Source organism: Micromonospora sp. CNZ299 (genome assembly GCF_002754415.1).
The window spans coordinates 2497702-2613044 of sequence record NZ_PEFG01000001.1; the positions used below are offsets into that span (position 1 = coordinate 2497702).

At 69.8% G+C, this 115343-nt stretch carries 86 protein-coding genes and 4 tRNA genes (1 of these 90 running past the window's edge); 52 read left to right on the forward strand and 38 right to left on the reverse strand.

Going from position 1 to position 115343, the window contains the following annotated elements; genetic code table 11:
• The first annotated feature begins 78 nt into the window (after positions 1-78).
• On the forward strand, positions 79-1152 hold the full coding sequence (locus tag CLT68_RS12025; RefSeq protein ID WP_099850887.1) for a flavin-containing monooxygenase: 1074 nt from the start codon (positions 79-81) through the stop codon (positions 1150-1152).
• A gap of 194 nt (positions 1153-1346) precedes the next feature.
• On the forward strand, positions 1347-1628 hold the full coding sequence (locus tag CLT68_RS12030; protein WP_088946415.1) for an adhesin: 282 nt from the start codon (positions 1347-1349) through the stop codon (positions 1626-1628).
• Positions 1629-1636: 8 nt separating this feature from the next.
• On the opposite strand, the gene CLT68_RS12035 is transcribed toward CLT68_RS12030, so the two are convergent.
• The gene (locus tag CLT68_RS12035) at positions 1637-2704 is read right to left on the reverse strand and encodes a beta family protein (protein WP_199177031.1); all 1068 of its coding nucleotides are present in this window, start codon (positions 2702-2704) and stop codon (positions 1637-1639) included.
• A gap of 91 nt (positions 2705-2795) precedes the next feature.
• On the opposite strand from CLT68_RS12035, the gene CLT68_RS12040 reads away from it, so the two are divergent.
• From CLT68_RS12040 to CLT68_RS12060, 4 genes are all read left to right on the forward strand, one after another.
• Positions 2796-3683: a sulfotransferase domain-containing protein gene (locus CLT68_RS12040; protein WP_099850889.1), complete on the forward strand. Its 888-nt coding sequence runs from the start codon at positions 2796-2798 to the stop codon at positions 3681-3683.
• A 270-nt stretch (positions 3684-3953) separates the two neighbouring features.
• Complete coding sequence (locus CLT68_RS12050) at positions 3954-4346, forward strand: cupin domain-containing protein (protein WP_099850894.1); 393 nt, start codon at positions 3954-3956, stop codon at positions 4344-4346.
• A gap of 48 nt (positions 4347-4394) precedes the next feature.
• Positions 4395-6194 carry a glycoside hydrolase family 15 protein gene (locus CLT68_RS12055; RefSeq protein ID WP_099850896.1) on the forward strand — a complete coding sequence of 600 codons (1800 nt, stop codon included), beginning with the start codon at positions 4395-4397 and terminating at the stop codon, positions 6192-6194.
• A gap of 241 nt (positions 6195-6435) precedes the next feature.
• The gene (locus tag CLT68_RS12060) at positions 6436-7803 is read left to right on the forward strand and encodes a pectate lyase (protein ID WP_088946419.1); all 1368 of its coding nucleotides are present in this window, start codon (positions 6436-6438) and stop codon (positions 7801-7803) included.
• Positions 7804-7855: 52 nt separating this feature from the next.
• On the opposite strand, the gene CLT68_RS12065 is transcribed toward CLT68_RS12060, so the two are convergent.
• Together CLT68_RS12065 and CLT68_RS12070 are read right to left on the reverse strand one after the other, a co-directional pair.
• Positions 7856-9046 (reverse strand): threonine synthase, encoded by a 1191-nt coding sequence (locus CLT68_RS12065; protein WP_099850897.1) that lies wholly within the window; start codon positions 9044-9046, stop codon positions 7856-7858.
• A 14-nt stretch (positions 9047-9060) separates the two neighbouring features.
• Positions 9061-10110, reverse strand: a complete 1050-nt coding sequence (locus CLT68_RS12070) for a DNA polymerase ligase N-terminal domain-containing protein (protein WP_099850899.1) — start codon at positions 10108-10110, stop codon at positions 9061-9063.
• 94 nt (positions 10111-10204) lie between these two features.
• On the opposite strand from CLT68_RS12070, the gene CLT68_RS12075 reads away from it, so the two are divergent.
• From CLT68_RS12075 to CLT68_RS12115, 9 genes are all read left to right on the forward strand, one after another.
• The gene (locus CLT68_RS12075) at positions 10205-10993 is read left to right on the forward strand and encodes an aldo/keto reductase family protein (protein WP_099850901.1); all 789 of its coding nucleotides are present in this window, start codon (positions 10205-10207) and stop codon (positions 10991-10993) included.
• Positions 10994-11120: 127 nt separating this feature from the next.
• Positions 11121-11276, forward strand: coding sequence for a hypothetical protein (locus tag CLT68_RS33140; protein ID WP_185755206.1), 156 nt, complete (start codon positions 11121-11123; stop codon positions 11274-11276).
• Positions 11276-12247, forward strand: coding sequence for a golvesin C-terminal-like domain-containing protein (locus tag CLT68_RS12085; RefSeq protein WP_099850905.1), 972 nt, complete (start codon positions 11276-11278; stop codon positions 12245-12247). Before CLT68_RS33140 ends, CLT68_RS12085 begins: the two co-directional genes overlap by 1 nt.
• Before the next feature lie 851 nt (positions 12248-13098).
• A complete protein-coding gene (locus tag CLT68_RS12090; protein ID WP_199177033.1) occupies positions 13099-16173 on the forward strand; it encodes an FG-GAP repeat protein in 3075 nt (1024 codons plus the stop codon).
• A 44-nt stretch (positions 16174-16217) separates the two neighbouring features.
• On the forward strand, positions 16218-19763 hold the full coding sequence (locus CLT68_RS12095) for a LamG domain-containing protein (RefSeq protein WP_486482147.1): 3546 nt from the start codon (positions 16218-16220) through the stop codon (positions 19761-19763).
• Positions 19764-19857: 94 nt separating this feature from the next.
• Positions 19858-26739, forward strand: a complete 6882-nt coding sequence (locus CLT68_RS12100; protein WP_486482148.1) for a polymorphic toxin-type HINT domain-containing protein — start codon at positions 19858-19860, stop codon at positions 26737-26739.
• Positions 26736-27263 carry a hypothetical protein gene (locus CLT68_RS12105; RefSeq protein ID WP_099850912.1) on the forward strand — a complete coding sequence of 176 codons (528 nt, stop codon included), beginning with the start codon at positions 26736-26738 and terminating at the stop codon, positions 27261-27263. The genes CLT68_RS12100 and CLT68_RS12105 overlap by 4 nt, the downstream gene beginning before the upstream one ends.
• A gap of 170 nt (positions 27264-27433) precedes the next feature.
• Positions 27434-34189 (forward strand): polymorphic toxin-type HINT domain-containing protein, encoded by a 6756-nt coding sequence (locus CLT68_RS12110; protein ID WP_099850914.1) that lies wholly within the window; start codon positions 27434-27436, stop codon positions 34187-34189.
• A 52-nt stretch (positions 34190-34241) separates the two neighbouring features.
• Complete coding sequence (locus CLT68_RS12115; protein WP_143743171.1) at positions 34242-35786, forward strand: hypothetical protein; 1545 nt, start codon at positions 34242-34244, stop codon at positions 35784-35786.
• A gap of 238 nt (positions 35787-36024) precedes the next feature.
• Here the strand turns inward: CLT68_RS12115 and CLT68_RS12120 are convergent, their stop codons facing one another.
• Positions 36025-37146, reverse strand: coding sequence for a glycoside hydrolase family 12 protein (locus CLT68_RS12120; protein ID WP_099850919.1), 1122 nt, complete (start codon positions 37144-37146; stop codon positions 36025-36027).
• 300 nt (positions 37147-37446) lie between these two features.
• Here CLT68_RS12120 and CLT68_RS12125 point away from each other — a divergent pair, with 300 nt between their 5' ends.
• Positions 37447-38553, forward strand: a complete 1107-nt coding sequence (locus tag CLT68_RS12125) for an FAD-dependent monooxygenase (protein ID WP_099850921.1) — start codon at positions 37447-37449, stop codon at positions 38551-38553.
• Between the two features lie 130 nt (positions 38554-38683).
• Positions 38684-40444, forward strand: coding sequence for an aa3-type cytochrome oxidase subunit I (ctaD, locus tag CLT68_RS12130; RefSeq protein ID WP_088946427.1), 1761 nt, complete (start codon positions 38684-38686; stop codon positions 40442-40444).
• A gap of 286 nt (positions 40445-40730) precedes the next feature.
• Here ctaD and CLT68_RS12135 read toward each other — a convergent pair whose 3' ends face one another.
• The 4 genes from CLT68_RS12135 to CLT68_RS12150 are packed head-to-tail and all read right to left on the reverse strand — an operon-like array spanning position 40731 to position 46634.
• Positions 40731-41981 carry an MFS transporter gene (locus tag CLT68_RS12135; RefSeq protein WP_099850923.1) on the reverse strand — a complete coding sequence of 417 codons (1251 nt, stop codon included), beginning with the start codon at positions 41979-41981 and terminating at the stop codon, positions 40731-40733.
• A gap of 40 nt (positions 41982-42021) precedes the next feature.
• The gene (locus CLT68_RS12140; protein ID WP_099850925.1) at positions 42022-42603 is read right to left on the reverse strand and encodes an isochorismatase family protein; all 582 of its coding nucleotides are present in this window, start codon (positions 42601-42603) and stop codon (positions 42022-42024) included.
• A 49-nt stretch (positions 42604-42652) separates the two neighbouring features.
• Positions 42653-43939 carry a nicotinate phosphoribosyltransferase gene (locus CLT68_RS12145; protein WP_099850926.1) on the reverse strand — a complete coding sequence of 429 codons (1287 nt, stop codon included), beginning with the start codon at positions 43937-43939 and terminating at the stop codon, positions 42653-42655.
• A gap of 16 nt (positions 43940-43955) precedes the next feature.
• Positions 43956-46634: a LuxR family transcriptional regulator gene (locus CLT68_RS12150; protein WP_099850928.1), complete on the reverse strand. Its 2679-nt coding sequence runs from the start codon at positions 46632-46634 to the stop codon at positions 43956-43958.
• Positions 46635-46830: 196 nt separating this feature from the next.
• On the opposite strand from CLT68_RS12150, the gene CLT68_RS12155 reads away from it, so the two are divergent.
• The 9 genes from CLT68_RS12155 (at position 46831) to rdgB (ending at position 53663) form a co-directional block, all read left to right on the forward strand.
• Positions 46831-48381: a hypothetical protein gene (locus tag CLT68_RS12155; protein ID WP_099857077.1), complete on the forward strand. Its 1551-nt coding sequence runs from the start codon at positions 46831-46833 to the stop codon at positions 48379-48381.
• A 148-nt stretch (positions 48382-48529) separates the two neighbouring features.
• Positions 48530-48820, forward strand: coding sequence for an ATP-dependent Clp protease adapter ClpS (gene clpS, locus CLT68_RS12160; protein WP_088946433.1), 291 nt, complete (start codon positions 48530-48532; stop codon positions 48818-48820).
• Positions 48817-49317 carry a DUF2017 domain-containing protein gene (locus CLT68_RS12165; RefSeq protein ID WP_088946434.1) on the forward strand — a complete coding sequence of 167 codons (501 nt, stop codon included), beginning with the start codon at positions 48817-48819 and terminating at the stop codon, positions 49315-49317. Before clpS ends, CLT68_RS12165 begins: the two co-directional genes overlap by 4 nt.
• Before the next feature lie 52 nt (positions 49318-49369).
• Positions 49370-49858, forward strand: coding sequence for a M67 family metallopeptidase (locus CLT68_RS12170; protein ID WP_088951494.1), 489 nt, complete (start codon positions 49370-49372; stop codon positions 49856-49858).
• Positions 49859-49923: 65 nt separating this feature from the next.
• Positions 49924-50256: a MoaD family protein gene (locus tag CLT68_RS12175; RefSeq protein WP_099850930.1), complete on the forward strand. Its 333-nt coding sequence runs from the start codon at positions 49924-49926 to the stop codon at positions 50254-50256.
• Positions 50257-50267: 11 nt separating this feature from the next.
• A complete protein-coding gene (locus tag CLT68_RS12180; protein WP_099850931.1) occupies positions 50268-51233 on the forward strand; it encodes a PLP-dependent cysteine synthase family protein in 966 nt (321 codons plus the stop codon).
• Between the two features lie 224 nt (positions 51234-51457).
• Positions 51458-52201 (forward strand): MBL fold metallo-hydrolase, encoded by a 744-nt coding sequence (locus tag CLT68_RS12185; RefSeq protein WP_088946437.1) that lies wholly within the window; start codon positions 51458-51460, stop codon positions 52199-52201.
• A gap of 66 nt (positions 52202-52267) precedes the next feature.
• Positions 52268-52993 carry a ribonuclease PH gene (gene rph, locus CLT68_RS12190; RefSeq protein WP_099850933.1) on the forward strand — a complete coding sequence of 242 codons (726 nt, stop codon included), beginning with the start codon at positions 52268-52270 and terminating at the stop codon, positions 52991-52993.
• A 52-nt stretch (positions 52994-53045) separates the two neighbouring features.
• A complete protein-coding gene (rdgB, locus tag CLT68_RS12195) occupies positions 53046-53663 on the forward strand; it encodes an RdgB/HAM1 family non-canonical purine NTP pyrophosphatase (protein WP_099850934.1) in 618 nt (205 codons plus the stop codon).
• 15 nt (positions 53664-53678) lie between these two features.
• Here the strand turns inward: rdgB and CLT68_RS12200 are convergent, their stop codons facing one another.
• From CLT68_RS12200 to CLT68_RS12230, 7 genes are all read right to left on the reverse strand, one after another.
• On the reverse strand, positions 53679-54902 hold the full coding sequence (locus CLT68_RS12200; RefSeq protein WP_143743172.1) for a DUF6891 domain-containing protein: 1224 nt from the start codon (positions 54900-54902) through the stop codon (positions 53679-53681).
• Between the two features lie 102 nt (positions 54903-55004).
• Positions 55005-56543: a histidine ammonia-lyase gene (hutH, locus tag CLT68_RS12205; protein ID WP_099850937.1), complete on the reverse strand. Its 1539-nt coding sequence runs from the start codon at positions 56541-56543 to the stop codon at positions 55005-55007.
• Positions 56540-57736, reverse strand: a complete 1197-nt coding sequence (gene hutI / locus CLT68_RS12210; protein WP_088946441.1) for an imidazolonepropionase — start codon at positions 57734-57736, stop codon at positions 56540-56542. Before hutI ends, hutH begins: the two co-directional genes overlap by 4 nt.
• Positions 57733-59100, reverse strand: coding sequence for a formimidoylglutamate deiminase (locus CLT68_RS12215; RefSeq protein WP_099850939.1), 1368 nt, complete (start codon positions 59098-59100; stop codon positions 57733-57735). The genes hutI and CLT68_RS12215 overlap by 4 nt, the downstream gene beginning before the upstream one ends.
• Entirely contained in the window at positions 59091-60293 is a 1203-nt protein-coding gene (locus tag CLT68_RS12220) for an allantoate amidohydrolase (protein WP_099850941.1), read from the reverse strand. Before CLT68_RS12220 ends, CLT68_RS12215 begins: the two co-directional genes overlap by 10 nt.
• Complete coding sequence (gene hutU, locus CLT68_RS12225; RefSeq protein WP_099850942.1) at positions 60290-61948, reverse strand: urocanate hydratase; 1659 nt, start codon at positions 61946-61948, stop codon at positions 60290-60292. The genes CLT68_RS12220 and hutU overlap by 4 nt, the downstream gene beginning before the upstream one ends.
• 16 nt (positions 61949-61964) lie before the next feature.
• Positions 61965-62816, reverse strand: a complete 852-nt coding sequence (locus tag CLT68_RS12230) for a MurR/RpiR family transcriptional regulator (RefSeq protein WP_099850943.1) — start codon at positions 62814-62816, stop codon at positions 61965-61967.
• 130 nt (positions 62817-62946) lie between these two features.
• Between CLT68_RS12230 and CLT68_RS12235 the strand changes: the two genes are divergently transcribed.
• Positions 62947-64230 (forward strand): hypothetical protein, encoded by a 1284-nt coding sequence (locus CLT68_RS12235; protein WP_143743173.1) that lies wholly within the window; start codon positions 62947-62949, stop codon positions 64228-64230.
• A gap of 48 nt (positions 64231-64278) precedes the next feature.
• Here CLT68_RS12235 and CLT68_RS12240 read toward each other — a convergent pair whose 3' ends face one another.
• Genes CLT68_RS12240 through CLT68_RS12270 form a run of 7 tightly spaced genes read right to left on the reverse strand, consistent with a single transcriptional unit; the run spans position 64279 to position 73163 of the window.
• Positions 64279-65415, reverse strand: a complete 1137-nt coding sequence (locus CLT68_RS12240; protein ID WP_486482149.1) for a glycosyltransferase — start codon at positions 65413-65415, stop codon at positions 64279-64281.
• Entirely contained in the window at positions 65409-66692 is a 1284-nt protein-coding gene (locus CLT68_RS12245; protein WP_099850946.1) for an acyltransferase family protein, read from the reverse strand. The genes CLT68_RS12240 and CLT68_RS12245 overlap by 7 nt, the downstream gene beginning before the upstream one ends.
• A gap of 7 nt (positions 66693-66699) precedes the next feature.
• Complete coding sequence (locus CLT68_RS12250) at positions 66700-68232, reverse strand: lipid II flippase MurJ (RefSeq protein ID WP_099850948.1); 1533 nt, start codon at positions 68230-68232, stop codon at positions 66700-66702.
• Position 68233: 1 nt separating this feature from the next.
• On the reverse strand, positions 68234-69364 hold the full coding sequence (locus CLT68_RS12255; RefSeq protein WP_143743174.1) for a glycosyltransferase family 4 protein: 1131 nt from the start codon (positions 69362-69364) through the stop codon (positions 68234-68236).
• Positions 69365-69417: 53 nt separating this feature from the next.
• Positions 69418-70455, reverse strand: a complete 1038-nt coding sequence (locus tag CLT68_RS12260; protein WP_486482427.1) for a glycosyltransferase — start codon at positions 70453-70455, stop codon at positions 69418-69420.
• Positions 70385-71905, reverse strand: coding sequence for an O-antigen ligase family protein (locus CLT68_RS33765; protein ID WP_143743175.1), 1521 nt, complete (start codon positions 71903-71905; stop codon positions 70385-70387). Before CLT68_RS33765 ends, CLT68_RS12260 begins: the two co-directional genes overlap by 71 nt.
• The gene (locus CLT68_RS12270) at positions 71898-73163 is read right to left on the reverse strand and encodes a glycosyl transferase family 1 (RefSeq protein ID WP_199177034.1); all 1266 of its coding nucleotides are present in this window, start codon (positions 73161-73163) and stop codon (positions 71898-71900) included. The genes CLT68_RS33765 and CLT68_RS12270 overlap by 8 nt, the downstream gene beginning before the upstream one ends.
• A 426-nt stretch (positions 73164-73589) precedes the next feature.
• Between CLT68_RS12270 and CLT68_RS12275 the strand changes: the two genes are divergently transcribed.
• Positions 73590-74858 carry a DUF1800 family protein gene (locus CLT68_RS12275; RefSeq protein WP_099850954.1) on the forward strand — a complete coding sequence of 423 codons (1269 nt, stop codon included), beginning with the start codon at positions 73590-73592 and terminating at the stop codon, positions 74856-74858.
• A gap of 163 nt (positions 74859-75021) precedes the next feature.
• The gene (locus tag CLT68_RS12280; protein WP_486482150.1) at positions 75022-76137 is read left to right on the forward strand and encodes a DUF1501 domain-containing protein; all 1116 of its coding nucleotides are present in this window, start codon (positions 75022-75024) and stop codon (positions 76135-76137) included.
• Between the two features lie 9 nt (positions 76138-76146).
• Here the strand turns inward: CLT68_RS12280 and CLT68_RS12285 are convergent, their stop codons facing one another.
• On the reverse strand, positions 76147-77451 hold the full coding sequence (locus CLT68_RS12285; protein WP_199177035.1) for a sugar transferase: 1305 nt from the start codon (positions 77449-77451) through the stop codon (positions 76147-76149).
• A 309-nt stretch (positions 77452-77760) separates the two neighbouring features.
• The gene (locus CLT68_RS12290; protein WP_099850958.1) at positions 77761-78828 is read right to left on the reverse strand and encodes an LCP family protein; all 1068 of its coding nucleotides are present in this window, start codon (positions 78826-78828) and stop codon (positions 77761-77763) included.
• A gap of 120 nt (positions 78829-78948) precedes the next feature.
• On the opposite strand from CLT68_RS12290, the gene CLT68_RS12295 reads away from it, so the two are divergent.
• From CLT68_RS12295 to CLT68_RS12305, 3 genes are all read left to right on the forward strand, one after another.
• Positions 78949-79782 carry a class I SAM-dependent methyltransferase gene (locus tag CLT68_RS12295; RefSeq protein WP_099850960.1) on the forward strand — a complete coding sequence of 278 codons (834 nt, stop codon included), beginning with the start codon at positions 78949-78951 and terminating at the stop codon, positions 79780-79782.
• A 4-nt stretch (positions 79783-79786) separates the two neighbouring features.
• Positions 79787-80605 (forward strand): MOSC domain-containing protein, encoded by an 819-nt coding sequence (locus CLT68_RS12300; protein WP_099850961.1) that lies wholly within the window; start codon positions 79787-79789, stop codon positions 80603-80605.
• 112 nt (positions 80606-80717) lie between these two features.
• Positions 80718-81707, forward strand: coding sequence for an expansin EXLX1 family cellulose-binding protein (locus CLT68_RS12305; protein WP_199177036.1), 990 nt, complete (start codon positions 80718-80720; stop codon positions 81705-81707).
• A 4-nt stretch (positions 81708-81711) separates the two neighbouring features.
• Here the strand turns inward: CLT68_RS12305 and CLT68_RS12310 are convergent, their stop codons facing one another.
• From CLT68_RS12310 to bcp, 4 genes are all read right to left on the reverse strand, one after another.
• Complete coding sequence (locus CLT68_RS12310; protein WP_099850964.1) at positions 81712-82239, reverse strand: GNAT family N-acetyltransferase; 528 nt, start codon at positions 82237-82239, stop codon at positions 81712-81714.
• A 92-nt stretch (positions 82240-82331) separates the two neighbouring features.
• Positions 82332-82414, reverse strand: a tRNA-Leu gene (locus CLT68_RS12315).
• Entirely contained in the window at positions 82400-83293 is an 894-nt protein-coding gene (locus CLT68_RS32830) for an HNH endonuclease signature motif containing protein (protein ID WP_199177037.1), read from the reverse strand. The genes CLT68_RS12315 and CLT68_RS32830 overlap by 15 nt, the downstream gene beginning before the upstream one ends.
• Positions 83294-83353: 60 nt before the next feature.
• Entirely contained in the window at positions 83354-83830 is a 477-nt protein-coding gene (gene bcp / locus CLT68_RS12325; protein WP_099850966.1) for a thioredoxin-dependent thiol peroxidase, read from the reverse strand.
• Positions 83831-84158: 328 nt separating this feature from the next.
• Here bcp and CLT68_RS12330 point away from each other — a divergent pair, with 328 nt between their 5' ends.
• Genes CLT68_RS12330 through CLT68_RS12345 form a run of 4 tightly spaced genes read left to right on the forward strand, consistent with a single transcriptional unit; the run spans position 84159 to position 86878 of the window.
• The gene (locus tag CLT68_RS12330; RefSeq protein ID WP_099850968.1) at positions 84159-84884 is read left to right on the forward strand and encodes an energy-coupling factor ABC transporter permease; all 726 of its coding nucleotides are present in this window, start codon (positions 84159-84161) and stop codon (positions 84882-84884) included.
• Complete coding sequence (locus CLT68_RS12335) at positions 84881-85336, forward strand: PDGLE domain-containing protein (protein WP_247667226.1); 456 nt, start codon at positions 84881-84883, stop codon at positions 85334-85336. Before CLT68_RS12330 ends, CLT68_RS12335 begins: the two co-directional genes overlap by 4 nt.
• Before the next feature lie 16 nt (positions 85337-85352).
• Positions 85353-86123: a cobalt ECF transporter T component CbiQ gene (cbiQ, locus tag CLT68_RS12340; protein WP_099850969.1), complete on the forward strand. Its 771-nt coding sequence runs from the start codon at positions 85353-85355 to the stop codon at positions 86121-86123.
• Entirely contained in the window at positions 86120-86878 is a 759-nt protein-coding gene (locus CLT68_RS12345; protein WP_099850971.1) for an energy-coupling factor ABC transporter ATP-binding protein, read from the forward strand. The genes cbiQ and CLT68_RS12345 overlap by 4 nt, the downstream gene beginning before the upstream one ends.
• Here the strand turns inward: CLT68_RS12345 and CLT68_RS12350 are convergent.
• From CLT68_RS12350 to CLT68_RS12365, 4 genes are read right to left on the reverse strand one after another with little or no spacing between them, the layout of a single operon-like run.
• Complete coding sequence (locus tag CLT68_RS12350) at positions 86862-87974, reverse strand: hypothetical protein (protein ID WP_099850972.1); 1113 nt, start codon at positions 87972-87974, stop codon at positions 86862-86864. The two genes, CLT68_RS12345 and CLT68_RS12350, sit on opposite strands and share 17 nt — an antisense overlap.
• Entirely contained in the window at positions 87971-88687 is a 717-nt protein-coding gene (locus CLT68_RS12355; RefSeq protein ID WP_099850974.1) for a thioredoxin domain-containing protein, read from the reverse strand. Before CLT68_RS12355 ends, CLT68_RS12350 begins: the two co-directional genes overlap by 4 nt.
• Entirely contained in the window at positions 88680-89204 is a 525-nt protein-coding gene (locus CLT68_RS12360) for a MauE/DoxX family redox-associated membrane protein (RefSeq protein WP_099850976.1), read from the reverse strand. The genes CLT68_RS12355 and CLT68_RS12360 overlap by 8 nt, the downstream gene beginning before the upstream one ends.
• A gap of 32 nt (positions 89205-89236) precedes the next feature.
• On the reverse strand, positions 89237-89827 hold the full coding sequence (locus CLT68_RS12365) for a sigma-70 family RNA polymerase sigma factor (RefSeq protein ID WP_099850977.1): 591 nt from the start codon (positions 89825-89827) through the stop codon (positions 89237-89239).
• Between the two features lie 202 nt (positions 89828-90029).
• Here CLT68_RS12365 and CLT68_RS12370 point away from each other — a divergent pair, with 202 nt between their 5' ends.
• From CLT68_RS12370 to CLT68_RS12380, 3 genes are all read left to right on the forward strand, one after another.
• A complete protein-coding gene (locus CLT68_RS12370) occupies positions 90030-91694 on the forward strand; it encodes a copper resistance protein CopC (RefSeq protein ID WP_099850979.1) in 1665 nt (554 codons plus the stop codon).
• Positions 91695-91711: 17 nt separating this feature from the next.
• Positions 91712-92452, forward strand: coding sequence for a YcnI family protein (locus CLT68_RS12375; protein WP_099850980.1), 741 nt, complete (start codon positions 91712-91714; stop codon positions 92450-92452).
• Positions 92453-92601: 149 nt separating this feature from the next.
• Positions 92602-93627 (forward strand): hypothetical protein, encoded by a 1026-nt coding sequence (locus CLT68_RS12380; protein ID WP_099850982.1) that lies wholly within the window; start codon positions 92602-92604, stop codon positions 93625-93627.
• Between the two features lie 162 nt (positions 93628-93789).
• Here the strand turns inward: CLT68_RS12380 and CLT68_RS12385 are convergent, their stop codons facing one another.
• Positions 93790-95079, reverse strand: coding sequence for a glycosyltransferase 87 family protein (locus CLT68_RS12385; RefSeq protein ID WP_099850984.1), 1290 nt, complete (start codon positions 95077-95079; stop codon positions 93790-93792).
• 72 nt (positions 95080-95151) lie between these two features.
• Between CLT68_RS12385 and orn the strand changes: the two genes are divergently transcribed.
• The gene (gene orn, locus CLT68_RS12390) at positions 95152-95742 is read left to right on the forward strand and encodes an oligoribonuclease (RefSeq protein WP_088946475.1); all 591 of its coding nucleotides are present in this window, start codon (positions 95152-95154) and stop codon (positions 95740-95742) included.
• Positions 95743-95851: 109 nt separating this feature from the next.
• Positions 95852-95924 (forward strand) — tRNA-His (locus tag CLT68_RS12395).
• Between the two features lie 117 nt (positions 95925-96041).
• Here the strand turns inward: CLT68_RS12395 and CLT68_RS12400 are convergent.
• On the reverse strand, positions 96042-97331 hold the full coding sequence (locus CLT68_RS12400; RefSeq protein WP_099850985.1) for an Ig-like domain-containing protein: 1290 nt from the start codon (positions 97329-97331) through the stop codon (positions 96042-96044).
• A gap of 249 nt (positions 97332-97580) precedes the next feature.
• A complete protein-coding gene (locus tag CLT68_RS12405) occupies positions 97581-98852 on the reverse strand; it encodes an Ig-like domain-containing protein (RefSeq protein WP_099850986.1) in 1272 nt (423 codons plus the stop codon).
• A 188-nt stretch (positions 98853-99040) separates the two neighbouring features.
• On the opposite strand from CLT68_RS12405, the gene CLT68_RS12410 reads away from it, so the two are divergent.
• A tRNA-Lys gene (locus CLT68_RS12410) sits at positions 99041-99116 on the forward strand.
• Between the two features lie 85 nt (positions 99117-99201).
• On the opposite strand, the gene CLT68_RS12415 is transcribed toward CLT68_RS12410, so the two are convergent.
• Positions 99202-100050: a LysR family transcriptional regulator gene (locus CLT68_RS12415; RefSeq protein ID WP_099850988.1), complete on the reverse strand. Its 849-nt coding sequence runs from the start codon at positions 100048-100050 to the stop codon at positions 99202-99204.
• Positions 100051-100153: 103 nt separating this feature from the next.
• Here CLT68_RS12415 and CLT68_RS12420 point away from each other — a divergent pair, with 103 nt between their 5' ends.
• Positions 100154-100885: an SDR family oxidoreductase gene (locus CLT68_RS12420; protein WP_099850991.1), complete on the forward strand. Its 732-nt coding sequence runs from the start codon at positions 100154-100156 to the stop codon at positions 100883-100885.
• 90 nt (positions 100886-100975) lie between these two features.
• Here CLT68_RS12420 and CLT68_RS12425 read toward each other — a convergent pair whose 3' ends face one another.
• A complete protein-coding gene (locus tag CLT68_RS12425) occupies positions 100976-102574 on the reverse strand; it encodes a sigma-70 family RNA polymerase sigma factor (RefSeq protein ID WP_486482151.1) in 1599 nt (532 codons plus the stop codon).
• A gap of 146 nt (positions 102575-102720) precedes the next feature.
• Here CLT68_RS12425 and CLT68_RS12430 point away from each other — a divergent pair, with 146 nt between their 5' ends.
• Positions 102721-103092, forward strand: a complete 372-nt coding sequence (locus CLT68_RS12430; protein WP_486482152.1) for a hypothetical protein — start codon at positions 102721-102723, stop codon at positions 103090-103092.
• Positions 103092-105755 (forward strand): DUF4132 domain-containing protein, encoded by a 2664-nt coding sequence (locus CLT68_RS12435; protein ID WP_099850995.1) that lies wholly within the window; start codon positions 103092-103094, stop codon positions 105753-105755. The genes CLT68_RS12430 and CLT68_RS12435 overlap by 1 nt, the downstream gene beginning before the upstream one ends.
• Before the next feature lie 50 nt (positions 105756-105805).
• On the opposite strand, the gene CLT68_RS12440 is transcribed toward CLT68_RS12435, so the two are convergent.
• Positions 105806-107467 carry a Na+/H+ antiporter gene (locus CLT68_RS12440; protein ID WP_199177217.1) on the reverse strand — a complete coding sequence of 554 codons (1662 nt, stop codon included), beginning with the start codon at positions 107465-107467 and terminating at the stop codon, positions 105806-105808.
• 276 nt (positions 107468-107743) lie between these two features.
• Between CLT68_RS12440 and CLT68_RS12445 the strand changes: the two genes are divergently transcribed.
• The 7 genes from CLT68_RS12445 to CLT68_RS12475 all read left to right on the forward strand — a co-directional run.
• Complete coding sequence (locus CLT68_RS12445) at positions 107744-107953, forward strand: hypothetical protein (protein WP_486482153.1); 210 nt, start codon at positions 107744-107746, stop codon at positions 107951-107953.
• Between the two features lie 64 nt (positions 107954-108017).
• A tRNA-Lys gene (locus tag CLT68_RS12450) sits at positions 108018-108093 on the forward strand.
• Positions 108094-108182: 89 nt separating this feature from the next.
• The gene (locus CLT68_RS12455; RefSeq protein ID WP_158240879.1) at positions 108183-109202 is read left to right on the forward strand and encodes an AraC family transcriptional regulator; all 1020 of its coding nucleotides are present in this window, start codon (positions 108183-108185) and stop codon (positions 109200-109202) included.
• Positions 109203-109288: 86 nt separating this feature from the next.
• Positions 109289-110650, forward strand: coding sequence for a serine hydrolase domain-containing protein (locus CLT68_RS12460; protein ID WP_099851001.1), 1362 nt, complete (start codon positions 109289-109291; stop codon positions 110648-110650).
• Positions 110651-110912: 262 nt separating this feature from the next.
• Entirely contained in the window at positions 110913-111629 is a 717-nt protein-coding gene (locus CLT68_RS12465; RefSeq protein WP_486482154.1) for a GAF and ANTAR domain-containing protein, read from the forward strand.
• A gap of 213 nt (positions 111630-111842) precedes the next feature.
• A complete protein-coding gene (locus tag CLT68_RS12470; protein ID WP_099851005.1) occupies positions 111843-112448 on the forward strand; it encodes a kinase in 606 nt (201 codons plus the stop codon).
• A 127-nt stretch (positions 112449-112575) separates the two neighbouring features.
• Positions 112576-115343, forward strand: partial view of a glycoside hydrolase family 3 protein gene (locus tag CLT68_RS12475; protein ID WP_099857083.1) — the 5' portion only. The gene runs 217 nt beyond the window's last position; only the first 2768 of its 2985 coding nucleotides appear in the window; the start codon lies at positions 112576-112578; its stop codon lies off the right edge, out of view.

The following is a 115343-nucleotide window of genomic DNA, read 5'->3' on the forward strand; positions in this document are numbered from 1 at the left end:
TCGCCGGAATGGCGGTCTGTGATCGGCGCGACGGCCGAGAGCGGGCACAGGGGTGCCGGGCGCAGCGTTGTACACCGCGTGGACACCCACTCCGCGGACGTCGTGGTGATCGGCGCCGGTCAAGCCGGCCTGAGCGCCGGCTACCACCTGCGCCGGACCGGCTTCCCGCCCGGCAGCGGCTTCGTCATCCTCGACGGCGACGACGGGCCGGGCGGGGCCTGGCAGCACCGCTGGCCCACACTGGTCTTCGACCGGGTGCACGGCTTCCACGACCTGCCCGGGCTGCCGCTCCCGCCCGCCGAGCCCAAGCGCCCGGCGGCCGAGCAGGTGAGCGCCTACTTCGCCGCGTACGAGAGGGCATTCGAGCTGCCGGTGCGACGGCCGGTGCGGGTACGTGCGGTGCGCTCCCGGCCGGACGGCCGGCTGGACGTGGAGACCGACCAGGACCGGTGGATCGCCCGGGCGCTGATCAACGCGACCGGCACGTGGACGCGGCCGTTCTGGCCGCACTACCCGGGTCGGTCGTCGTTTCGGGGCCGGCAGTTGCACACCGCCGACTACCGGGGCCCGGCCGAGTTCGCCGGCCTGCGGGTCGTGGTCGTCGGTGGCGGGACCTCCGCCGTGCAACTGCTCGGCGAGGTGTCCACCGTCGCGGCGGCAACCACCTGGGTCACCCGCCGGCCGCCGGAGTTCCGGGACGAGGAGTTCGGCGCGGAGCTGGGCCGTGCCGCTGTCGCCCGGGTGGACGAGGCGGTCCGGGCAGGCCGCCCACCGGGCAGCGTGGTGGGCGTGACCGGGCTGCCGGTCACCCCGGAGGTACGCCGGTTGCGTGAGCGGGGCGTCCTCGAGCGGCTACCCGTGTTCGACCGGATCACACCCGACGGGGTGGCCTGGGCGGACGGGCGACACGTGTCGGCGGACGTGATCCTCTGGTGCACCGGCTTCCGCGCCGCCATCGACCATCTCGCCCCGCTGGGCCTGCGCGCGCCGGGCGGCGGTATCACGATGGACGGCACCCGGGTGGTCGCCGACGAGCGCGTTCACCTGGTCGGGTACGGCCCTTCGGCCAGCACGATCGGCGCCAACCGGGCCGGCCGCGCGGCGGTCAACGAGATTCGCGCCCTGCTGGCCCCGGCCCCCGCTCTCGACTGACCTGGCTCTATTTGACGGATCGCCGACCAGCGGGCACGGTGGAGGTGACGGGGCCGTCAGCTGCCCCGATCCGATGCGACGGCGATGACCGCTCGCCCCTCCTGTCGCCTCCCACGTGTGCTCGTACGCGGGCCGACTGTCCGGTCTGCCCGTCATTCCGACCGCGAGCCCAGAATCCACGAGGAGTTCCGCTCATGCTCACCATGACCGATAACGCTGTGCTCGTCATCCGTGACCTCGCCAACCAGCAGGACGTCGCCCAGGACGGCGGAGTCCGCATCGCCGCCGACACCGAGGCGGGTTCGCTCACCGTGGAGTTGGTGCCCGAGCCGGCGCAGGGCGACCGTGTGGTCGACAACCAGGGTGCCCGGATCTTCCTGGACGAGGATGCCGCCGAGCTGCTCGGCGACGCGTCGGTGGACGCCACCGTCGACGACGAGGGCATCATCCAGTTCGGCTTCACCGAGAGGCAGTAACAGGGGCTTCACCGAGGCGTTCGCCCCCGCTGCGGCGGACCCGGCCGGGGGCGCCAGCTCGGCGCGATGTCCTCGTCCGGGCGCGACAGCGTCGCGAGCACGTACGCCAGGTGGTGGGAGGTGCTCCACGCCGCCCAGTTGGCGGCCGAGCCGGCGCCGGCGCCCCGACGGGCCCGGCGCAGCAGCTCGTGGTCGCCCCAGGAGAAGGCCGCGCCGGTGCTCGGCCAGTGCGGCGCGGACACCAGCGTGCGGCACAGGTCGGCGAACCGTTCCTCGCTGCGGCCACCTCGCCGCGCCCAGCGGTAGACCCACCAGCTGCCGTCGTCGGTGTATCGCACCGTCGGCAGCCGGTCACCGGGGTCGCCGGTGCCGGGCACGGCCGGGTGCACGCCGTAGTCGCCGTAGTCGACACCGACGTCGGCCAGTCGTTGCCAGAGCTGCCAGTCCCAGCGGTCGAGTCGGATCGGCTCGTCGGTGGGCAGCCGCGACAACGTCGGTGGCATCCCGCCCGCTGCCACCGTCACGGACCGCCAGGCGTGCCGGCGCGCCCAGTCCAGCAGGCGACGCACCCGAGGCTCGGCTGACCGCACATCCGCCGGGCAGCACACGTCTCCCGCGTCCACCAGCAGGTCGCACTCCTCGGGGGCGAGACCGGTGCACCGCCAGACCCGTTCCACGGCGGTCGTGCTCCCATCCGGCCCGGCCCGGTCCTGGCCGGCCCGCAGGCGGACCAGCGCCCGCCGGCCGTGCGCCCGCGCCGCCGCGCCGTGCGCGGCCAGCCGGTGGTCGCTCTCCGCGAGCCCGATCACCGGCATCAGCGGTACGTCCCAACGGCCCAGTTCTGTCGCGGGGGTGTCGGGCAGCGCGCTGACGTCGACGGCCGGCAGGAGTCCGGGCGGTAGCCGGCGGAGAGTGTCCATGGTGGACCTGTCGATCGTGCCGATCTCCAGGATAGGGGCGACCAGTGCGGCGGCTGTGGAGTCGAGGTGGCTCAGTGCGTCCAGCTCGCCTCGTCGGCAGGCGAGAATGGGGCGGTAGACCGGTTCCGCCGCCCGGCTCCCGTGGGCGGGCACCATACTTCAATCTAGCCAGGCATGCGCATGTCTCACAGGCTGTGGAGTCGTAATTCGGCTGCTCCGCTGTCGGCTGCGCGACTACGATTTCCCGATGCCCACGCCAGTCCATCGTTACCGCTCCGACGACGAGGACAGCGCCCGGTGGGTCGGATTTCCCTTCCGCGACGGCGACATCGTGATCAGCACCCGCTCCAAGAGCGGCACGACCTGGATGCAGATGATCTGCGCGCTGCTGGTGCTGGGCACCCCGGAGCTGCCGGCGCCGCTGAACGTGCTGTCGCCGTGGCTGGACTGGTTGGCCGAGCCGCAGGACGCGGTGTACGACCGGTTGGCCGCGCAGCCGCACCGGCGGTTCATCAAGACGCACACCCCCCTGGACGGGGTGCCGCTCGACCCCCGGGTGCACTACGTGGTGGTGGCCCGGCATCCGCTGGACATGGCGGTCTCTCTCTACCACCAGGCCGGCAACCTCGACCGGGTACGCCTCGCCGAGCTGACCGGCCAGCCCGCCCCGACCGGGGCGCCGAGAAAGCGCCTCCCGGTGGAGCAGTGGTTGCCGAGCTGGGTCGACCGGGAGGTGGATCCGCGTACCGACCTGGACTCGTTGCCCGGGGCGATGCTGCACCTGCGTGACGCCTGGGCCCGTCGACACGAGCCGAACGTCGAGTTGGTGCACTACGACGATCTGCTGGCCGACCTGGGTGGTGAGATGCGGCGGCTCGCCGACCGGTGGGGCATCCCGGTCGCCGCCGAGCGTTGGCCGGAACTGGTCGAGGCGGCCACCTTCGGGCGGATGCGGGAGCGCGCCGACCGGCTCGCCCCGGACACGCTCGGCGTGCTGCGCGACCGCCGTGCCTTCTTCCGCCAGGGCGGCTCGGGCCAGGGTCGCGACCTGCTGGACGCGTCCGCGCGGGCCCGCTACCAGGAGCGGGTCTCGGCGCTGGCCCCACCCGACCTGCTCACCTGGCTGCACCGCTAGGCCCGGCCCTCGTCGATCGTGGAGGCGGCGCGGCTCAAGAAGAGCGCGCGGCGCCGCTCGACCGTGGTCGAGCGTCGCCGCACTCTGGCCGTCTCCCACCACCGCAGCCGTTCGGCGGTACGCCGGCGGGGACCTGGCTCGACCGGCTGTTCGTGCCGGTCCGCGTTGTCGATCCCCGGTCCGCCCGGAACCAAACCTGCCGACCGTGGGGAATTCCACCATTCGCGAGTCCCGGCGTGGCGCGCCGCAGAACGGGGTATGAGCGTTGGCATGGAACATTTCACGATCGCAACCGTCGCCGAGAAGAGCCCGGATTTCCGGCGGGTGCTCTGGACCGGTGAGCACACCCAGTTGGTCATCATGACCATCCCCGCCGGTGGGGAGATCGGCGAGGAGGTGCACGAGGACATCGACCAGATCCTGACCTTCGTCAGTGGCATCGGTGAGGCTCGCGTTGCCGGCGCCAAGCGGAAGGTCGTCGCGGGTGACCTGGTCGTGGTGCCGGCGGGCACCAAGCACAACTTCGTCAACACCGGCCCCAACCCGCTGGTGCTGTACACGGTCTACGGTCCGCCGGAGCACGCCGACCAGGCCGTGCACAAGACCAAGGAGGAGGCCGACGCGGCCGAGGCTGCGGGCGAGGACGAGCCACCGACCGAGTGACGGCCCCGGCAGCGGCCTGATCCGGGCCGCCATGGGTAACCGCGGCGGGTGGAGCAGCAGCCGGCGATCTCCGACTACGGGTTCCTCTCGGACTCCCGTTCGGGTGCCCTGGTCGGCAAGGACGGCTCGATCGACTGGTGGTGCCCGCACCGCTTCGACGGGGCCTCCGTGTTCGGGCGGCTGCTCGACCCGCGCGCCGGGCACTTCCGGCTGGCGCCGGTCGGTGTCGGCGGCCCGGGGTTCCGGGTGGAACGCGCGTACCGGCCGGACACGCTGGTGCTGCGGACGGTCCACCACACGCCGCACGGCAGCGTGGCGGTCACCGATGCCCTGGCCGCCGAGATCGGCGCCCGAGCCCACGAGCTGGGCAGGAACTCACCCGCCGTGCTGATCCGGGTGGTGGAGGGGCTGTCCGGCCGGGTCCGGATGGGCCTGGACTTCGCGCCGCGCCCGGAGTACGGCCTGCTCACGCCGTACCTGCATGAGCAGGCCGACGGTGGGGTGCTGGCCGGCGCCGGCCCGGTGGTGCTGGTGTTGCGCGCCAACGGGCTTCACCTGCGGGCGGGCCGCGACCGGGTGACCCACGAGTTCGAGGTGTCCGCCGGCCAGGTGGTCGGGATGGACGTGGCCTTCGGCGAGGCCTACGGCGATCCACCGGTCCGGATGGACCCGGTGGCGATGCTCGCCGAGACCACGCGGGCGTGGGAGGCGTACCGGGAGACGCACGGGTACTCCGGTCGGTATCCCGAGCTGGTGCGGCGCAGCGCGACGGTGCTGACCGGCCTCACGTACGCCCGCAGTGGCGCGGTCGCCGCCGCGCTGACCACGTCGTTGCCGGAGCAGATCGGCGGCGACCGGAACTACGACTACCGCTACTCCTGGCTGCGGGACTTTTCGTTGACGATGCGCGCCCTCTGGGTGGCGGCCTGCCCCCACGAGGCGTCCCGGCTGTTCGCCTGGGCGACCCGCTCGATCGGCCGGATCGGCGACGAACCGGTGCCGGTGCTCTTCGGCGTGGAGGGCGAGCGCGACCTTTCCGAGCACCACTGTCACCAGCTGGGCGGATACCGCGACAGCAGGCCGGTCCGCATCGGCAACGACGCCTGGCGGCAGCGGCAGCTCGACGTGCCGGGGGAGGTCGTGTCGGCGGTGTGGCGACTGCGCGACTATCTCGGCGCGACGTTCGAGGAGGAACTGCGGGAGATGGTGCTCGGGCTGACCGAGCAGGTGGCGGCGACGTGGCACCTGCCGGACCGGGGCATCTGGGAGACCCGGGACGAGGAGCGGCACTACCTGTCGTCGAAGGTGTCCTGCTGGCTGACGATGGACCGGGCGGTCGGGCTCGCCGACCGGCTCGGAGATCGGGCCGATCCTGGGCGTTGGGCCCGTGTGCGCGACGAGATCCACGACACCGTGCTGCGCGAGGGGTGGAACGACCGGATCGGGGCGTTCACCGCCGCGTTCGGGTCGGCGGAGCTGGACGCCTCGGTGCTCGCCCTGCCGGTGACGCACTTCCTGCCGGCCACCGACCCGCGGATGCGCTCGACCATCGCGATGGTCGAGCGGGAGTTGGGCACCGACGAGGGCCTGCTGCGGCGGTGGACGACGGACCCGGCTGGGTTCCTGTTGTGCTCGTTCTGGCTGGTGGAGTGTCTGGTGATGGCGGGTGAGTCGAAGCGGGCCGAGGCGCTGTTCGAGCGGGTGGTCGGGTACGCCAACGACGTGGGCCTGTTCAGCGAGCAGATCGATCTGGCCACCGGCGCGCAGCTCGGCAACATCCCGCAGGCGCTCTCGCACATCGGGCTGATCAATGCGGCGTGGCGGTTGACCAAGCCGGACAGTTACTGATCATCCCGAAATCCTGCAACAGACCTGCAAACGCCAGGCATTGACGTCGATGCGTTCGCAGTCCTAGCCTCGAAGGAGCGGGAAAGCCCTTTCCCAGGGCCTTTGATCCCGCTTCACCCCGCTTCGGTCCGGGCATCCGACGGGGGCGCGCACCGATCCCAGGCAATGGCCGAATGCCGTGCCGACACGTCCCCGAGTGGGCGCCGAGGGATCGCCACCACATGCGTCAAGGAGGACAACTGTGCAGAAGAGACGACTCTCCGGCCGCCGACCACTACTGCTGGCGGTGGGCGCCGGCGTGACCGCAGCAGCCCTCACCGCCGGCATGACTTCGGCCTTCGCAGCCACCGTCTTCAGTGACGACTTCAACGACGGCAACACCTCCGGCTGGTCCAAGTCGGGCGGCACCTGGACGGTCGACGGATCGGGCGTGCTCAACCAGTCCAACGCCGGCAGTGAGCTGGCCCGGCAGTTCGCCGGCCAGACCAGTTGGACCGACTACTCCGTGCAGGCCCGGGTCAGGCCGGCGAGCTTCGGCTCCTCCAGCGCCCTGGTCGGGCTGGCCGCGCGGTCCACCAGCAGCACCAAGATGTACCGGCTGGCCCTGCTCGGCTCCGGTCGGGCCGAGCTCCAGGCGGTCAACGGCAGCAGCGTCACCGCGATCGGCTCGGCGGCGCTGGGCGTCGGCACCGGCACCTGGTACACCCTGCGCATCGAGACCAGCGGCAGCACCATCCGGGGCTTCGTCAACGGCACGCAGATCGCCTCCGGCAGCAACAGCCTTACCGGCGCGGGCCGCATCGGCCTGGTCACCGCGTACGCCAGCGGCGGCTTCGACGACGTGACTGTCGACTCGTCGGGTGGCGGCACCCCGACCACGCCGCCACCGACCACCACGCCGCCGCCGACCACGCCGCCGCCGACCACCACTCCGCCGCCGGCTGGCTGGCCGACGCCGACCGGCAGCCAGAAGGTCGACGCCACGATCGCCGTCTCCGGCACGTTCGACGGCGGGCTCAAACGCTACTACGGCATCGGCGACGGCGGGCAGAGCGAGAGCCAGGACCCGATGTTCGAGCTGGCCGCCGGCGCCACCCTCCGCAACGTGATCATCGGTGCGCCGGCCGGCGACGGCGTGCACTGCGAGGGCAACTGCACCCTGATCAACGTCTGGTGGGAGGACGTCGGCGAGGACGCGGCCACCTTCCGGGGCGGCACCACGTACACGGTCGACGGCGGCGGTGCCCGCTCGGCCAGCGACAAGGTCTTCCAGCACAACGGCTCGGGCACCGTCTACATCAAGAACTTCCGGGTGGAGAACGCCGGGAAGCTCTACCGGGCCTGCGGCAACTGCTCGACGTCGTACCAGCGGCACGTGGTGATCGACAACGTGATCGTCCGGGACACCGACGCGATCGCCGGCATCAACACCAACTGGGGTGACACCGCCCGGTTCAGCCGGATCACCATCATCGGCGACCCGGACCGGGAGACCTCCATCTGCGTCAAGTACAAGGGTGTGCCGAAGGGCAGCGAGCCGACCGAGATCGGCGAGGGCGCCGACGGCGTCAACTGCCTCTACTCACCCTCGGACATCACCTACCAGTAGATCGACACGTCGGCACCCCGCGGACCACCAGGTCCGCGGGGTGCCCGCGCGTTCAACCCATCAGGGGTACGCCGGACACGTCGACGGTGTCCGGATACTTCAACCCGGCACCGGTGTTGAGCACCACCACCCGTTCGCCGGCCCGGATCCACCCGCCGGCGCGCAGGTGCCGGGCCGCGGTCAGACAGGCCGCGCCCTCCGGGCAGAGCAGCAGCCCCTCACGAGCGGCGAAGTCCCGAAGGTCGGCCAGGATCTCCGCGTCGTCGACGGCGACGGCCGTGCCGGAAGACTCCCGCAGCGCCGCCAGGATCAGCTCGTCACCCAACGGCGTCGGCACGGTGATGCCGAACGCCACAGTGTGCGCGTCCACCCACGGCTGCGCCCGATCCTCACCGGCCGCGAACGCCCGCACGATCGGCGCGCAGCCGGTCGACTGCACCGCCACCAGCCGGGGCAGCTTGTCGCCGATCCAGCCCAGCTCGCGCAGCTCGTGCAGCGCCTTGTGGATGCCGATCAGGCCGACACCGCCGCCCGTCGGGTAGATGATCACGTCCGGCGCCTGCCAGCCGAGCTGCTCGACGATCTCGTACCCCATCGTCTTCTTGCCCTCGAGCCGGTAGGGCTCGCGCAGCGTGCCGGCGTCGAAGATCGACCCGTTGGACGCGGCGATCAGCTCGGCGACCCGCCGACCGGCGTCGCTGATCAGCCCGTCCACCAGGCGCAGGTCGGCGCCGGCGGCGACGCACTCGCGCCGGCAGATGCTCGGCGCGTCCAGCGGCATGACGATGGTCGCGCCCATTCCGGCCCGCGCGGCGTACGTGGCCCAGGCCGACCCGGCGTTGCCGTTGGTGGGCATCGCGATCCGCTCGACGCCCAGCTCACGGGCCCGGCTCACCCCGACCGCCGCCCCGCGCGCCTTGAACGAGCCGGTCGGGATCAAGCCCTCGTCCTTGACCATCAGGTCCGTGATGCCGATCTCGGCGCCGTACGCCGGGGTGCGCAGCAGCGGCGTCCAGCCCTCGCCGAGCGTCGTGACGTGCCGCGGGTCGGCGACCGGCAGCAGCTCCCGGTAGCGCCACAGGTCGGCCGGGCGCAGCGGAAAACGTTCCGGGGTGACCGCCTTCGCCACCGCAGGAAGGTCGTAGCGGGCGAGCAGCGGGGAACCGCAATCGCAGAGGTTCTGCAACACCTCGGCGGCGTGCTCCTTGCCGCAGCGCGGGCAGTCCAGGTGGGTCAGGTACACGTCGCTCCTCGCCGTCACACCGCGTCGACGCTCAGCCAGCGTCGACTGCGCCGCCCCGGCTCGTAGACCGAGTCCAGCCGCTTGGCGACCACGCCCGGCAGCTCCTGCTCCTGCCCGGCGCGCAGAGCCTCGTCGCCCGCGCCGGGGAACCACGGCGGAGTCTGCCAGTGCGCACCGGCCAGGGCCAGCCCATCGAGCAGCTCCCGGCGTTGCGCGTACGGCACGTCGACGCTGCTGACGCCCTCCAGCCAGAGCAGGTCGACGATCAGGTACTGCGCGCCGGCGGGAACCCGGCTGCCCGTGCTCTGACGGACCGGACGCACCCGGCCGGCACCGTCGATGCGCACCAGCACACCATCGAGCACCGCCTCGGTGGGCGCGAGCGCCTCGGCCATCGCCCGCAGCCACGGATAGCCGCCGGTGATGTCCTCGTCGGTTTCGGAGAGCAACCGCAGCCGCCCGCCGGAGACGTACGCCATCGCCCGGACCCCGTCCCAGCGCAGCTCGTACCCCCAGGCGGCGCGGTCGCGGGGGAGCCTGGCGGCCGGCGTGGCGTGCATCGGGCGGACCAGGTCGGGCACCGGTGTCCAACCCGGCGGCGCCGCGTCGGTGCGTCGGACCATCCAGTCCCGGCCGCCGGTGGCGAACAGGACGTAGCGACCGGCGGTCCGGTCACCGGCGAGCGTCACGATCACCTCGTCGTCGCGCCACTTCTCGCACCGGTAGGTGCCCCGGTCGTGGATCAACATCCGGCCTCCGCCGTACTCGCCAGCGGGGATCTCGCCGGAGAAATCGAGGTATTCCATCGGATGGTCCTCGGTGTGCACGGCGAGGTGGTTGCGGCCCGGGTCGCGGGGGAGGCCACGCGGCACCGCCCAGGAGGCCAACACCCCCTCGTGCTCCAGGCGCAGGTCCCAGTGCAGGCTGCGGGCGTGGTGCTGCTGGATGACGAAGCGGCCGGCGTCGGTGTCGGTGCCGGCCGCCGTGGGGCTCTGCTCCGGCACCGGCTCCGGCGTACGGGCCGCGTCCCGTCGTCGCCGGTACTCCTCCAGCCGGTCACTCACACCCGCATTCTGCGGCAAACCGGACCACCGCGCTGGATGCCGGAGTGTCCGGTTCGCTCGGCGGCCGGGGGCGCGGCGGGGTAGAACGGACCTCATGGACCACACCGACCAGCCCACCGCCCTGCTCCCCGGTGACGTGCGGATGCCCCTGCTCGGCTTCGGCACCTGGCAGGCCACCGGCCAGGCGGGCTACGACGCCGTGCTGGCCGCGCTCGACACCGGGTACCGGCACCTCGACACCGCCACCATGTACGGCAACGAGCGCGAGGTCGGCCGGGCGGTGCGCGAGAGCGGGCTGCGCCGGGAGGACGTCTTCATCACCACCAAGCTCCCGCCGGACCGGGTGGGCCGGGAGCGCGCGACGTTGGAGGCCAGCCTGGAGGCGCTCGGCGTCGACCAGGTGGACCTCTGGTTGATCCACTGGCCGCCGTCGTCGGCCGCGGACAGCATCCCGATGTGGCGGGAGCTGCTCGCCGCCCGGGACGAGAACCTCGTCCGGGCGGTCGGGGTGAGCAACTACAGCACCGCGGAGATCGACGAGCTGATCCAGTCCACCGAGGAGAACCCGGCGGTCAACCAGATCCGGTGGAGCCCGTCGCTGTACGACCGGCAGCGGCACGCCGAGCACCGGGACCGGGGCGTGGTGCTGGAGGGCTACAGCCCGTTCAAGACCAGCGACCTGAGCGACCCGGTGCTGACCAGGATCGCCGGCGCGCACGGTGTCTCCCCGGCGCAGGTGGTGCTGCGCTGGCACATCGACCACGAGATCGTGGTGATCCCGAAGTCGGTGACCCCGGAGCGGATCACCGCGAACTTCGACATCTTCCACTTCTCGCTGACGGCGGAGGAGATGCGCGACATCGACGCCCTCGGCGAGGTCTGAACCGGCGCTTTCCTTCAGAGCGTGACGCGTCCTTGAAGGGTATCGACATCGACGCTCATGACGGTATACCGTGCCCGTCATCACGTACGTCGATGCGTTCGAACCCGTCGTCGCTGGAGGAGTCTTCATGGCCCGGTCACCATCCATTCGTCTGCGCCGCCGCGGGGTGCTCGGCATCCCCGCCCTGGTGGCCGCGGCGCTGACCACCGTCGTTGTCCGGCCCGCCCCGGCGAGCGCCGCGCCGAAGGCCGAGTGCCTCGCCGACCTGCTCCAGGACGCCTGATGGCCACCATTCCCTGGCTCGTGGACGTGCTGCGCGCCGCCGGGGTCCAGGTCGTCGTCGAGGGCGACTGGCTCAACCGGATGCGGCCCGGCTCCTTCGACCCGATCGGGGTGCTCTGGCACCACACCGCCGCGACCTCCAGCGCCAGCAACCCGCACCCGGCGCTCGGCATCTGCATCAACGGTCGCTCCGACCTGCCCGGGCCGCTGTGTCAGGCGCTCGTCGACTACAACGGTGTCTTCCACGTCATCTCCGCCGGCCGCTGCAACCACGCCGGGACCAGCGGCGGCAGCGGGCCGATCCCGGCCGGGGACGGCAACACCCTGATGATCGGGTGGGAGATCGACTACAACGGCGTCAACCAGGAGATGACCGCCGCGCAGTACAACGCCTCGCTCGCCGCCACCGCCGCCGTGCTCACCCGGCTGGGCCGGGACAGCAGCTATGCCCGGGGGCACCGGGAGACCAGCACCAGCGGCAAGATCGACCCATCCTTCATCGACCTGAACGTCATGCGCGCCGACGTGGCGGCGAAGATGTCGGGCGGCGGGAACCCCCCGTCGTGGTCCTCCATCGTGGACAACACCACCGCCGGTCGGTTCACCGCCAGCGCCAGCTGGGGCGTGTCGACGTACTCCGGGCAGCGGTACGGTGCCGACTACCGCTACGCGGAACCCGTCGCGGCCAGCGACGTCGCCTGGTACAGGTTCAACGTCCCGGCGACGGCCAACTACCGCGTCGATGCGTGGTGGCCGGCGACCTCCGGCTACAACAGTGCTGCCCCGTACGTCGTCTCCACCACGACCGGCAACCGGACGATCATCGTCGACCAGCGGGCCACCGGTGGGCAGTGGCGGTCCCTCGGCACGTTCACGCTGCCGGCCGGCGACGCCAACCGGGTGGGCGTGAGCCGGTGGAGCAGCGCGACCGGCCTCATCGTCGCCGACGCCGTACGCCTCACCCGGGTCTGACCGGCTCCTGGCTCGACCGACTCGGCTTCGGTGAAGTCGGGGTGTCCCCGTCGTGAGGATGCCCCGACTTCCCGGAACCGGGGTCGATCGAGCGCGGCTGATGCGGAGGCTTCAGCGCGGAAAGGGAATGTCCTCCGATCGCCTGAGAACGTGCGGTAGCTCCTCCTGGCCACGATGATGATCGTTGATGGGCCTCGGCCCCAGCACTCCTTCTCGTTCTCTCGGGAAGCGGCGGATATGCCGGGATGCCCGGCGCTCGACCTGCGGTGGCTGCGGGCATCTTGGCAGGTCGGGATGGCCGGCGCCGTCGGTTGTCAATGTGTTGCAGCGGTCGATTCGGCGCGTAGCCGATTGGCGCCGGGCTGCTTTTCGCCGCCGCAGTGCCGTGTTTGACAGTGCGTCGAACAGGGCCACCCGATTGTCGAGCGAACCCCGCCATGGGTGGCATTTCTGCTGTCCGGGCGGCAATTTTCAGCGCCCGAATTCCTGCGGCATTGCGCTTGACCAGGGGTCGCTGGACCGCTCCCGGCGCATCCGCTCTGAGCAGGGAAGACTCCGCTCCGTGATCGTCACCGACGAAATATGGCGATTGTCGGCTTCCTCCTCACTGTTTGTGACGCTACTTGTGCGTAGAGCGGGCTTGTACCTACAGTCCCGATCGATATCTGAAAACACACGGGGGAGGGTTCGTGGCAGGTCGAAAGACTGCCACCGTTCGTTCATGCCTTGCGGCAGGTGTTGCCGTGCTGACGGCGGTCGCATTGGCTGGCATATCGGGCGAACCGGCGGAGTATCTCGCCGCCGGGCCTGATGGCGTAACGGGTGGCGTAGAAAACAGGTCCGACGAGGCGATGTCCGTACGGACTGCCCGCAAGACCGGCAAACCGGTGCAGGTCAAGAGCCTCACCTCCGAGACCACCGAGGTGTTCGCCCTGCCCGACGGGCAGTTCCGGGCGGAGCTGTCCCTCGGGCCGACCCGGGTCCGCCGTGACGGCGGCTGGGTCCCGGTCGATCTGACCCTTCACCGCGCCGCCGACGGCACGGTCCGTCCCGCGGCGCATCCCTACGACCTGTCGATCTCCGGCCCGCAGCCGGACGGCACCCACGAGCTGGCAGCCGTGGGCAAGGGCGACGACCGGGTGGCCGTCACCTGGGCTGGAGCGTTGCCGGAGCCGCAACTGCGCGAGGACCGGGCGACCTATGTGAACGCCCTGCCCGACGTCGACCTCGTCGTACGGGCGAGCCGGAACGGCCTCGAAACCCTGTTCGTGGTCAAGAGCCCCGCTGCCCTGAGCCGGGTCGCGACGCTGACGCTGCCGCTGACCGGCCGCAACGTCGCGGAGACCCAGCGCGGCGTGGGCGGCGACACCACCATCAGGGACGCGACGGGTCGCGCCATCGCGACGACCCCGGCCCTGATGATGTGGGACGCGCGGGTCGACGCCCAGGGTGCACCCGTCAACAAGGTGCCGGTCACCTCCACCGTGGCGAAGGTCGCCAAATCCGCTGCGGGAAGTGGCATCGCACTGACCCTCACGCCGGACCAGAAGTGGCTCAAGGCGCCGGAGCGGCAGTACCCGATCACCATCGACCCGCAGATCAACCCGCTCTCCACCACCTTCGACACCTTCGTGCAGGCCAACGAGAGCGTCGACCGTGGCGGAGAGGCAGATCTACGGCTCGGCAAGCTGGGCCCGACCGGCCCGATCACCCGGACGTTCGCCCGCTGGGACACCACCGCCCTGGTCGGCAAGCAGATCAACACGGCGACCATCTCGCTGTGGAACTGGTGGTCGGTGCAGTGCGCCGGGCGGTCCTGGGAACTCTGGACCACAGGCTCGATCTCCGACGGCATCGTGTGGAGCAACCAACCGGCCTGGAACCACCAGGAGAAGGTAACCACGGCGTCGGCCGGCTTCGACAGCAGCTGTGACGACAACTGGGTCGGCGTGGCTGCCACCAGCTTCTTCCAGCGGGCGGCCAACGCGGGCGACACCCGCGCGGACATGGGTCTGCGAGCGACCGACGAGACCGACTCGACGTCGTTCAAGCAGTTCCGGTCCCGCAACTACTCCGGCACTACCGAAGTGCCGAAGGCAAGCGTCACCTACAACTCGTACCCGACGGTGACCGCGAGGGCGACAGTGCCGGCCACCAGCTGTGTCACCGGCTCCGCCCGCCCCACTGTCAACACGGTGACGCCGCAGCTCAAGGCCACCGTCTCCGACGCGGATGCGACCGCCATGACGGTCGCCTTCGAGTGGTGGGCGATGAACGCCGACACGCCGCTCGGGTCGGCTGTCTACGCCAACGTCGCCAACGGGGCCACCGCCGCGACCACGATCCCGGCGGGCGCCTTCGTCGACGGCGGCATCTACCGCTGGCGGGTCAAGGCATCTGACGGCGTGACCGGCAGCGACAGTTGGTCCTCGTTCTGCGAGATGCAGGTCTACACCACAGTTGCACCGGTGGCCGGCTGCACCGCCGGCACGGAGAGCGACTTCAACGGCGACGGCGTCGCCGATGTCGCGATCGCCGACCCCGAGGCCACGGTGAACAGCCAGATCCGCGCCGGGCAGGTGCACGTCAGCTATGGCGGCGGCTCCACTGTGCAGACCCTGCAGGAGGGCGTCGACAAGGTGCCCGGAGCGCCCGAGCCGGGTGACCGCTTCGGCACCTCGATCTCCTCGTACGACGCCAACAACGACGGCTGCACCGACCTCGCGGTGGGTGTCCCGTATCAGGATGTCAACGGCCTGCAGGACGCTGGCGTCGTGCTCGTCCTGCTCGGCTCACCGGCGGGGCTGGCCAAGGGCCCGAACTCCCTGACCTACCACCAGGACGTCACCAACGTGCCGGACGCCGCCGAAGCCTTCGACTGGTTCGGCTACGCGGTAGCCGGCAGCCAGACAGCCAGTGGCCAGCCGTACCTGGTCATCGGTGCGCCCGGCGAAGCACTCGCCAACCCCGTCACCGGCATCGTCCACTACCTCCGGGGCAACGTGAACGTGGCGCTCAGCCAGGGCGCTGGCCTTCCCGGAGCAGCGGAAATCGACGACCGCACCGGGTACGCGGTGGCCGCATCCAAGTACCACTGGGCCGTCAGTTCGCCGGGTGAGGCGATCGGCACCGAGGTCTTCGCCGGAGCGGTGAACGTCTTCAGTCACGTGCTGACCAGCGGGCTGCCCACGCTCGCCGCCGAGCTCAACCAGGACGCGGTGTCGAGTCCGGAGCGGGATAGGGCCGAAGCCAACGACAACTTCGGTAAGTCGATCGCCATCGCGCCGTACCGGCCGGTCGGGTCGGCCCAGGGCACCCAGGATTCGTTGGTGGTCGTGGGGGCGCCCGGTGAGGATGACCTCGGCGTCCGACCGACCTTCCCGAGACCGACTGACGCCGGCACGGCGCACGTCTTCCATGTCACCGCGACCAACACCTTTACGCAGGTGAGTTCGGTCTTGGACAACGGACGCCAGTTGAGCTCGAGCAGCGGCGACTACCTCGGCGAGAAGGTCGCGGTGGTGAACACCAACCCTGCGGTCGAGGGCACCAATTCGACGATGTTCATCGCGGTGGGCATCCCGGGCAGGGACAGTTACGCCCCAACCGAGGACGGTGGCGTCAACACCAGTGACGTCGGTCAGGTATGGGTCCTTCCCGCGCTCGGCTCGACGAACGCACCGGTGAAGATCGAGCGAAACGGAACGAGCCTTCCGGGCAGCCCCCGGGCGAGTGAGATCGTCGGTACCTCGCTCGGTGTCACCTCGAAGCGGCTGCTGGTGGCCAGCCCGTACGGCACCGACGCCGTCTACGGCTTCACCTGGTCGAGCCTGGCCGGCGGGTCGATGACGCCCACCGAGACCTGGCAGCCCGGCGTGAACGGCTTCCCGGCCAACGTGAGCACGTTCGGGGCGGCGGTCAACTGATGAAGAACATGAATTGGCGCAGTTCAACGGGGGAGGACCTGACGGTGATCCGTCGTACCAGAAAGCGGGGTCGGCTCTTCACGCTCGGCCTCACAGTGGGCCTCGCCGGCCTGCTGGCCGGCACCGCCTACGTGGCCGCCCCCGAGTCGGCACCGCCGACCGCGCCGGTGGCCGCTGTCGAGACCGATCCGGTCCGGGACACCGAGGCTGAGGCGCTCGTCGCGGCGAAGGCTCTCAACCAGCCGGTGGAGGTGCTGGCGCAGCGGACGGAGTATCGGGACGTCTTCGCGCAGCCCGACGGCACGCTGATCGCCAACGATCACGCCCAGCCGGTCCGGGTCACCCAGGGTGATGCCTGGGTGCCGGCCGACTCGACCCTGACAGTTCAGCCGAATGGTGCATACGGTCCCACTGCGGCGCTGCTCGGGATGCAGCTGTCCCAGGGCGGTAGCGCGCCGTTGATGGTGGTGACGCGTGACCAGATGAGCATGACGATGACCTGGCCGCACGGCGCGCTGCCCACCCCCGTGGTCGCCGGGAGTCAGGCGCTCTATCCGAACGTGTTCCCGGACGTCGACCTGGTCGCGAACGTGACGGTCGAGGGCTTCTCGCACGTGCTGGTGGTCAAGACGCCGGAGGCGGCGGAGCTTCCGGAGCTGCAGAACCTTCGGCTCGGGGTCACCGGTGACGGCTTGATCATCGAGCCGACCGACGAGGGCGGGGTGGTGGCTCTCGACCCGGCTACCAACAACGTGGTTCTGGAGGCCGACGCGCCGACCATGTGGGACAGCGGGAGCAGTGGGGAAGGTACCCCATCCGGCGCCTCCTCGCGCACCACCTCGACGTCCACCGATCCTGGGGCTGCCTCCGCGGAGGGTCCGGGCGACACGTCCGAGGTGGCAAAGGTCGGCCTGGACTACTCGAACGGCACCCTCTCCCTCACTCCGGACCGAGCCATGCTGGCGGATCCGGGGACCTCCTTCCCGCTGTACATCGACCCCGTCTGGCAGAGCAGCACCAACAGCGGCTGGGCGATGGTCGACAGCGGATACCCCAACGAGGAGTACTGGAAGTTCGACGGCAAGCGGCACGAGCGAATCGGCCTCTGCCCCAGCTCGTGCAACAGCTCGAAGGTGAAGCGGCTGTTCTATCAGCTCGCCACGCCGTACTCGGGGAAGACCATCCTGAGCGCCGAGTTCCGTGTGACGATGCAGCACGCCTGGAATTCGACGGCCCGGGCAGCCTCGCTCTACCTCATGCCGACCTCGGCCAAGATCGGGTCAGCGACAAACTGGGGCAACCAGCCGGGTGGATCCGGCTGGAGCGGCTCCACCCTCCTCGAGACCAAGTCCCCGAGCAGCGTTCAGTCGTCGTGTACGTCGACCAACCAGAACGCCAGCTGGAACGCCAAGAGGGCCGTGGAGGTCGCGGCCGCCAACAAGCTGGGTTCGGTGATCCTCGGCCTGCGGGCCACGAACGAGGGTGACTACACACACAGCAAGCGGTTCTGCGACAACGGACTGCTCTCCGTCCGCTACAACCGGGCGCCCCTTATCGCGAACCAGAGTGAGCTCACCATGTCGCCGGGCGGCCAGTGCGTCTACGGTGCCGGCGCGCCGTACGTGGACGTGCCGCCGCGGTTGAACGCGGTGCTGCGGGACCCGGACCACTCCTCGGCGCACACCGAGCAGATCAAGGCAGAGTTCAAGGTCACCTGGACTCCGACCGGCGGGTCTGCCCAGACTCGCTCGTACATCACACCGTTGAAGGCCAGCGGATCACTCTTCTCGTACACGGTGCCGAGCGACATCGCGCAGAACGTCTTCATCTCCTGGGAGGTTCGGGCCAGCGACAACACCAGTTGGGGGCCGTGGAGCAGCGAAGGATCTTCTAACGTCTGCCAGTTCCGATATGACATAACGAGCCCGAGTGCCCCCGATGTCGACTCCGCCGTCTACCTGCCCCAGGACGCGGTGGACAACGGCAAGCCCGAGGCACCGGGCTGCATCGAGAGCCACGAGTGGCTCGGCTCCATCGGCGTACCGGGCAGCTTCACGTTCGACTCCGCGGCGACGGACGTCGTCGCGTACCGCTACGGCTTCAATGTGAACCCGACGGACACCAACGTGCTGCGCCCAACCACCGACGGCGGCCCCGTAACGCTCGCCAACTGGTACCCGGACAAGGAGGGCCCTCGGACGATCAACGTCCTCGCGGTCGACCGGGCAGGCCGCTCGAGCAACATCGCCTCCTGCACCTTCCGCGTGGGTAAACGGCCACCGACCGCGCAGTGGTCCCTCGGCGAGGTCGCCGGCGAGGACGGAGCAGCCGACGGGCTCGGTGACAACGACACGACAGCGGGCAGCGGCGTTACCTTCGGCGTGGAGGGCCCAGGAGGCGCGTCCGACACGGCCGCCCGTTTCGACGGGACGGCCAACGCACACCTGAGCACCGCTCGCCAGGTCCTGACCGACACGTCAGCGAGCTTCGCCATCAGCGGTTGGTTCAAGGTCGAGGACCCGGCCCGCCGACAGACAGCCGTCAGCCAGGACGGCACCGGTGAGCCCGGATTCGTCCTGGGGGTCGAAGGCGGTGTCTGGCACTTCCGCATGCCGGTCAACGACGTCGTCTCACTAGGCCGTTGGCAGGTGGAGGCAGGCCCAGCGAGCACGGACTGGACGTACATCACCGCCATTTTCGATGGCGCCAAGAAGGAGATGTCGCTCCAGGTTGGGACCGCGGCGCCGCAGACCGCTCAGCGTCGATCGCTGACCAAGTCGCGTGGTCCGCTCCAACTCGGCCGGGTGCTGAGCAAGAGCGGTCACGTCGACAACTGGCGGGGCAGCATGGCAGATGTTTCTGTCTTCGACCGGCTGATCCTCCCCGAGGAGGTCACCGGGCTGAAGAAGACGGCGCCGCACCGCAAGGCGTACTGGCGGATGAACACGGAGACCAGCAAGGTCAGCCCCGAGGAGAAGGGTGGCGCGGGTGTCACCCTGGGACCGCTGGCGACGATCTACCGCAACCCGGCTCTCTCCCTTCTCGGCGGTGGCCACCTGGCCCTAACCGGTGCGACGGACAGCTACGCGAGCACGCCGCTCAACGCCGACATTGCGGGCAGCTTCTCGATCGCGGCCCGGGTCAAGCTGACCAGCAACTGCGCGGGTACGCCGATGACAGTCTTCTCGCAGAAGGGCACCCGAGGCAGCGCGGTAGTGGTGCGCTGCAACTTGGCGGGCCGGTGGGAGATGGCAATGGCCGATACCGACAAGGTGGGCCCGGCGTGGCTGGCGAAGGACACCGGTGAGGCGCCGAAGGTCTTCGGTAAGGGGGACCAGCTGACCCTCGTCTACAACGGCTACGTCCGCGAACTGTCGCTGTACGTCAACGGCTCGTTCAGCCAGGCGATCGATCTTGCCTCCCCGTTCACCGCCACCGGCGGGGTGCAGCTCGGCCGAGCGTTCATCGACGACGGGTTCAAGGAGCACCTCTCCGGCGCGATCGACGACGTCCGGGTTTACGACGGGGTAGCTGACCCTGAGTTGATCCAGAAGCTCAACGTCTCCATTCGCGAGCAACTGCCGGTGTGACGCAGCGGGCGGTGGGCCCGCCGGGAAATGGTTGGGTCCACCGCCTCGCGTCGCGGCGTTCTCCTTCTCTCGACCTCCCAACCCTGGAGGGGTGATGTTCTCCCGTGTCCTGGTCCGATCCGGCGGATTCAGCCGCCGGATAGTGCGACCGGTTTCCTGGGCGATGACCGTCGTGATGGGCGTAAGTCTCATCCAGGTTGCGTCCACTCCGGCCGTGGCTGACTCAAAATCGAACCGCCCGTCGACGTCCGATCCGACCAAGATCCTCCCCAAGCGGGATCCGTTGCCGGTAAAGCCGCGCAAGGCGAATCCGGCCGTGGCCTCCGCTGCCACCAATTCCTCGACGGTCAGGTGGCCCGCCGCCGCTGCCGGAGAGATCGCCGTGCCTACCACCGAGGTGGGCCGATCGACGCCCGCTGCGACGGCTCTGACCGCGACCGTCGACGTCGGCGGTCTGCCAGTCTCGGTGTCGCCCACACCTGTTGCTCAGGCGAGCGCCAGGTCCACCGCCTCGGACGAGGACGGTGCCGGGGAACCCGGTGACAAGAGCCGGTCCGCCGCCGTGCCTCCGGCGAAGGTACGGGTTGAGGTACTCGACCGGAACGCCTCGGAGAAGGCCAGGGTCGACGGTCCGGTCGTCCGGGTGAGCCGGGCCGACGGGCGGTCTGGTGACGGAGATGTTCGGCTTGGCCTCGGTTACGCGGGGATCGCTGGCGCGTTCGGCGGTGACTTCGGCGCGCGACTCAGGCTGGTGCGGCTGCCGGAGTGCGCACTGACCACCCCGCACAAGTCGGAATGTGCTGGTGCGCCGGTCCCTACGACCAACGACAGCGCGGCGAAGACAATCTCCGCCGCGGCGAGCACCGGCGCGTTGTTCGCGATGACCGCTGCGGACTCCTCGTCGCAGGGCGACTACGGCGCGACAAAATTGTCGCCGTCCTCCGAGTGGTCCGTCGCCCCGTCGACGGGCGGTTTCTCCTGGAGCTACCCGCTGCGGACTCCGCCTGTGCCAGGTGGTGGTGGCCCGGGAATCTCCCTCGCGTACTCGTCCCAGTCGGTCGATGGCCGGACGGCCACGACCAACAACCAGGGTTCGTGGGTCGGTGAGGGCTTCAACTACGAGCCGGGTCATATCGAGCGTCGATACAAGCCGTGTTCGGACGACGGGCACGACCAGTACGCCGACCAGTGCTGGGCATACGACAATGCGACCATCCTGCTCAACGGCAGGTCCACCGAACTGGTCAAGACCGGGAGCACGTGGCGGTTCGCGACGGACGACGGCTCGAAGGTCGAGCGCCTGACCGGCGCGACGAACGGCGACAACGACGGTGAGTACTGGCGGGTCACCACCACTAACGGAACCGAGTACACCTTCGGACTGAACCGGCTACCCGGCTGGAGCTCCGGCAAGGAGGAGACCGGGTCGGCCTGGACGGTGCCGATCTACGGTGACGACTCAGGTGAGCCGTGCTACAACGCGACGTTCACTTCAGCCTATTGCGACCAGGCGTGGCGGTGGAGCCTCGACTACGTCAAGGACCGCGACGGCAACGTCACGTCGTACTTCTACAACCAGGAGATCAATTACTACGCGCGGGGCAAGAAGACCGACGTCAACGGCGTGCCGTACGTGCGGGGTGGCTGGCTCAAGCGCATCGACTACGGTCAGCGGCACAACGCGGTCTACACGACCAACGCGCCGGCCCGGGTGCGGTTCGACACCAAGGAGCGGTGCCTGCCCAGCGGTAGCATCGACTGTGACCCGCAGGATCTCAACGCCACCACCGCGCCGTCCTGGCCGGATGTGCCGTTCGACCGCAACTGCGCGGCGAACACCAAATGCAAGCTCGACCAGATCACCCCGACGTTCTGGACGCGGGCGCGCCTGACCGGCATTACCACGGAGATTCGCGTGGGCACCGGCTGGACCCCGGTGGACAGCTGGAAGCTCGATCACTTGCTCACCGACAACGGTGACGGTTCGCGGACTCTCTGGCTACACAAAATCACTCACACGGGCCTCTACGGGCCGGGTGCTGACATCGCCATGCCTTCAGTGGAGCTGGGCGGTCTTCAGTTACCCAACCGGATCGACCGCGACGGCGACTTCATCGCGCCGCTGGTCCGCTTCCGGCTCGCCACGGTATGGACCGATGTCGGGGGGCAGATTGACGTCAACTACGCCTCGCCGGACTGCGCCCAGAACACCCTGCCTACGCCCGGCAAAAGCACCCGACGCTGCTACCCGGTCAAGTGGAGCCCGCTCGGCAGTGGTGATCCCATCACCGACTGGTTCCACAAGTACGTGGTCGAGCAGGTGGTCGAGACTGACCGCACCGGCGGGGCGCCTGACATGGTCACGCGGTACCAGTACCTGGACGGTGCCGCCTGGCGGCACGCGGATCCGGACGGGATCTCCGACCCGAAGGACCTGACCTGGAGTGACTGGCGCGGATACGGTCGCGTCATCGTCACCGCCGGCGACGGACAGGTGCAGAAGACCAAGACCGAATACCGCTACCTGCGGGGCATGCACGGTGACAAGGACCCGGACGGCGGCACCCGTACGGTCTCCGTGACCGACTCCACCGGCGGCACCCACACCGACTATCAGGAGTTCTCCGGCCATCAGCTGGAGAGCGTGGTTTACAACGGTTCCAGCCAGGTCAGCAAGAGTATCGCCATCCCGTGGCGGCACAACACCGCGACCGAGACGCACAGCTGGGGCAGCAAGAAGGCCTGGCTCATTAACACCACGACGGCCCGGAGCCTCGTGGCCCTGGCCGCCGGTGGGTGGCGTGAGACGAAGCAGACCTCGAACTTCGAGACGAGCTTCGGCCGGGTGACGGAGACCGAGAACGAGGGCGACATCGCGATCATCGGCGACGAGTCGTGCAGCCGCACCACGTACGCCGACAACGCCACGGTCCACCTCTACAGCCTGGTGTCCCGGGTCGAGTCGGTGTCGGTGGCGTGTTCCGTCACTCCCGACCGCAGCAAGCAGGTCATCTCCGATACCAGGACCCTCTACGACGGCAAGGCGTTCGGCGTTGCTCCAACGGTAGGGAATCCGACCCGCACCGAGCGGCTGATGAGCCACAACGGCACGACGGCGACCTACATCCGCGCGTCGGAGGGCACCTTCGACCCGTATGGACGGCCGCTGACGGCAGTTGACGCTCTGGGCCGGGTCACGAAGACCGAGTACACGGACACGAATGGCTTGACCACCAGGGCCAAGGAGACCAACCCGCTCCAATTCGTCACCACGACGGAGTACTCCCCCGCCTGGGGCGTGCCGGTGAACCAGGTCGATCAAAATGGCCTGAAGAGCGTCCTCGAATACGACGCACTCGGCCGACTCTCCAAGGTGTGGATGCCGGACCGGACCGGTGCCAGTGGGCTGGACCCGAGCATCCGGTACACGTACCTGGTTCGCACCGACAAGCCGGTGGCGATCAAGACCGAGCGTCGGCAGAACGACGGCTCCTACAGTGTCGAGTACAAGCTGCACGATGGTCTACTCCGGCCGCGGCAGGTGCAGTCGGAAGGCCCGGACGGTACCCGCACGGTCGCAGACACCTTCTACACCGGCACCGGGCAGCTCGCGAAGACGTATGCGACGTACACGGTGGCCGGGGCGCCCACCGACGTGATCTATCCCGCCGTCAATGGTGATGTGAACGGGCAGACCCTGTACGTCTACGACGGGGCTGACCGGGTCGAGGCGGAGATCTTCGCCGTGGCCGGCAACGAGAAGTGGCGGACCACCACCACCTACGGCGGTGACCGGGTTTCGGTCGATCCACCGAGCGGGGGCACCCCGACGACCTCCGTGATGAATGCCTTAGGGCAGGCGACCCAGCTCTTGCAGTACAAGGGCAGTGGGCCATCGGGTGACTTCGACAAGACCGAGTACACCTACACCCACGCTGGACAGCTGAAGACGGTCAAGGACCCGGCCGGCAACGTCTGGCAGCACGAGTACGACCAGCTCGGTCGAACGGTCAAGTCGGTGGACCCGGACACGGGGACGACGACGGTCGCCTACGACGACCTGGATCGCATTACCAGTACCACCAGTGGTATGGGGAAGACGATCAGCACCACCTACGACGAGATCGGTCGTCAGACTGCAAGCTACAAGGGGTCGGCTGAGACCGGGGAACTGCTCAACAGTTGGACCTATGACCTGGAAATGCTGGGCTACCTCTCCTCCACCAGTAGATGGATCGAGGGTCACGAGTACGCCACGTATTACTCGACTTACGACGAGTTCTATCGGCCGCACGCCACCTACTATCAGGTGCCGGAGCACGCCGGGGCCGAACTGGCCGGCCTGTACACCTTCGGCACGGAGTACAACCGGGACGGCTCAGTCCAATCAGTGAGCATGTCGGACGGGGGTGGGCTGCCGTTCGAGACGGTCGCCTACACGTACGACAGCCTCGAGCGGCTCACCAAGACGACCGGCGACGACGCCTACCTGACCGACGTCGACTACGCCACCACGGGTGAGGTTCTTCAGACCGAGGCGCTGGTGGGCAGCCGGAAGGTGTGGTCGACCTACGAGTACGAACAGGGCTCCCAGCGACTCACCCGTCAGCGGCTGGACCGTGAGTCGGCGCCGGTCGTGGACATCGACGCCAAGTACACCTACGACCCGTCCGGCAACATCCTGCAGATTGCCAACAACCCGTCGGGTACCCGGGACACGCAGTGCTTCACGTATGACTATCTGCGGCGGATGGATCGGGCGTGGACGTCGGCGAGTACCGCGACCGACGCGTGTGCCGGCGGCCCGTCGGTCACCGGTGTGGGTGGAGTGGCCCCGTATCACCACGCCTACACCTTCGACGCGACCGGCAACCGCAAGACCGAGATTCAGTACGCGAACAACGGCACTCCGCTTATCGAACGCAACTACACCTACCCCGCAGCCGGGCAGGCGCAGCCGCACACGCTGCGCCAGATGACGGAGAAGACCCCGCAGGGTGACCGGCTGCACTCCTATGGTTATGACGCGGGCGGCAACACCACGAAGCGGACGAAGGCCGGCGAGGAACAGACTCTGACCTGGGACGCCGAGGGCAATCTCGAGTCCGTCATCGACCCGGCTGGCGAGAAGACGACATTCTTCTATGACCTGGACGGCTCCCGGATGCTCCGCAAGGAGCCTAAGGCGACCACCCTCTACCTGCCGGGTATGGAAATTCGGCTCGACCACAAGACCCGCTCGACAGACGCCACCCGGTACTACGCCTTGCCTGGCGCGGCCACGCTGGTCCGGAAGGTGGACGGGGTCCGGTATGTGGCCAGTGACCATCACGGTACGGGTCAGGCGACGGTTGATGAGGGCGGTGCCGTCACGCATCGGCGGATGACGCCGTTCGGTGAGAGTCGTGGTGCTCCGCCGGGGTCGGGTCAGTGGCCGACGGAGAAGGGCTTCGTCAACGGGAACGTCGATTCCACGACGGGCCTGGTGAACATCGGCGCACGGGAGTACGACACGGTGACCGGCCGGTTCATCTCGGTCGACCCGATCATTGATGTGAACGACCCGCAGCAGATGAACGGGTACGCGTACGCCAACAACAACCCGATCTCGTACTCCGATCCGGACGGCTTGAAGGCGTGCTCGGACGACGCGTGCGGGCCTGGTGCCGACTACGAGGACATGTACGGCAACTACCACGAGGTCAAGGGGCACAACGACGGTTGTGGTGGTTGTTCGGGCGCGTACGACCCGGACGAGCCGACGATCAACGTGCACAACAATCCGCGAGCCTCAGCCGACGAGCGGGCCGCCGCCGCGCGGGCGGCGGCGGAGAAGGAGCGCCAACGCCGCATCGCCGCGGCCAAGGCGAAGATGCTCAACGCCGCCAAGGCCCTCGCGAAGATCATGATGGACGAGTTGGGGATCACCGACGCCCTGGACTGCTTCCTCAAGGGCGACATGGGCGGCTGCCTGGCCACCGCCGCCAACGTCGCGGGTGCGGCAATCGGCGGCGCCCTCGGCAAACTCGCCGCCAGATACGGCGCACCCTGGAAATGGAAAAAGTTCGCCAACCTTGCCAGCCGCGTCAAGGGGCTGCTCGGCGATCTTGTTGACGGTGCCAGGTCATTCCTGAAATGCCGCAACAGCTTCATGCCCGGCACTTTGGTAGTGATGGCTGACGGCTCCCGTAAGCCGATAGAGTTGGTTAACGTCAACGACGTCGTGTTGGTGACCGATCCGGTCAGCGGTGTGACGGCGGCCAAGGCAGTGGTCGCGACCATCATCGGCCAAGGCGTCAAGAACTTGGTCGAGGTAACCATCGATGCCGACGGGGAAGCCGGCGATGCCACTGCGAGCGTGGTGGCTACAGACAAACACCCGTTCTGGGTTCCCGACCTCGCTGAATGGGTCAATGCTGCGGACTTGCAGGCCGGGCAGTGGCTGCGAACCTCGGCTGGCACCTACGTGCAGGTCGCGGCGACACGCCATTGGTCCGAGCCCGCGCAGGTCTACAACCTGACTGTCGACGACGTTCACACGTACTACGTGCTTGCCGGCGACACGTCTCTGCTGGTGCACAACTGTACGGAGACCTACTATCGAGCGATGTCGGAGAGTCACTACGACGAGCTTGTGAGCAGCGGTAACGTTTCTGCAACGGGCGAAACGATGATTTCTCCTACCCGGGCTTTTTCTGAGGACTACGACGGAGTGCTCGTCAAGTTGACAGTGAAGAAGGGCACGACGAAAAAGCTTGAGGGGATCGGGGTTCGAGACAAGTCGAAGGTGGCGGCAGCGACCTATCCGGAGATGTCCCCGGTGTCTGGTGCGTGGGCCAAGACAAACGCCTTCTTCAAGTATGAAAAATCTAGAAAGAATCCATCCCTTCCTGGCCAGATAAATATCGGTCTGGGAAGCGGAAGGGCGCTCGACATGTTCAACCGGAATCTGGTCGGTTTTGAGAAGTTGAAATGACGCCTGACGAACGAGACTTGGTCTTCACGCTGGTTGTCGTACCGGGCAAGCCGTACACCGGTGACCGAGACGCGGTCCTCCGCCACTTCCGAAGTGCGGATGGGCGCAAGCTTGGCCTGGATCTGCTGGGTCAAGCGATCGCGGAGAGGAGTGCCGATGACCTGGAGGCGGCGTTGATCGTCTGCGGCGAGTTTGGCATCGACGCAGCGCACGCGCCCATGCTTGTCGACCTCGTCTACGCCGACTGGCACCTGCAACACGAGGTTGTCGTGTCGATGTTGGGTAGTCAATCGGGCCCAGCGGTCGTCGATGCGCTGCACCATGCGGCGTCATGGGTTCCCGACTACCTCGACTACGACGAGAGCCGAGCGCTGGCGGTCAACGCCATCTGGGGGCTCGGTGACAGCAGCGACCCGCGGGCCGGCAACAAGCTCTCGCAGCTCGCTGACGCGACCAACGAGATCGTCCGGGAAGCCGCCAGGGACCAACTGAGGCGCCGTGCTGTGCGGAGCGATGAGCGGTGACGGCACCCCGTAGGGCAACACAGGACCGGCACCGGAGCGGGTGGGCCAGCCCCACCCGCGAGCAACTGCTTCTGTGACGCGGTAGGTGGTGGGTCCATCCGGAAACGGATAGACCCACCACCTCGAACCGCGGCGATCGTCCCCTTACCCCCAAACCCCCTGGAGGGGTGATGTTCTCCCGTGTCCTGGTCCGATCCGGCGGATTCAACCGACGGATCGTGCGACCGGTTTCCTGGGCGATGACCGTCGTGATGGGCGCAAGCCTCATCCAGGTTGCGTCCACTCCGGCCGTGGCTGACTCAAAATCGAACCGCCCGTCGACCGCCGACCCGTCCAAGATCCTCCCCAAGCGGGATCCGTTGCCGGTGAAGCCGCGATCTGCCAATCCGGCGGTGGCGGCAGCGTCAACTGATCCCGCAAAGGCATCCTGGCCCACTGCGGGCGCTGCGGAGGTCGCCGTACCGGCGTCGGCAGCCCAGTCCAGGGCCGGTGCCGATGCTCAGGCCGCGAGCACGAAGGTCGGGGGCCTGTCGGTCGCGGTGTCGGCCCTGGACCCCGCCTCCCCGACGCCGAAGACGGCGACCGGCACCGAAGGCAGTTCCGCCAGGACGGGCGGCCAGGACAACGCAGCCGTGCTGGCACCCGGCAAGGTCCGCGTCGAGGTGCTCGACCGGAAGGCCTCGGAAAAGGCCAGGGTCGACGGTCCGCTCGTGCGGGTGACCCGGGCCGACGGGCAGTCCGGCGATAGCAAGGTCCGGCTCGGTCTCGGCTACGAGGGATTCGCGGGTGCGTTCGGCGGCGACTTCGGGGCGCGGCTGCGGCTGGTGCGGTTGCCAGAGTGCGCCCTGAACACTCCCGAGAAGCCGGAGTGCGCGGCTGTTCCGGTCCCGACCACCAACGACAGCGGGGCACGGACGCTCTCGGCCGAGGCGAGCACCGGTGCGCTGTTCGCAATGGCCGCAGCGGACTCCTCGTCGCAGGGAGACTACGGCGCGTCGAAGCTGGCCCCGTCGTCCAAGTGGTCGGTTGCCCCGTCGACGGGTGGCTTCTCCTGGAGCTACCCGCTGCGGACCCCGCCGGTACCGGGCGGCAACGCCCCGGGGATAACGCTGGCTTACTCGTCCCAATCGGTCGACGGCCGGACCGCCACGACCAACAACCAGGGTTCGTGGGTCGGTGAGGGCTTCAACTATGAGCCGGGCCACATCGAGCGTCGATACAAGCCGTGTTCGGACGACGGGCACGACCAGTACGCCGACCAGTGCTGGGCGTTCGACAACGCGACGATTCTGCTCAATGGCAGGTCCACCGAACTGGTGAAGACCGGCACCAACACGTACCGCTTCGCCAATGACGACGGCTCGAAGGTCCAGCGGTTGACCGGCGCGGTGAACGGCGACGACGACGGCGAGTACTGGGTCGTGACCACCGTCGACGGCACCCAGTACCACTTCGGGCTCAACCGCCTGCCGGGTTGGACTTCGAACAAGGAAGAGACCGGGTCCACCTGGACGATCCCGGTCTACGGCGACGACGCGAAAGAGCCGTGCAACAAGGACACTTTCGTCGAGTCGTACTGCGACCAGGCGTGGCGGTGGAGCCTCGACTACGTCAAGGACCGTTACGGCAACGTCACGTCGTACTTCTACGAGAAGGAAATCAACTACTACGCGCGGGGCAAGAAGACCGACGTCAACGGCGTGCCGTACGTGCGGGGTGGCTGGCTCAAGCGCATCGACTACGGTCAGCGGCACAACGCGGTCTACACGACCAACGCGCCGGCCCGGGTGCGGTTCGACACCAAGGAGCGGTGCCTGCCCAGCGGTAGCATCGACTGTGACCCGCAGGATCTCAACGCCACCACCGCGCCGTCCTGGCCGGATGTGCCGTTCGACCGCAACTGTGCGGCCAACACCAAGTGCAAGCTCGACCAGATAACCCCTACCTTCTGGACCCGGGCCCGCCTGACGGGCATCACCACCGAGATCCGCGGCGCGACGAGCTGGACTCCGGTTGACGAGTGGAAGCTCGACCACCTGCTCACCGACAACGGCGACGGCTCTCGGACCCTCTGGCTTCACAAGATCACCCACAAGGGTCTGGTCGGTGGATCGGCCGCCATGCCGTCTGTGGAGCTTGGCGGCCTTCAGCTGCCGAACCGCATCGACCGCGATGGCGACTTCATCGCTCCCCTCGTCCGCTTCCGACTCGCAACGGTCTGGACCGACGCGGGCGGACAGATCGACGTCAACTACGCCGATCCGGACTGCACCCAGACAACCCTGCCCACGCCCGGTAACGGCACGAGGCGCTGCTATCCGGTGAAGTGGAGCCCGCTGGGCAGCGGTGATCCGATAACCGACTGGTTCCACAAGTATGTCGTCGCTCAGGTCGTCGAGACCGACCGGACCGGCGGCGCACCGGACATGGTCACCCGGTACCAGTACCTCGGCGGTGCTGCCTGGCGGCACGCCGAGCAGGACGGCTTCGCCGACCCCAAGGACCTCACCTGGAGCGAGTGGCGAGGCTACGGCCAGGTCGTGGTCACCACCGGCAACGGTCAGGTCCAGACCACAAAGAACGAGCACCGCTACCTGCGGGGCATGCACGGTGACAAGGACCCGGACGGCGGCACCCGGGACGTCCGGGTAACCGACTCCACCGGTGTGCAGCACGTCGACTACGACGAGTTCTCCGGCCACGAGCTGGAGAGCCGTACCTTCGACGGAGCGAACGAGGTGAGCAAGAGCATCTCGGTGCCGTGGCGACACAACACGGCGACACAGACGATCCCGGACGGTTCACGGAAGGCCTGGTTCACCAACACCTCCGAGGCGCGCAGTTTCGTGAAGCTGGCCGACGGCAGCTGGCGGGAGACGAAGAACAGCTCTACCTTCGAGACCTCGTTCGGGCGGGTCACCCACACCGAGCACCACGGCGACGTCAATGTCACGGGCGACGAGTCCTGCACCCGCACCGCGTACGCGGACAACGCCACCCTGCACTACTACAACCTTGTCGCCCAGGTGGAGTCTGTGTCGGTCCGCTGCTCGGCGACCCCGAACCGGGCCACCGACGTCCTCTCCGACACACGGACCTTCTACGACGGGGAAGCCTTCGGCGTCGCGTCGAAGTTCGGTAACCCGACCCGTTCCGAGCGGTTGAAGAGCCACAACGGAACGAGCGCGACCTACATCCGGGCGGCCGAAGGAACCTTCGACTCCTACGGGCGGCCGAAGACGTCCACAGACGCCCTCGGCAAGACCACGGCGACGGACTACACGGAGACCAACGGGCTCACCACCAAGGTCAAGCAGACCAGCCCGCTCGGCCACGAGACCACCACCGAGTACGCCCCGGCCTGGGGGCAGCCGGTAAAGCAGACCGACCCGAACAAATTTGTCAGCCTGCTTGAGTACGACCCGCTGGGTCGACTTTCCAAGGTGTGGATGCCGGACCGGACCGGTGCCAGCGGGTTGGACCCGAGCATTCGGTACACCTACCTGGTTCGCACCGACAAGCCGGTGGCGATCAAGACCGAGCGTCGGCAGAACGATGGCTCCTACAGCGTCGAGTACAAACTGCATGATGGTCATCTCCGGCCGCGGCAGGTGCAGACGGAAGGGCCGGACGGCACCCGGCTGATCGCGGACACCTTCTACACCGGGACCGGCAAGCTCGAAAAGACGTACGCCACGTATAGCGTGGCGGGAACGCCGACGGACACGATCTACCCGGCAGTGAACGGGGACGTCAACGGCCAGACCCTCTACGTCTACGACGGTGCCGACCGGGTCAAGGCGGAGATCTTCGCCGTGGCCGGCAACGAGAAGTGGCGGACCACCACCACCTACAGCGGTGACCGGACCTCGGTCGACCCGCCGCAGGGTGGCACGCCGATGACCACGGTCATGAACGCCCTCGGCCAGACGACCCAGCTGCTGCAGTACAAGGGCGCTGACCCGTCGGGTCCGGCCGACACGACCGCGTACGCCTACACGAAGGCCGGCCAACTGGCCACGGTCACGGACCCGGCCGGCAACGTGTGGCGGCACAAGTACGACCAGCTCGGCCGGAAGATCGAGTCGACCGACCCGGACGCCGGTACCTCGACCACCCAGTACGACGACCTTGACAGGGCCGTCAGCACCGTCAGCGGGGCCGGGAAGCGAATCAGCACCACCTACGACGACATTGGCCGTCGGACCGCCGTCTACAAGGGCACGGTGGAGACCGGCGAGCTGCTGAGCAGCTGGACCTACGACCTGGAGATGCTGGGCTACCTCTCCTCGACGAGCCGATGGGTCGACGGCGAGGAGTACGCGACGTACGTCGGCACGTACGACGAGTTCTATCGACCGCACGCCACCTACTATCAGGTGCCGGAGCACGCCGGGGCCGAACTGGCCGGCCTGTACACCTTCGGCACGGAGTACAACCGGGACGGCTCAGTCCAATCAGTGAGCATGTCGGACGGGGGTGGGCTGCCGTTCGAGACGGTCGCCTACACGTACGACAGCCTCGAGCGGCTCACCAAGACGACCGGCGACGACGCCTACCTGACCGACGTCGACTACGCCACCACGGGTGAGGTTCTTCAGACCGAGGCGCTGGTGGGCAGCCGGAAGGTGTGGTCGACCTACGAGTACGAACAGGGCTCCCAGCGACTCACCCGTCAGCGGCTGGACCGTGAGTCGGCGCCCGTCGTAGACATCGACGCCAAGTACACCTACGACCCGTCCGGCAACATCCTGCAGATTGCCAACAACCCGTCGGGTACCCGGGACACGCAGTGCTTCACGTATGACTATCTGCGGCGGATGGATCGGGCGTGGACGTCGGCGAGTACCGCGACCGACGCGTGTGCCGGCGGCCCGTCGGTCACCGGTGTGGGTGGAGTGGCCCCGTATCACCACGCCTACACCTTCGACGCGACCGGCAACCGCAAGACCGAGGTCCAGTACGGGAGTAACGGCAGTCTGCTCGTCGAGCGGAACTACACCTACCCGGCCGCGGGGGAGGCGCAGCCGCACACGCTGCGCCAAATGACGGAGAAGACCCCGCAGGGTGACCGGCTGCACTCCTACGAGTACGACGCGGGCGGCAACACCACGAAGCGAACGAAGGCTGGTGAGGATCAGGATCTGGTCTGGGACGCCGAGGGCAACCTGGAGTCGGTCACCGACGCCGCCGGGAAGAAGACCAGCTTCATGTACGACGTCGACGGCTCCCGGATGCTCCGCAAGGAGCCGAACGCGACCACGCTGTACCTGCCGGGGATGGAGATCCGGCTCGACCACCAGACCCGGTCCACCGCGGCCACCCGCTACTACGGCCTGCCCGGTGGGGGCACCCTGGTCCGCAAGGTGGACGGGGTCCGGTATGTGGCCAGCGACCATCACGGCACGGGCCAGGCGACGGTTGATGAGGCCGGTGCCGTCACGCACCGGCGGATGACGCCGTACGGCGAGAATCGCGGTGCCCCGCCGGGCCCGGGTCAGTGGCCGACGGAGAAGGGCTTCGTCAACGGGAACATCGATTCCACGACCGGCCTGGTGAACATCGGCGCACGCGAGTACGACACGGTGACGGGCCGGTTCATCTCCGTCGACCCGATCATCGACATCAACGACCCGCAGCAGATGAACGGGTACGCGTACGCCAACAACAACCCGATCTCGTACTCCGATCCAGATGGCCTGAAGGCCTGCTCGGACGACGCGTGCGGACCCGGTGCCGACTACGAGGACATGTACGGCAACTACCACAACGTCAAGGGGCACAACGACGGTTGTGGTGGTTGCTCGGGCGCGTACGACCCGGACGAGCCGACCAAGAACGTCCACAACAACCCGAGGGCCTCGGACGAGGAGCGGGCCGCCGCTGCACGCGTGGCGGCCGAGAAGGAGCGCCAGCGCCGCATTGCCGCAGCCAAGGCGAAGATGCTCACGGCCGCCAAGGCCTTGGCGAAGATCATGATGGACGAGCTGGGGATCACCGACGCCCTGGACTGCTTCATGAAGGGCGACATGGGCGGCTGCCTGGCCACCGCCGCCAACGTCGCGGGTGCGGCAATCGGCGGCGCCCTCGGCAAACTCGCCGCCAGATACGGCGCACCCTGGAAATGGAAAAAGTTCGCAAATCTTGCCAGCCGGGTCAAGGGGCTGCTCGGCGATCTTGTTGACGGCGTCAAGAGCTTCATGAGGGCCGGGGCCAAGTGCGAACTGCACAGCTTCGCGGCAGGAACCCTCGTGCTACTGGCGGACGGCTCCAAGCGGCCGATCGAGAAGCTCAAACCTGGCGACAAGGTCGTAGCCACGAACCCTGAAACCGGCAAGAGTTCGCCGCAAGAGGTGGTGGCCACACACATCAACGTCGATGTGGAGCTGACCAATCTCACGTTGGCCACCGCTGGCGGACCGGTCCTGGTCGAGACGACCGCTCAGCATCCCTTCTGGAGCAGGGATCGGGCAACCTGGATCAACGCCTCTGAGTTGCGGTCCGGCGAGCAGATGCTTACTGCTGACGGGTTGTCGGTGACGGTGGCCGAGGTGAACTCCTTCATCCGCCAGCAGGTGATGTACGACCTCACCGTCAGCACTGATCACACGTACTACGTGGTCGCGGGCGGCACTTCGGTGCTCGTACACAACTGCGGCGGATCGAAGGCAGGCCACTCCCTCGCCTGTGGGTGTGCCGAAGGCGCCGAGCCAAAGTTGTTGCCCGACTTCACCAAGCTGCCGGATCGGCCGGACCCGGACACGTTTGAAGCTCAGACCCGGCATCCTCAGCAGCCGCCGGATCGCAGCGAGTGGGCCACCGACCCTAGGGAGCCGAACGTTCCCACAAGCCGTTGGGGAAGGTTCAGGTACAAGGTGGGACAGGTGATTCGGGTGGCCGAGAAGGTCAGCGACCTGTTCCCGTAGCTATAAACTCGCGCAGCCCCTAGCCGTCAATCCAAGCACGTCGGAGGTCGTTGTGGCACCCATCGATGCTGATCGGGTCATGTGGGTCGTCAAACGGTCCGATGTGCTGGCATCGGAGGTCCGGAGCTCGTCCGCCGACGAGCTCCGGAGCGCCTCTCGAGCTCTCGCCTCCGAGCGGGCGGACAGGGGCGTTTCACCGGAGTTCACTGCGCGAGCCCTGGCCGTCGGCCGCGAAGCGCTGTCACGTGGAGGAGGCACCGACGTGTCGAGACACGCGGTGCTGGCGGCGGCGGTCATGGCTGAAGGTGGCACCGTTGCGGAGGTACGGGCATCCAGCGACGTGGTCGGCGCCACGATGCTCGCGGCCTACTGGTTCGGCTTGGCGGAAGAGGGCGTCCACGTGGTGACCGTGGACGACCGGAGTAGCCGGGCGCAACACGCGTCGTTTGCGCCGTTGACGGGGCTGCTGGGTGGCGACGCCGGTCTTCTGCTGGCCGAGACGGATGCGGCGCAGCGGAGACGCGCGTACGCAGCGCCGGTCACCGTCGGCTCGTACTCGCAGTTCGCCGCGGACTACCTTCGTGACAATCTGCGGGACTCCGCCGGCGAACTGGTGCAGCGCGGCCTTGCGGTGGCGGTCGCGGCCGACGCGTGTGCCGTGCTCATCGACGCCGCTTCCCTGGTCAGCTACCTCTCCGGTTCCTCTCGCGAAAGCCCGTCGCGCCGGGCGGAGGCAGCTGCGGCGCTACTTCGGCGGGGCGAGGACTACAACACCGCGCCGTCGCTGCCAGGCATCACGTTCGGCCCCCGAGCAGCGGGCCGGCTGTGGCCGCAACCGGCCCACCCCGCGGACCTGGCCGCCGCTCTCGACACGGCCCAGGAGGTGGAAATGCTGCTCCTCCAACGAGAAGGCCTCGCAGGCGGCGACAGGCGCTCGGTACGGGCGGATATAACGACCCAGGGCTTCCTTCGGGATTACCGGGTGCTCGTGGGCGTCTCGGAAGGAAGACCCGGCTGCGCTGACGCAGTGGCTCGGATTTACGGGCTGGAGTACCAGGCTGCTACGAGTCGTCTGCGGTGGAGCTGGCAGCGCAAGGCCGTGCCCATGCCGGTCGACCTCGCGTTCGAACGCATCGTGGACGAACAACGGGCCGTCTTCCACCATGATCGGCAGCAGGTGAGGGATGGGTTCGACGGCCGGCTGGCTCTGAGGTCGTTGCCGACCACGGCGGTCGAGGCGTGGTCGGCGCGGGGCGCCAGCGAGATCTCGCGAGGCCTACATGACCTGGTCGGCGGGGAGGAGTACCGGACGGCAGATCCAGAAGTCACGGAACGGGTCCTGCGGGATGCCCTCGCCCGGCGGTCGGCGGCCTTGGGCGACGATCACATGCAGAAGCTCCTGCGTCACGTGTCGCTGGCCGTGCTAGACGATCAGTGGGCGGCGCACCTCGGCCGGGTGCGGTTCGTGCAACGTCATGGGCGCGCGCTGGAGAAGTCGCTCGGACCTCTGGCACCAATCCTCGATGAGTTGTTCGTGTGGTCTCAGCAGCTGACGGTGGAGCACATCCTCGGATACGCCCTACACGTCGAAGCCTGACGCCGCAGGTCACGCGGATTCAGGGAGCAAGCTCTTCCTGTTTGACGACAGGTACCTGACGGCGGTGGCGTTCGTCGACGGATTCAATTCTCGGACACGCCGCTGCGGATGATCGACCGGATGCTGGCGCTCATCCGTGAGTTCGCCGAAGCCGGTGACGTTTCCTCCAGGTAGGGCACGCAACGGAACAGGGGCGTGACCGCGAAGGTCACGCCCCTGTCCGGCGACAGAAGGCAGGTCAGTTACGCGAGCAGGTTGCCCCGTTGAGCGAGAAGCTGCTCGGCGACGAGTACGACCCGTTCAGGGTCCCCTGATAGCCGAAGCTGGCCGTGCCGCCGGGTGCGACCGCCCCGTTGTGGCCGGTGTTGCGAGCGGTCACCGTCGACCCGCTCTGACTCACCGTGGCGTTCCAGGCGTTGGTGACCTGCTGCCCACTGGGAAGGCTGTAGGTGAGCGTCCACCCGTTGATCGCGCTGGACCCGGTGTTGGTGACCTGCACGTCGGCCGTGAAGCCGTTGCCCCACGAGTTGGCCGTGTACTTCACCGCGCAGGCCGCATTGCCCGGCGGCGGGGTGGTCGGCGGCGGGGTGGTGGGGTTGCCGCCGCCGTTGACCGAGGCCGAGAACGACGTCACCGCCAGGCCGACGCCGCCCTGCCAGGGCTCGAAGCCGGCCTGGATGCTGGTCAGGTACCAGGAGTTGGTGATCGCACCTCGGTTTCGGACGTCGTTGATGAAGTCCAGCACGCTGAAGTTCAGGCTGGAGATCGCCGACGGCGAGACGTACGAGATGACGTTGTTGGAGCCGTTGCTGCCCCGCCAGACCTCCCAGGTCCGGCCGGCCAGAGTCGTCGTGCCGACCACCGAGCCGATGGGCTGGATCGAGCCCTGCCGGTTGAGCCAGATCATGATCTCCATCTGGTTCACCCCGTCCCGCTTGGGCGACGGGTCCAGCCAGATGTCGTACGACGCGTTGTAGGTGGCGCCGCTGACGTACCGGTAGGAGATGCTGCTGGTGGCACTGCTGATCTGACTCACCTGGATCGGCAGGTTCGTGCCGGGGGAGCAGTTGGTGTAGTGACAACCGAAGAACACCGAGGGGTACGCCGTCGGTGCGCCGTTGGTGGGGCTGCTGCCGTTCTGGGTGGTGATCTCGAAGCCGCTGCCGGTGACGTTGATGCACTGCTGGGCGGTGGTGCCCCAACGGTTGTTCTGCACCACGTACCGGCTCTGGATGACGGTCGAGCCGTACTGTTCGCAGATCTGGGTGTCGGCGGAGGCGTTGCCCCCGAGGGCCACGGCGACGAGCGAGCTGCCGAGCAGCAGACCGGCGGCGGCCAGGGCTCGAAGTTGACGTTTCATGACGCTCCTTGACTCGGCGCGTGCCGGGCGCCGGATGTGGTGGGGCTGTGCGGGAGCGCTCCCACGCTCAATGACACATTCACATGTCTGAAACTCTTCCGCAACCGCGCGCGTCAAACTGGTGAATTGTGAGGATTGCCACCACCCCCCGGACGGCTGTCGCCTGACGGCCAGCTAAGCGACGCGCGCCGCCGACGAGCGCCGCCGAGCCGGCCGATTGGGGCCTGGTGTGGGCGAATAGCTCCGAGTAGCGTGTTGCCTCCAACGCGTGCCGCTCCCCCTCCGGAGGCGTACACCACCATGGGTGGCTCCCCCCTGCGCATCCTCGTCGTCGGCGCGGGCATCGCCGGCCTGGCCGTGGCCAGGGCGCTGCGCCTGGCGGGCTTCCGGCCGGACGTCACCGACAGGCTGCCGCCCGGGGAGTCCACCGAGACCGGCCTCTACCTGCCCGGCAACGCCGCCCGCGCGCTGCACCGTCTCGATCTGCACGACCCGATCCGTCCACTCGGGCAGGTGATCCACCGGCAGCACTTCTTCGACGCCGCTGGTGGGAAGCTCTGCGACGTCGACCTCGACACCCTCTGGGCCGGCGTCGGCGAATGCCGGGCACTGCCCCGGGCGGACCTGCACCGGGTGCTGCTCAGCGGGGCCGGCGGCGCTGTTCGCCACGGCGCCGAGGTCCGCACCCTGGACCTGCTTCCGGGCGCCGTCGGCGTCACCTTCACCGACGGCACCACCACCGAGTACGACCTGGTCATCGGCGCCGACGGGCCGCGCTCCTCGGTGCGGGCCCTCGCCGCGCTCGGTGGGCCGCCGCGCCCCGTCGGGCAGGTGGTCTACCGGGCCGTGCTCCGCGACGGCCCGCCGGTCGCCGAATGGACCGCCCTGCTCGGCCAGCGCTCCGGGTTCCTGATGGTGCCGATCGGTGCCGGGCGACTGCACCTGTACGCCGACGAGGCCGGCACCGAGGAGCCGGCCGAGCCACTGGCCCGGCTGCGCGAACTCTTCGCCGACTACCGCGGCCCGGTGCCCGAGGTGTTGGCTGCGCTCGACGAGGTGCACGTCGGGATCACCGACGAGGTGGAGCTGGGCCGCTGGCACCGGGGGCGCGTCCTGCTGATCGGTGACGCCGCGCACGCCACCGCGCCGACCCTGTCCCAGGGCGCGGCCATGGCACTGGAGGACGCCGCGGTGCTGGCCGAGTCGCTGCGTGCCGCCGGCAGCGTGGACGCGGCCCTGGTCGCGTACGAGAGTCGTCGTCGGCCGCGTACGCGCTGGGTGCGCGATCGGACCCGGGACCGCAACCGCACCAGGGACGTGCCGCCGGCGCTGCGCGACCCCCTGCTGCGCGGACGCGGCGGCCGGATCTTCGGGGAGCACTACCGGCTCTTGCTCGGCCCGCTGTAGGCCCGTAGTAGATCGTGTCACGCCACCCCACGCGGCGCTGCGACCTGCCGGGGACTATCCTCCTTGCGGATGACGGCCCGCCGATAACCAGCGTGTGCCGAGCGGGACAACCGAGAACCGGAGGCCACTCGTGACCACCGTCGCACCCAAGCCGGTCGTGACCCGGCCCTGGCCGGTCCGGGAGCCGGTCAAGGGGTCGGCCATCGCGCGGCTGCTGCGAACCACGGACGCGAAGCAAATCGGGATCATGTATATGGTCACCGCGTTCGCGTTCTTCATGATCGGCGGCCTGATGGCCCTGATCATGCGGGCTGAGCTGGCCCGACCCGGGCTGCAGTTCCTGTCGCCCGAGCAGTACAACCAGCTCTTCACGATGCACGGCACGATCATGTTGCTGTTCTTCGCGACGCCGATCGTGTTCGCCTTCGCGAACTACATCGTGCCGATCCAGATCGGCGCACCCGACGTCTCCTTCCCCCGACTGAACAGCTTCGCCTACTGGCTGTTCCTGTTCGGCGGCACGATGGCGACGGCCGGTTTCATCACCCCGGGTGGTGCCGCTGACTTCGGCTGGTTCGCGTACGCGCCGCTGAGCAGCGTCGAGCACTCGCCCGGCGTCGGGGCCAACATGTGGGTCATGGGTCTGGCCATCTCCGGCCTGGGCACCATCCTCGGCGCGGTGAACATGATCACCACGGTCCTGACCCTGCGCGCGCCCGGCATGACCATGTTCCGGATGCCGATCTTCACGTGGAACATCCTGGTCACCAGCCTCCTGGTGATCCTGGTCTTCCCGCTGCTGGCCGCCGCGCTGTTCGCGCTCGCCGCGGACCGCATCCTCGGCGCCCACGTGTACGACCCCGCAACCGGCGGGCCGATGCTCTGGCAGCACCTGTTCTGGTTCTTCGGGCACCCCGAGGTCTACATCGTCGCGCTGCCGTTCTTCGGCATCATCAGCGAGGTCATCCCGGTCTTCTCCCGCAAGCCGATCTTCGGCTACAAGGGTCTGGTCGCCGCGACCGTCGCGATCGCCGCGCTCTCGATGAGCGTCTGGGCGCACCACATGTTCGCCACCGGTCAGGTGCTGCTGCCGTTCTTCAGCTTCCTGAGCTACCTGATCGCCGTGCCGACCGGTATGAAGTTCTTCAACTGGATCGGCACCATGTGGCGGGGCCAGATCAGCTTCGAGACGCCCATGCTCTGGGCGGTCGGCTTCCTGGTCACCTTCCTCTTCGGTGGTCTCACCGGTGTGCTGCTGGCCAGCCCGCCGATCGACTTCCACGTGTCGGACTCGTACTTCGTGGTGGCGCACTTCCACTACGTGCTCTTCGGCACGATCGTGTTCGCGGTGTTCGCCGGCATCTACTTCTGGTTCCCGAAGATGTTCGGCCGGATGCTCGACGAGCGGCTGGGCAAGATTCACTTCTGGCTCACCATGATCGGCTTCCACACCACGTTCCTGGTGCAGCACTGGCTCGGCAACGAGGGCATGCCCCGTCGGTACGCCGACTACCTGCCCAGCGACGGCTTCACCACGCTGAACATGATCTCCACGATCGGTGCGTTCATCACCGGTATCTCCACGCTGCCCTTCATCTACAACTGCTGGAAGTCGTACAAGACCGGCCCGGTGGTCGAGGTGAACGACCCCTGGGGTCACGGCAACTCGCTGGAGTGGGCGACCAGCAGCCCGCCGCCGCTGCGCAACTTCGACCGGATGCCTCGCATCCGTTCCGAGCGGCCGGCGTTCGACGAGAAGTTCCCGGAGCTGGCCGCTGGCGGCCAGAGCCTGGCCGGCCCGCCGGAGGGCGGCTCCAAGCCGCTCACCAGTGAGTCGGACGGCGGTGCCAGCTACCGCGAGGACACCGGCAGCGACATCGACCGGCACTGACGCTCAACCCAGCTGTACGACGGGCGCCGCCCCCGGGACCACCGGGAGCGGCGCCCGTCGCCGTGTCCGGCCGGGCTCGGCTCGACCGGTCTGGCTCCGACGGGGCTGTGTGGCTGAAGTGCCTGATGCCTGTGAGTCATCAAGATGACTCACAGGCATCACGCTCTTCAGCATGCATGCCAGTCGGATGCCCGGCGGCCACGCGACTGGCCGCTCCCGCGGCACGCCCAGCCAGCCTGATCGGCCCCACCCCCGACCCCCGCCGTCGACAGCGTGGGTGCAGCCGTCAGCGGGCGGTGGGGGCGAGGTCGGCCTCCACGGGCTGCGCGGGGTTGGCCGCGTCAGCGGTGCGGCGGCGGCGTAGCTCGACCGGGAGCACCACGAGGGTGACCAGCGCGCCGAGCGCTCCGGTGACCACGAAGCCCCAGAGTGGCGAGCTGGCGTCGATCACCGCGCCGGCGAGCGGCGCGCCGATCGCGATGCCGACGGTGACCGCCGACCCGTGCAGTCCCATCGCCTCACCGCGTACCTCGGCTGGGACCAGGCGGCTGACCGCGTCGGAGCCGGCCGCGATGGTCGGCGCGCAGAGCGCGCCGGCCGGGATCAGCGCCAGGCACAGCAGCCACCAGTGCGCACCGCCCAGCCCGACCGGGATGGTGCACAGGGCGAGTGCGGCGGTCAGCGCCAACGGGGAGAACGAGCGGTGCACGGCCCCATAGGCGAACCCGCCGAACAGCGAGGCGACCGCCCAGATGGCCAGCACCGCGCCGGTCCAGCCGACCTCGCCGCTGGCGCGCAGCACGGCGACCACCGCCACGTCGGTGCCGCCGAGCACCAGGGTCGCGGCGGCGCTGAGCGCCAGCACGGCGAACAGTCGGGGGGTCAGCCACTCCCGGCGAGGCACCCGCCGCGGTGGGCCGCTGGGCTCGGCGGCTCCCCGGATTGGTGGGTTGACCACCCACAGGGCGATACCGGCGGCGACGATGCCGCCGCCGACCAGGTACATGGTGGTCTGCGCGGAGATCGCGGTGACCAGGGCCACCGCCAGCGCCGGCCCGATCATGAAGGACAGCTCGACCGACATGGAGTCCAGCGCGTACGCCGGGCGGCGCTGCGCCTCCGGGACCAGCGCGGCGATGGACTGACGGACCACGGAGAAGATGGGCAGGGCCAGGGAGCCGGCCACGAAGGCGGCCGGCAGCAGCAGGGGGTACGGCAGCGTGGGTGCGGTGGACCAGAAGATCGCCTCGGCGATGCCGGTGACCACCAGAACCGGGCGCAGGCCGCGACGGTCCACCAGTCGGCCGAGCAGTGGCCCACCGATCGCCGCGCCCACTGTGACGGCCGCGCCCACCAGACCGGCGGCCCCGTAACCGCGATGAAGATCGAACACCACGTGGAAGGTCAGCGTCACCCCGGTCGCGGTGAGCGGGATGCGGGCAAGGACGGCGACCAGCAGCAGCGACCGCAGGCCGGGCAGGGCGAGCGCTTGCCGGTAAGGCTTCATGTTCACGTGGGTCCGTACCTCCGGCGACATCCTCGACCGGAGGCGGCCCGTTGGCCAACCAATTACGCCCTCATGCGGCCCTGATCACAGGCTCGCCGAGCAGGGTCACCCCGGCGCCCTCCATCGCGCGCAGCGCCACGTCGGTGGTCGCCGGAGCGACGGCGGCGGTCAACTCGAGCAGCACGGTGGTGGCGAAGCCCTCCCGGGCGGCGTCCAGCGCGGTAGCCCGGACGCAGTGGTCGGTCGCGATGCCGACCACGTCGACCTGATCGACGTCGTGCCGGCGCAGCCAGTCGGCCAGGCACTCGCCGTCGTCGGCATGCCCCTCGAAACCGGAGTACGCCGCAGCGTGCTCGCCCTTGTGGAAGATCGCCTCGACCCGGCCGGTGTCCAGCTCGGGGTGGAACTCGGAGCCGCTGGTGCCGACCACACAGTGCCGGGGCCAGGACTCCACGAAGTCCGGCGGATCGCCGAAGTGCGCACCCGGGTCGACGTGGTAGTCCTTGGTGGCGACCACGTGGGACCACCGGTCCGGCTCGGAGGCCAGCAGCCGGGAGATGCCCGAGGCCACCCCCGCGCCGCCCGCGACGGCCAGTGAGCCGCCCTCGCAGAAGTCGTTCTGCACGTCCACGATGATCAGAGCGTTGGCCATTCGGGGGTTCCTCTCGTGATCCGGCCTGCGCGGGCGATCTGGGTCGAGGTCAGTCGGAGGGTACGACGGTGACCGGCACCGCCGGGTCGCCGGCCGAGAGCTTCAGCCCCTCCCACGGGATGGAGATCAGGCACTCGCGCAGGTGCTCCCGTGACTCGTCGAGAGAGGGTAGCGAGACCGGCTCGCCCCCCACCACGTACGAGCGCTGGAGCATCCGGTCGTTGGGCTTCCGGTCCGGCACACCCTGCGGGACGATGATCTCCTCGGTGGCGGTGCCGGTCGGCTTGTGGCGGCGGACCGCGACCTTCCGGCCGCCGATGGTGGCCTTGTGCTCGGAGCGCTTCACCACCGGGCGTCCCTCTACCTCGACGAGCTTGTAGACCAGCCCGGCGGTCGGCGCACCGGAGCCGGTGACCACGGCCGTGCCGGCGCCGTACATGTCCACCGGTTCGGCGGCCAGCGCGGCGATCGAGTACTCGTCGAGGTCACCGGAAACAATGATCTTGGTTTCGGTGGCGCCCAGCGAGTCGAGCAGCTCCCGGGACTGCTGGGCGATCACCGCCAGGTCACCCGAGTCGATCCGTACCGCTCGCAGCTCCGGGCCGGCCACCGCGATCGCGTTGCGGATGCCCTGGCTGATGTCGTACGTGTCGACCAGCAGCGTGGTGTCCTTGCCCAGCGTGGCGACCTGCGAGGCGAACGCCGCCCGCTCGTCGTCGTGCAGCAGGGTGAACGCGTGCGCCGCCGTGCCCGCCGTCGGGATGCCGTAGCGCTCACCGGCGGCGAGGTTGGAGGTGAACCGGAACCCGGCCAGGTACGCGGCCCGCGCCGCGGCCACCGCCGCCTCCTCGTGTGCCCTACGCGACCCCATCTCGATCAGCGCCCGGCCCCGCGCCGCGGTCACCATCCGCGCCGCCGCTGCCGCCACGGCGCAGTCGTGGTTGAGCACGGAGAGCGCCACCGTCTCCAGCACCACGCACTCGGCGAAGCCGCCGGAGACGGTGAGGATCGGCGAGCCCGGAAAGAACAGCTCACCCTCGGCGTACCCGTCGATGTCGCCTCTGAAGCGGTAGTCGGTGAGCCAGGCCGCGGCCGCGTCGTCGACCACTCCGGTCCGCAGCAGGAAGTCGACCTCGGTGGGGTCGAACCGGAAGTCGCGGATCAGCTCGATGAGCCGGGCGGTGCCGGCGACCACGCCGTAGCGGCGGCCACTCGGCAGCCGGCGACTGAACACCTCGAAGACACACCGGCGGTCGGCGGTGCCGTCCTTCAGTGCCGCGCTGACCATCGTCAGCTCGTAGTGGTCGGTCAGCAGCGCGGGGCGGTGGGTGCTCACCGCCCCAGCCTAAGGTTCAGCCCGCGTCGCCGCCGTCGTGGCCCGGGATCGAGCGCAGCGCGGCCCACAGCTCGGCGCGACCGGTCACGCCGAGCTTGGCGTAGATGCGCTGAAGGTGATTTTCCACGGTGCGCGCCGAGAGGTAGAGCCGCTCGGCGATGGCCCGGCTGGGTGCGCCGTGCGCGGCGAGGCGCGCCACCTGCCACTCCCGCTCGGTGAGCACCGGCGCGCCCGCCTGCAGTGCCGGTGTGCGGATCAGGTCACAACGCCCGAGCAGCCCGGCCAGGCGCTCCCGGGCATCGTTGGCCGCGGGCGAGTGCTGCCTGCGCAACCGCTGCACGGCCTGGGAGGTGGCCTCCGCCGCGAACACGGTCAGCTCCAACGCGGCATAGTCGTCGGCGACCGCGAGCAGATCGGTGGCGGAGTCGGTCACCGCCGCGTGGGCGTGCCGGGCCAGCAGCGGCGGAAGCGCCCCGTCGACCCGTTCGGACAGCTCGGCGAGGCGCTGCGCGACTGTGCGGCGGCCACCGTCGGAGCAGGTGGGACCGACCGGCATGCCCGCCTGGTCCAGCCGCACCAGATCGTGCAGGACGTGCACCTCGTGCCCGGCGAAACCATCCGATCGCAGGCGGTCGACCAGGTCGCCGAGGTGCTTGACCGCGCCCGGCAGGTCGCCCGATGCGGCGAGCGCCGCGCCCCGGGCCTGCTCCAGCCACGGGTAGAGCACCGCCATGCCCGGCGCGTGGGTGCGGTCCGCTTCGGCCATCGCCGCAGTGGCCTGCGCCGAGTCGCCACGCAGGGCCGCGGACTGTGCGCGCTCGGCCTGGGCCAGACCGGCGTAGACCCGGCTGGTGGCCAGCACCGCGCATGCACCCAGGGAGGTCCGCATGGCCGCGTCGCTCTGCCCACGCATCCGGGCCGCGTACGCCTGGAGGATGGCCAGGTAGCCGGTGCCGAGCCGGAAGTCGCCGGCACCGGCGAGGTCGGCGAACTCGTCGGCGACGATCGCGTCGATCCCGGCCAGGTCACCGGTGAGCATGAGCCTGGTGCCCCGGGCCAGTTCCAGTGCCAACTGCAGGTACGGCATGTCGGTGCGCCAACTGCCCGCGGCGGAGTGCACCTGGGCGATCGCCGTACCGCTGCGGTTGAGCTGGCCCTGTGCGGCCTGGACGTACGCGATGGTGGATCGGGCCAGCTCGCGGGCGGCGACACCGGCCGCCGGCCGGTCCAGTACGCGTTGGCTGAGCCGCACCGCCTTCGTCGTGTCGAGCCCGTGCAGGCGCATGATCGCCTCGAAGGCGTGCACCCGGGACTGGTCCGCGGAGTCACCGAGCTGCTTGACCCGGCTGGCGAGCTCCTCCACCGTGGACTGGCGGCTCAACCCCCAGTAGCTCACCATCCCGCGCACCGTCAGCCAGCGGCAGAGTCGTCGTTCGTCGCCGGGCTCGGGTGGCACCGCGTCGAGGACGCCGATCGCCTCCTCCGGCCGGTCGGCGAACATCAGGATGGTGGCCAGCAGCTCTGCCGCGTCGGAGCCGCCATCGGCGTTGAGCGCGGCGCGCGCCAGGCGGGTGGCCAGCGGCACGTCGTAGCGGGTGAAGGCCTGCACCGCGGCATCGAGCAGCATGGCCGGGTCCTGTGCGGTGCCCGAGTCCAGTCGCCAGACCGCCACCCGCAGCAGGTCGTCGCGTCGGCGCTTGCCGACCTGCTCCAGCAGCTCCGCGAGGTGCGCCTGAAGGCGGCGGGTGCGGCTGACCGGGCAGCGGCGACGCATCACCTCGCCGTAGAGCGGGTGGGCCAGCCGGACGTTGGTCCGCCGGTCGTGCTGGATCACGCTGATCAGACCGCGTTCCTCGGCGGTCTCCACGTCTGCCTGGTCGGCGGCCTGTTTGAGCAGGTGCAGACCGAGAGGTTCGCCGAACGCCACCAGCTCGACGACCGCGCGGACGCCGTCGGTGAGCTTGCCGACCCGGGTGTCGATCAGGTCGGTCAGGCTCGGCGCCAGCTCCAGTCGGCCGGTCCACTTCCAGATGCCGTAGGTGCGCTTCAGCTCCGCGCTGCCGGTGGCGGCGTGCACCAGCTCGCGCAGCAGCAGCGGGTTGCCGGCCGACAGCTGGCCGAGCCGGTCGGCGGAGCCGGCGTCGACCGGGCCCTCCAGGATGGCCGCCAGCAGGCCTGCGGTCTCCTCCGGTGGCATCGGGGTCAGCTCGACGTGCTCGACCAGATCGTCGGTCCAGAGTGCACGGATCGGCAGCGGGATCTGCTCGCCGTCGCGCAGGGTGCCGAGCACTGTGGCGTTCTCCGCGCGGGCGACGAGGTGCACCAGCGCCGCCGAGGGCGGATCGAGAAGGTGGGCGTCGTCGATGGCGAGCACGATGCGTCGGCCGGCCGCCTGCTGTTGCAGCAGGTTGAGCGCCCAGCGCAGGATGCCGGCGGGGGAGAGGCCCTGGGGTTGCTCGGCGGGGAGCACCTGCACCAGCCCGCCGAACGGCAGCGCGGCCGTGGTGGCACTGGCCGCGATGGACCAGATCGCGAACCGGTCGGTGGGCAACGCGTTCACGCCCTCACGCAGCAACCGGCTCTTGCCGATGCCAGCGCTGCCGCTGAAGAAGAGCCCCCGGCCAGCCTCACCGGTCACCGCCGCGAGCAGGCGGTTGAGCTCATCTGTTCGGCCGACGAACTCCCATCGACTCATCCGGGCAGCATATCGATGAATTCCGTGCGCGCCCGCACCGTCACCGAACGAAGTTGAGTAGCGGCACAATTACCGGTGAGTATCGGAGGTGTTCCGCCCGGTCGTCGGCTCGCCCGTAGTCTTCGACATCCGGGGGTTGCTCCACCGGAATGTTCACGCGACCGGGCAACCGGTCACCTGCAACGGGAGGCACCTGATGAAGCAGGGCCCTCTCCCCTCGGTCGATTCGCCGGACGACATGACCGGCCCGACCGACCTGCCCAGTTGCGGTCCGCTGCCCACGCGGGTCGGCGTCACCGGTCCCGCACCGGAGGAGCCGCTCGGCGTGGTCGCCGTCGGCCCGGCCGGTGCCGAGCGGCGCGCCGTGCTCGCCACCCTGCTCAAGCTCGACCCGGTGATGCTCACCGTGCCGGCGGGCAGCTGGTTGGTGGTGCGCAACGCCAAGGTGCCCACCCGGGCGGCGTTCGTGCCCGGTTACCGTCAACCGCACTCGTACGGCGCGGACCGGGACGCCGCCGGTCCGGCGTTGGCCCGTCCGCCCCGGCGGGTCGAGCTGAGCGTGCCCGAGCCGCTGCTGCGGCACTTCACCCTGATCGACGTTCCGGACACCGCCACGCTCGGCGCGGCCGGCAACCGGGTGCTGCTCGAAGCGGTGGGCCGTGCCGGTGCGCTGCTCTTCGTGATCGCCGCCGACCAGGCGTTCACCGCCACGGAGCTGAACCTGCTCGCCGAGGTCGCCCCGACCTCGGTGGAGGTCGTCTTCGCGGTCACCCCCGGCGCGGCGGGCTGGGCCCCGATGGCCGACGGCGCGGCGACTACGGAGGACGCGGGGGCGTCCGTCCCGCCAGCCGGGAGCGGAGCGACGGAGGCCACCCCGGCTGCGGTGACCATCGCGGCACACCGGGCGGCGCTGCTGGCGGCGGTGCCGGCGCTGGCCGGCGCGCGGTGGTTCCCGGTCGACGACGCCGACTCCGCCGCCGATCTGCGGCGGGCCCTGGTGGGCTGGTCGTCGCGGGAAGGGTTGCAACGGGCCAGTGTCAACCCGCCGGTGCTGCCGGGTCAGCACGACCGGATCGCGGTGGCCGCCGACCCCGGTGACTGGTCTGAGCGGCTCGACCGGCAGACCCGCTCGTGCGCCCAGCGGATCCGCCAGCACCTCGCCCTGGAGCTGGCGAACATCCACCTGAGGGCGGTCCAGGAGATCGTGTTCGGGGTCGGCTGTGCTGGCCTCCCGGATCTCCTCGACCGGGAGATGGCGGCGTTGTCGTTGTTGGCCACGGCGCAGTGCGACCAGGCCGTGCGCGGCATCGTCACCGACGCCGCGAGCCGGGTGCTCGGCGCGCCGCCGACCGAAGGCGTGCACCGGCGGATCGCCACCGCCGTGCAGTACGGCCTGGTCGACGACCGGCCCGGCCAGGACCTGGACAAGGTGCTGCTGATCACCAGCACAGCCGGGGTCGCCGGGCTGACCGGCCCGGAGGCGATCGACGCCCTGTCCAGCTACCCGGCGGCGGCCCGTTCCGAGGTGCTCCCGCCGGTCGCCGTGGCGCTCTCCGGTGGTTGCTGGCAGCAGTGGCGTACGCCCGGCAACAACGACCACAGCGCGGCGCGGGCCTGGTCCCAGCGGGCGGTGCGGGAGGTCGAGCTGGGGTTGTCCCGGGAGATCTCCCGACGGTTCGAGGTGATCCGCCTCTCGCTGGGCGCGGTGCTCTCCGATGCAGTCGATCACGGCATCCTGCTCGCCTGACGGCGTGGCGACCCTTCGGTTGGGGTCCGCCTCGCACCGCGCGCCCGACGGCGTTCGGGGCGAGTCAGGGGTGCCCGGGGTGGGCGATCCACGCCGGGCCGGCGTTCCGGTTCCTCGGTTCCGGGAAACCGGTGGCACGATGGGGGGCATGGCGGCTCCGCAGGTTGCACCGGTCGAGACGCCGGACACTGACGAGGTGCCGGCGTCCGACCGGCAGTGGGTGACGATCGTGTGGGACGACCCGGTCAATCTGATGACGTACGTGACCTGGGTCTTCCAGAAGCTTTTCGGCTACAGCCGGGAGAGGGCCGAGCAGCTGATGCTGGACGTGCACCACAAGGGCCGAGCCGTGGTCTCCACCGGTGCCCGGGAGCGGATGGAGCACGACGCGTCGCAGCTGCACGCGTACGGGCTGTGGGCGACGGTGGACAGATCATGAGCATGTTCCGTCGCCAGTCCGGCCGCTATGTCGCCACCTTCGCCGTCGACGAGGTGCGGGTGTTGCGCAAGGTCGCCTCCGAGGTGGTCGGCCTGCTGACCGATGGCTTCGACCACACCGACCCGGTCGTCGGTCGGCTCTTCCCGGCGGTCTATCCCAAGGACGCCCCCGGCACCGCCGAGTTCCGCCGCTACACCGAGGGCGACCTGAAGACCGCGAAGATCGATCAGGCCGGGGCGATCCTCGCCGCGCTTCCCGACGAGGCCGGCGGTGAGGTGCGGCTGGACGCCGAGGCGGCCGAGGCGTGGCTGCGGGCGTTGAACGACGCCCGGCTCGCGATGGGCGTCCGGCTGGAGATCAAGGACGGCACGGACCTGGGCGAAGAGCTGGACGACGCGGTCGCCGAGGATCCGGCCTCCAGCAGGGTGTTCCAACTGTCGGTCTACGCGTACCTCGGATATTTGCAGGAGTCGCTGCTCAACGCCTTGATCGACTAAGCGTGACCGGCACCACTTCGGCCCGTGCTCATCAGGCGTTAGGCTGGTGCCCGTGCTGAGCATCGACCGGTCGATCATCGACGCGATCGTCGCCCACGCGCGGCGGGACCACCCCGACGAGGCGTGCGGCGTCGTCGCTGGTCCCGTCGGCAGCGACACCCCCACCCGGCACATCCCGATGGACAATGCCGCGCGGTCGATGACCTTCTACGAGTTCGACTCGATGGAGCACCTGCGGGTGTGGCGGGAGATGGACGACCGGGACGAGGAGCCCGTGATCATCTACCACTCGCACACCGCCACCGAGGCATACCCGTCACGGACGGATGTCTCCTTCGCAGGCGAGCCGGGCGCGCACTACCTGCTCGTCTCGACCCGTGAGCCCGACTCGGAGGAGATCCGGTCCTTCCGGATCGTCGACGGTGTGGTGGCCGAGGAGCCGGTCCAGGTCGTGGAGGCGGGCGTCGACCCGCATGCGGTCCAGTCCTACATGTTCGGGCAGAGCCCGGCGACGGTCGACTACGAGTGTTCCGACCGCTGACCCGTCAGCGCCCGCACCCGTTCGTCCCGTCACCGTAGGCACACCCGATCGAGGAGCTCGACATCATGGCCATTGAGGTTCGCATCCCCACCATCCTGCGCAGCTACACCGGCGGCGCCAAGGTCGTCGACGGCAGCGGCGACACCCTCGCCGATCTGCTCACCGACCTGGACTCCCGCCACGGCGGTCTGCGCGGCCGGCTGATCACCGAGACCGGCACGTTGCACCGCTTCGTCAACGTCTACGTCAACGACGAGGACGTCCGCTTCCTCGGTGCGCTGGACGCCAAGCTCTCCGACGGCGACAGCGTGACCATCCTGCCGGCCGTGGCCGGCGGCGCGTTCGGCTTCGCCGCCGCTGCGGCGATCAGCTCGCACAGCGCCGTCGCGGCTCGCTGAGGTCGTCCGCCATGGCGCGGTACGACAGTCTGCTGGACGCCTGCGGGGGTACGCCGCTGGTCGGCCTGCCCCGGCTCTCGCCGACGGTGCCCGACGGGGCGCCGCCGGTGCGGCTCTGGGCCAAGCTGGAGGATCGGAACCCGACCGGCAGCATCAAGGATCGCGCGGCGCTGTTCATGGTCCGTGCGGCGGAGGAGGCCGGCCGGCTCCGCACCGGTGACACCATCCTCGAACCGACCAGTGGCAACACCGGCATCTCGTTGGCGATGGTGGCCAAGCTGCGCGGTTACCGACTGGTCTGCGTGATGCCCGAGAACGTCTCCACTGAGCGGGTCCAACTGCTCCGGATGTACGGCGCCGAGATCATTTTCTCGCCGGCGGCGGGTGGTTCCAATCAGGCGGTCGCCACCGCCAAGCAGATCGCCGCCGAGCACCCCGACTGGGTGATGCTCTACCAGTACGGCAATGAGGCCAACGCTCGGGCGCACTACGAGACGACCGGGCCGGAGCTGCTGCACGACCTGCCCACCATCACGCACTTCGTGGCTGGGCTGGGCACCACCGGCACGCTGATGGGCACCGGGCGCTACCTGCGGGAGAAGGTCGACGGCATTCAGGTCGTGGCCGCCGAGCCGAGGTACGGCGAGGTGGTCTACGGCCTGCGCAACATCGACGAGGGGTACGTGCCGGAGCTGTACGACGCCTCGGTGCTCTCCCGGCGGTTCTCGGTCGGCACCCGGGACGCGGTGCTGCGTACCCGGCAGCTCGTGGAGGTGGAGGGCATCTTCGCCGGGTTCTCCACCGGGGCCATCCTGCACGCCGCGCTCGCGGTGGCGCACGAGGCGGTCCGCGACGGCCAGCGCGCCGACGTGGCTTTCGTGGTCTGCGACGGCGGATGGAAGTACCTGTCCACCGGTGCGTACGGGGGCACGCTGTCGGATGCCGAGGACGCCCTGGAGGGGCAGCTCTGGGCCTGACCGACGTGGTCTTCCCGGGCACGGGCCGCCGATTCGCGTCGGCGGCCCGTGCCTTGTCCACGGCACCGTGAGCAGGTGTCACGTTCGTGACAACTTCGGTTGGATCATTCTTGCTGCCGGGCACCCCGGCGTAGGCTGCGCAGCGTGACGCACGCGTCGGTAGAGATCATGGCTGGGGCGACGGCCGCCACGGATGCTACTGACAGTGACAGCGAGACAACTCGATGCGACTGACCGTCCTCGGCTGCGCCGGCAGCTTTCCCGGCCCGGAGTCACCGTGCTCGGCCTACCTCGTCGAGGCCGACGGTTTCCGGCTCCTGGTCGACTTCGGCTCCGGGTCGCTGTCCAGTCTCCAGCGATACGCCGGGCTGCACGCCCCGGACGCGATCCTGCTGACCCACCTGCACTGTGACCACATCCTCGACGCCGTGACGTACGTGGTGGTCCGTCGGTACGCCCCGGACGGCCCCTACCCGGCGCTTCCGGTGTACGCGCCCTCCGGCGCACCGGACCGGCTCAGTGCCGCCTACGGCGACGAGGGCACCGTGGAGGACGTGTACCAGTTCTACGCCCTTCAGCCGGGCACCTTCCCGATCGGCCCGTTCACTGTCACCGTCGACCGGGTCAACCACCCAGTGGAGACGTACGGGGTGCGGCTGGAGCACGACGGTCGGTCCCTGTGCTACTCGTCGGACACGGCGTCCTGCGACGCGTTGCTGCGGCTGGCCCAGAACGCCGACGTCTTCCTCTGCGAGGCCAGCTATCTCGACGGGGTGGACAACCCACCGGATCTGCACCTGACCGGCCGGGAGGCCGGCGAGACGGCGACCAAGGCCGCGGTGGGTCGGCTGCTGCTCACCCACCTGGTCGCGGCCTGGGGCAGCGAGGCGCACACGTTGGAGTCGGCCGCCGCCGCGTACACCGGACCGATCGACGTGGTCCGGCCCGGCGCGAGTTACGACGTCTGACCTCCCGCGCCTTGCCGGCGGGACACCCCGGCGGAGGTGGAGGGTCGCACCGCATAGGGTGCAGGTATGGCGCGACCTGACGGGCGAGGGCCCTCTCAACTCCGACCGGTGACCCTGACCCGAGGCTGGAGCACCCACCCGGAGGGCTCGGTGCTCGTCGAGTTCGGCGGCACCCGGGTGCTCTGCACGGCGAGCGTCACCGAGGGGGTGCCCCGCTGGCGCAAGGGCTCCGGGCTCGGCTGGGTGACCGCCGAGTACGCGATGCTGCCGCGGGCCACCAACACCCGCTCCGACCGGGAGAGCGTCAAGGGCCGGGTCGGTGGTCGCACCCACGAGATCTCCCGGCTGATCGGCCGCAGCCTGCGGGCCAGCATCGACCTCAAGGCTCTCGGCGAGAACTCGATCGTGCTGGACTGCGACGTGCTCCAGGCCGACGGTGGCACCCGCACGGCGGCGATCACCGGCGCGTACGTCGCGCTGCACGACGCGGTGGGCTGGCTCGCCGCCCGGAAGTCGTTGGCGGGTAAGCCGGAGAAGGTGATGCACCGGTCGGTGGCCGCGGTCAGCGTGGGCATCATCGCCGGCGAGGCGCGGCTCGACCTCTGCTACGAGGAGGACGTCGCCGCCGAGGTGGATATGAACGTGGTGTGCACCGGCGCGGGTGACTTCGTCGAGGTGCAGGGCACCGGTGAGGCGGGCGTGTTCGCCCGCGACCAGCTCGACAGCCTGCTCGACCTGGCCGTCGCCGGCTGCGCCGAGTTGGCCGAAGCCCAGCGGAAGGCACTCGGGTGAGCGTGAGGAGTGAGCTTGCGAGCCCCGCAGTCGCGAACAAAGGTGTCTCAGCATGAACAAGGTCCTGCTCGCCACCCGTAACCGCAAGAAGCTGGTGGAGCTTCAGCGGATCCTGGACGGCGCGCTCGGCGCGCACCGGATCGCCCTGCTCGGGCTGGACGACGTCGAGCAGTACGCGGAGCTGCCGGAGACCGGTCTTACCTTCGGCGAGAACGCGCTGATCAAGGCGCGGGAGGGGTGTCGGCAGACCGGGCTCCCGACGATCGCCGACGATTCCGGGCTCGCGGTCGACGCGCTCAACGGGATGCCGGGGGTGTTCAGCGCCCGCTGGTCCGGCCGACACGGCGACGACCAGGCCAACCTTCAGCTGGTGCTGGACCAGATCGGCGACGTGCCGGACGAGCAGCGGGCGGCGTCGTTCGTCTGCACCGTGGCGTTGGTGCTGCCCGGCGGCAAGGAGCACCTGGTCGACGGCCGGCAGTCCGGGCGGGTGCTGCGCGCGCCGCGCGGCGACGGTGGGTTCGGCTACGACCCGATCTTCCTGGGCGACGGACAGGACCGGACCAACGCCGAGCTGACCCCGGCGGAGAAGGACGCGATCAGCCACCGCGGCAAGGCGCTGCGCGAGCTGGCCAAGCTGATCGCGAAGGTCCTGCCCCCCGCCGCCTGAGCGCCCCGACACGTCTCACCAGCGCTTCGTCAGGAGGTCGCCGCCCAACTCGTCGATCGGGACGCGGTCCTCAGTGGCCAGCGCGGTGAGCATCCGTTCGGCCTCGCCGATGGTGGCGATCCGCCCGGTCGAGGTGGACCGCGCCGTGTCGAGCTCTTCCAGCCACAGCCCGTCGCGCTCCCAGGCGACCTGCACACAGCCGCCGGAGCGGCCGAAGGCGGTCAGGAAGTCCCCGCTCAGCGGCCGCATCGCGCGCAGCAGGAGGCGCGCCTCGGCCGCGTCCAGCGGCACGTCCTTCTGGACGCGGTCGCGGTACTGGTAGGTCGCCTCGAGGAAATCGGGCGGGGCCGACAGGGCGGCCGCCGGGACCGATCCGCCGGTCAACCGGCGGATCAGATCCAGGCCGTCGTTTCGGCCGACGGTCAGCTCCCGTGCGTCCTGCTCGGGGTACGTGCCCAGCAGGGTGTCCCCCTCCCGTCGAACGACGACAGCGGTGCCCTTGTGAGCCACCCGGATCCGTACGCCGGCAGGCAACCAGGGCAGGTGCAGGCCGGCGAGCCGGGCGGCCGACGACAGACCCTCGGTCGGGGCGTCGCTCCCCGTCCACTGATTCAGCAGCTCCACGTCGATGTCGACGTCGTCGTCGACCGTTGCGGGCAGCGCGGCCAGCCGACCGACCCGACGTCGCTGCCAGGTCAGCGCGACCCTGATCCGGGTGCCGGTGTGCCCGTCCCAGTGCACCGTCAACCCTTCGGCGCGCAGCGCCGCAGCGATCTCCTCGCCGACCTCGACCGTCGCGGGCTGCCCGAAGAGGCCGAACGTCAGGTAGACCCCGGAACCGTCGACACCGCGCTCGGCGTCCTGCCGATGGTAGAAGGCGTACCCCCGGGCGGTGCGACCCCGAGGCACCTCGTCGCCGATCTCGGCAACGCCGCAGTTCTGGCAGCAGGCGAAATCTTCCCGGGCCACCAGCCCGGCTGCCGAGAGCGTCCGGAAGGCCGTGGTGAGCCGGTCGCTGTCGGTGACCTCCGGCCAGCGCGCCTGGGCGGCGAGGTGCGCGCTCAGCTCCTCGGTCACCATCGGCCAGGCTCGGGCCTCAACCTCCGCCGGGTCCGTCTCGCCAGCCAGGTACTCCATCGTCTCGGCGACGATCGCGGCGGCCGGCAACTCGGCCAGCGCCACCTGACGGCGTACGAAGTCCTGGATCTGCTCGCTGAGCCCCTGTTCCTCGATCTCCACGGCGGCGAACGCTAGCAGCAGCAACCGACAGGCCGGCCGGGGCGCACGAGGTGCTGCCGTCCGCCGCCTGACCCGCGGCGGACGACAGCGACCCGGCGGAGATCAGCCCAGCGGGCCGACCTCCCGTTCGATGGCGGCGCGCAACTCCGGCCCGGCGACGACTGCGCGGGCCGCCTCCATCACCGGGGCGAGGAACACGTCCGGGCCGGGCTCGCCGGCCGCCGGGCCGAGCGCCGCGACGGCCGCCCGCCCGGCCGCTGACGGCTCCAGCGGGGCGCGCAGTTGCAGCCCGCGTACGCCGGCCAGCAGCTCCACCGCGAGCAGGCTGGTGAGATTGTCCAGCACGGTGCGCAGCTTCTTGGCCGCGGCCCAGCCCATCGAGACGTGGTCCTCCTGCATGCCGCTGGTGGGCAGGGAGTCCACCGAGGCGGGGGCGGCCAGCCGACGGTTCTCGGCGACGATCCCCGCCGCTGTGTACTGGGCGATCATCAGCCCGGAGTTGACCCCGGCGTCGGGGGAGAGGAACGCCGGCAGTTCCCGGGAACGGGTGACGTCGAGCAGCCGGTCCACCCGACGCTCGGCGATCGCGCCCACCTCGGCCGCGGCGATGGCCAGGAAGTCCGCGGCGAAGCCGAGCGGCGCGCCGTGGAAGTTACCTGTCGACTCGACCCGCCCGTCCGGCAGCACCACCGGGTTGTCCACAACGGACACCAGCTCCCGACCCGCGACAGTGCGGACGAAGTCCAGGGTGTCGCGGGCCGCGCCGGCCACCTGCGGGGCACACCGCATCGAGTACGCGTCCTGCACGGCGTGCGCCAGGTCGTCGCGGTGCGAGTCCATCACCCGGGAGTCCTGCAACAGCCGGTGGATGTTCGCCGCCGACGCGGCCTGGCCGGGGTGCGGCCGGATGGCGTGCAGCTCGGGCAGGAACGGTCGCTCGGAGCCGAGCATCGCCTCGATGGCCAGCGCGGCCGTCACGTCGGCCATGGCGAACAGGTGCGCCGCGTCGTGGATGGCCAGCAGCAGCATGCCGAGCATGCCGTCGGTGCCGTTGATCAGCGCCAGCCCCTCCTTGGCTGCCAGCTCGATCGGCTTGAGCCCGGCGGCGGTCAGCGCGTCGGCCGCGTCCTGCCGCTCGCCGGCCGGGCCGAGGACCCAGCCCTCACCGAGCAGCACCAGCGCGCAGTGCGCCAGCGGCGCCAGGTCACCGGAGGCGCCCAGCGAGCCGTGCTCCGGCACCCACGGGGTGATGTCGTGGTTGAGCAGGTCGACCAGGGCCTCGGCGACCAGCGGCCGGACCCCGGAGCGGCCGAGGGCGAGCGACCGGACCCGCAGCAGCATCATGGCCCGGACCACCTCGCGCGGCATCGGGGCACCAACCCCGGCGGCGTGCGACCGGATCAGCGCGTGTTGCAGCTCAGCCCGCCGCTCGGGGGCGATGAAGGTGTTGGCCAGCGCCCCGAACCCGGTGGAGACCCCGTAGACGGGACGGCCGGACGACTCGATTCCGTCCACGATGGCCCGACTGGTCGCCATCGCGTCGATGGTTGCCGGGTCGAGGACGATCGTGGCGCTGCCGCGGGCCACCGCGAGAACGTCGTCGGCGGAGATTCCGGTGGGTTGGATGGTCACGGTCGTCATGGCGTTACTCCGTTGCGCATTACCTGGCGGATCAGGGGGACACCGGGCCGGTAGGCCAGGTGCAGGTAGGACGGCGCGTCCAGGACCACGAGGTCGGCCCGCGCGCCGGGGGTGAGGACACCGATGTCGTCCCGGCGCAGCGCCCGCGCGCCACCGGCGGTCGCGGCCCAGACCGCCTCCGCCGGGGTCATCCGCATCTCACGGACCGCCAGGGCCACACAGAACGCCATCGACGAGGTGTACGAGGAGCCGGGGTTGCAGTCCGTCGCCAGCGCCACTGTGACACCGGCGTCGAGCAGCCGGCGGGCGTCCGGGTAGGGCGAGCGGGTGGAGAACTCCGCGCCGGGAAGCAGGGTCGCGACGGTGCTGGTGTGCGGACCCTCATGGCACATGCAGTCGACCAGGGAGGACGCGAGCGCGTCGACATCGGCGTCGGACAGGTAGGTGCAGTGGTCCACGCTGGCCGCGCCCAGCTCCACGCCGAGCTGCACGCCCGGTCCGGGGCCGAGCTGGTTGGCGTGCACCCGCACACCAAGCCCGACGGCCTGCCCGCAGGCCAGGATCGCCCGGGCGTGGTCCACGTCGAAGGCACCCCGCTCGCAGAACACGTCGATCCACTTGGCGTGCGGCGCGGCGGCGGCCAACATCGGGCCGCAGACCAGCCCGACATAGTCGTCCGGGCGGTCGGCGTACTCGGCGGGGACCACGTGCGCGCCGAGATAGGTGGTGTCCTCGGTGAACTCGGCGGCGATCCGCAACGAGCGGGCCTCGTCGGCGACGGTCAGCCCGTACCCACTCTTGATCTCCATGGTCGTGGTGCCCTGGCGCAGCGCCTCCCCGCGCAGCCGGCGCACGGTGGCCCGTAGCTCGTCGTCGGTGGCGGCCCGGGTCGCTCCGACAGTGGTCCGGATGCCGCCGCCGGTGTAGGGCTCACCGGCCATCCGGGCGGCGAACTCGGCGGCGCGATCCCCGGCGAAGACCAGGTGGGCGTGGCTGTCCACGAAGCCGGGCAGCACGGCCGCCCCGCCGGCGTCGAGTCGCCGGTCAGCCGCCGGCGCGTACGCGGACGGCCCGACCCAGACCACCCGGCCCTCCTCGACCAGCACTGCCGCGTCCCGGCGAATGCCCAGCGGGCCCTCACCGGCGCCGTTGGTGACCAGCTCCCCGATGTTGTCGACCAGCATGCTGCTCATGAGGGCGTGACCGCCTCGATCGACGCCGACAGCTCGGCCGGCACGTCCACGCTCAGGTGCCGGCCGTCGGCCACCACCACCCGACCGTCGACGACGACCTGTTCGACGTCTGCCGCGGAGGCCGCGAAGAACACACCCACCGGCGGCACCCCGGCGGTGCGGGCGGTGTCCAGCCGTACCGTCACCAGGTCGGCGCGGGCGCCGACGGCGATCCTCCCGGCGTCGGCCCAGCCCAGCGCGGCGTGCCCGGCGGACGTGGCGGCCGTCAGCAGGTCGACAGGCGCGAAGTGGCCGCGTCGGCGGGTCCGCAGGCGCTCGTCCAGCTCCACCGCCCGGGCCTCCTCGAACAGGTCGACCACCGCGTGACTGTCGCTGCCCAGGCTCAGCCGGACCCCCGCGTCGGCCATCCGGCGGGCCGGGCCGATGCCGTCGGCGAGGTCCCGCTCGGTGGTCGGGCAGAGGCACACCCCGCTCCGGCTGTCGCCGAGCAGCGTCAGGTCGGCGCTGGTCGGGTGGGTGGCGTGCACGGCGGTGGTGTCCGGACCGAGCACACCGTGCTCGGCGAGCAGCGCGGTGGGCGTACGCCCGTGCACGGCCCGGCACTCGTCGTTCTCGGCGGGCTGCTCGGAGAGGTGCACGTGCAGAGGTGCCCGCCGTTCCCGGGCCCAGTCAGCGACCGTGCGGAGCTGGTCGGCCGGGACGGCCCGCACCGAGTGCACGGCCGCGCCGACCCGGACGTGGGAGTCCGTCGGTTGGAACGCCGATGCCCGTTGCGCCCAGCGGGCCGCGTCGCCGTCACCGAACCGGCGCTGCGGGCCGGCGAGCGCCTGACCGTCCACGCTGGAGGTCAGGTAGCAGGTGTCCAGCAGGGTCAGCCGGATCCCGGCGTGCGCGGCGGCCTCGACCAGCGCACCGCCCATCTCGTTCGGGTCGTCGTAGGCGCCGCCGTCCGGCCGGTGGTGCAGGTAGTGGAACTCGCCCACACAGGTGATCCCGGCCAGCGCCATCTCGGCGTAGACCGCACGAGCCAGGGCGAGGTAGGTGTCGGGGTCCAGGCGGTCCGCCACCGCGTACATCTGGTCCCGCCAGGTCCAGAAGTCGCCCCGACCGCCGTGGGTACGCCCGCGCAGCGCCCGATGGAAGGCGTGTGAGTGCACGTTGGACAGCCCGGGCAGGGTCAGGCCGGGCAGCGGCACCGCGTCGGCGTGCACCTCGACCCCGGCCGGTGGCTGACTCTCGGGCGTCAGTGGCGTCACCGCGCTGATCCGGCCGTCCTCGACCTCGATCAGCACGTCGGGCGTGGGTTCGGCGTGCTCGGGCAGCCAGGCGTACTCGGCGAGCCAGCGGGTCGGTGTCACCGGCATGTCAGCTCCTTCAACACCTGGGCCAGCGCCCGGACGCCGGCGGCACAGTCGTCGTCGGTGGCCGCCTCGGCGGGGGAGTGCGACACCCCGGTCGGGTTGCGCACGAAGAGCATCGCGGTGGGCAGGTGCCCGGCGAGCACACCGGCGTCGTGCCCCGCACCGGTGGGCAGCACCGGCGCGTCGAGCAGCGCGGCCAGCCGCTGCGCCAGCCCGCCGTCGAAGGCGACCAGCGGGGTCGCCGACTCCTCGGTGACCGTCACCGCCGTACCGTCGCGCCGCGCCCGCTCGGCGAGCTTGCCGCGCACCGCCTCCACCAGGCCGGCGAGGGTCTGCGGGTCGGCGGCCCGGGCGTCCAGCCAGCCGGTCACCCTCGACGGGATGGCGTTGGTGGCGTTGGGTTCGACGGAGACCCGACCCACTGTGGCGTGCGCGCCCCGCAGCCGGGCCTCCTTGTTGGCCGCCAGCACCGTGAACGCGTACGTCAGCATCGGGTCGCGGCGGTCGGCCATCCGGGTGGTGCCCGCGTGGTTGCCCTCGCCGTCGACGTCGAAGCGCCACCGGCCGTGCGGCCAGATCGCGCTGGCCACCGCGACCGGCGCGTCGGTGTCGACGAGCGCGCGGCCCTGCTCGACGTGCAACTCCACGAAGGCGCCGAACCGGCCCAGCAGCTCCGGGCGGGCGCCCGCCGGTTTGTCGCCGAGCGCCTCGGCGAAACTCACCCCGGCCGCGTCGCGCAGGCCGGCCGCGCGTTCGGGCGGCAGCGCCCCGGTGAGCAGCCGCGACCCCAGGCACGGTACGCCGAAGCGCGCACCCTCCTCCTCCACGAACGCCGCCAGCACCAGTGGCCGGTCCGGGGTCACCCCGGCGGCGCGCAGCTCGTCCACGGCGAGGAACGCGCTGACGATGCCGAGCGGCCCGTCGTACGCCCCGCCGTGCGGCACCGAGTCGAAGTGGCTGCCGGTGAGCACGGCATCCTCGCCCTCCGGGTCACCCCAGTGGGCGAAGAGGTTGCCGTTGCCGTCCTCGGTGACCGGCATGGCACGTTGCTCAGCCTGTGCGCGGAACCAGCCGCGCAGCTCGATCTCCGGCTCGGTCAACGCGTACCGCAGGTAGCCGCCGCTGTCGGCGTCCCGCCCCACCGGCGCGATCTCGTCCCACAACTCCCGGAACCGGGCAGCAAGGTCGTCGCTCATGCCGGTCCGCCTTCCGTCATCGGCACACGGACCCCGGTGCGGTCGGCGACCTCGCGGGCGCTCTCGTAGCCGGCGTCGACGTGCCGGATGACGCCCATCGCCGGGTCGTTGGTGAGCACCCGCTCGATCTTCTGACCGGCCAGGGCGGTGCCGTCGGCCACGCAGACCTGCCCGGCGTGGATCGACCGGCCGATGCCCACCCCACCGCCGTGGTGAATCGACACCCACGAGGCGCCGCTGGCGGTGTTGACCAGGGCGTTGAGCAGCGGCCAGTCGGCGATCGCGTCGGAGCCGTCGGCCATGCCCTCGGTCTCCCGGTACGGGCTGGCGACGCTGCCGGTGTCCAGGTGGTCCCGGCCGATCACGACCGGCGCGGAGAGCTCGCCGGAGGCGACCATGTCGTTGAACCGCACACCCGCCTTGTCCCGCTCGCCCTGACCGAGCCAGCAGATCCGGGCCGGCAGGCCCTGGAAGGCGACCCGCTCGCCGGCCAGCTTGATCCAACGGGCCAGCGACTCGTTCTCCGGGAACAGCTCCAGGATCGCCCGGTCGGTGGCCGCGATGTCGGCCGGGTCGCCGGAGAGCGCCGCCCACCGGAACGGCCCCTTGCCCTCACAGAACAACGGTCGGATGTACGCGGGCACGAAACCGGGGAAGTCGAAGGCGCGCTGGTAGCCACCGAGCTGCGCCTCACCGCGGATCGAGTTGCCGTAGTCGAACACCTCGGCCCCGGCGTCGAGGAAGCCGACCATCGCCTCGACGTGCTTCGCCATCGACGCCCGGGCCCGGTCGGTGAACTCGGCCGGCTTCGCCGCGGCGTAGTCCCGGGCGTCGTCCAATTCCACCCCCACCGGCAGGTATGCCAGCGGGTCGTGCGCGCTGGTCTGGTCGGTCACGATGTCGATCTCGACGCCACGGGTGAGCAGCTCCGGGAAGACCTCGGCGGCGTTGCCGACCACGCCGACGCTCAGTGCCCGGCGATCCCGCTTCGCGGCGAGGACCCGCGCGACCGCGTCGTCCAGGGAGTCCGCGACCTCGTCCAGATAGCGGTCGTGCACCCGACGGTCGAGCCGGGTGCGGTCCACGTCCACGATCAGGCAGACGCCGCCGTTCATGGTGACCGCGAGTGGCTGCGCGCCGCCCATCCCACCGCAGCCGGCGGTCAGCGTCAGCGTCCCCGCGAGAGTGCTGTTGAACCGCTTGGCGGCCACCGCCGAGAACGTCTCGTAGGTGCCCTGGAGGATGCCCTGGGTGCCGATGTAGATCCACGAACCGGCGGTCATCTGCCCGTACATGGTCAGGCCCAGCTGCTCCAGCCGGCGGAACTCCGGCCAGGTCGCCCAGTCGCCCACCAGGTTCGAGTTGGCCAGCAGCACCCGGGGTGCCCACTCGTGCGTACGCATCACCCCGACCGGGCGACCCGACTGCACCAGCATCGTCTCGTCCTCACGCAGGTCAGTCAGCGTGCGAACCAACGCGTGGTACGACGGCCAGTCCCGCGCCGCCTTGCCGGTGCCGCCGTAGACCACCAGATCGTCGGGGCGTTCGGCCACCTCGGGGTCGAGGTTGTTCATCAACATCCGCAGGGCGCCCTCCTGCTGCCACCCGCGGGTGGTGAGCTGGCTGCCCCGTGCGGCACGAATGGGCTGGGTCATCTCTGATCTCCTCCGGTCAACCGAGGAACAACTGTCGGCGGGCCGCGGAGGCTTCGAACGCCTCCAGTCGGCGCTGGGTGTCGGCCGGCGCGGCGTCGCAGATCGCCTGCAACAGCACCATGGCCAGGGTCATCGGTGCGGTGTGCAGGTCGAAGACGAGCTGCGCGCCGACAGCCGCGGCGAGCACCACGTCGGCGTGCTCGGTGGCCGGGCTGACCGGCGAGTCGGTGATCGCCACCACGGTCAGCCCGGCGGCGCGGGCGTCGCGCAGCGCGTCCAGGGTCTCCCGTGGGTAGCGGGGCAGCACGAAGGCGAGCACGGCGGACGCGCCTGCCTCGGCGGCCTGCTCCAGGCGGTCGGTGAGCAGGCTGCCGCCGTCGTCGAGGACCCGTACGTCCGGGTGCACCTTGGCCGCGAAGTAGGCGAAGTACGCGGCAAGTGGCGCGGCGGCGCGTAGGCCGAGCACCGGCAGCGGCCGACTCTCGGCGAGCAGTCGCCCGGTCTCGGCGATCCGGTCCCGGTCGGCGAGCTGAGCGGCCAGCCGGTCCAGGTTGCCCATCTCCGCGCGTACCGCCTGCTGGAGTTCGTTTCCACTGTCCGCCGATCCGGCCGGCGTTGCGATGGTGAGGTCGCGCAGCCGGCGGCGCAGCGCGGGGTAGCCGTCGTGGCCGAGCGCGACGGCGAACCGGGTGACCGACGGCTGGCTGACCCCGGCGAGATCGGCGACCTCGGCGGCGGACAGGTACGCCACGGCGGGGGCGTGCTGCACGAGGCAGTGCGCGATCCGGCGCTGGGTGGGGGTGAGGCGCACCCCTTGGAACAGGTCGAGCACCCGGTCAGCGGGTGCCTCGACAGCTCCTTCATTCATGAGCTGACTCTATGCATAGAAACTTTCACGAAGCAAGCAGTGGCTCGCTCATCGAAGCGTGCCAACCGGGGCCGGTCAGGCTGGACGGCGGTCGGTACTATCCGCACGGCGGTTCAACGGAGGAGTGCGCATGCAGCCGGAAGGCCCCTACAGGTTCACCCACGCGCTCGGCGGGTCTCCAGTGGGGAAGGCATGGGCCGCGATCGACGAGCAGGGCCGATTCGTCACGGTGGCGGTGCTCGACGCCACCGTTGCCGCCACGGCCGGGTGGCGCGAGGCGTTCTCCGGGGCTGCCGACCTGTTGGCCCAGTCGGCCGACCCGACGCCCTACACGTACGCCGACTTCTCCGCCGCCGCGCCCTGGGTGGCCTACTCGGCGGACGTCGGCCCCGGCGCGGAAAAGCTGTTCCGGGCCCTCGGCGTCGACTACACCCCCGCCCCGACGACAGCCCCACCGACCTCCGCCCCACCGTCGGTGTCCGCGCCCCCCTCGGTCTCCGCACCTCCGGTGTCGGCCCCGCCGCAACCCGTCTCCGGTGGGCCGCCGGCCCCGTGGGCGGTGCAGGCCGCTCCGATCCCGAGCCAACTGGTCTCCGCCTCCCAGCACCCCATCTCCGGTGTACCCGCCTCTCCGGCCGCGGTGACCTCGTCGCCACCAGCGGTCCCCATCCCGACGAGCGGGCCGGGCGGCGACGCGTTCGTCGCACCGGTGCGCCGCATCACCCCATCCGCGCGGCCGCCTCGGCGGACCGGCCTCTGGATCGGCATCGCCGCGCTGGTCCTGGTGCTGGCGGGCGCCGGCGGGCTGGCAGTCTGGAAGGGCTCGGACGACAAGCCCACCGACGTCACCGCCAGCACCAGCGCCGCGCCGCCGCCGATGCCCGCCGCGCCACCGCAGTCACCCGGCACCGAGCCGCCTCAGGGCGGCAAGTGGCCGACCCAGTGGCCGAGGTTCACCGAGCGGGACAACGTGCGCACGCTCGCCAACCTCGAAGGGCTCGCCTTCCCGGTCAAGGTTCCGATGGACTGGACCTGCACACTCGCCGGGAAGGCCGAGGGCTTCGCCAAGTACAACTGCGGCCGGTCGGCCTCTGGAGAGTCGACAATGGGCGGTGAGCTGATTGTCCGGAACTGCCCTCAGCCGTGCGACGAGCGACGCCAGACCGCCATGCGGATGGCCGAGGAGGCTTGGGGCACTCGGTGGATTCGCAGCGGCCAGTCCGCCACCTACGGCGAGGCACTCATCAACGCTGACGGCGAGCAGCGACACGGTCTGATCGTTGTCGCCTACTATCGGGGCGGCCCGGATGGCGTCACCGACCGGCAGATCGTTCTGCGGTTGACCGGTCCGATGCAGGAGGCGAACCAGCTGCGCCGGATCGCCACCTACCTGAGGGACGTCCTCGTCTTCTGAACTCGCGCGGATGTGCGTGCCTCGCACGCACATCCGCGCCGGTGCGGCTCAGAGCCCGGCGTCTGCGATCCAGGCCGTCATCCGCGCCGCGAACTGCTGTTCGGAGAACCCGTTGGCGTGTGACCGGACTCGGTCCTGCGACAGCTCCGACAGTCGGTGGACCAGCGGCACGAAGCTGTTCGGGTCCTGGGAGTCGATGAGGAACCCGGTCTCCCCGTCGACGACGGTTTCCAGCAGACCACCGCGGCGCAGACCCACCACCGGGGTCCCGCAGGCTTGAGCCTCGACCGGGATGATGCCGAAGTCCTCGTGGACCGGAAACAGCAGCGCCCGCGCACCCCAGTAGAGCTGGCGCAGACGCTCCTTCGAAGGCCGCACCTCGAACGTCACCGGCACCCGGACCCGCTCGGCGGCACGTCGCAGCGCGGTCTCTTCCGGACCGGAGCCGGCGATCACTACCGGCAGGCCGGCCGCCTCGGCGATCTGGATGATCAGGTCGAAGTTCTTGTACGGGATCCACCGCCCCACACCGAGCAGATACTCGCGCGGCTGGCTCTGATCTGCCGCGGGCGCGGCCGCGAAGTAGTCAACGTCCACCGGAGGGTTGATGACGACCGCGTCTCGCTTCCAGTAACGGGCGATGCGGGCCCGCACCTCCTCCGAGTTCGCGGCGTAACCGTTCACGTGACGGCTGAGGCGGACGTCGGCGGTCTGCAGTACGCGCCTCGGCAGCGTCAGCATGGGGTTCGAGCCCCGACCGTCGAAGTTCGGGCTCCAGATGTATCGCGCGGGCGAGTGCACGTAGCTGAGGTACCGGGTCTCCTCAGATGACCCAAGTCGGACGGTGTGAGCGAACGCGTGGCTGGACGAGATCACCAGGTCGAACCGCTCCTGGCTGAGAGTCCGCCACACCAGGGGCATCAACGGCAGCGCCCCGGCCTTCGTCCGGCGCAGCGGCGTGTGCGCCATCCACGACTCGCGCAGGTTGGGCTCGACGGCGTCATGGTCCTTCCAGAGCACGAAACGCTCCGCATCAGGCAGCAGGTTGCTGATTTGCCGGAAGACGTTCTCCGAGCCGCCGGTGGCGCCGAACCATTCGTGGACGAGCGCAACCCGGGCGCTCGCCAACGCGTCGAGCGGACGCGTGGCCCCAGCTTGGGGGATGCCGGGAAGGTTGTCTACCACTGGTTGCTCCTCATGCCACGGGGACTTCCGGCGTCCGACCGAACCGAATCGCCGTATTGGTCACTGTTTGCCGTCCGGGGTTCGCTGGAGGTCATGTTGCCGCTCGCCGATTGCGCGCTGATCTCCGCGAAGCCCTTCCGCAGTTGCCGGCGGAGCACCTTGGCGAGTGGCCGCTCCACGAACCGGTTCGTCAGGTACGCGACCAGGAGCACGCCCGCCACGAGGCAGGCCACCAGCAGCCACGGCGACACTGAGTCGTGGAGCCGGCTGACGGCGATCCTGCTGAACTGCATGTGCAGCAGGTACACCGGGTACGTGAGCGCCCCGATGACGGTCAGACCACGCCACCTGAACCAGGAGGACCAGCCCAGCGCCACCGCCACCATCAGCGCGAAGAAGAGGAACATGATGGGCAGCGCGACCTCGAACGAGACGACGGGCCTGTCCGCGTTCTGTCCCTCCACCCGGCGTCCCAACGTGATCACGCCGATCACCATCGACGTGCCGAGGATTCCCCAGGCAACCGGATTCGGGCCGAATCGGTAGATCAGATATAGCGCGATGCCGGCGACGAAGTACGGGGCGAAGCCCGCCTCGACGAACTGGATCAGTGGCTTTACCTGCGAATACTCCGCGTACAGAGCGGCGGTCAGCCACAGCACGCAGAAGAGCACAACCCGCTTGTAGGTCAGCCCGAACCACACGACGACAGCGAAGAGAAGGTAGAACTTCAGCTCGACGAACAGGGTCCAGTAGACCGAGTCGATGTTGGGTATGCCGAGGAAGGTCTGCAGCATCGTCGCGTTGATGAGGACGTGTGAGGGCTGCGGTGGACCGGTCTCAAGCGGCCACAGCGTGAGGGCTGCCGAGGTCGCCAACACCGCGAAGACGTATGCGGGCATGAGACGGGTCACCCGCGAGACGGCGAAGTCGGCGACGGACCTGCCCCAGCAGCTCATGCAGATGACGAACCCACTGATGACGAAGAAGAACTCCACGCCCATCCAGCCGTACCGGAACACCGCGACAGTGGGCTCCCCGAAGATCTCGACGGCGCTCCTGCCCCAGGCTCCACGGTTGTCGTTGTCGACGAACACGTGGAAGCCGAGCACCGCGAGAGCAGCGCAGAAGCGCAGCAGATCGAGGATGTAGAGGCGGTCGCCGCGAGGGTGGCGTGACGGTCCGGAGGTCGTTTCGCGGGGAGCTGCTGCGGGCGGCGGGGCCGGGCGGTCCGGCGAACCGTCCATGCCGGTCACCAGACCGGTGTGCACAGACATGGGTTCCTCACTTGATTGCCACGAGGTCGTCCTGCGGAGTCTCGTCAGCACCGCGACCGAGCTTCTTCAGGACAAACGACAGGAACGTACGCCGAAGCTGAGGTACGGCCGCCACGTAACCGACCCAGACCAGCAGGATGGCCACGCAGGACGCGATGAGACGCAGCAGCCCGGAGCCGGCCAGCAGGTACCCGGCCGCAGCGGCGGCAGCGGCGCCGGGCAGCGCAATGGCGAGCAGGCGCATGCTGAAGCCCAGCACCGACAGCAACCGAGCCGAGATGAGGAACATCAGAACGCCACTGAGCGAGGAAGCGGCACCGATCGTGAAAGCTCCCCAGTGCTTGTACAGCAGCAGGTTGAAGGCGATGGGAATGCCGAAGGAGATCGCCATCACGATCGCGACCTTGAAGTTGGCTCCCCGTGCGTTCAGCACCTTGACGAAGGTGTAACCGAGCACGTGCGCCCAGATCCCGAGCGCGAAGCCCAGCAGCAGCACCGACGAGACGTCCACCGCGCGGTTGTCGAACTCACCTCGGGCGTACAGAAGGGTGACGATCCCTCTGCTGTTCAGCGAGAGGATCAGGGCGAGAGGGATGGCCACCAGGATCACCGGCGGGATCAGGCGGCGGAGTCCACCGCCCACCTCATGGGCCTTCATCCGGGCAAACGAAGCCAGGCCGGCCAGGCCCAGCGGCGCGGCGAGCAGGGCCATGACCGAGTCGACCACGAAACGCGCGTACTCGGTGGCCGCCACCACCTCCACACCAAGCAGTGAGCCGACGGCCCGCTCGACACCGATCGACCCCTGAAGGATCACGGGGATCAGCAGCAGCGGTCGCAGCCGTCGCCAGAACATCCGGAGGGCCAGCTTCGTGGCGGCCCGGTCCGGGCGGCGGGGACCCGACTCGTCCCCCTCGCGTAGATAGCCCCGGCGTCGGAGCCAGTAGGCGCCCACACACCACAGCACGATGTACGGAAGGGTGAAACCCCATGCCAGCACGGACACGTGCCCGGTCATCCAGGCGATCACCGTAGCGAGGATCAGCCCGATGCTCTGGCACGAGGGGCGAAGGTTGATCAGTCTGACGTCGTCGTTCGCAAGGCCGACCAGGGTGTACAGGTTGTACAGGACGTAGAACGGCACACCCAGCGCGGCGATGCCGAGCATGGTCGCGGCGATCTCCGCCGTGTGTGGGTCGAGTCCTGGTCCGAGAAGCCCTACCCACAGGTTCTGACCGAAGATGAGTGCCACGGCCAGGACCACGGAGAAGGCAGCCAACAGCAGGTGCACGGCGCGGTAGAGCGCCTGAGCCATCGAAGGCCGCTCTTGGCGGTACTGCACATACAGCGGTAGGAACCCCGCGGAGAGCGCGTCGGCGGTGAAGAAGTTGATGGGGATCAAGGTCGCCGTCAGTGCGATGCGGTTCGCCGCCACCACCCGTCCAGCCCCGAAAAGCGCAGCCAGCAGGACCTCGCGGAGCAAGCCGAGGATCTTGCCGGCGATGCCGCCGAGAACCAGACGGAAGAAGACCTTGCCCATTTCAGGCCTGGCGCTGTGTGATCAGATGCGCAAAGTCGGCCAGGTAGTCCCGTGCGCAATGGTCGAGGAGGAAAGCGGGGGGCAGCAGATTGGCGCGCGGCCCCCGTTCCGCGGTCACCTTCTGCACCACGTCGGCGAGGGCGTCGGAGTCCGGCGTGTCAACCTCGTGCAGCACTCGGCTCAACGCCTCCGATCGGATCGACCCGGCGGTCACGACGCACGGCAGGCCGGACGCCAACGCCTCCAGAACGGCCATCGGAAGCCCTTCCAGACGTGCCGTGGTGAGCAGTGACACGTCGGCGGCGGAGTAGTAGTCCCGCACCGCGTCAGCGTCGACCCGTCCGGTGAACCGGACCATCTCCTCCAGTTGCAGCTTGCGAACCAGGCCGCGTAGCCGCCCCTCGTCCGGGCCGTCTCCGACGACCACGAACCGGAACCTGCCGCCGAGGCCGCGGTCGCGCAGGATCGCCGCCGCCTGCAGGGCCCGATCAACCCGCTTCTGCACATGCAGACGGCCGACGCACCCGACCACCACGGTCTCTTCTTCGATTCCCAGTTCGCGTCGGATCCGACCGCGGGCGGCGCTGTCGAACGCGTGGTCCTCAGCCCGGACACCATTGGGAATCAGGCGCACCTTGCCCGGCGTCGCGGACCAGTTCTGCGGGGCGGCGGTCAGCGACTCCACAACGTTTTCGCCAACTGCGACGAGGCGGTCGAAGTCCCGGTAGCGGGCCAGGTCGCGGACCAGGGAGAAGGCATTTTTCGGCGTGCCGGCCAGAGACCGTGCCGTCGGCGCCCGCAGCTTGGACCCGAGTTCCATGGCGGACGTGCCGTGCACCTGAAGCACGAACGGCGTTCGAGGGTGCAGGGCCCGCTCCCGAATCGCCGAGTAGGAGCCAGCGCTCACCGAGAACACCACGCTCGGCGCCGTCCGGGTCGCGACCCAGTGCGCCCGGGACTCCTCCCACCAGGCGTGGGAGTAACGACCAGGTCGGGTGCCCGCCAACGGCGTCACTTCGACGCCGTCCTCGGTGAAGGTCCCAGAGCGGCCCGGGATGGCCGTGGTGACTATCTGCACCCGCGGCACGTGCAGCGCCCACTCGGCGGCCAGCCGCCACGCGAGCGTCTCCATGCCGCCGGTGTGGTGATGGGGCGTCGACCGGGAATGGATGAGGATCGACTCGATCACAGTAGGCCCCCGTACAACGATTCGAGCTTGCCGGTCTGCCGGCTCAGGTTGAACCGGTCTTCGACGGTCTGTCGCCCGATTTTGCCGAACCGGTCACAGAGGTTCTGGTCACGTAGCAGTTCAATCAGCCGGTCCGCGAGCGCGTCGACGTCTCGTTCAGGCACCAGGAAGCCGTTTGCTCCGTCCGTCACCGCCTCGGGGATGCCACCGTGGTGCGTACCAACCACCGGCTTGCCCGAAGCGGCCGCCTCAAGAAGGACCATCCCCAGCCCTTCCTGGTCACCGTCCTGAGCCGTCACGCTCGGCAGGCAGAGCAGCGTCGACTGGCCCAGCCATCGGAGGGTGTCGCTGTGCTTCTGTGCACCCAGGAAACGCACGCCTGCCTCAACCCCGAGTTCCCGGGCGAGTGAACCGAGGGAATCGCGCAGCGGACCCTCCCCGATGAGCACCAGTTCGGCGGCGGGAACAGCCTTGCGCACCTCGGCGAATGCCCGCAGCAGGTACTGCGTTCCCTTCTTCTCGACGAGCCGGGCAACGTGCAAGATCCGGGGTGTCTCGACGGGAGCGGCGGGCTGAATGGCATCGACGTCCACGCCGATGGGCAGGACGTGGCACCGCTCGGCGGGGTACCCCCATTCCACCGCGCGTCGTCGGATGTGCTCGGACACGCAGATGAACACGGCGCCCTCCGCGAAGAGAGAGTGCCGCCAGGTGACGTAGTTCAACCACGATGGCTTCTTTGAGGTCACCATCTTCGTCCGACTGACCGTCACGTCGAAGCCGTGCAGTGTCGTGACCAGCGGCACTCCCAGCGCTTTCGCGGTGGGAACGGCGTACACACCCTCGACGCCGAAGTGGGCGTGCAGCAGTGTGGTCTCACGCTTCGCGAGAGCGCCAACCAATGCTTCCGAGCGGCGGGTCAACGTGTACGACAGAACCGCGGGCCTGCCGAACTCGGCGACGCTAACCGACTCGGTTCCCGGCCGGATCGGGACCGGGTCGCGGCCCACGAACAACGGCCGGAAATTGCGCATCGCCAGGGCCTGGTTCGGGATGAACGTCTCCGACGGCAGGAACTGTTGATGTCGCAGAATCCCGACGGTGGGCAGTTGCATGGTCGTTCGACTCCTTGCGGTCGGCCACGATTAGGTAGGCGACCAGCAGCGAAAGAATAGGAATGAGGTGGATGTCGCCGAAGATCTCGGTGTTGTCGCCCAGGCCGTGGATCAGCGTCCACGCGATCGCGGCGGTGGTCCAGAGCGCGAAGGTCCGATGCTTGCCCGAGCCCGCCATCGCGGCCCGGACTGCGAGCCGCAGTGCGAGGGTGAAGAACACGGCGGTCAGCACCAGCCCGGCCAGACCTGTCGCTGCCCATGCCGCCAGCAGGACGTTGTGCGGTGGAAAACTGCGGTAGATGCCGTGCTCTCGCGCGTACGCCCCAAAGCCGGCGTCCCAGCCACCGTAACCGAGGCCGAGGAGCGGATCCCGCAGGAACGCCTCGGCACCGAAGCCCCAGATGGCCGTCCGGTCGCCGAAGGACTTGGCCAGCGCCTGGGCGAAGCCGAGCTCGACGGCGAGTATCACGCCCACGACGACGCCGACCAGACCCACACCGGCGAGCCAGACCGGCAGTCGGCGGCGGGCAGTTCTCGGTGCACGGCGGTGGCTGCCGTGCGGGGGCAGGCCGGACTCGGCCGTCCGTCGTGCCCGGGTGAGACGCTGGACGGCGAGTACGGCCGCGGGTAGGGCGATCGCGAGGAGCGTGGCCGATTTGGAGCCGGTGACCGGCACCGCCGCCAGCGCGACAAAGCCCACCACCCGCGTCCAGCGGCTTCCGGTGATCGTCGCGACGGCGAAGGCGGCGACCGCGTTCACACCGAGGAACAACCCGGCGACGTTCGCGTTGACGAACACCCCGCCGGACTTTGCCTCGTCGAAGACGTTGTTCGGACTTCCGGCAAAGAGGGCAGCGGCGGTGTTCTGTCCGCTGACGATCCCGGCGATCGACCGCAGGAACGCGTCCTCCACGCCGGGTAGGACCCGGAAGACGAGTACGAGCACTGCCTCGGCCACGATCCAGGGCCAGTACCAGCGTTCGATCCGGCGCAGCAGGCCCGGATCCTGGCGAAGGGCCTGGAGCATCAGCATCAGCGTGACGATGAACTGGCCGAGCAGCGTGATCAGTGGCAGGCCGCCCCGCGGGTCCGGCGACCAGGCCAGTGCGAGCAGCCGTACCACGAGCAGGGCGATCAGGACGCGGAACAGACCGAGGCGTAGCAGGTCGGCACCCGAGCCGCGCCAGGCCGCCAGCAGCACTCCCGGCACCAGCAGAATCGTGACCACCGTTGACGCGGCGACGTCGGTGCTGCCCTTGGGCAACAGGTAGAACTGCGGCACGGCGAGGAAGAGCACGAGGCACGCCGCAGCCCAGGGCGTCGCTCCGATCGCGATCGCCCAGGCGCCGGCAGCGCGGACCCTAGCCACGGGGCCTTCCGGCGTCGCCCGCCGGCCGCGTCACCACCTCACCGGCACGCCGTGGCATCCGGTTCGCGATGTCGCGCAGGAGACCGCCCCGGGAGCTCCAGCCGAAGTCGCTGGCGTACTTGACGCGAGCCGCGAGGACGTCGTCCGAAGCGGGTCGGATCGCGGCCAGCACGTGCTTGACGAAGTCGTCGACAGAGGTCGCGGCGGTGATGTGCTCGGTCGCCCGAGCCGCCTGCACGACATCTGGGATCGCGGTGCTGATCACGTTGAGACCGGAGGAGAGGTATTCGTAGCACTTGAGCGGGCTGACACCGGCGGTGTAGTCGTTCAGCGAGTACGGGATCAGCCCGACGCTGCAGGTGCCCGCCGCGGCGGCGAGTTCGTCGAGCGGGAGCATTCCCAGATATCGGGCACCGAGTCGTTCGAGCTCGGCCAGTTCGCGGTCGAAGCCGCCCCCACCGGCCGCTATCGGGCCGGCGAGGAGAAGCTCTCCGTGGCCCTGAAGCGCGGTAGCCAGCGTGCGAAGCAGCTCGAAGTCCAGCTTGTGCGGCGTGAGGTTCCCCGCGAACAGCGCGGCGGGCCGTCGCTGGGCCGCAGGCCGGCTCCCGGCTGCGAAGACATCGACCTCTGCGACGTTCGGCAGGGTGAGGATCTCGGTGAACCCGACGTCGTTCAGGTGGGCGGTGACGGCCCCGCTGGTGCCGATCGTCAGGTCGGCCCGGTTCGCCAGGCTCCGCTCACCAGCGGACACGGCCGAGACGTCGATGCCGGGGAAGGCCTGGAAGATGTCGACGCAGTGGTAGAGGGTGTAGTCCGCGTACTGCTCGAGGCCGTACGTGACAGGCGTGAAGGTCCAGAGGATCCGCGGACCCGGGCTGCGCCGCCATTCAGCCACGGCCCGCTCCAGCAGCAGCCGGTTCGGCAGCCGCGTCGGTGCCTGGTGAATCGGCACGATCAGTGGCGAGATGACCGTGACCCGGTCAGGAATGGAGCGGTAGGTAGCCGTCTTCTCGTGGCCGACAACCGAGTGCCGCAGCCGCTTCGCGATACGGGTGACGTCCTTCGCGTCGAGGCGTACCCGCCGCAGACCTAGGGACTCCACGAAGTAGGTGTCGGAGTCACGGGCCAGTTCCCGTACGACGTAGTGCTGGTTCGTGGCAATCGGAGAGTTCCACTCGGCGGTGCCCAGGACCAGAATCGTCGGTGCTGCCGACCCGGCTCCGGAGAGGGGGTCCGGGGGCGAAGGTGGTGTCGTCACGTGTCTCTTCCGGATTCGTCCGGCCACTTCATCGCGCTGCGGCCGCAGGTGTGCAGACCGCGCGGCAGCGGTGGTGCGTGCATGACGGGACGCACCCCCGTTGCCTCTCGATCCCCGTTCGGTTGGGCGCGCTTCGCCAGCCCAACGGGGCTGTGCCGGGCGCGCCAGCAGACGGGCGGCAGCGAGGGCTGCCCGTCAAGCCCGGGTTAATAGACCTCAACGCCGGCCCTCCTGTCAATGGTGGTCAGACGCGCGGCCGGGCGACTGTCATTGCAGAGCACGAAAGCCCGCACTGTATGTGGGAATTTGGGCGTAGATGGGGGTCCGAGTAACGCGGATGAATTGGCTCTTCGGTCAGTTTGTGTCGACGAGGGACCGGATTCGCCCCGTCTGCGGGGAACACCGGTGCTCCCTTACTGTGGACCCATGACCGACGACATCCTCCTCCTGCTTCGGCGGGCCGGTTTCGGTCCTACCGCGGCGGAGGTAGGTGCCGCGCGTCGGCTGGGTTACGCATCGACATTATCCGGAGTGGTTGCTCCAACCGGCCCGGATGTCGGCGCGACCAGCGCACCGGTGCCCAATCTGGGGCCCGATCCGTTCACGCTCCTGCCTCAGGCCACCGATGCCCAACGGGCCCAGGGTGACCGGCGTCGCACGGAGCAGACCATCTCGCTGGCACGTTGGTGGCTCGACCGGATGACTGTGGCCGACCACCAGGCGGCCGAAAAGCTGGTGTTCTTCTGGCACGGTCACTGGGCGACCTCGGTGGCGAAGGTCCGCAGCCCTCAGCTCATGCTCGGGCAGCTGCGGGCGTTCCGGGAGGCGCGCGACTTCGGTGACCTGGCGCACCGGATGGTGCTCGACCGGGCGCTGGTCTACTGGCTGGACGGGCAGCACAACAAAAAGGCAGCGCCGAACGAGAACCTCGCCCGAGAGCTGTTCGAGTTGTTCATGCTCGGTGTCGGGCAATACACCGAACGAGACATCAAGGAGGCCGGTCGCGCGTTGGCGGGTTGGCGGGTCATCCTTGACCGTGAGACACCGGTTTCCGATCCCCAACACCGCGACACCGGCCGCAAGACGATCCTCGGCACAACGTCGAACTTTGATGCCAACAGCCTTGTCGACCTTCTGCTCCGGCACCCGACCTGTAGGCGGTTCATCGCCTCCCGGCTGTGGTTCCGGTACGCCTCCACCACCCAGCCCATCCCGGAACGCACCCGGGAGGCGATGGCGGCCGCGTTCCCGGCGCCGATGGCGATGCTGAAGGTGCTCTTCGCCGACGAGGCATTCCAGGAGACCCGCGGCACGTTGGTCCAGCAGCCGGTCGAGTGGCTCGTCGGCGCCATGCGTCACCTGGGGCTCCGGCCCGCCGCCATGCCCGACCAGTTGTTTACACAGATCTACTGGGGGATGGAGGCGCTGGGACAGCGGCCGTTCGCCCCGCCCAGTGTCGGCGGCTGGCCGGCAGGTGCGGCCTGGCTCACCTCGGCCGCAGCCCAGGTGCGGCTGACGATCGCCGGAATGCTCGTCGATCTCGTACGGCCCGGCCCTTTGACACCCGAGGCCGTCGCGCACCTGCTCTGTGTCGATCGATGGACCAACCGGACGTACGCGGTGCTGCGCGACGCCCGCAACGACCGATTGAAGCTGACGCTCGGACTGGTCAGCCCCGAGTATCTGGTGACCTGACCAGAGTAGGTGTGTGGACATGGATGCGTTGACTCGACGGCGGTTTCTCATCTCGTCCGGCGTGATCGGCGGCGGGGCCTTGGCCGCTGGCGCGGGCGTGCTGGGCTTCCACGAGCTGCTCAGGACTGCCGAGAAAGCCAAAGCTGGCGATACCGAGGCTGGCTTGCCAACGCTCGTCCTGGTCACCCTCTATGGCGGTAACGACGGCCTCAACACTGTCGTCCCATACGCTGACCCGGCCTATCACAGAGCCCGCCCAGAGCTGGCGTACGCGCCGACGCGGGTGCTTCCGCTCGACCAGACACTGGGTCTCAACCCGATGCTGCCGGGGATGAAGCGACTGTGGGACGCCAAGCAGCTGGCCATCGTTCTCGGTGTCGGCTACCCGAAGCCGGACCGGAGCCACTTCAAGTCGATGGACATCTGGCAGACGGCGTCCCCCGGCACTCCCGCCCCTACCGGCTGGGTGGGGCGGTGGCTTGACGGGACGAAGGCTGCCACCGAGACGGCCGTGAGCTTCGAGCCGGCCCTGCCGCCCATGCTGGTGGGCAAGTCCCGCATCGGCGCCTGCGTGAGCTATCGAGGGCTCAACCTGCCACCGGGCATCTCGCCCGATGTGGTCTCGGCCCTAGGCCAGGTCGAGCCCGGTGAGTCGGAGTTGCAGGCACGGGCCGCAACCGCCTACGCGGATCTCATCACCATGAACCGCGTGGTGATGAAGTCCGCGGGCAGCGGTTCGGACGAGCAGGACCACAGCGGCGAGGGCGTCCCGGCCACCGGAACGGGTGGTGACAACGCGCTTACCACCCAGCTGGCGCTCGTCGCCCGCTGTGTGGAGTCCCAGGTCCCTACCCGCGTCTACTCGGCCAGTCTTGGCGGCTTCGACACCCACGCTGGCGAGCGTGTGTGGCAGGAGACGCTACTGCGGCACCTGGATGAAGCACTGAGCGGCTTCGTGGACCGGATGGGGCGCACCGAGGCCGGCCGCCGGGTCACCGTCGTGGTCTACAGCGAGTTCGGCCGGCGGGTCCGGGCCAACGCCTCCGACGGCACCGACCACGGCACGGCCGGGCCGGTATTCGTACTCGGCCACTCAGTGGCTGGTGGCTTTTATGGAGAGCAGCCGAGCCTGACCGACCTGGACGACGGCGACCTCAAGGCGACAACGGACTTCCGGGATGTCTTCGGCACCGCCCTCGCCCATGTGTTGGCTGGGGACCCGGATCGCTACCTGGGCGGTTACCGGGCCCACCTGCTGCCTCTGCTCAGCTCACGGTGACCGTGGTCGTCAGCGGCCACCGCCCCGGAAGACCTCGGCAACGGTGCGGAGCACGACCTTGCAGTCCAACCAGAGCGACCAGTTTTCGATGTAGTAGTTGTCGAACCGCGCCCGGTCGGAGATCGGCGTGTCACCGCGTAGGCCACTGACCTGCGCGAGCCCGGTGAGGCCCACCGGAACACGGTGCCGCATCGCGTAGTTCGGGTACTCCGCCGAGAACTTCTCCACGAAGTACGGCCGCTCCGGGCGCGGCCCGACCACGCTCATGTCGCCGCGCAGGATGTTCCACAGTTGGGGGAGCTCGTCCAGCGAGGTGCGGCGCATGAACCGACCGATCGGGCCGACCCGCCGGTCGTTCGCGATCGACCAGTTCGTCTGCGACTCGGTCTCGTCGACCGGGCGCATCGACCGGAACTTGACGACGTTGAAGGGCTTCCCGAACCGGCCGATCCGCTCCTGGTAGAAGAAGATTCCCCGCCCGCCGTCAATGAGGGTCGCGATCGCGCACAGCAGCAGCACCGGGCTGAGCAGGAGCAGGGCGAGGCCGGCGAAGACCACGTCGGACGCCCGCTTGATCGCCCAACGCGGACCGGAGAGCGAGATGTCACCGACCTTCACGATGGGGATCGCTCCGATGTGGTCGGGGTATCCGCCCTGCGAGCGGGACCCCCACAGGCGCGGCACCTCCCACAGGTCGCAGCGCGAGCTCTGGGGCAGCAGGAGAGTGTCCATCAGGTCCGACTCCGGGCAGTCGGGGTCGGCGATGACCAGGACCTCACACTTCAGCACCCGGACGAGCTTCTCCAGGTCGTTGAGGCCGCCGAGGAGGGGGAGTGACGCCGGGTCCTGCTGCGCGGTCACATCGACGCAGCCGACGAAGCGCAGCCCGTACTGCGGGTAGCGGCGCAGCAACCGGGCCAGTTCCAGGGCGATCGGGCCGCTGCCGATGATGATGGCGTTGTGCTCCACCCAACGCTGCTTGCGCACCAGGATGGTCAGTGCCCGGCTGAGCGCCCGACCGACGATCACCAGACTCGCGGAGATGGCGACGCCACGCATGAAACCGCCGACGTACTCGACCGAGGAGTGTCGTTCCGCAGCGATGATGGCCACCACCGCGGCGGACGCCAGCAGACGCCCGACGATGCTCGGCAACTCGTCCAGGATGCTCACGTGCCGGCGGGCCTGGTAGAGCCCGCCGGCCGCGAAGATGGCCATGGTGAGCCCGGCGTTCACGAGCGTGCCGCGCCAATAGTTCTGCGAGATCACCAGTGGGAATAGCAGCGCCGCGATGTCGATCGGAACCGTCATCATCCAGGCTCGCAGCAAGCGCGTCCGAGACGACGTCCGGGACCCGGCGTATGGCAGTACCGCCGTGGTTTCCAGGCCCGGCTGAGGTGCCGGCGCGGTCTTCGGCGCCGGCGCGACCGGGCGCTGCGCCGGGCCTGCCTGCTCGCCGGACCATTGAGGTGGTACGTCTGATCGGCTTGCCGTTGAATGACCCGACATGGTCAACCTTTCCCCCGTTAGTCCTTCGGAATTCGCACATCGAGCCGAAGGGCGAAGGAAGGATACGACCAGGTCAGGACGGCCGCTATAGACGAAAGGGCCGATTTCCGCTGGCTACTTTGTCGCGGCTGCAATCTCCCCAACCGCGTCACGGCGAATTGCATCGAAGACACGTTCTGCTTTCGGCTTGTCGACGAGGACGACGCTCTCGCTGCCCATTTGACCGGTGCCCTTCGTGGGGCAGGTGTAGAAGGCGAGCTGGCCGCTGCGCAGGTGTCGCAGCTGAGTTGCCAGGTCCACCAGGGACATCGACTCGTCGACCGCGACGGCGTCGGCGGTGGCCCGGACGAAAGAGTTCAACTTGGTGGGGCTGCCCAGCGTGCCACCGGAGGCGGCCTTGTCCAGGATCGCCTTGATGACCTGCTGCTGGTGCTTGATCCGGGTGAAGTCACCCTCGGCGAACGCATACCGTTCACGGGCGTAGTCCAGTGCCGCGCCGCCGTCCATGGTCTGCCGGCCCGCGACGAACTCCCGCCGGCCGTCCGGGTTCAACGAGTGCTTCGACGTGAAGCCCTTCTCCACGGTGATGTCGATGCCGCCAAGGGCGTCCACGATCTCCTTGAAGCCGGCGAAGTCCACCATCGCCACGTTGTCGATGCGGACGCCGGTGAACTTCTCCAAGGTCTGCACCATGAGCGGAACGCCACCCCACGCGAACGCCGCGTTGATCTTCGCGTCTCGACCACCCCGGCCCTGCGGCGACTCCGGCACACTGACCCAGCTGTCCCGAGGGATCGAGATGAGCTGTGCGCTCTGCCGGTCCTTCGGAAGGTGGGCCAGGATGATCGTGTCGGTCCGGGAGCCGGAGCTGTTCTCCGGATCGCGGGAGTCGCTGCCGAGGATCATGATGTTCAGGGCGCCCTTCGCGACGACCTGGGGCCGGGACTCCTCTGGTACGTCAGCGAAAGCGTCGACCCGTTCGATCCCCGAATTGATCGAACGGAAGTAGAGGCCTCCGGCGACCATGCCACCACCAGCGAGCAACGCAACGACCACGAAGGTAATCAAAACGACCTTTTGCCACCGCGGGCGCTTCTTGCGCGCCTGCTTGGTCGGCTCCGATGGTTGCTGCGCGGCGAGGAACTGGGTCTCGGGCTCCGCGTACTCTTGGCGATACTGCATGCCGCGATGCTACTGATTGCGGGTTACGCGCACGTGCCCCCGCCTGGGCCGTACGGTTTCACATCCTGACCAAAAAAACTTTCCGCCCAGACGTTCGCCCGAACCTGGTATGAAGCAGCGGTGGACGCCACGCAGCTGCGCCGGGCCATCGCCCGTACCCCGCTCGCCCCCGTCGCCGCATTTCCCAAGCGGCTCGCCCGGGTCGCCCGCCACGATGCCAAGGTGCTGCGCATCTCGGCTCGGTGGCTGGTCGCCTCCCGGGAACATCACAACTACACGTACGAGCTGACAAAGCTCAGCCGTCACCACCTGGCCTGGTTCGTCAGCGTGGTCTGCGACATCCCGGTCAAGCAGGTCCGTGGCTACGTCGCCGAAATCGAGTCCGACGACGTGCTGCGGCACCACATCGAGCAGGCCACCGCCACCGCAGCCCGCCGCGGTCTCGCCGACAAACACGTCCACTACGCCCGACGCGTGGGGTGGTACGCGATCGTCCGGGCCACCCGCCCCGCACACGTGGTGGAGACCGGCGTCGACAAGGGACTCGGCACCTGCGTCCTGGCGTCCGCCCTGCTCCGCAACGCGCAGGAGGGCCACCCGGGCCGGGTCACGTCGCTGGACATCAACCCCGAGGCCGGCTACCTGGCCGCCAGCGAGCCCTGGTCGGAGGTCGTCGACCTGGTGATCGGCGACTCGATCGCCTCGATCGGCGCACTGGACCGCCCGGTCGACCTTTTCCTGCACGACAGCGACCACAGTCGCGCCCACGAGAAACGCGAGTTCGACGCCGTCGAGCCCAAGCTCGCCCCCGGCGCCATCCTGCTCACCGACAACGTCACCAGCACCAATGTGCTCGCCGAGCACGCCGAGCGCACCGGACGGCGGTTCCTCGCCTACCGGGAGAGCCCCGCCAACCACTGGTACCCGGGAGACGGCATCGGCGTGGCATGGTGACCGGGTGCGGCTGACCTCGATTCACACGTACCCCGTCAAGGGTTGCCACCGGCTCGACCACGACGGCGCGTTCGTGCAGCCGTGGGGCCTGGCCGGCGACCGACGCTGGATGGTCGTGGACGCCGACGGCGTCGGCGTCACCCAACGCGAGACCACCCGGCTGGTCGGCCTGCGCGCCACAGTGCGCCCCGGGGGTCTGGTGCTGAGCGCCGACGGGCAGCCCGACCTCGACGTGCCCGAACCGGCCGACGGTGCACCGGTCGCGGTGCGCACCTTCCGCAGCCGCAAGCTCCCGGTCCCGGCGCTGCCGGCCGGCGCGGCGGCCGACGACTGGCTCGGCGCGTTGCTCGGCCGACCGGTCCGGCTGGTCTGGCTGGGTCAGCCGACCCGCCACCTGGCCGCCGGGGACCGTGAACACGACACCGGTGACCAGGTCAGCTTCGCCGACGCCTACCCGCTGCTGCTGGCCAACACCGCCTCCCTCGACGCCCTCAACGGCTGGCTCGCCGAGGCGGGGGAGGAACCGGTGCCGATGACCCGGTTCCGACCCAACCTGGTGGTCGACGGGGCGCCGTCCTGGGCCGAGGATGACTGGGCCGGCCGGCCGCTGCACATCGGTGACCTGCGGTTTCGCGCCGCCGGGCCGTGCGACCGGTGCGTGGTGACCACCACGGACCAGGAAACCGGGGTACGCACGAAGGAACCGCTGCGCACTCTCGGCCGACACCGCAACGTCCAGCAGAAGCTCCTCTTCGGACTGCACCTGGTGCCGATCGACAGTGGACCCCTGACGGTGGGAGCCCCGGTCGTCCTCGCGACCTGACGGGCGGGCCCGACCCACGACTGGAACGCGGCGATCACCGTCCGTCAATGCTGTCTTAGCTTTGGCTTAGCCGGCTTGTCCGCCCGCGCCCGGGTCCGGCAGCATCGCCGTCGTGACGGACGAGAGCGCTGTCGACATCACCATCGACCTGGACCATGCTCCCGAGGAGCGGCCCGCGTCGTCGTCCCGCCCGGTGCCCTGGCTGGTGGCGACCGGCGTCACCGTTCTCGCGGCGGCGCTCGGCCTCACCCTGACCCTGCGGTCCGGCTCCGCCCCGGCCTGCGCCGCCGCCCTGCCGCTCGCCGCCGCGCCACCCACCGGCAACGCCACACACAGCGGCAAGGCCACCTTCTACGACTCGAAGGGTGCCGGCGGCAACTGCTCGAACCCCGCCGCCCCGGCCAACCGGCTCTACGTGGCGCTCGGCCCGAGCGAATACTCCGCGGCTGCCGCCTGCGGCGGATTCCTCGACGTGACCGGCCCGAAGGGCACCGTTCGAGTGCTGATCATGGACCAGTGCCCGGAGTGCGCGCCCGGGCACCTCGATCTGTCCCGCGAGGCGTTCGCCCGGATCGCCGACCCGGTCCAGGGCCTCGTCCCCGTCACCTACCGCGCCGTGGTCAACCCGCCGCTGCCCGGACCGCTCACCTTCCGGATGAAGGAGGGCGCGTCGCAGTGGTGGTTCGCCCTCCGGGTCGGGAACCACGGCAACCCGCTGCGGTCCGTCGAGGTCCGGCAGGGCGACAGTGGTGTGTGGCAGTCGGCCGGCCGGCAGGACTACAACTACTGGCTGATCGACTCCGGCGCCGGGCCCGGCCCGTTCAGCATCCGCGTCAGCGACGTCTACGGAAACCGGGCCACCGTCGGCGGCGTCCGCCTGGCACCCGGTCAGGTGCAGAACAGCGTGGTCCGGATGTACGGGCGCGGCGCCGTGGCGGCCACTCCGCGCGCCTCCACATCGGTCCGGCCGCCCGGCAGTCGACCCGCTGTCACGCCGACCCCGGCCCGCCGTCCGGTCGAGGTGGCGAAGGCGAGCGCACCAACCACCGGTACGCCGACCACCCAGCCGGCCGGAGCGGACGCCCGTTGGTGCGCGGGCTGACCGCTCAGTCGACCGGCGTCAGGTCGAGCCACATCAGGATCTCGTCGCGGTCGTCACCGGGCGCCACCCGCAACGCGCGGGGCAGTCGGCCGATCTCCCGATAACCGAGACGGGCGTAGAACGTGTCCAACCCCAAGCCGTCGCGCACAGTGACGTGCAACGCCTCGTGGCCGAACTCCCGCCCCAACCGGGCCGCCTCGATCATCAGCGCGGCGCCGTAGCCGGCGCCCTGATTGTCCGGGTGGACCATCACCCGCTTCAACACACACCAGTGCGCCTTGAGCGGGAAACGGTTGTCACTGAAGATCAGTACTGCAACCAGCCGGTCTCCGGAGTAGCCGACCAGCAGCCGGTCCGGACCGTCGGCGATACCGGCGAAGGTCGGGTCGGCGAGGACGTGAACGTCAGCGGCGGTGACCGGCGGCACGAAACCGACGGCGCCGCCGGCGTTGCTGACGTCCGCCCAGAGGTCGACGATCTCGGCGCGCAACTGCGGGGTCAGGTCGGGGTCGAGGACGAAGTGCAGACTCACGCCCGCCATCCTGACCCGCTGACCAGGCCCGCGACCCACGACAGTGACGCGCCCGACAATCGCGCTCTGGTGCGGGGGTGTGTGTCGACCTGTGCGGGAGAGGGGATTCGAACCCCCACATCCTTCCGGATACAGGTTCCTAAGACCTGCGCGGCTGCCGTTACGCCACTCCCGCCAACGCCCTGAGTCTAGAGCGTCTGGCGTCGACGGTGTTGAGCCCGGCCTCCCTGAGGATGGTCGAGACCGTGCCATGACTCACCCTGCATGCTCGGCCCGGCAGATTGCGGAGGATCCCCGACAGCCGCTTCGGTCCAACATCCGGATGCGCCAGCGCCTGTTCTATCACCACGTCGCGATGAGCCCTCGAACGCCACCTGCGGTCCGGACGTGGCCTCAACACTCCGTCCTGCTCGAGCTTCCGCCGAACCTTGTGCAGATAGGCCGGGGACCAGTCCAACTGCCGTGCCGCCTCCAAGGCCGTCACCTGCTGCGCGTCGACCTGACCGAACAGGTTGACGAGATCCTCCCGCGTTGCTGGTCGGCGACCGGATCCGGCAGTCTCGTGCGAGCGCTCCTGATCACCGGGCGCCGGGTGCACGGGAACGGTGGGGATACGAGCCCGGTTCCGCCGGCCGGCGTAGGTGGAGGTCTGACTGTGGCAGTTGGGACAGAGGAGCCGCAGGTTCGGTGGCCGGTTGTCGAGGAAGTCCCCGTTGATGTGGTCGACGTGCAGGATGAGTGGACCGCCTCGCCACACCGGCCCTATCCCGCACCCCTCGCACTCCTGCGGCACGCCGAGTGTGCCCAGCGCCCACTTCAATCGCACGCCGGGCGTCCGACGGGAACCCTCGGGCAGCACGACCAGAAGCTGTGCTGAAGTGGTGCGCCGTTCACCTCGCCGACCCTTGTGCGCGCTGCCGGTGAAGTGCGACGTGTCGATGCCGAATCTCTTGAGCTGCCGACTGATGTGCGCGTGCGAGCCACCGCTGACGCGAACGCCGAGCAGCCGCATCACCTCGGTGATGTTGCGCGCGGCGGCGGCAGCGGCGGCCAACGCTTCGGGCGTGTATTTGTATCGAACCACTGACGGAACGTAGCGGCCCGGTACGACAGATCAGTCCAGGCCGAGGTCGCGGCGGAGCTTGGCGACGTGGCCGGTGGCCTTGACGTTGTAGAGCGCGCGCTCGATCTTGCCGTCGGCGTCGATCACGAACGTCGAGCGGATCACGCCGGTGACGGTCTTGCCGTAGAGCTGCTTCTCGCCGTACGCGCCGTAGGCGGTCAGCACCGTCTTGTCCGGGTCGGACACCAGCGGGAAGGTGATCGCGTCGCGCTCGCGGAACTTCGCCAGCTTTTCCGGCTTGTCCGGGGAGATGCCGACGACCTCGTAGCCGGCGGCCTGGAGCGAGGCGAGCGAGTCGCGGAAGTCGCAGGCCTGCTTGGTGCAGCCGGGGGTCATCGCCGACGGGTAGGCGTACAGGACGACCTTGCGGCCTCGCAGGTCGGCGAGGGAGAGTTGGTCGCCGGTGTCGGTGGCGAGGGTGAACTCGGGGGCGGGGTCACCGGCGGAGAGACGGTCGGGCGCGGTCATGGCCCGACGATACCGCTGGGTTGGCCGGTGCCGTCGTCGGCGAGCCGCGCGGGTCCGCGCCGGCGGGTGAAGATCGACTCGTGGTTCTGGAAACCGGGGCATCCCCGACCCGCGGACACCCCGACATCAAGAAAGGCGAGTCGATCACCAGGCGGATGCCCCGACATTCGCGGAAGGCGAGTCGATCACCCGGGAAGGGCCGACGCCGCACCTGACCTGGAAGGTGATCAAGCTCATCCGTTGTTGCAAGACTCTGGCAACAACGAGGTTTGGGAAATAGGCTGACCCACGCCGGCCCGGTCTGGGCTGCGGACGCGTGGGAGGTCGCGTGGAAACACTGGCGATGCACATCTCGAACGGGATCATCGACGGGCCGGTTGCAGCCATCTTCGCTGCGCTGGCCCTTGCCGCGCTCACCGTCTGCGTCCTGCGCGGTCGGCGCGACCTGGATGACCGACTGGCTCCGATGGCGGGCCTGGTGGCGGCGTTCATCTTCGCCGTCCAGATGCTCAACTTCCCGATCTTCACGGCCGGCGTGAGCGGCCACCTGCTCGGTGGCGCGCTCGCCGCCATGCTGGTCGGTCCGTGGGTCGGCGCGCTCTGCGTGGCCGTGGTGCTGGTGGTGCAGGCACTGATCTTCGGTGACGGCGGCGTGGCGATGCTCGGCCTCAACATCACGAACATGGCGCTGCTCGGCACCGCCGCGGCGTACGTGCTGATCGCGGTGCTGCTGCGGGTGCTGCCCCGTACGCGGGCCGGTCTGGCCGTGACCGCGTTCGTCGCCGCCACGCTCAGCGTGGTGGTCGCGTCGCAGGGCTTCGTCCTGCAGTACTGGCTGGGCGGCACCACCGACCTGGGTAACAACCTGACCGGCCTGGCCGGCACGATGGCGGGCGTCCACCTGCTGATCGGCATCGGCGAGGGCCTGATCACCGCGACCACAGTGCTCACCGTCGCGAAGGTGCGCCCCGACCTGGTGTACGCGCTGCGCTCCCTGCGCACGCCCGCCGCCCCTGCCGCCCCCGCTGTCCCGGTCACCGGAGGTGCCCGATGAAGAACCGTTCCTGGGCCTTCCTGGCCGGTGGCCTGCTGGTCGCCCTGCTGCTCGCCGGTGTGGTGAGCAACTACGCCTCGTCCCACCCGGACGGGCTGGACTCGTCCCTGCTCAAGGGTTGCACCGTGGACGCCGACGACAACATCGTCGGCGGCAGTTGCCCCGCCCAGCAGGCCCGTGACCACGAGCTGGCCGACAGCCCGCTGGCCGACTACGGCGTGCGTGGCGTGCGGAACAGCTTCGTCTCCACCGGCCTCTCCGGGGTGCTCGGGGTGCTGGTGACCTTCGCGATCGGCGCTGGCGGCTTCTGGCTGCTGCGCCGCCGGGGCACGACCCCGACCGACGGCACGACGCCCACCGACGGCACAACGCCCACCGACGGCACCAACCCGACCGACGGTGACCCCGCGACGTCCGACGACGTCCGGCGCCGCGCCGACGCGGCCAGCTGAGCAGAGGTACGCGCATATGGGTGCCGGTCACGGGCACGTGCTGTACCGCGAGTCGGACTCGCCGGTGCACCGGCTCCCGCCCGAGGTGAAGATCGTGGCGATGGTGGTCTTCACCATCGCCGTGGTGGCCACCCCGCGTACGGCGTTCTGGGCCTTCGGCGCGTACGCCCTGCTGGTGGCGGTGGTGGCGGCGCTGGCCCGGGTGGGGCCGCGGTGGTTGCTGAGCCGGGCGCTGATCGAGCTGCCGTTCGTGCTGTTCGCGGTGGCGCTGCCGTTCCTCGGCAGCGGCGACCGGGTCGAGGTGCTGGGCCTGCGGCTGTCCGAGGACGGCCTGCACGGCGCGTGGAACATCGTGGCCAAGGGCACCCTGGGCGTGCTCGCCTCGCTGTTGCTCGCCGCGACCACCACCACCCGGGACCTGATCGTGGGGCTGGACCGGCTGCACTGCCCGCAGGTGTTCACCCAGATCGCCACGTTCATGCTGCGCTACCTCGACGTGCTGATCGGCGAGGCGCGGCGGATGCGGGTGGCCCGGATCTCCAGGGGTGACGACCCGCGTTTCCTGTGGCAGTTGCGCGGCTTCGCCGCCGGGATCGGGGCGCTGTTCCTGCGCGCCTTCGAGCGGGGCGAGCGGGTCTACCTGGCGATGCTGTCGCGGGGCTACACCGGGCGGATGCCCGCCGTGTGGCAGAGCGAGGGCGCGGCGACCACCGGCCAGTGGCTGGTCGCGGCCACAGTGCCGGTGGTGGCGGCCTCCATCGCCGCCACCGCCGTCGTGCTGTCATGATCGGTGTCGTGCAGACCGCTGTCTCGCTGGACGTTCGTGGCGTTCGCTACGCGTACCCGGATGGGCATGTCGCCCTGCACGGGGTGGACCTGAGTGTGCCGCGCGGCGATCGGGTGGCGCTGCTCGGGCCCAACGGGGCCGGCAAGACGACGCTGGTGCTGCATCTCAACGGCATCCTCACCCCGACCGAGGGCAGCGTGAGCGTCGGCGGGCTGACCGTGACGCCGGATCGGGCCACCCTGGGCGAGGTGCGTCGCCGGGTGGGCATCGTCTTCCAGGACCCGGACGACCAGTTGTTCCTGCCCACGGTGGCGGAGGACGTGGCGTTCGGGCCGGCGAACCTGGGCCTGCGCGGGGCGGAGTTGGCCGCCCGGGTGGACGAGGCTCTCGCGGCGGTGGGGATGAGTGAGCACCGGGAGCGGGCCCCGCAGCATCTGTCGTTCGGGCAGCGCCGACGGGTGGCGGTGGCCACCGTGCTCGCCATGCACCCGGAGATCCTGGTGCTCGACGAGCCGTCGTCGAATCTGGACCCGGCGGCCCGCCGTGAGCTGGCCGAGATTCTGCGCGACCTGCCGGTGACCCTGCTGATGGTCACGCACGACCTGCCGTACGCGGCGGAGCTGTGCGAACGCTCGGTGATCCTGGACGGTGGCCGGATCGTCGCTGACGCCCCCACCGGAGACCTGCTGCGTGACGAGGCCCTGCTGGCCCGCCACCGCCTGGAACTTCCCTACGGTTTCACCCCGCGGCCGTAGCTCCGCGTTCGGCGTCGTCGGCCCGTGGTGCTGCGGTGGCGGCCCGGGAGGCGGCGTGCAGGCGGAGGACTCCTGCGGCTGTCGCGCCGGCCCCGGTGATCAGCACCACCGCCACCATGACGCGGGCGACCTCGGGCGACCAGGGCACCGGGGCGATGGACCGGGCGAACACGGCGGCGTTCGCCGCGCCGCCGAAGAGCGCCAGGCAGGCCCCGGCCAGCGCCACAGCGAAGTCGGCGGCCGGGCGGCGGGCCAGCGCGTACCAACCGGCGGCGACCGCGCCGAGGCCGGTGAGCAGCGACCAGATCTGCCCGGACAGCAGCCCGACCAGCACTCCGCCGACACCCTGCGCGCCCGCGTCCAGTTCCCGGCCCACCGGGTACACGACGGTCAGTGCGCCGCCGACGACCAGCAACGCGCCGACGGCGGACAGCGCGCGGGCGCCGGCCGGGGCGGCGGCGGCGACCAGGCCGAGCGCGCCCACCGCGAGCAGGCCCACGATGGTCACCGTCCACCAGGTGTACGCGTCCGGCGGCGGCACCCAGTCGAGCGTGCCACCGATGACCATCGGGTCGGCGCCGTCGCGCAGTGGGACGGTCCAGTCGCGGACCCGGTGCTCCCGGTCCGGCGCGGCGCGTACCGCCTCCGGTGGCACCGACTCCTGCCACAGTGCGCGCTGGTCGTGCCAGCGCGCCGTCGGCCCGTCGTCGATCCGCCGCCAGTTCGGCGGGGCGGCCGGGTCGGCCTCGGCCGGGAGCGCGGTGTCCCCGGTGATGGTGCGGTTCAGGTACGTGGCGGGGGAGCGGCTGTTCTCGAAGATCCCGTCCGGGCCGACCCGCAGGTACGGCTCGCCGGAGTAGCCGATCACCTCGACGGTGCGGCCGGTGCGGTTGGTCAGCTCCAGTCGGGCGCCCGCCTCGACGACGCGCACCTCCAGCCCTGGCCGTGCCGGTGCGACCCCGGTGGTCCGGGTGCGGTAGTCGGTGCCGTCGGGTGCGTCCGCGCCGTGCGCGGCGGCGGGTGCCGCGGTGAGCAGGGTGGCCGCGCAGGCTGCGGTGGCGACCAGGCCGGCCCGGGTCAGCAGGGTACGGATCACTTGCCGGCCGCCGCCACGGCTGCGGTGAGAGCGTCCGGGGTGGGGTTGTCGACCGACTTGCCGTTGACCTTGACGGTCGGCGTGCCGGTGACGTTGCTCCGGCTGGCGTCGTCGGTGACGTGTTCGGTCCACGTCCGGTAGGTCTTGTCCTTCACGCAGGTGCCGAAGGAGCCCCGGTCGAGGCCCACGCCGACACCGATGTCGATCAGCTGGTCGTCGGTGAGCCCGGCGCTGCCCTCCGGCGGCTGCTGGGCGAACAGTGCCTTGGCGTACTCGTGGTACTTGCCACCCGCCGCGGCGCAGCCGGAGGCGGCCGACGACCGGGTCGAGTATTCGGTGGTGGAGAAGCGGTTCAGGTACGCGACGGGGTGGTAGACCACCTTCGCCTTGTTCTCGGCCACCAACTGTTCGAGCGTCGCCCCGCTGGTCTGCTCGAACTGTTTGCAGGCCGGGCAGAGGAAGTCCTCGTAGACGTCGACGGTGACCGGCCCGCCGCCGGTGACGATGCCGGTGCCGGCCGCGTTGGCGCCGGGCGGGGTGGTGAACTCGTCGGAGCGCTGGCTGGACCAGGCGGCCCAGCCGATGACACCGGCGATGACCAGGACGACGACGGCCCCGGCCGAGACCCAGATCGTGCGCCTGCGCCGCCGCTCGCGGGCGAGTTGCTCGCGGACCACCCGGGCGGCGTCCCGCTGCCCCTTGCGACTACTCATCCTCGTCCTCCACAACGGGCTCGCCGGACAACCATCCGTCCACCGAGACGGGCGTACGTGGCCAGATCAGCAGAAATCCGGCCAGTACCAAGAATCCCAGGTCCCGAAGGATCTCCGGGAGGTAACTGGGGGCCTGTCCCTCGGCCAACTGCCCACCGCTGCCGAAGCAGCCGCAGTCGATGGCCAGTCCCCGCGCCCAGGCCGAGGCGATCCCCGCGATGAAGACCACCAGGAGTGCGGCGGACACCCCGGCGCCGAGCCGGGTTGCCAGCCCGAGCAGCAACAGCACGCCCAACGCCAGCTCGACGAAGGGCAGGGCCGCGCCGATCACGCTCGCCACGTCGTACGGCATCACCTGGTACGCGTTGACGGCACGCCCGGAGGCGGCCAGGTCGCCGACCTTCGACGCGCCGGCCACGAGCCAGACGGCGGCGAGGCCGAGCCGGGCCGCCGTGCCGAGCCAGGGCCGGACGACAGGCCAACGGCCAGCCCCGGAGGGAGGTGCAGTCACGCTCATTTGTCGTCCCGTCTCCGCCGTAAGTTCCGCGCTCAGCCGGTCAGCGCGTCGCCGGCCGCCTCGACCAGGTCGTCGCGGGCCCGGGCGACCCGGGAACGGATGGTGCCCACCGGCACCCCTTCAACTGCGGCGGCCTCGGCGTACGACAGGCCGAGCAACTGGGTGAGCACGAAGGCGGCACGCCGCTCGGCACTGAGCCGGCGGACCAGGTCGGTGGCCCCGAGCTGGCCGGCCGGGTCCGGATAGGGGCGGTCGGTGTACGCGTTCGCCGCCAGGCGCTCGTCCAGCCGCCGACGGCGGATCACCGTGCGCAGGTGGTCGGCGCAGGCCCGCCGGGCGATGCCGAGCAACCAGGTGCGGGCGCTGGAGCGACCCTCGAACGCGGGCAACGCCCGAAACGCGCGCAGGTACGTCTCCTGGGTCAGGTCGTCGGCGCTGTCCGGGTCGACCAGGGCGGCGGCGAACCGCCAGACCTCGACCTGGGTCAGCCGGACGAACGCCGCCTGGGCGCTCGGGTCACCGTCGCGGGCGATCAGCGCCCACTCGGTGGCCGGGTCCCGGGCGACGTCGCCGGCCGGCTCTGCCGGACCGGCGGCACCGGTGTCACGCGGGACGGGGATCACGACAAACCAGGTTACGCGGCGCCCGTCGCAGCGTCAGGGTCCTTCGGCCCTTGGATGTTCTGCACCACGTCGGGAACTTTTTCCCAACGCGAGCCGACTACCTGCTCATGACACGCGATCCCTCCCGCGCGGCACTGGCGGCTGAGCAGAGTTGAGCCCTTCGCCCGACTCGGGTCGCCGAGATCCACACCGGTCGGCGACCATGGCTGGCATGACTGTCGCCCCCCGCCGCTGGTTCGCCCGGCTGGCCGCAGCCGCCGGCCTGCTGGTCACCGTCGTCGCCCTTTTGATCGCGCCGGCCACCTCCGCGAGCGCCCACGCGGTGCTGGAGAGCAGCAGCCCGGCCGCCTCCTCCATCGTGCCGAGCGGGCCGTCCGAGGTGGTGCTGACGTTCAGCGAGTCGGTCCGCAAGGTTCCCGGCAAGATCCGGATCATCGCGCCCGACGGGGCCCGGGCCGACCGGGGTGAGCCATCCTTCGCCGGCGGTGTCGTGACCATTCCGGTGGACCCGGCCGGGGGCCGAGGCACCTACCTGGTCAGCTTCCGGGTGATCTCCGCCGACAGCCACCCGGTCTCCGGGGCGTTCACCTACTCGGTCGGCGCACCCTCGACGCCACCCGTCGACTCCGGCTCGGACAGCCGCGCCAACCCGGTGGTGGGTACGGCGGTGAAGGTGGCCCGCTTCCTCGGCTACGCCGGCCTGGTGCTGCTGGTCGGGCCGGCGCTGGTGCTCGCCGCGCTCTGGCCCCGACGGCTCTCCCGCCGGGGGCCGACCCGGCTGGCGTGGACCGGCCTCGGTCTGGTGGCCGTCGCCACCCTCGCCGACCTGTGGTTGCAGGTGCCCTACACCGCCGGCGGTGGCCTCTTCGACGTCACCGGCGAGGGTTTCGGCAGCGTGTTCGGCAGCGCCTTCGGCGCCGCCCACCTGGTCCGGCTCGGCCTGCTGGCGGCGGCCGTCTTCCTGCTCCGGCCGCTGCTGGCCCGACCGACCGGCCGCGCCGACGCGATCATCCTGGCCGTGCTCGGCGGCGCCGCACTGCTGACCTGGCCCCTGGCCGGGCACCCGGCCGCCTCCCCGGCGCCGGCGGTCTCCGTGGTGGTCGACGCGGTGCACCTGGGCAGCATGGCCGTCTGGCTGGGCGGTCTGCTCATGCTCGCCGGCTTCCTGCTGCGCCAGGCCGACGAGCGGGAGTTGAGCGCGATCCTGCCGATCTGGTCGCGCTGGGCGGCGCTCGCCGTGTCGGCGCTGCTGCTGGCCGGCACCGTCCAGGCGCTGATCGAGGTGGCCACCCCGCAGGCGCTGTTCGACACCACCTACGGGCGGCTGCTGCTCGCCAAGATCGGGCTGTTCGCGCTGGTGATCGCCGTGGCCGCGTACTCCCGGCAGTTGGTCCGCCGCCGTGTCGCCGCGCAGCGACCGGCGCCGGTACGCCGGGCGGTCTGGGTGGAGTTGGCCGTCACCGTGGTGGTGCTGGGCCTGTCCGCCACGCTCGTGCAGACCACGCCCGCCCGCACCGCCGTCGCCGGGCCGTCCAGCACCGAGGCCGGCCTGTTCAGCACCAGGCTGTCCAGCCCGCTCTACGAGATGCAGATCGAGGTGAGCCCGGCCCAGCGGGGCAACAACTCGGTGCACCTGTACGCGTACGGCAAGGACAACCTGCCGCTGCCGGTAGTGGAGTGGAAGGCGACCGCCGCGCTGCCCTCGGCCGGGATCGAACCGATCGACGTCCCGCTGCTGCCGTTGACGGACAACCACGCCTACGGCGACATCAGCCTGCCGGCAGCCGGTGACTGGCAACTGAAGATCACTGCTCGAACGACCGACATCGACCAGGCCACGGTGACCGCCACCGTGCCGATCCGTTAGAGAGGTCCGCGAAACCCATGACCCGAATCCGGCGTACCGCAACCGCCGCTGCCGCACTGGCGTTCACCGCCGCCGCCACCGCTGTGCTCGGCTTCGCCGGACCGGCGTCCGCCCACGTGACGGTGAACCCGAAGGAGGCGACCCAGGGTGGCTACGCCCGGGTGGCGTTCCGGGTGCCGAACGAGAGTGACACCGCGTCGACCGTCAAGCTCGAGGTGGTGCTCCCGGAGAACGCCCCGGTCGGCTCGGTGTCGACCATGCCGGTCCCCGGCTGGACGGTCGCGACGGAGAAGCGCAAGGTCGACCCGCCGATCGAGGTGCACGGCAGCCCGATCACCGAGGCGGTTTCCAAGATCACCTGGACGGCCACCGGTGAGGCGGGGGTGAAGCCGGGCCAGTTCCAGGAGTTCCCCGTCTCGATGGGGCCGCTGCCGAAGGTCGAGTCGATGGTCTTCAAGACCCTCCAGACCTACTCCGACGGCAACATCTCGCGCTGGATCGACGAGCAGGCACCGGGCGGCGAGGAGCCCGAGAGCCCGGCTCCGGTGCTCACCCTGACCGCCGCCGCGCCGGGTGGTTCGGCCGCACCGGCCTCCGCCGCCGCCGTCGCGGCACCCGACGATGACGACGACGACGAGGACGGCAACGGCCTCGCGGTCGGCCTCGGTGTGGCCGGTCTCGTCGCTGGTCTGGCCGGCCTGGTGCTGGGCGGGTTGGCGTTCACGCGGACCCGTCGGGAGCCGGTCGCCAAGTCCTGACCCCCGTCACACCGCTGGCCCGCCGGACCATCCGGCGGGCCAGTGCGCTTTCTGGAGTCGGCACCGCCCGTGCCGTGGATATCCGCTGATCAGACGGTCTGCGTCGGTAAGGTCGGCCGGGTACTTGGCTACGGAGGGGGACGGTGCGGATGCGGTTCGTGCGGATGATCGCCGGAGTGCTGCTGTTGGTCGTGGGGATTCCGGCGTTGTTCGCCGGAGGCGCGCTGTGGCTGGTGACCCGCCACGCCGACCCCGACGGGGCCTTCGCCGCCCGCTTCGAAACGGTCCGCACGCCCGGTCACGCGGTCGTGGTCACCGACCTCGACCGGTTGCTGCGGCAGGAGGCGCCGTTCGCGCGTACCGCACAGACCCGGCTGCGACTGGACGCCCGCACCGCGGACGGCCCGGCGTTCGTCGGGCTGGCGCCCACCGCTGAGGTACGCCGCTGGCTGGAGTCGGCGCCGCACGCCTCGGTTCGCCGGGTGGCGCTGGCCCAGGGCCCGCTGCCGGTCCGGCTGGACGCGGCCGGTCCGGCCGTGGGCACCCCGACCGCAGCTGAGGCGGTCACGCCGCTGGGGCGGCCCTTCTGGGTACGCGAGGGGATCGGCTCGCTGGAGTGGAGTGTCGGGGACCTGGCCGGTGAGCCGATGAGCCTCGTGGTGATGCGCCCCGACGGCGGGGCGGATCTGGCGCTGGACCTGCGCGCCGAGTTGCGCGCCGGGTGGACCGGGCCGGCCACCTGGGGTCTGCTGGCCGTGGGCGTCCTGCTGGTGGTCTGTGCGGTGCTGCTCCTGCTGCGGCCGCTGCGCCCGCGTGAAGTGATCTTCGTGGTCGAGCCGGATCAGGTGCCGGTGCTCGCCGGCCGGCTCGGTGTCACCTCGTTGAGTGGCCTGGGCTCCCGGGAGCCGGGCTCGACCCCGCCGTTGCCGGCTGTCCGGCAGCTCGCCCCCGTCGGCTCGGGTGCGGGAGAACGGCTCCGCTCGGCGATCGGCACCGAACCGTCCCGGCCGGTCACCCTCGCCGACCTGGACGAACCGGCCCGGTTGCCGCGCCCACCGGAGGTGACGCTGAGTCTCGCGTGGCCACCGGCCGGTACGGAGGCCACGGACCAGCCGGTGGAGGTCCCGCCGGTGGCGACCCGGCCGGTGGATGCCCCGCCGGTGACCGGTCGGTGATTACGCGGCCGGTGGGATCCGCTGGTGGTGGCCCTGGCCGGCGGGGGACGAAATGGCGAGTGGCCCTCCGCGCTGCCGACGCGGAGGGCCACCCTCACCGGGGGATCGGTGCTACCTGAGCGACGCTTGAGGTAGATGAGGTCAGATTAGCGTTGATGGCGGCTACTGGGGAGATCTGTCCATTTGGCGCGATTTTTCCTCGCGGTGGCCTGAGTCTTCCTCAGCGCGCCGCGCGGGCACCGGTAGGACCACCAGCAGCAGCACGCTGATCAGCACGTAGGCGTTCTGCACGACGAAGTCCGCCGGATTCTCGGTGCGGACCGGTTCCACGCCCCAGGCCTGGAACGTCACCACGCCATAGACGATCACCGCGGTGATGCCCAGCGCGAGCCCGGCAAACCACCGACGCCGGCGTGCCTCGTCCGGCCGGTCGGCACTCAACGCCGCGTCCGCGAGCAGCACCACCGCCGGAACGAACCAGTAGATGTGGTGGGTCCAGGTGATCGGGCTGACCAGCGAGCCGACCAGCCCGGTCAGCGTCAGGCCCGTCAACGCGTCACCGGCCCGCGCAGCGCGGGCGGCCCGCCACAGCCCGTAGACGGCGACCACGGCGACCAACAACAGCCAGAGCAGCTGGTCCGGCTTCGCCGGCGCGGTGAACCGGCTGAGCAGGCCGAACAGCGACTGGTTGCCGACGTAGTCGGTGCGCCCCACCCGATCGGTGGCCCACAGTTCGTGCGTCCAGAACCGCCACGAGTCGCTTGGGGCGATCGCCGCCGCGAGCAGGGTCGCCGCCGCCGCGGTCGCGCTGGCCACCGCCGCGGCCCGCCACCGCCGGGTGGCCAACAGGTACACGATGAAGATGCCGGGAAAGAGCTTGAGTGCCGTCGCCAACCCCACGCCCACCCCGGCCCAGCGTCGCGCCTGCGGCACCGCGTACAGCAGGTCGGCCAGGATGAGTACGACCAGCAGCATGTTGATCTGACCGAAGGTGATCGTCTCGCGGGTGCTCTCCACAGCCAGCACCAGCAGCACGGCGACGACCAGGGTGAACGTTCGCGGCAGGTGGTGCCGGTCGATGAGCGGCATCACCACCCACCGGGTGGTCAGCACCACGGCCGCCATCGTGAGCACCGTGAAGATCGTCACGGTGGCGCCGAGTCGCAGCAGACCGAACGGCCACAGCAGCAGCGCGCTGAACGGCGGGTACGTGAAGTACAGCTCGCCCTGCACCCGGTCGGGTTGGACGTAGTCGTAGAGCGGGTGACCGACGCGCCACCAGTCCATGGCCGACATGTAAATCTTGAGGTCGAAGAAGTTGTGCACGAGGCCGCGCAGGTAGAGCGCCGGCAGCACGGCGACAAGAGCCACCACCGCGACCAGGCGACGGACCGTACGGCCGCCGGGATCGTCGTCCGTGATGGCGGGCGGTGCGACGGGTTCTGCTGGCACCCCGAAACCCTAGCGGTCCGGTCGGCCGAGAGCGCGCAGCCGCGGGTCGTGGGCTGCGCGTAGGCTGTCCCGGTGGCTGATCTCCTTGTCTGGATCGACTGTGAAATGACCGGGTTGGACCTTGGCAGGGACAAACTGATCGAGGTTGCGGCACTGGTCACCGATCCCGACCTCAATGTGCTGGGTGACGGTGTCGACGTGGTGATCCACGCCGATGAGGCGGCATTGGAGGCGATGCCGGAGATCGTCCAGACGATGCACGCCAAGTCCGGCCTCACCGAGGAGGTCCGCCGCTCGGCGGTCACCCTCGCCGAGGCGGAGGACCTGGTCCTGGACTACGTCCGCACCTTCGTCAAGGATCCGCGTACGGCGCCGTTGTGCGGCAACTCGATCGCCACCGACCGGGGCTTCATCGCCCGGGACATGCCCCGACTCGACGCGCACCTGCACTACCGGCTGATCGACGTGTCGTCGATCAAGGAACTCTGCCGCCGCTGGTACCCGCGGGTGTACTTCGGCCAGCCGCAGAAGGGCCTCGCGCACCGGGCGCTGGCCGACATCCGGGAGAGCATCCGGGAGTTGGAGTACTACCGGCGTACGGTCTTCGTGCCGCTGCCCGGCCCGGACGTCGAGACCGCCAAGGCGATCGCCGCCGAACTCTGACCCGCGGCGGCTCGTACGGGGACCGGGGAACCCGCTGGACGAGGCACGCCGCGATGTGGCTATTATTGGTCCGCACCCCGCCCGGGGCTATCGACCGGGCGACGGCGTGGTGGCTGTAGCTCAGTTGGCAGAGCACCGGGTTGTGGTCCCGGTTGTCGTGGGTTCAATTCCCATCAGTCACCCAGTTGGTCGTGCTGCTCAGGCCCCCTCCTCGGAGGGGGCCTGAGTCGTTCCAGGGGCCCGATAGGGGCATCCACGACGAAGCCCTCTCCGCGTGGGAGAGGGCTTCGTCGTTCGGGTCAGGCGGTCGGCGTGGGGGACGGGGTGACCGCGCCGTCCGGCGTCGGCGTGGTGTCCGGGTCCGCGGGAGGCTCGTACGGCAGGGCGCTGCCCTTGACGTACTCGTCCCAGCTCATGTTCCAGTCGGTCCAGCCGTTGCCGTTCTGCAGCTTGCGCTCGGTGCCCTTGACCGTGATCGGGTCACCGATCTGGGTGTTCTTGAACAGCCAGTCGCCGTTTGCCATCGACACGTTCACGCAACCGTGCGAGACGTTCACGCTGCCCTGCTGGCCCTCGGACCAGGGCGCCGCGTGGATGAACTCCCCACCCCAGGTGAGGCGCTGCGCGAAGTCAATCTTGGTGCGGTAGCCCTCTTCCGGGCCCAGCTCCTCGAACGTGTCGAAGACCGTCTTGCGCAGCTTCTCGATCACGACCATGGTGCCGCTGGACGACGGGGTGCTCTTCTTGCCCAGGCTGACGGGGATGGTCTTGATCACGGAGCCGTTGCGGGTCACCGTCATCCGCTTGGTCTTGTTGTCCACCGTCATGACCGTCGCAGCGCCGATCTTGACGTCCACGCTGAGGTCGGCGCGGCCGTACCAGCCCTCACCCATCGGCAGACCGCCGGCCTGCACCCGGTAGGAGATCTTGCTGTCGGCCTTCCAGAACTCCTTCGGCCGGTACCGGATCTCGGTGGGGCTGACCCAGTGCCAGATGCCCTCCTGCGCCGGGGTCGACGTCACCGTCATGCGGCGCTGCACGTCGTCGCGGTAGTCCTCCGGGATGTTCCGGCCGAACTTCACGATCAGCGGCATGCCGACCCCGACCACCTGGTTGTCGCCGAGGAAGCTGGTCACCCGTACCTGGTTGTTCGGCTTGGCCATGGTGGTGAAGGTGCTGGTCGCGGTGGCCGGACGGTCGTCGTCGCCGGTGACGGTGACGGTCGCCGTGTAGGCCGTGCCGTACTCCAGTGCGCCGGCCGGCAGCCACGTTTTGCCATCTGCCGCGAGGGTGCCCTCGACGGCCTTGCCGGCCGCGTCCTTCAGCTCGACAGCGGTCTTCACGGCGTCCTTGGTGGTGAAGGTGATGCCGGTGGACGCTGGCACGTCCTTGGCATCGGCCGCCGGTTCGCTGATGGTCGCCGCCGCCTTCGGTGCCGGCGCCTCGTCGCCGCCCTGCCAGGAGGACGGCTTGCCGCCGTCGCCGTCGGTGCAGGCGGAGGTGAAGGCCAGCGCCACGGCGAGGAGCCCTGCCGCGAACACGCGGCGTCGCCCACCGCGCCTGATCAGCTGGTCCTGGCTAGCTCGCATGATTCCCTCACAGTCGTGGTCGCTGCCCCATCGTCTCCTACTGACGCGCCAGAGCCGGCCCCGGTTGCCGAGGGTGAACCGAAACACGCCGACGATGATGCCGGATTTTGCTAATATCCGGCGTTTCGTGAGCCTGGCTCGTCTCCGTACCGGGACTGAGGGGTCGCCGCGGCGTCGTCGCAGCGCGGGAATGCAAGGGTACGCGCCGGCCCGGCCATCGGCAGGGCCGGCGCATCGATGCCGGGCGGCTCAGAGTGCCGGGCCGGCCCCACCCTTGGGTACGGGTAGTGCGCTGCCCTTGATGAACGCCGACCAGCTCAGGCTCCACGCCGTCCAGCCGTTGCCGGCGGCGATCTTGCGCTCGGTGCCCTTCACCGTGATCGGGTCACCGATTCGCGTCTTCTCGAACAACCACCGGGCGTTCACCATCGACACGTTCACGCAGCCGTGCGAGACGTTCTGACGCCCCTGCACGTGCTCCGACCAGGGTGCGGCGTGGATGTACTCGCCACCCCAGGTGAGCCGCTGGGCGAACTGGATGTCGGTGACGTAGCGGTTGGCCGGGTCCGGGTCGTCGCGGGTGTCGAAGGTCGTGGCTTCCTTCTTCTCCATCACGACCATGGTGCCGCTGGACGACGGCGTGCTCTTCTTGCCCAGGCTCACCGGGATGGTGCGCACCAGCGCGCCGTTCTCGTACACCAGCATCTTCTTGTTGGCGTTGTCGACCTTCATCTCGAACGACCGGCCGATCTTCGCGGTCGCCTTACGGTCCATGTCGCCGTACCTGCCGTTGCTCAGCGGCATCCCGGCCAGGGCGATCCGTACGCTGATGGTCGTGCCGGGCTTCCAGTACTCCGGGGCCCGGTAGTAGGCCTGCGTGCCGTTGTCGACCCAGTGCCACGCCCCCGGCTGCGGCGGCTCGGTGCGGACGAACATCCGCTTCTGCACCGCCGCCCGGTCCTTCTTCGGGATGCCCGGGTGGAACTCGGTGACCACCGGCATGGCCACCCCGTAGCTCTTGTCGTCGAAGAGATACAGGCCGGACCCGATGGTCGACTTCGGCTTGGCCATCGTGGTGAAGCTGCTGGTGCCCTGGCTGCTCGTGCCGTCGGACCCGTTCGCCGTCACAGTGGCGGTGTAGCGGGTGCCGAACTTCAGCGGGGCGGACGGCACCCAGGCCGAACCGTCGGTGCGCAGCTTGCCCTCCACCGAGCCCCCACCGTCCGCCGTCAGCGTGACCGCGGACACCTTTCCGCCGTTCGGGAGCTTCGCGCTGATCTCCGTGCTCACCGGCCGGCCCTTCGTGCCGTCGGCCGGGCTCAGCGTGAGCGTCGGTCCGCTCGACGCGCTCGGGGTTGCCGGTGCCGAGGGCGTGGACGAGCCAGCTTCGGCACCCGCGCCCGCCGGCGACGTCCCGCCAACGAATTCCGGCTTCTTCTCGTCGCCGCACCCGGTCAGTGCCAGCGACGCCACCAGAGCCAGAGCGCCCACCACCGCCCCGGCTCGCGTGAACCGTGTCATCCCCACCTCTGTTCTCGCGTACCTGGCGGACATCGTGCCGCATCGACGCCGCAACCCACGCCCCTGCCTTGAGCCGGCTGGCCGGTTTGGGGCTTTTTGCCGGCAAAGCTCGACCGAAGGGGGGAGCCCGGTAACCGGATTGGAGCCGGGGTTTCGGGGGTGCTAATGTTCTCTCCGTTGCCGAACGAGCGCCGCTAGCTCAACTGGCAGAGCAGCGGACTCTTAATCCGCGGGTTCGGGGTTCGAGTCCCTGGCGGCGCACCAACGATGAAGGCCCTGACCTGGCAGATCCCTGCCGGTCAGGGCCTTTTTCGCGTACGCCGGTGCGACGAGCCGCAGATGCTGGCGGCTAGAGGCGGAGTGCGGCCCTGACAAGATCGGCGACAGCTCGGGAGCGGCTGTGCGGAGGCCAGGCGATGACCGTGGTGACTTCCGGCGCGTCCACGATCGGCACGGCGACGAGATCGTCGTTCAGCTGGGATCGGGCGGACTCGGGCACGACCAGCAAGGTCCGGCCAAGGGCGGTGAGCTGGAAAAGTTGGGAGTGGCTCTGGGCCTCAGGACCGGGGCCGTCGGGATAGGTGCCGTCATGCGCCGGCCAGCGCGGTAGAGGCAGGTCCGGCAGCTCGGTCACCTCGCTCAGCTGCACACTCTCGCGAGTGGTGAGGGGATGGCCGGCCGGGAGGATGGCGACCTGGCCCTCGGTGAGCAGTTCCTCGGCGTCGAGCCCCGTCAGGTCGTCGAACGGGTGGTGAAGGATCGCGACGTCGGCACGGCCGGTCCGCAACAGTCGTTCCTGTTCGCCGGGGCCACACAGCACCACGTCGACGTCGACCGATCCGGGTTCGGTGGAGTAGGCGTGCAGCAGCTTCGCGAGCAACTCGCTGGACGCTCCGGCCTTGGTCGCCAGGACGACGCTGGGGTGACCGGTGACGGAGAGAGCTGCGCGTCGGGCGCGATGTTCGGCAGCTTCCACAGCGTCCAGCGCTGCTCGTCCCTCGTGCAGCAGGACCGCACCGGCTTCGGTCAGGGTCACCGAGCGGCTGTCACGCTTCAGCAGGGCGGCACCCAGACGGCGTTCGAGCTGACTGATCGCCCGCGACAATGGCGGCTGGGCCATGCCCAGGCGTTGCGCCGCGCGGCCGAAGTGCAGTTCCTCGGCCACGGCGACGAAGTACCGCAGCTCTCGTGTCTCCACGTGTCCAGCCTAGCCCGCAACGGAGGCGGCGATACCTTCCGGGTATCGCCCATGACTCAGGTGGTCTTGGACGACTCGCGGGCCGTGACCCACAGTCGAAGACATGAGTGACAAGAAGATTGCCCTGGTCACCGGGGCCAACAAGGGCATCGGGTACGAGATTGCGGCAGGCCTGGGTGCGCTGGGCTGGAGCGTGGGTGTCGGCGCGCGCGACCAGGCCCGGCGGGACACGGCGGTGGCACGACTGCGGGACGCTGGCGTCGACGCCTTCGGTGTCCCGTTGGATGTCACCGACGACCGCAGTGTCGCCGCCGCAGCCGATCTGATCGCCGAACACGCCGGACGCCTCGATGCGCTGGTCAACAACGCCGCGATCACCGGTGGCGGACAGCAGCAGCCGAGCAGAGTCGATCTGGCTGTCCTCCGCACTGTGGTGGAGACCAACGTCATCGGCGTCATCCGGGTGACGAACGCGATGCTGCCGTTGCTCGGGCGGTCGGCCTCACCGCGCATCGTGAACATGTCCAGCGGCGTCGGTTCTCTGACCCGGCAGTCTGGCCCCGACGGTGACACCACCACAGGTCCCGTCGCTGTGGCCTACGCGCCCTCGAAGTCGTTCCTGAACGCGGTGACCCTTCAGTACGCCCGGGAACTGGCGGACACGAAGATCCTCATCAACTGCGCCTGCCCGGGCTTCGTCGCCACCGACCTCAACGGCTTCCGTGGCGTGCGTACTCCCCAGGAGGGCGCGGCGACCGCCATCCGCCTGGCCACACTGCCCGACGGGGGCCCCACCGGCGGCTTTTTCGAGGACGCCGGTGTGGTGCCCTGGTGACGGCTCGCGGCTCTCATGCCCGGCCCGACGCCGATCGGCGTCGGGCCGGGCGCGCAGTCGACGCTGCGCCACTCTCACCTGCGGAGAGTTTCAGTAATCGATGTTGATGGCAGCGATCTGACGGGTGCCGTTGAAGACGATGGCGGGGCCGGCGAAACGGGAGCTGGCGTAGGTCAGCGCCTGCTTGTGCCCGGGACTGTTGAACCAGGCGTTGATCATCTGCTCCGGGGATGAGTTGCCCGAGGACGCCCACAGAACCTCATGGCCGCAGTGCTCGAAGGCGCCCGTATCCAGGTTCTGCTTCACGCAGGTTTCCGCGGCGCGTTGCTCCGTCGTGCGCAGCTCGACAGCGGGCAGCCCGAGCGCGCGGCGCCGCTCGTTGAGCAGCACCAGCAGACGCTGTTCCGCAGCGGACACGCCGGTGGACGTGCTGGCAGGCTTGGTCGGCGACCTGGTCGGAGTCGGCGGCCTGGTCGGTGACTTGGTTGGCGCCGGTGACTTGGTGGGGGCGGAGGCCGGGCGCGAGGTGGTCGGGGACGCGTCGAGCGCCGTCGGGGAAGGTGAATCGAGTGCGGACCCGGGTGTCTCGGAGGCGGATTCGGTGATCGCGGTCGAGGGCTGGGCGGCTGTCACGCTCGCCGGTTGCTGGCTCGGCCCGGCCTTGTAACCGGCGACGACGATCCCCGCCCCTCCGACCAGGGCGACGGCCGCGAACGCGCCGACCAGGGCCTTGGGCAGGGACAGGACCGCGACGCGGGCCTGCTGCGGCAACCCGACGATCTTCGCGCGTGTGCCCGCCGACGCGACGCCTTGTGACGGGCCCGCCGAGGCGACGGCGTGTGACGCGCCCGCCGACGAGATGCCCTGCTGCGCGCCGGTGATGCCGTGCACCTGATGTGTGACGCGCGAGGCGAGGTCGGGCGGGAACGGCGTGAGCGCCATGCCGGCCAGCAGCCGCTCGGCCGGTACCAGATCGAACGTGGCATCCGGGCAGTGCGCGCAGGTCCGAATGTGCCGCGCCAGCCGCTTGCGCCACACCGGCGCCGGTCGGCCGTCCCAGTCGGACGCCATGTCGAGCAGGCCGCCGCAGCCGGGTCGCGTGGTGAGGGCTCGCACCACCAGCCGGGCGGTGTCCAACTGCGCCTTCATGCGGGCCACGCGGACGGTCACGTGATGTGGATCCAGTTGCAGGGCCTCGGCCAGGTCGGCGCGGGAGAGGTGACCGGCCTCGGCCAGCCACCACAGGGACAGCAGGTGGCGGTGGTCGTCGTCCAGCCAGCGCGTGGCAAGGGCGACCTCGCGGCGCTGATCGGACAGGCGAAGCTGGGTGAGGGTCAGGTCCTCGAAGTCGGAACCCGGGTCGATCAGGTTGTCGATGTCCTCCGGCGGGGCCGGTGTGGTGTGCCGGAACTGCTGGTGGGCACGGACCTCGTTCATGGTGACGGCCACCAACCACGACCGGAAGACACCCGGATCGCGTACGCCCGCCAGCCCTCGCACGACACTCAACATCGTGTTCTGCACCACGTCGTCCACATCCGCTGATCGGTTCAGTGCCCGACCCACGATGTTGTACACCAGTGGCAGATAGTGCGAGACCAGCTCGTCCATCGCCGTCTGGTCCCCGCGGCGTGCCGCGTCCACCACCGCCGACAGGTCAGTCCTGTTCGGGTACGCGTGATCGGTCACGCTCACAACCTCGCCTTCACGAAAAATCGCCGTACACCGTGGGAGATTGGTTGGCACCCGTCCAGGTCACACAAACTGGCGTCGTCACCGTCGAAACGCCCTGACGGTACGCGGCTCCGGCGGTCGGCCGACGACAGGCGTTCCAGGTGGCGGCGCTGATCGCTTCCGCGCCACACAGCATGTCCGGGGTCCACGCTACGGTCTCCGTCATGCCGATGATCACAATCGCCGATGAAGCGACCGGTGGGCCGAGCGTTGCCGAGTGGACAATGGAAATCTTCGACGAGACAGTCCGTCTCGACGAGCTGATCCGCCGGCGAGTGGTCCTGGAAGTCGCCGAGTCCGGCGCGGGCGTCGATCCGGAGGAACGGACCCGGGCGACGCTCGAGGCGTTCGGCCGCAACGGTTTCGTGGTGCTGGTCGACGACCGTCAGGTCACCAGCCTGGACGACAAGGTCCACCTGCACGCGGGCTCCCGCGTCACGTTCCTCAAGCTCGTCCCGCTGGTGGGTGGCTGATGGACACGTTCGATCCGGAGCTGGCACTGCGCGACGTGGTGGACACCGTCAGGGGATGGTGCGAGCGGAGCGAGAACACCCTCAACGCACATGGTCGGCGGGACTTCGTCGATCAGGTGGCCGTGGTGTGCGGCTGGGCGCCGGCCAGCACGAGCCGGACGCTGCTCGCCGCGCTCAACGATCCGAACGGCCCCTACGACCTTGCTTCGCCGCAGATCGAGTTGTTGCCGGAGGCCACGCGCCAGGCGGAGCTGCTCAGCTCCGCCATCGCGGCCCTGGACGGCGCCGAGGCGGATCACGAGCGTCGTGTCGCCGCGGCGATGACGGTGATCGGAAGCCTGCCACGCCACCACAACATCACCAGCGAATCCTCATGGGGGGCCGCCTGCCGCGAGATGTGGGAGCGGGTTGAGCAGATCCTGGCCGCGCAACCGGTGCAGGTCCGGCAGAGGGTGTTCGACGCGTTGGTCGTGCCCGGGCAGGACCGGGATGGGCTGTCCATGTTCATCCGTGTTCTGCTCTCGGGCGGTGGGCTGAACGGCGCCGTCTGGCTGGACCGGCTGGGCGGTCAGGCGTGGCTGGGATTCGGTCGGTGGAGCACGTCGCTGGTGAGCTTCACCCGGGAGTCGCTACAGGCCGAGCACCTCGCCGGGCGTGCGCATCCGGCGGCGCTGGCGACGTGGCGTCGGACGCGGATCGAGCGCGCATACTCCCTCATGGGTGAGGACGACCTGGCGATGTGGCCGCTCGTCAACGTCGGTGAGCAGTGGGCTGACCGGGCCGTCGCGGACATCGAGGCGATGCCGGATGGGCGACGATCCGGGTGGCAGACGTTGCTTGCCCACTGCCTGCTCGGCGCGGACAAGGCGCGGCCGACGGCCGCCTGGCAGAAGAGCGCCCGGGTTCTGCTCGACGCGGTCGGCGTCGACGAGTTCACCGAGCGGCTCGACGACTGGCTTCCGCTGGTGGGTCTGCCGCGCAGTCTGCCGCTGCGCATGACCACGTGCTGCCCCGGTCACGTCGACGATTACCCGCCCCGGTTGGTCGACCGGCACAACGTCGGGGTGCTGTGGGGCCTGCTCTGGGCGCGAGCGATGTGCCCGCCGTCGGAGGAGACCCTGCGCAGTCTCGGCCAGATCGCGGAACGGGCCGCCCGCAAGGTTCCCGGGCACGGTCCGTCGAGCCCGAAGCTGGCGAACGTCGCGGTCGCGGTGCTCGTCGACACCGATCACCCCGCCGCCCTCGCGCAGCTGGCCCGGCTGGCGTCGCGGCTGACCTACAAGAGCACGCTCCGCATCGTCGAGAAGGGCCTGACCAAGCACGCCGAGGCGCTCGGCATCGGCCGTGAGGACGTCGAGGAGATGGCGCTGCCCGGCTTCGGGCTGCCACTCGCGGACAAGCTGGGTGACAGCTCGTACGAGGTCGCGGTGCGCGGCGTCGACGCCACAGTGGTGTGGCGCAACTCCGACGGCAAGGTGGTCAAGGCTCCTCCGCCTCAGGTGCGCAAGGACCACGGCGAGGAGTTGAAGGAGCTGAAGGCGACAGTCGCGGACATCGGCGCGACGCTGATCGGGACCCGCGATCGCCTGGAGGGCCTGCTGCGGCGCGACCGCGCGTGGACCGTCGAGCAGTGGAGGGAACGGTTCCTGGACCACCCGCTGGCCCGGACCCTGGCCCGACGGCTGATCTGGACCGTCGACGGCGTTGCCTGCTGCTGGGGCGGCGACGCCCTGCGGACCGTGGACGACACGGTGTTCGAGCCCGCTGGCGACGCCACGGTGCGGCTGTGGCACCCGGTCGACGATCCGACCACGGTCCTGGCCTGGCGGGACTTCCTGGCCCGGCACACGATCACCCAGCCGTTCAAGCAGGCGCACCGCGAGCAGTACCTGCTGACCGACGCGGAGCGGGCCACCGGCACGTACTCCAACCGCTTCGCCGCGCACATCGTGCGCCAGCACCGTCTCATCGCGCTGCTGTCCCGGCGCGGCTGGTCGCACGTTCGACACCGCAACGACGGCGCCAGCTACCAGGACCCCTGGCTGGCTCTTCCGGACTGGGAGCTGCGCGCCGTGCTGCACATCGCCGGGATCGAGGATCAGGGCGACGACCTGATGTTCGACACGATGGGGACCGACCAACTGGTGTTCCTCCGGGGGGAACGCACGCCGGTGCCGCTGGAGGAGGTTCCGGCGGTCGTGCTGAGCGAGGTGATGCGCGACGTCGACCTGTTCGTTGCCGCGGCCGGGGTGGGCAACGACCCGAACTGGTACGACGGTGGTCCCCAGGGCCGGTACCGCGACTACTGGTCGCAGAACAGCTTCGGCGACCTCACCCCGACCGCTCAGACGCGCCGGAAGGTGCTGGCCGAGCTGGTTCCCCGGCTGGCGATAGCCAACCGGTGCACGTTCACCGACCGGTTCCTCGAAGTGCGGGGTGATCTGCACACCTACCGCATTCACTGCGGCTCGGGCAACATCCTGATCGCCCCGGAGGACCGGTATCTGTGCATCATCCCCGACTCGGCGAAGGCGAAGCAGCCGGAGATGTACCTGCCCTTCGAGGGTGACAGCCGGCTCGGCGAAATCATCAGCAAGGCGTTGCTGCTGGCCGCCGACAAGAAGATCAAGGATCCGGTGATCCTGCGCCAGTTGGCGCGGTGAGGTAGCGACTGTTGCCTCGCCAGTGGGGTCCACCGCACTGGCGAGGCAGGTCAGCTGGAGGTCCGCTTCGGGAGCAGCAGCTCCTCGTGATCGAGTTCCCGTTCCAGAACGCGGAGCTCCTCATCCGGCAGCCGGCCGGAGTCGCGCCAGCGCACGAGTTCCTCGCGCTGCGCGTCAATGGTTGTCCGCCGGACACGAAGCGCCGTCTCGTACTCCGGTGAGGTGGGCATCTCGGAGCCGCTCTGCTCCAGAAGGTCCAGCCGCCCGCGGTAGCGCGCCAGTCGGGCCAGCAGCTGCGTACGGATGGTGTTGACGGCCACCGCGCTGTCCGGCTCCGCAGCGGCAACCTCGTCGAGGCGGGCCAGGGCGGCCTCGACCGCCGCCGAGCGGGCCTCGTTGCGTACGCGGGCCTGGTCTGTTTCGTTGGCGCGCAGGCCCAGCATCCGCACGAGCGGCGCGAACGTCATGCCCTGCCCGACGAGTGTCACCAGGACGACCACGAAGGTGCAGAACAGCAGGAGGTCACGGTCGGGAAAGGGTGCGCCGCTGTTGGTGGTCAGCGGCAGGGTGAAGATCGCGGCCAGGCTGATCACGCCACGGGTGCCGGACCAGCTCAGTGCCACCACTTCGCGGGAGGTGAGTCGGCGGGCGTTGCGGTCAGCGCGCTCGATCTGCCGGGCAGTCCCGGGTTCGTCCGGGTCGTCCTGCTCGGAAATGCCACCCAGCCGGGTGTGCAACGACCGGGGGAGGGACTGGGTCATCACCAGCCACGCGGGGCGCAGCAGGAGCACCACGCCGACCGACACCGCGACGGCGATGACGATGGTCGACGTGTCGTACTGACGCAGGCCCTTGACGACTTCGGGAAGCTGCTGGCCGATCAGCAGGAAGACGAAGCCTTCGAGGAGGAAGTCGACCAGCCGCCACACCGCGCTGGTCTGCAGCCGGGCGGCGCCCGAGGTGAGCTGGGGCGTCTTGTGGCCGACGATCAGCCCGGCGATCACCACGGCGAGCACCCCGGAGACGTGCAGTTCCTCGCCCAACAGGTAGGCCACGAACGGTGTCGCGAGCGAGATGGCGTTCGACAACAGTGGGTCCGCGGTGAACGGTCGGGCCAGACGTACCAGCCAGGCGACTGCCGCCCCCACGGCGACCCCGCCGACCGCCGCCAGCATGAACTGGCCAACGGCGGACGGGAACGAGAACTCGCCACCCACGGCGGCGGCCACCGCGACGCTGAGCATCGTCAGCGCGGTGGCGTCGTTGAGCAGCCCCTCGCCCTGAATGATCGTGACTATCTTCGGTGGCAGGTTGACCCGGCGGCCCACCGCCAGGGCGGCCACCGGGTCGGGCGGCGCGACGGCGGCGCCGACCGCGATCCCGGCAGCGAGCGTCGCCCCGGCGACGAACAGGTGGAAACCGATGCCGACCAACACCCCGGTGAGGAGCACCAGCACCACGGACAGGCTGACCACGATGCGGAGGTTCCGGCGGATGTCCAACAGCGAGGAGTCCAGTGCGGCGCTGTAGAGCAACGGCGGCAGCACGATCATGAGCACAAGGTCGGGATCAAGGCCGACGTTGGGACCGGGGAGCAACGCGTACGCGATGCCGATGAGCGGCAGAAGCGCCGCGGCCGGCAGACCGGTGCGGGCCGCCACCCACCGCACGACGACGATGACCGCGACAGCGGCGAGCACGAACAACAACATCGAATGGGTGCTCACCTGGTTGCTTCCCCCTGGAGCGGCGCGAGGTTCCTCGGATCCACTGCGGCTCGCGGCCGAGCCGGCCGTTCGGCGCCGTTTTGGTGCCGGGCAGCGCAGCATGCAGCGGTAACGAGCGTACCCGCTTGATCAACCGGGCCTGGCGGACTGCTGGACACGGCCACCGCGCCCCGGCTGGGACCGGTCCCCGACAGAGCGTGCGGAGACCGGCCGTCGCGCCCCTACAGTCCGCACCGGTTCACCGCCAACGCCGGCACGTCGGTGAGGCTGACCGCGACCGCCTCGGACCTACCCGACCAGTGCGGCGTGCTGGAGCTACGCGCCCCCGATGGCAGCCCCATCACCAGTGGCTGTGTGGTCAACGGGGCCGGCGACATCGCGCCGACAGTGCTGCCGGCCTCTGGCACGTACTCCCTGGTGGTGGACCCGTCCGGTGTCGCGACCGGGCAGGTCACGCTGACGCTGCGGTGAGGCGGACCCGCCTTGTTCGGGGTGGCGTCCGGGGCGTGCTACCGTCTCGTCCCGTTGCCGGCGAGCGCCGCTAGCTCAACTGGCAGAGCAGCGGACTCTTAATCCGCGGGTTCGGGGTTCGAGTCCCTGGCGGCGCACCAGCAAGATTCAGGGGCATGGCCAACTGGCCATGCCCCTGAATCGTCGGGTTTTGGTACGCGAGCCTGGGGCATCCTGGACTGAGCAGGCCATGTCAGCCAGCACCAGTCGGAGCCTGCCGGGGGTCATCGTGGGCGACCTGAACGCCGTCAACCAGTCCCATCTACAGCACTACCGGACGACTGACGTCGAGGAGGCACACGACTTCTTCCGCACCGCGCTCGTGGACCTTCAGGTGCGGTTCAGCAAGCCAGGACCCGAGGGTGCCCTGCTGGACACCAGTGTGGCCAGTCTGGACGATCTGACGGTGCAGCGCCTGCATTATTCGGTGGGCACCCTGGTCCGGACCGAGCCCAGCGCCGACCTGAACATCAACGTGATGCTCGACGGGCACTTCGTCATGGAGGACGGCCGTGACCGCTTTCCCGTCAAGGCCGGTGGAGTCGTGCTCCAACCCCCGGACCGCCCGCTGATCGTCACGTTCCGCGGGGTGGACGTCCTGACGGTACGTGTGCCGCGATCGCTGGTCGAGGACGCCGCCCAGGAAGTCGGCCTCGACGCGGCGGATCTTCGCTTCGGCGACGGCCGGCCGAGGACCGACGCGTTGGCCCGCCACTGGTCACAGACCGTGTCGTACGTGTGGCGGTCAGTGCGGTCCGTGCCGGAGGTTGCCAGCAACCGCCTGATCGTCGCCCAACTACGCCGACTGCTGGCCACAGCGGCACTGGCCACCTTTTCCAATGCCACCCAGGACGGCGACCAGAGTTCCGGAGCGCACCCGGTCGCACCGGCGACCCTACGGCGGGCCATGGCGTACGCCGAGGCGCACGCCGACCGCGAGGTCACCGTGACCGATCTGGCTGCCGAGGCCCGCGTGGGCGTCCGTGCCCTACAGAACGCGTTCCGCCGGCATCGTGACATGACCCCGTCGCAGTATGTGCGCCAAGTCCGCCTGGACCGTGCCCACCGGGACCTGCAAGCCGCCGATCCGGGTGCCGGAGCGACGGTGGCGGCAATCGCGGCGCGCTGGGGCTTCACGCATCCAGGACGCTTCAGCACCGATTACCGCCGAGCCTACGGCCACAGCCCAGGCCGGACGCTGCACACCTGAACCGAGCGGCGCACGGTGCTGGGTGAGGGGGCAGACCAGGCGGCGCTGCGTTGATCGGGCAGCACTGGTGGTCAAGAATCGACGCCGTGGAGGATGTGGATCTGTCGCAGGAATGGGCCCTGTTGCTGGGTCAGCTTGACCGGCACGTGTCTTCCGGGCGGCTCTCGCCGGACACGGCGGCGCTGTCCGATCTGATGCGCATCTACCAGGTGCCGGGGGTCAGCATCGCTGTCGGGCACGTGAGCGGGCGGGTGTGGGCGACCGGCTACGGCGTCACGGGTGGTGAGGCGTCGACGCCGGTGACCGCGGGCACCGCGTTCGCGGCCTGTTCGATCAGTAAGCATGTCGCCGCGTTCGGCGCGTTGCTGCTGGTCCAGGACGGTGTGCTGGATCTGGACGTCGACATCAGCGAGTACCTCACCTCGTGGCAACTGCTCGACCGCGCGGGTCAGCGAACTCGTGTGACGGTACGACAACTGCTGGCGCACACCGCCGGTCTGTCCGACACCTGGTATCGCGGCTACGCCGCGGATCACGCCCCGTCGCTGTTGCAGGTCCTGGAAGGCGGCGGCTCCACGACCACTGCGCCGGTTCGGTCGACCCTTCTGCCAGGTAGCCGTTTCCGGTACTCGGGCAGCCACTACTCGGTGCTCCAGCAGTTGATGGTGGACGTGACCCGGACCCCGTTCGAGGACCTCATGCGATCGTCGGTCCTGGACCCGGTGGCCATGGCCGACAGCAGCTTCGACCAGCAGTTTCCGCACCAGCGACCGCATCGGGTGGCTCGTGGCCATCATGGGGGCGGCGCCGGGGTGCCCGGCGGTTGGCGAGTGCAGCCGGAGACGGCGGCAGCCGGGCTGTGGAGCACCCCGACCGACCTGCTCCGGCTCGACCTTGAGATCGCCCGGGCGGCCTCCGGGGATTCGAAGCTGCTCAGCCGCGACCTGGCCACCGAAATGTGGTCACCGCAGATCCCCGGCGGTGTCTACGGGCTCGGCACCGAGCTGGCCGACCCCGCCGGTTGCCGACGGTTCGGGCACACCGGGCAGAACGTCGGCTATACCTGCTTCTCCTACGTCTGGCCCGACAGCGGCACCGCGGTCGCGGTGCTGACCAACTCCGAGGATGGGTGGGAGCTGCTGGCCAGCATCCGTGCCGCTGCCGACCGTCGCTACGCCACCGGTGTCACCGCCGAACCACTTGGTGATGTGGCGGGCCGTTACGTCCTACGCGACGACTACCCGATCGACATCGCGGTCAGCGGCGGCCATCTGACCTTCTCCGCTGCCGGCCAGGAGCCGGTCGTCCTGCTGGCGGAGCCGGGCGGTCGCTACCTGCATCCGGGACTCGATCTGGAGGTCCGGTTCGTGCAGCCCGACGACCACCATCGCGTCCTGGAGTTGCGGCAGGAAGGAGTCACGCAGACCGCCAGAAATCAGAGCGGCTGAGTGACTGGTGGAGGCGGTTCCGTTGACCCACCGTGTGCAGAGTAACGCGGTAAGTAGCACGTAAGGGCGTGCAGGGGTCATCGGTTTCCGACTATTACAATCCCAGGTCTGTGGTCGACGCAAAAGATTGCATCGACGAGCCCAGCGTCAAACAAGCGGCGCAGGTCCCGGCTCCCCAACGCCATGGGAAGCCTACAGCGACCTGCGCATCGGCTTGTCCAGCGGATTCAAGCTGATGTGCCCTTTTCAAGGGACTTCATCCGTGGCCGATCAACAACCCCTGGACCCCACGCACGCCTTCGCCGAGCTCGGCCGGATCAAACTGGACGAGACCGACCTCGAAGGTGTCCTGCAACAGGTCGCGAACCTCGCCAAACGGACCATCGCCGGGGTCGACGAGGCGTCGGTGACCCTGATCCGGGGCAGGAACGCGCACACCGCGGCGTTCACCGGCGACCTCGCCGCGAACCTTGACGAACGGCAGTACGAACAGGGCGGCGGCCCCTGCCTGGAGGCGGCCGCCACCACCGCTGTCGTGTCGGTGCCCGACCTGACCCGCGAAGAACGCTGGCCGCACTACACGCCAGCAGCCCTCGACGCCGGCGTACGCAGCTCGCTGTCGGTCGGCCTCCCAGTCCAGGAGGCGGTCACCGGCGCGCTCAACATGTACTCCACCAAACCCGGCGCGTTCGACGACGAGGCGGTCGTGCTCGCCCAGACCTTCTCCGGCTACGCCGCGGTCGCGCTTGCCAACGCCCACCTGTACGACGCGACGGCCACCCTGGCGCAGCACATGCAGGCAGCCATGGAATCCCGGGCGGTGATCGAACAGGCCAAGGGCATCGTGATAGCGGAGCAACGCTGCAGCCCCGACGAGGCGTTCAGCATTCTGAGCAAGATGTCCCAGGACAGCAACCGAAAGCTCCGCGACGTCGCCGCGACCCTGGTCGAGAACAAGTACCGCCAGCCGCAGCCATAGCGGACCGTCGAATCGCGGGTGCCCACGGCCGACTGCTTGACCATGGGCACCCCCGGACCGCGCGGCAGGGCCTGAGCGAGACCGGCACCATGCACACAACCGCATGCGACGCGGGGCTGCTACCGCACCGGACCGTGCTGTGCGTCTGCCGCGAATGTCGTGCGTATCGTGGACAAACGAGGCCACCGAGCACCCGGCTGAAGGAGGGGCACCGTGGCCACCGACTCCGTCCCGACCGGCAGCCCGGGCACGATCCTGGTCTGCGTTCGAGGCAACTCCGGCTCGGGCAAGACCAGCATCGCCAGAGAACTGCGGCGTCGGCACGGCCGGGGCTGTGCGCTGGTCGAGCAGGACTACCTGCGTCGCATCGTGTTGCGTGAGCGGGACCGGCCCGGCGGTGCGGCTCCGGCGCTGATCGGGCAGACCGTGCGGTTCGCTCTCGATCACGGCTACCACGTGGTGTTGGAGGGCATCCTGCATGCCAGCCTCTACCGGAGCATGCTCACGGATCTGCGCGACGGTCACCGGGGGCCGTCGCTGTTCTGCTACCTCGACGTGTCCCTGCCCGAGGCCCTGCACCGGCACCTCACGCGCCCGCAGGTCAGCGAGTTCACCGCCGAGCAGATGAGCGGCTGGTACGCCGCGCACGACGTGCTGGGCTGGCCCGGGGAGCTTGTCCTCCCGGAGGCCTGGCTCAGCGGCGGACGGCACGTTGCCGGCGCCCGGAGGCGCCTGGCCGAGGTCCGCCGATCGGCCGGCCTTGCCCCGCCGATAGGCGCGCATCTATGGTTGCGGGGATCACCACAATCCTGGCCGTGATGACGCGGCCACATCGTCGAAGCGCTTCGACGACCCGTCGTTCAGGCCCGTCAGCCGGGTGTCGAGCCTGGTCACGTCGGTCTCGGCGCCCCGCTGGGCGTCTGCCGAACGACACGAGGAGATCCACATGCGCAACCGGCGCCTTCGGCGCGGTTTCACCGTGCTCGCGCTCACCCTGCTGGCCCTACCGGCGGCTCCCGGCACCGCGCTCGCCGAACCCACCTACCCGTTCCGGGATCCGCATCTGCCCGTGAGCGCCCGGGTCGACGACCTGCTCGGGCGGCTCACGCAGGACGAGAAGATCTCGATGCTGCACCAGTACCAGCCAGCCATCCCCCGGCTGGGAATCGGCCTGTTCAAGACCGGCACCGAGGCCCTGCACGGCGTCGCCTGGTCGACCGACATCGACAACAACGGCGCGGTCGTCAAGGCTCGCGGCACCGTCTTCCCGCAACCGGTGGGCATGGCGAGCACCTGGAACACCGACCTGATCCGGCAGGTCGGCTCCGCCGTCGGCGACGAGGCGCGCGGCTACCACGCGCAGAACCCCCGGGTCTGGGGCCTCAACCTCTGGGCACCGGTGGTCAACCTGCTGCGTGACCCCCGGTGGGGCCGCAACGAGGAGGGCTACTCCGAGGACCCGATGCTCACCGCTGCCATCTCCACCGCGTACGGCTCGGGGATGACCGGCGGGGACCCGGACCACCTGAAGAGCGCGCCGACCCTCAAGCACTACCTGGCCTACAACAACGAGGTCCGGCGTGACGTGACCTCGTCGAACGTGCCCCCACGGGTGCTCAACGAGTACGACCGCGCCGCCTTCGAACCGGCCATCGCCGCCGACGCGGCGACCGGGGTGATGGCGTCGTACAACCTGGTCAACGGTCGTCCGGCCACAGTGGATCCGGACCTGGCCACCGTGGTCCGCGGATGGACCGACCAGCCCTTGCTCAACGTCACGGACGCCTGGGCGCCGAACAACCTCATCGGCTCCCAGGGCTACTACGCGACCCTCCCCGAGGGCAACGCCGCGATCGTCAAGGCCGGCCTGAACAGCTTCATCACCGACGACACCAACGCGCAGCCGACCGTCACCGCCATCAAGCAGGCGCTGGCCACCGGTCTGCTCACCGAGGGGGACATCGACGCCCGGATCCGGGAGACCCTGAACGTGCGGTTCCGGCTGGGTGAGTTCGACCCGGGCGGGGGCCGGTTCGGGGGCATCACCCCGGACGTCATCAACAGCCCCGAACACCGACGACTCGCCCGCCAGGCCGCCGGTGAGGCCATGGTGCTGCTGAAGAACACGCGCCAGGCGCTTCCACTGGACCCCGCCCGGACCCGCAAGGTGGCAGTGCTCGGGCCGCTGGCCGACACCCTCTACTCCGACTGGTACGGCGGCGATCTGCCCTATCAGGTGACTGCGCTCGACGGCATCCGCGAGCGACTGGGCGACTCCGCCAGTGTGAGCGGGCTCGACGGGTCGGACCGGATTGCCCTGAAGGACCCGGCGACCGGCCGGTACGTCACGGCCACCGGCACCACCGACGCCGACCCGGTCGCCGCCACCGGTGCCAGCGCCGAACTCGCCGCCCAGTTCGACGTGGTGGACTGGGGCCAGGACGTGGTGACCCTGCGAAACGCCGCCAACGGCCGCTATCTCGGCTACAACTGGGGGCCGTTCCTCACCCGCGACGAGCAGCCGAACGGCTGGTACGTCCAGCAGCAGTTCAAGCTGGAGCCGCAGGCCGACGGCACGGTGGCGCTGCGCTACGTCGGCTACGAGACGAAGGAGAGCTGGTTCGGCCCCGACCGGTACGTGACGGTCGGTGCGGACGGTGCCCTCACGCTCGGCGCGTCGACAGCGGCCGACGCGACCCACTTCAGTCGTGAGGTGGTCAGCAGCGGGATCGACCGGGCCGTGGCGGCGGCCAAGGCGGCCGACACCGCCGTGCTGGTGGTCGGCAGCAACCCGTTCATCAACGGCCGCGAGGCACACGACCGGACCTCCACGGCCCTGAGCGCCGGCCAGGAGGCGCTGGTCAAGGCCGTGACCAAGGCCAATCCGCGTACGGTGCTGGTGCTTCAGACCAGCTATCCGGTCACCTTGAATTGGGAGCAGGAGCACGTTCCGGCCATCGTCTGGACCACCCACGCGGGCGCCGAGACCGGGCACGCTGTCGCCGACGTCCTCTTCGGTGACCGCAACCCGTCCGGCCGGCTCACCCAGACCTGGTACCGCTCGGACTCACAACTGCCACCGGACCTGCTGGAGTACGACATCATCTCGTCCGGCCAGACCTACCTGTACAACCGCGCGAAGCCGCTCTACCCGTTCGGCCACGGGCTGTCGTACACCCGTTTCCGGTACGGCCAGCTGCGTACCGGTGCCCACTCGGTCGCGGCCGACGGCACGATCGCGGTCAGCGTCGACGTGACCAACGCCGGCGCCCGGGCCGGCTCCGAGGTGGTCCAGCTCTACACCCATCAGCGCACCTCGCGGGACAAGACCCCGATCCGCCAGCTCAAGGCGTTCCAGCGGGTGCAACTCGCGCCCGGGCAGACCCGGACCGTGACGCTCCGACTGCCCGCCGCCGACCTGGCGCACTGGGACGTCACCCGCAGCCGGTGGGTGGTCGAGTCGTCCACCTACGACCTGATGGTCGGGGCGTCCGCGCAGGACATCCGGGCCCGGGCCGCGGTGCGGGTGCGCGGTGAGACGATCCCGGCCCGGGACCTGTCCCGGCCCACCCGGGCGGAGAACTTCGACCGGTATGCCGGGGTCCGGCTCGTCGACGAGACGAAGGTCCGGGGTACGGCCGTCGGGGCCACCGCCGCCGGTCAGTGGATCTCCTTCGACGGTTCGGCGTTGCGTCCCGGCGCGCGGACCTTCAC

Bases quoted from the DNA above. Each gene is read 5' to 3' on its own strand.
- hutI (WP_088946441.1), bottom strand. From the start codon at position 57,736: ATGAGCAGCATGCTGGTCGACAACATCGGGGAGCTGGTCACCAACGGC.
- hutU (WP_099850942.1), bottom strand. From the start codon at position 61,948: ATGACCCAGCCCATTCGTGCCGCACGGGGCAGCCAGCTCACCACCCGC.
- rph (WP_099850933.1), top strand. From the start codon at position 52,268: ATGGCGCGACCTGACGGGCGAGGGCCCTCTCAACTCCGACCGGTGACC.
- CLT68_RS12215 (WP_099850939.1), bottom strand. From the start codon at position 59,100: ATGCCGGTGACACCGACCCGCTGGCTCGCCGAGTACGCCTGGCTGCCC.
- CLT68_RS12420 (WP_099850991.1), top strand. From the start codon at position 100,154: ATGAGTGACAAGAAGATTGCCCTGGTCACCGGGGCCAACAAGGGCATC.
- CLT68_RS12135 (WP_099850923.1), bottom strand. From the start codon at position 41,981: ATGTCGCCGGAGGTACGGACCCACGTGAACATGAAGCCTTACCGGCAA.
- CLT68_RS12290 (WP_099850958.1), bottom strand. From the start codon at position 78,828: ATGCAGTATCGCCAAGAGTACGCGGAGCCCGAGACCCAGTTCCTCGCC.
- CLT68_RS12035 (WP_199177031.1), bottom strand. From the start codon at position 2,704: ATGGTGCCCGCCCACGGGAGCCGGGCGGCGGAACCGGTCTACCGCCCC.
- CLT68_RS12345 (WP_099850971.1), top strand. From the start codon at position 86,120: ATGATCGGTGTCGTGCAGACCGCTGTCTCGCTGGACGTTCGTGGCGTT.
- CLT68_RS12030 (WP_088946415.1), top strand. From the start codon at position 1,347: ATGCTCACCATGACCGATAACGCTGTGCTCGTCATCCGTGACCTCGCC.
- rdgB (WP_099850934.1), top strand. From the start codon at position 53,046: ATGAACAAGGTCCTGCTCGCCACCCGTAACCGCAAGAAGCTGGTGGAG.
- CLT68_RS12230 (WP_099850943.1), bottom strand. From the start codon at position 62,816: ATGAATGAAGGAGCTGTCGAGGCACCCGCTGACCGGGTGCTCGACCTG.
- bcp (WP_099850966.1), bottom strand. From the start codon at position 83,830: ATGACCGCGCCCGACCGTCTCTCCGCCGGTGACCCCGCCCCCGAGTTC.
- CLT68_RS12100 (WP_486482148.1), top strand. From the start codon at position 19,858: ATGTTCTCCCGTGTCCTGGTCCGATCCGGCGGATTCAGCCGCCGGATA.
- CLT68_RS12150 (WP_099850928.1), bottom strand. From the start codon at position 46,634: ATGAGTCGATGGGAGTTCGTCGGCCGAACAGATGAGCTCAACCGCCTG.
- cbiQ (WP_099850969.1), top strand. From the start codon at position 85,353: ATGGGTGCCGGTCACGGGCACGTGCTGTACCGCGAGTCGGACTCGCCG.
- CLT68_RS12185 (WP_088946437.1), top strand. From the start codon at position 51,458: ATGCGACTGACCGTCCTCGGCTGCGCCGGCAGCTTTCCCGGCCCGGAG.
- CLT68_RS12335 (WP_247667226.1), top strand. From the start codon at position 84,881: ATGAAGAACCGTTCCTGGGCCTTCCTGGCCGGTGGCCTGCTGGTCGCC.
- CLT68_RS12435 (WP_099850995.1), top strand. From the start codon at position 103,092: ATGGACACGTTCGATCCGGAGCTGGCACTGCGCGACGTGGTGGACACC.
- CLT68_RS12375 (WP_099850980.1), top strand. From the start codon at position 91,712: ATGACCCGAATCCGGCGTACCGCAACCGCCGCTGCCGCACTGGCGTTC.
- CLT68_RS33140 (WP_185755206.1), top strand. From the start codon at position 11,121: ATGGCCCGGTCACCATCCATTCGTCTGCGCCGCCGCGGGGTGCTCGGC.
- CLT68_RS12250 (WP_099850948.1), bottom strand. From the start codon at position 68,232: ATGGGCAAGGTCTTCTTCCGTCTGGTTCTCGGCGGCATCGCCGGCAAG.
- CLT68_RS12110 (WP_099850914.1), top strand. From the start codon at position 27,434: ATGTTCTCCCGTGTCCTGGTCCGATCCGGCGGATTCAACCGACGGATC.
- CLT68_RS12140 (WP_099850925.1), bottom strand. From the start codon at position 42,603: ATGGCCAACGCTCTGATCATCGTGGACGTGCAGAACGACTTCTGCGAG.
- CLT68_RS12440 (WP_199177217.1), bottom strand. From the start codon at position 107,467: ATGTTGTTGTTCGTGCTCGCCGCTGTCGCGGTCATCGTCGTCGTGCGG.
- CLT68_RS12075 (WP_099850901.1), top strand. From the start codon at position 10,205: ATGGACCACACCGACCAGCCCACCGCCCTGCTCCCCGGTGACGTGCGG.
- CLT68_RS12355 (WP_099850974.1), bottom strand. From the start codon at position 88,687: ATGAGTAGTCGCAAGGGGCAGCGGGACGCCGCCCGGGTGGTCCGCGAG.
- CLT68_RS12125 (WP_099850921.1), top strand. From the start codon at position 37,447: ATGGGTGGCTCCCCCCTGCGCATCCTCGTCGTCGGCGCGGGCATCGCC.
- CLT68_RS12370 (WP_099850979.1), top strand. From the start codon at position 90,030: ATGGCTGGCATGACTGTCGCCCCCCGCCGCTGGTTCGCCCGGCTGGCC.
- CLT68_RS12455 (WP_158240879.1), top strand. From the start codon at position 108,183: ATGTCAGCCAGCACCAGTCGGAGCCTGCCGGGGGTCATCGTGGGCGAC.
- CLT68_RS12220 (WP_099850941.1), bottom strand. From the start codon at position 60,293: ATGAGCGACGACCTTGCTGCCCGGTTCCGGGAGTTGTGGGACGAGATC.
- CLT68_RS12085 (WP_099850905.1), top strand. From the start codon at position 11,276: ATGGCCACCATTCCCTGGCTCGTGGACGTGCTGCGCGCCGCCGGGGTC.
- clpS (WP_088946433.1), top strand. From the start codon at position 48,530: ATGGCGGCTCCGCAGGTTGCACCGGTCGAGACGCCGGACACTGACGAG.
- CLT68_RS12180 (WP_099850931.1), top strand. From the start codon at position 50,268: ATGGCGCGGTACGACAGTCTGCTGGACGCCTGCGGGGGTACGCCGCTG.
- CLT68_RS12105 (WP_099850912.1), top strand. From the start codon at position 26,736: ATGACGCCTGACGAACGAGACTTGGTCTTCACGCTGGTTGTCGTACCG.
- CLT68_RS12120 (WP_099850919.1), bottom strand. From the start codon at position 37,146: ATGAAACGTCAACTTCGAGCCCTGGCCGCCGCCGGTCTGCTGCTCGGC.
- CLT68_RS12245 (WP_099850946.1), bottom strand. From the start codon at position 66,692: ATGTCTGTGCACACCGGTCTGGTGACCGGCATGGACGGTTCGCCGGAC.
- CLT68_RS12235 (WP_143743173.1), top strand. From the start codon at position 62,947: ATGCAGCCGGAAGGCCCCTACAGGTTCACCCACGCGCTCGGCGGGTCT.
- CLT68_RS12380 (WP_099850982.1), top strand. From the start codon at position 92,602: ATGCGGTTCGTGCGGATGATCGCCGGAGTGCTGCTGTTGGTCGTGGGG.
- CLT68_RS12155 (WP_099857077.1), top strand. From the start codon at position 46,831: ATGAAGCAGGGCCCTCTCCCCTCGGTCGATTCGCCGGACGACATGACC.
- CLT68_RS12040 (WP_099850889.1), top strand. From the start codon at position 2,796: ATGCCCACGCCAGTCCATCGTTACCGCTCCGACGACGAGGACAGCGCC.
- CLT68_RS12165 (WP_088946434.1), top strand. From the start codon at position 48,817: ATGAGCATGTTCCGTCGCCAGTCCGGCCGCTATGTCGCCACCTTCGCC.
- CLT68_RS12360 (WP_099850976.1), bottom strand. From the start codon at position 89,204: ATGAGCGTGACTGCACCTCCCTCCGGGGCTGGCCGTTGGCCTGTCGTC.
- CLT68_RS12050 (WP_099850894.1), top strand. From the start codon at position 3,954: ATGGAACATTTCACGATCGCAACCGTCGCCGAGAAGAGCCCGGATTTC.
- hutH (WP_099850937.1), bottom strand. From the start codon at position 56,543: ATGACGACCGTGACCATCCAACCCACCGGAATCTCCGCCGACGACGTT.
- CLT68_RS12275 (WP_099850954.1), top strand. From the start codon at position 73,590: ATGACCGACGACATCCTCCTCCTGCTTCGGCGGGCCGGTTTCGGTCCT.
- CLT68_RS12255 (WP_143743174.1), bottom strand. From the start codon at position 69,364: ATGGAGACGCTCGCGTGGCGGCTGGCCGCCGAGTGGGCGCTGCACGTG.
- CLT68_RS12405 (WP_099850986.1), bottom strand. From the start codon at position 98,852: ATGACACGGTTCACGCGAGCCGGGGCGGTGGTGGGCGCTCTGGCTCTG.
- CLT68_RS12175 (WP_099850930.1), top strand. From the start codon at position 49,924: ATGGCCATTGAGGTTCGCATCCCCACCATCCTGCGCAGCTACACCGGC.
- CLT68_RS12090 (WP_199177033.1), top strand. From the start codon at position 13,099: ATGTCCGTACGGACTGCCCGCAAGACCGGCAAACCGGTGCAGGTCAAG.
- CLT68_RS12260 (WP_486482427.1), bottom strand. From the start codon at position 70,455: ATGCGCAATTTCCGGCCGTTGTTCGTGGGCCGCGACCCGGTCCCGATC.
- CLT68_RS12400 (WP_099850985.1), bottom strand. From the start codon at position 97,331: ATGCGAGCTAGCCAGGACCAGCTGATCAGGCGCGGTGGGCGACGCCGC.
- CLT68_RS12285 (WP_199177035.1), bottom strand. From the start codon at position 77,451: ATGATGACGGTTCCGATCGACATCGCGGCGCTGCTATTCCCACTGGTG.